The following is a 93505-nucleotide window of genomic DNA, read 5'->3' on the forward strand; positions in this document are numbered from 1 at the left end:
GTTCTGGTTACCGGCAATGTTCACACCCGGCAGGTTGATATTGGCGCTGCCATCAAATGACACTCCGCCGATTGTGCGTGCCGTCTGAAGTTTCGTTGCGGTTGCAGCATTGCCGGTAGTGCTCTGATTACCTGTTTTATTCACGCCTGGCAGGTCGATATTGGCGCTGCCATCAAATGACACCCCGCCGATTGTGCGTGCCGTCTTGAGCTTTGTCGCAGTATCTGCGTTTCCCGTCAAATTACCTGTAATGCCACCACTAACTGTTACCCCATTACCGATCGACACCAACCCAGTTCTTAAATTTATAGCAAAAGGTCTTAATGGGCCGATGTCACCATTTTCTCCCTCACCTTCATTTGTCGGGATAAGATGCAGAGATTCCTCGGATCTCCTGAAGATAAGGCCAAAGTCCTGGTTAAATATTCGAAGGGCATTTATTGTGCCAATTTTTAGCTGCCCCCCCATTGTGTCGCCAGAACGCTGAACTGCGTTACCAGCTTGAGAAGCAATATCCGTTAAGCCAAGATCTTCAGGGGTCAGAGTAATATCTGCCGACCCATCAAATGCCACACCGTTAATCTTTCTGGCTGTTTTTAATTTCGTCGCAGTATCGGCGTTCCCGGTCAGCGTACCAGTGATCCCCGCGCTGAAAGTCTGGCGTGCACTCCAGGTATTAGCTGTGCTCAACAGGGGGAGCTTTTCTCCGCTGGTTCCGAGTTCTCTTAAACCAAGGTATTGGATAACAGCCAGTGTGCTTGTTTTAGCAAGAATATCGCGACCGACTGACGTTAAATCAGTCTGGGCTACAGTGTCTGTTCCGGTAAAGTACGGTAATTTATTTGCCCCCGTCGCCAGGCCAGCGAGCGCGGTTAAGGTTGCGTCGAGAGGCTGCTTACCTGCCAGGGCATTTGTCATTGTAGTCGCAAAGTTCGGGTCATTGCCCAGCGCCGCAGCAAGCTCATTAAGAGTATCAAGAGCTTCTGGTGATGAGCCGACCAATGCAGAAATAGCGGCACGAACATAAGCGGTTGTTGCAATCTGAGTGTTGTTCGTACCTTGTGACGCCGTAGGAGCTGTTGGAACCCCCGTAAATGCCGGGCTTAATAACGGCGCTTTAAGAGCTAAAGCATCATTAATCGTCTGGCTAAACTGGGGATCATTGTTTATTGCATCTGCAATTTTTTTCAGCGTATCCAACGCTGAAGGAGAACCATCAATAAGGGCGGTTATAGCGGCCTGAACAAAGGCAGCGTTTGCGATTTGTGTACTGTTTGTACCTTGTTCCGGAGTTGGAGATGTAGGGATACCTATAAATTCCGGGCTATCAACCGGAGCTTTAAGTTTATTTAACGTGCTGATAGCAAGGGGGGTTGCAGCTTTATATTCTTCGTCACTATCCAAAGCACTGGAGAACTCAACACCTACAGCACGATTAGCGCGATATTTAGTGCTAATCATATCTGCGGTAACGGCTTGAGCATTGTCAGGCACGATCACTCGGCATAGCTCAATCTGGTTAGATGCTATGCCCTCATCAACGAGAGCTATAATTCTCGCAGCACTAATATCCGATGAACTATCTACCTGGCTGGTTTTCACTCCATGTTCGTAATTAGCTTCAAGAACGATGATTGTCGTTACACCTGCTTCTACAGGAACAACAACATCACTGACTTGCTGCACGGATATCTGACATTTACCCACGTCAACTGAAGCCGCCCCTCTTCCCTCTGTTTTCTCGGATGTAATCCGCACAAACAGGCCATCCCCTGGCACCGGTTCAAACCCACAGTACACACCGGGCAGAACGATATTTTTCATCTTCCTGTTTAGAGCTTCGGTGCTATACAGCTCAAAGTATTGCATGTCTGCAATTAGTGGAGCGGAAATGTCCGAAGATAAGGTGACAATGTTCTTTACTTTATCTGCGCACATAATTATCCCTCGACCTGTTCAATGGTCATGAGCAAGCTGTATCGCTTACCTTTGAATAAGGTGTCCTGTTGAGTACAAACAACCCCAAAAGCCTGATCCTCTGCATCTACGAGAACCAGCGTATTGAAATCGTAAGGTGTATCGTCCGGCATCGTTTCTTGTGGAAAAGCGGCATTAATCGTAATGACACCATCGAGGCTGGAAAGAATGAGATTGGATTCAGCAAAATGCTGTGCATCACTTAACTTGAAGTCGAGCGGAATATCAGAAATAGTCCAGCCACCAGCACTATTTACCGTCACAAGATCGGACTTGCACCAATAAGCCTTTGTCATAACAAAACGCTCACCTCTGCCGATTGCAGACTCTGCACGGCGAGAGTAGTAGTAAGAAAGGAGTTGCGCCTTGTAAATACTGGAATCGCTTTGGGATTTTAAAGTTTCAGCCATACGAACATAGCCCCTTTAACAAGCAATAAATCGAAGGGCAGTATGTTCAGTTTGTGATTTCCAGTGGTCTTTTGTTTTGAGAAATGGCCCCACCCAGGTTGGCGGGGCCTGGTTTGCTAAGGTGCAAAATTATAATCCAGCGCCCAGGCGTCGAGCGGGAGTTCATCGAGATGAAGCACTCTTTCCGTCGTCCGGTCTGGCCTTCCTGCGAACTGGATGCCGCCTATTTGAATGATCGTATCGCTAATAGATAGCTCATCGACCATCTCTTGCGTCGTGTACACCCCCTCAATAAAGGACACTTCCGCAGATAAGCAATTCAGGATCTCCGCCATTTCCGGCAATGTTGCGCTTAACTGGAAAGAAACACCATCAAACACGATATGCAATGGCAATAGCGGCGCTATAACCGTATCAAAATCAGCAAGTAGCTTCTGTACAGCAACGTCTCGGTCATCGCTATCATAAGCTCGATACAGCTTATTTTGGTTGACGACAACCAGCCCTCTGGATGTCAGGAAAAACTCACCATATTGTGCCTGAGCGGTCGGTATTTCATTTGCGGTCGCGAAGAATGAACCATAGGGATGTTTTTCTGTATCGACAGGCGCATACAAAGGTTCCCATGAGACGGGGATTGTGCCAAATTCACGCCAGAACGTTTGCTCTATCGGCCTTACTGTTCCTTTGAAGTGCACCTCATCCAGTCGTTGAGCTAATAGCATTGGCCTGCGTGTTTTGTCCGTTTCTGTGATAACAAAGAAACGACCATATTCAGCAATGCGAGTGTCCATATCCTCCCTTGCCATTGTGAAAAACGATTTACGGTTGCTTATTCGCGTGAGAATAGGTTCAACCGATTCATTCCACACGTCCTGAATCGTATCAACAAAGGCGGCCCACAATTTAGAATCCTGTTTAAATTGCGTCAGACGCTCTTTTAGCCAGTTATTCTGCATTGTGACCTCTTACGGATAGGTTATGCTGAACGTTGATGATTCCACGTCCAGATAAACAAAATCATTAAAGTACACAGCTTCTTTCATGTTCTGCGTAGCCACGTCATAAGACAGGAACATATCCAGCGATTCGATTACTCGCCAGATATCTTTTACTTTGACCTGTGCATAACATTGCTGTGAATCGTCATCACTCTGCAATAGCTGGCTAAATGACATGGAGTCTTTACCGAAGTTCTCCTCCAGTGCCGCTTTAATTGCAGTTAGCGCGTCATCCACCAGCACACTCTTTTTTACGATACCGGTAAATTTGATGTTGAACGGCTGTTCATTGGTGGCGACGTATTCGAACTTCTTATTCAGCTCATTAGGGATACTCTCAAGGGCTGATAATATCTCTGTTTTCAGAGCTTCCTGTGTTACGCCGGGCTTGTGCCCACAAAAGAAAATTTTGTTGATATTACGCACATCAAAGCCCGTGATTTTCTCCTGTAGCGCCTCCCCCCACACGTTAAGCCATGACGTGCCACTGACCACGTTCTGAATGAACTGTCGGTAATCACCGCCCCAAACAACCTGCTCATCGTAGGCCACATAATACTGCGCCCTGTTTCGGGTTTCCTCGGTAGTTTCCATGCCACCACCGCCAGAAATGATCGAATCGGTTTTTACTTCCAGTGATTCGACATACCCGGAGATGTTCCCTGCTGGTTCAAGTTTCTGGCCTTCAGCCAGCGTGTAATCACCGAGGCTTGCCATAATATCAATGCGTACCTGACTCCCTGCCGCTGGCATCATCCCCATTGATCCATCACCGAAGCGCACGCCGATCTGTTCTGTCGGCTTATAAACCAACACATAATGTTTACTGTTATCCCTGGACATGCGGAACAGGGGGTTATGTGTCCATTTTTCCTCGACACCATTAGTTATCACGACAACTTCCAGGCTGGCGACTTCTGCTGTTAACTCACGGGAAAGTAACAGCGTCAAGAATGGTGTTTCTTGCACCACGTCGAACGTTACGCTGACTGCTTCATGCTGTTTTACTTCTATGCCGGGTACTGTTTCACCAGCAGGGATAACAACACTACTGCTGGTTGCAATTGGTGTCTGGTCACTTGTCAGTAATTCAGCCCCTCCGGGTAGCGTAATATCCCTGTCGGTTTTGTTGGTGATGGAAACAGTGCCGTATGACGCATCGACCAAACGACCGACATAGCCACGGTCTTCCGCTGCCGCGAGAATACTTGCTCTACGCGTCGCGGTGGAAATGAATCCTTCTGTAAGTGCACGGCTTGCAAATGTACGCGCAATATAAACAATCTGCGCGCCCAAAACGGACTGCATTTGAATAAACTGGCTGTTTACAAATCGCGCCCACCAGGGGTTTTCGTTCAGCTTGGCATTAAACTTGTCCAGTAATTCGGTAATACTCACGCTGTATCTCCGCTATCTTTCTGCATAACAACATTCACGGTGCCTCCTTTTGCCTGGAAGCTAATTAGTAACTGGTCTTCAGAGACAGTCGCGCAGCGGATCGCCTGGAGTCCAAGCCCTGGTAAGTCCTGCTGTAGCTTCGTCATCATTCGCGCTTCAATCGCCACTTCAACAATGTGTGACGTATCAGAACCGAAGGGTTCGTGTTTGAACTCCTCCATCGGATTCCCCCATGACGGCAATCCGTAAACGCTGCCATTTGGTGTCCGTAGCCATTCATCGAGTCGGGCTATCCAGGCGTTTGTGTCGCCTTCAGCGATCACCACCCCGCTCTCGTTTGTCTGAAGGCGGGCATCAATCTCATAAAGCATCAGTCTTAATCCTCCAGTAATTTGTCAAGAGATGGGTCATTGATAGTCGTGCTGGCACGCTGACGAGGTTGTGGTTGTGATGTGTTCACAACTTTGTCCTGATCGCCTTTGCGGTTGTCTTTGCTTACGCCAAGAATCTCTTTGAGAACGGAATAAACGTTCTCCAGTGCTTTCAACATAGCCGGATCGTTATTTGCGGTATCTGTTGTTAGCATCTGCCTTATTCCGCTTCGTGCGAGGTCCGTGACGGTTGGTAGCTGAGGAGGCATTGCAAGGAACGGTTCTTTAGCAGCCACGCCCGAAGCAAACAGGCTTTGATTGATTGCGCCAGTCGTGTCCCTGATCGTATCCGCCGTTTTCTGTATGCCACCATTCAGCCAACCGCCAACACTCCTTGTTAACGGACTAATAGCGCGAGCAACATCGGTATTCTGTCCAGAGGACTGCAATACAAAGTCATTTAACATTCCGGTGCTATCAATACCGCCCACAAGTCGCGAGAGGTTATCTCCAACGGCGGGGAGGACGGCGGAGCCTACCTGGTTAAGCCCTGACACAGTTGAATCAAATAGCGAGCCAAAGAAGCCCCTGTCCTCACCTTCAACCACCTTGTAGCCGTTGTCGTAAATCTGCACACCCGCCGGTGTCGATGTGGCACGCTTCTCGCTGATGGTTGCCGGACTCTCCGGAAGCAGGTCAATGGTTTCTGTATCGCGGTTAACGTTGCGCTTTTGCTGTATAGCCGTAGTGATATCGGCGATCGGTTCCGCCTTCTGGAAACTAAAGTTTTTGCCCGTTGCTCTGGATATTTTTTCAACAAGAAACTTATCCAATTGCTTGGCTTTTGCTGCTAACGAGGACATCTCTTCCGGAGAACTGGCAGGGCCGAGATTTAGCCCCATATTGGGATCTCCCCCAACTATCCCGGCGATGACGCCCCCAACACCGTCTGCACTCATTAACCGCTCCGTCAATCCGGCTGCGGCGGAAGAATTGCCACTAGCTTTCGCGTGGCTGATCGCTTGGGCATTTTCCTGTTGAGCTGCCTTCGGTTTTTTAGCTGCCTGTGCGTGTTGAACCACGTCAGTAGGGCTAGGCATTACAGCCTGGGCTACGCTTGACGCAGGAATAGCAGAAGATGAGCCGTTGGCGTATTTGACTTTGCTACCGACACTATATTGGGAGTTGCGAGCGATTAGAGGACCGCCCTTTTCCTTCTGGATTTTATTAATGTGTTCCAGCGTTTCATCATTGAATTGCCCTTCCCAACGCCCAGTTTTAGCGTTGAATGAACCAAGAGCTGTTTTGATGAAATTGTTGTTAACCGCCGGGTTACCCCCCTCCTTCGTCGCAATAGCGCGAACAAGGTGCGTCATAACTTCAGGGTTGCTAACGTCTATTTTATCGTTGGGGGATACCCCTAGATATTTGCTGACGTTTTCAATGTACTGATTGGTGTTGTTCTCTGTTGGTGGTGCCCATTTTGAAATGATGCTGGATACTGTTTGCAGCTTCTGATACCCAGCGGCAGCACTTGTACCGTTGTAATAACTCGATACCTGGTTTGCCAATGCCCGAATCCCTTCTTCGGGCGTATTAAACCGCGCAAAACGCTGTTCGCCTTTCGCGTTCGGCGCTTCCAGTACCGCCCCCTCCTGATTTGCAAAAACCAGGTTCCCCAGGTTGTTATTCCGGTAATTCCTGTTCTTGGCGTTGCTTCCGCCTATATTCAGATCAGTCGTTATTGTATTTTTTTCAGGCGCTTTAAATTCGTCTGGCGATTTGTAGCCGTGTTCACCCACGCCATCCTCACCTCTGCGCCCGCCCTGTAGCTGTCGGGCCAGATCATTAATTGCGGCTACCGTTTGCTTGGTGCCATCTTCAACGGCTTTCTTAACCTGCGCAGTGCCTTCGCTGCTTGATGAGAACGATTCTTTTAGGCTGCTGAATGCGTTCTTCGACGCGTCGATAGAACTATTTATGCCGCGAGCAATATTGCTGGTATCAAGACTCTGAAGTTTTTGTCCGACACCTTCAAAGCCTAGCGCGGACATCCCCTCGCCAATGAGGTTAGCCGCTCCCGTCACCAGACCGCCCATATCCAGGACGTTAGCAGCGGCGTAGGCGCTCTTTTGCTGTGTTGTAACGTCCTGCCCTTCCTTCAGGTTATAAGTCGCCCTCTGCGCTTCTGTGTCGCTGTAGCCGTCTACGGCATCATAACCAACCATAGCCACCTGGCCGATGACTGGAATCGCCCTGAATCCGGCCCTTGCGGCAACACCTCCGGCAGCTTTGAGAGCCACTTTTCCAGCTTCTTTTTTCGCGATGTTTTCACCAGTGGCAACGGCAACCTTACCCGCCTCTTTCCTGGTAAGGCTTTCCCCAGCGGAAGTTGCCGCTTTACCAGCGTCTTTCCCTGCCGCTCCACCAGCCGCCGTTTTGGCTACGCTTTCTTCAGTGACCTTACCTGCTCTGGTTTTAACTGAAGATTTATCACCCGATGATTTTGGTGAGGTACTACCCTCGTTCCCACCAGCATTTTTTGTCCGATTTTTTTCCTCGCCCGCACTGTTGTTTTTGCCTGGCTGATTTTTTTTCCCCTCTTTGCCTTCCTGACTCCTGCCCGTCTCAGTAGGTTTGCTGGTGTTTTTTCCCTTCTTGCCCTTGTTTTCTTTACTGTCTCCAGTGCGGCCCGTGTTGCCACCACGTGCACTGCTACGACCGCGTGTAGGGGATATTTTGGTACGTAATCTGCCACCGCCGAGGAGGTCGCTCAGTTTTAGCCCACTCTCCTGGGACTTTCGTAGCTTCCGGATCTCTTCGGATACAGTTTCCAGCTCATCAATTATCTGGCTGTCGTTGCGTTGAAGAACTTTCGTTTGTTCTTCGATCGCACGCACAGATTTTTCTTTAACGGCTTCAGTAAATGCCTTTGCTGAACCGGGCGCGTTATCTGGAGTCTTCCTTTCATTGTCAGGTGCCGGGTAAGTAATGGCGGGGGCTTTTGCGACCACCGGTGCGCCAGCCGCCTTGTCGTTGCCATTATCTATCCATTCTTTCAATGATTTAGCCTTACCAGTAATCTCGCGGCTGATATCAAATACGCCCCGTGCTGCCATCCATAGTGGACCACCAGCCCCTACCCCGGCAGCATCGGTTACAGCTCCATCGTCGGCTTTCCCTGAACCATCAACCCCCATAATGGAACCGAGTTTTCGCAGGAACCCAACCTGTAGTTTTGCCTGTGCGCGTAGCTCATTCTGGCGTGCGAGATCCTCGTTTTTTTTCTGAGAGGCAAATCGTCCGTTGCTATCCCGTAACGGTGCACCAGAGGTGCTCTGGCTTTCTCTAACTGGTTGTTCTTGCCTTGCAGGCTGAATGTCAGGAGTGAGCAACTGAATGCGCTCAGGCGATGACTTCGTGGCTTTGCCTTCAGCCAGCGGTGCTGTTTTTGATTCCGAATGAGCGGTGCGGTGATCTGCTGCTGCTTTTTGCGGATTATCTATCTCGCTAGTGTTGTTTATACGTAATCTCTGTTTCCTGGTAGGGAGCCGGTCTTTATACGGCCCCTGTGTGAAACTGTTGCGTTGCGCCCCTGCTTTCCCTGTTCGGGCCAGGCGACGACTTACGCGTCCTTGTGGTGCGTCGCTGGTATCAGGATTGCGTCCGTAAGACTCAAGTGCTTTTTTTATTTCTGAAAGCGCAGCTAGCTCTTTCGCGTTTGCCGTTTGTATTGCGTCGATTATCGCTATTCGGTCTTTTTTATCGTTCAAAATAACCTCACTTACATCGGCGGTGATCACCCTGTTTTTTTGGCGTGGGCTTTGTATTTCTCTTCCAGTGCTTTTTCCATATGGAGTGCCCGCCACTGCGGTAATTGTTCAACGTCACTAACTGGCTGGTAGCCGTATAACGTCAGGTTATTGATAATGGTTAGCCATCCATTCAGATCTAATTGATGGGATAAACTCTCTATTGAGAAATGGGGCGTACAGCGTGGTAGTCACGTCTGCACCCTCCTTAGCGTTTTTGCAGCGTTGTGGCGGTAGGATCAGGCGGCTTGTGCCTCGTTCAATAGCCATTTTTAAGCCGTGGCGAAGGTCTTTCTGCATGAGCTGAATGCGAGCTACCAGAGGGGTAAACTCGGTTTCCAGAGCCATGTTTTCAATGATATCGAATCGTCTGTTTGCAGCTTGTGTGAAGTCTTCTGGATCGTCGTTCAGAGATGTACACAAGGCCAACTCAGCTATGCGGAGACGAGCAACCTCAGCACTGTACTCTGGAGTTTTCATATCAGGCAAAGTGGCGCGCATACGCTCAAGCAATTCAGCTCCTTTCCCTGTTAGTGGTTTAAGCGTCCACTCGGTTGGTACTCCGTTTATAGGGACCATAGTTTTAATAAACGGCGGGACAGTCAGGATTTCTACCGTTTCGGCAAGGTCTGAAAGGTTAATATCTGCGTGATGAACGTTTCCACAGTGACCACACTCGTATGAGTAAGTCATGACGGCATCAGGCCTGGAATTAACAAAGATCCACCAAAGCGCGGTTCTGCGATCCTGAACTGTCCAGTTTGAGCTGTCGTTAATTTCGCCGTCTTGCATAGCATTGAGGTATTCTGTTGTGGTTGCCTCGTCTTCTGCCGGATTGATGTCTGAATATTTCAGGGCATCTTTCACAGTAGGTGCATGAAACTGAATTTCTATTTCAGGCTGTGAAGGCAATGGGAATTTGGGAATGTTCAAGGATTCCTCCGAAAGCTAGGTTCAGTTAGTTTTTCAGAGGATAGGGAGTGTGTGATTTGTGGGAGTATTGAATAAGGATCTTTGTCGATCGAACAGCAACTATTGAGGGTGATTTTTACACCTTAAGTGACGCAATTCACATATCCACAGAGTATTTTTATAAACCTTTTTCTCTTTTTAATCCTTTTTAGATCCTTTTTAGGCATCGCGGAGGCCAGGGGTGGCGGGGCTTGTAGAGGACCAAGGTGTAAGATTTGCCCTCAATTAAGCTATTGAGGTGTAAGATTTGCCCTCAGCAGGTGTAAGATTTGCCCTCAAAAGGTGTAGTAATTGCCCTCAAAGTGATGTAAAAATTGCCCTCACCATTTGAAGGATCACACAGGGTTATGAACAGAGCGGAATTAACGGCAAAAGCCGTCAGTCTGATTGAATCAGCGACACCAATTAGCCGTAGCTTGGCGCAGGCCAATGAGATCACAGAGGCGGCTTATCACCTGACACGCGACCAAAAGCGACTGTTGTTTATTGTGGTGGGAAGACTTCGCTATGCTTCTAAGGATGGCGTTCTTGGTTCAGGTGCCTGTGAGTTGACGGTCAACGAATATGCAGAGATGTATAATTTGCCCTCTGCTGAAGCCAGCAAGGATATTCGTAAAGCTATCTCCGGACTTAGTGAGAAGAAAGTCACGATATATAACCCTGATGAATCAACCGAATCAGAAGACAGTTATGAGTCTTATCCCTGGATGATTAAGGAGGCTTACTCACCACGCCGGGGGACTTACATTATTCATCTGAATCCATATCTCATGCCGTTTTTTACTCTGCTTGATAAGAGGTTCACGAGGCTGAATTTTACTGAAGTGTCTCGCCTGACAAACCCTTATTCTATGCGGCTTTATGAGTCCTTATGCCAGTATAGAAAGGATGATGGGAGCGGCTTCGCTATACTTGGCGTTGAATGGATGCGGGAGCGTTATGGTCTTCCCAAAAGCTATCAACGGTACGCCGAATTTAAGAGAAGCTTTCTGGCAAAAGCTGTAGCTGAAATCGAAAAAAACACAAAAATGAAAATAGTTTTCTCAGAGGTTACAGAAGGTGGCAGAGTTACAAAAATAAAATTCACCTATCAGCAGTCTTAAGGGCAATTTCTACACCTCTCTGTAGGTGTAGGATTTGCCCTTAAAGATGGGAGATTGAGGGCAATTCTTACATCATTAGTTAGTTGGTTGGATCTTTAACGGCTAACATTATTTGTAATTTATTGATTAATAAGGAATGTGTAAAAATCACCCTCAGATGGCATCGTATGCTATAGCTATTTTTATCGCACTACTGTTGAATGTTTTATGGTTGTAACGCGTTGATTTTGTTGTGATGTGTAAAAAATGCCATCATTGACGTAAACAGCAGGTGTAGATATTGCCCTCAAGTTTGCCCCTTCCCCACCTTCTCGCACTTTAATATTGCATTTCAAAACTTGATCACGTTGCTGGCGGCGCTTTTAAGTGCGCTTGTTGCTAAACCAGCAGCTCCATTGACTAATGCGGACAGGCCGGAACCGGCAGATGTGTATCGCTGGAACGTGATCGGATAGGACAAGAATTCGGACACCTGATCACGTGAGCGGCTGATCTCTCCTATCTGAGTCGGAAATACACGCATTTCCTCTTCCAGCTCTTTCCCGCCTTCCTGTGTAACGCGGTATAGCCTGATATTCATGAGATAATCTGGCGGCAGGTTTAGCGTACCATCGCTATTGGTTACACGAGCGCGGCGCTCTTTGAACCAATTCATTATTTTGCCGTCTTCTGTGTCTCTGACCGTCATTGTTACCGGCCCGGCGGTTACGTGCGTTGGCTTATTGAACTCGACGCTACCAATGATTTTGCTTTCTGTTTCAATATTCCCGCTACTGTAAGTGATGTCCTTAACGAACATATCAAAGCCGCTTAATCCGTCTACGTCTACCGTCCACTGCCAGCCCTGGGCATAGCGGATACGCATAGCCGTAGCAACTACGTTCTTTCCGTAAGCGATGTCATTGCCGTAGCTCCCACTAACGCCACTGCCAGACACCGCTCTATCCAGAATGTCGCTGATAAGGTTGCTGGTGAACGATTTCGCGCTAAACGATACCGCACTGGCTAGCGTTTGCGTTGTAGCACTAAAAATACTCACGTAGCCCTCCGTGTTAAAAAATGGTAGCACCAGGGATAATGGCCCGGTTGGCTGCCATTTTTTCTTCTATCTCCTGAACACGCGCGTAGAGCGTCGCCTCATCAGGAAGATCGGAGTAATCAAACTTGCCATCAATTGACGCCCTTCGCTGGCGGGCAACGTTGCGGACATTGATAAGTGCTTCAAGATATTCCTCAAGCATTCCGATAATCGCAGGTGGCACTTGCCACTCATCCAGGTTGCGATCGCGGAGATTTACAAGGTATTGCATCTTGAAAGGCCAGCGTTCAGAACCGGTAAGCTCAAGTTCGACAAAACCGGCAATCTCGTCGGCGTAAACCAGAAGCCCGTTGTGGTCAGTGACGTGGACCAGAGACAGATAATCATCCGGAACAGGGATCGCCGTGCCGTCTGATTTCTCCAGCTTTAACGCCTTAACTACGCCTGCCCTGTCCTGGTAAGTAGTCAACGCTTTGAGCAGGAATGCTTTCAGTGTTTCCTCTTCCCGTACAAGAAGAGGATTGAATCGCGCTTTAACGCTTTCTAATAGTTCAGAAGGTGTCATAAATACTCCGGACGGAGGGGGATAATCCCGCTCTTTTGAGCGGGATCGGTATTACTCAACCCAGTTGTACACAATACGCAGGGTCGGTCTGACAACCGCCGTTACATCTTCTGATGAGAAATCAACGGCATCGGAATACACTTTGCAGTGTGAGTAAGTACGTGACAGACCTTTGCTGTCACCGCTGTTAGATTCAGCGGCAGCCTGGAAAGAGATATCCAGATATTTCTTCTGATAAACCATCTCTTTGACGGCAGCGAGTACAACACCTTCAATCGTCTCCGCACAGGTAACCTGAAATTCACCTGAGTTACGCAGCGGGCCGTGTTGGTTGAACTTCATACCGCCTGGAGCGTAATCTTCTACGTCTTCACGCGTCATTTCCGGTAACTGCGCGGTGCGGATCAGCACTGACAGATTTTCGTATCCCTTAATGGTCATCCAATATTCAGTGCCAATTAATTTTTCGCCTGCTGCCAGGTTCTTGTTGAATCTGGCTTTCAGGAAGGCGAGATCGGCTTTTGTGTTTGAAAAACCGGCCATAATTACTCCTAAACAAAAACAGATGAGATATTGCTGCGGTTAATAGATGTGTTACCACTGCATTGCAGAGTGACCGTGTTGTGGGTGAAATAGCCTTCCGATGTGCGCGGGGCGTCAAGCTGATAGCTGACGCTTTTGATCACAACGTTCGTTAACATCACGTTCCTGCCGATATTTATCGTTACGGCCTCCGGGACTCGACCAAAAGGCGTAATGTCGTTTAGTTCTGGCGATGCCATTTTCAGCAACGTCGTGATGGCGTCATTCACTTCCGTTTTGGCGTTGGACATCGCTAAAAAATCCAGTACAAGGGTAAATTCCGGCGGTTGTTGCCCTTCCCACACGAGGGTGGAGTTGAACCGGCTTTTACTCGTGTACCCTGATGATGTCTGCACGATGCCTGCAAGAGATGATGCCGCCTCGCTAATAGCGCCTAACATGCTGCCCATCGCTTTATCTTCAAATGGCGACTGCCACAGAGACGTTAATTCGGCAGAGGAACCTTCGCCGATATATCCGATGACCATATCCTCGCTTGATATGATGTATGCTTTCATTAGCGGACTGATTCCGTCCGCAACGTTAGCGCCGCAAATCACTGCTATTTCTCCCAAACAGGCCACCATTACAGGTGGCTTACATCATTACAGACCGCGTTTTTTGCGAATGCGGATAGACTTGCGGCGGCGAGTGTTAGCTATCGACGTATGCGCCTTAAGGCGAGCTTTTTTCAGCGCCTGCTTTTGTAAGGACGTCATGCGACGCGGGCGCGGGCGTTTGCGGATGATAGTAACCTTGCCATCACGAACGACTTTTTTGCTGACAGCTTCGAGCATTGCGGCATTGCCACCAGCAACGGTGTAAATCGCAATGGCTTCTTCCATCATTTCGCTATCGCTTTCTGACAGTGCGTCAAATACGCGTTCTGCTGCCGCGTCATCTTCGTCATCGATCATCTCGGTGACGTCGTCCTGATCAGCGCCCAGGGCCACAGCCGCGTTAGCCAACGCCGCGAGTGCGTCGTTATATGCGTCAACCTGTTCGTCGGTCAGTTCTGTGTCTTCGTCAATGTCGGCCAGGCCAGCCATTGTGATTGCCAGCGCATCAAATGAATCCGCTTCAGGGTCGCCATCTTCTACCCAGCTCGCCAGCATTGAAGCTGCCAGACTGCGGATGTCACTTTGTGCACGGGATTCCACCGCTTCCATCATTGCGGCTTCGATATCCGCGCCATCGGTTCCATTCTTGGCACTTTCCAGGATGGCGTTATCGCCACTTTCAAAACAACCAGAATCTTTGGCGCTTTCCAGTATGGCTGTATCTGCGTTATCGGCTGTTTTGCCTGCAAATAGCGCGCGCATGAATGGATCAACAACAGAATAGTTTTTCATTAGGAAACCTCATTCATCCCCGCGTTTCAGCGGGGAAGATAAATCAACGCATCAGGATTGGTTTGCCGAGGATTCGACGGGCAGTGCCTGTTGGGCACACGGACCATTCCACTTCCCACAAGTCGATGTCTTTTTGAGTTACCTTGACCACATAAGGGTCAGAACCTTGAGATTCATCGCGTGGTGTAACCAGCGCACCAGCCGCATAAAAACGGTCCAGAAGATCTGTCAGTGCGTTAGTCAGACTTTCCTGCGTAACGCCATCAGGTTCATGCTTGATTGCCTGAGCAACTTCATAGAAATTGCGGGCAATTGCATTCATCAGTGATGAAACGTGCTGGAATCGCAGATAGTTATTTTTGCTGTATGTCGTCAGGGAGTCGTCGATGTAGACAGAACCATCCGCTGCAACGCTTACAGGGTTAATACGAGCGGTCACATACGCTTCACGATCGATTGTGCCAATTCCGGAGAGTCTGGTGATGTTCTGGCGATCAATGATTGCGCGAGACAGACCAGCCGGGGCGTAATGCCAGCCGCCTACATCAGACACAAGCGCAACGCCTTTCGCTTTTGCCACGAACGCATCACAACTGATTCCGTAAACCACATTCATACCGCTGAAAGTGTCACGGCATGAGTACGGGAAGTGATAACGTGCAGCCTGGTGGGATTTGCCGAAACCATGTGATTTAGCTTCCGCGATAGCGTTATCACCAGTCTGAGCACATTTCAGGTCGTAGAACATATCCACGCGAACGTCTTCTGCCAGCGAATTAATTTTTGCCAGCACGGATGCGTCGTAGCAGCCCATAGAAAGCAGTGCGGTATAATTAACTTCTGACGCTTCGAGAACCTCTAACGCTTTCAGATAATCATCAGCGTCAATTGAGGACAGATCGCCATCTGTACCGCCTTCAAACGCTACATCTTCGAAAGTCAGCAAGTGAGCGGAGTCTTCGGCACCATCAGCCAGTACAGCTCCAAGCCTGGAGGACTGACTTTCTAACAACGCAGGAATCCATGCTGGCTGGCCCATATCGTTCGTTGCATCCGGATCGAAAGAAACCTGGTAGCTTTCCAAAGTTTCTACAGAACCATCGGTCTGTGTCTCTTTCAGTTCCAGAGTGAACAGGTCATTTTCTTCGTCCTCACGGGTCAGTGATAACGTGCGGTTTGTCGAAGCATCACCGTCCTTTATGTAGAAAATAGCCAGTTCACTGCCGGAAATTTCAGGTGTTTCGCTTGCAGCGAAAGTTACCGGAGAAGTGGCTCCAGAAACGGCACGAACGGTCAGTGTATCGCCGATATTTACCGTTGCTTCGGTCGGAGCAATTTGCAGAGTTTTTGCTGACTTGGTGCTTTTCGACCTGGCCTGAACAGAAACGGCAATGCCCGGTACTTTCATGTCTTTTGCGCATACGCGAACCACATAACCGGTGCCGCCTTTTACTGCGCGTTCAACGTGGCGATATGGTTCAAATGCGGCCCCGGTGCGCGGGTGAAGAGGTGAACCTAACACGCTCTGATAGTTGGCTGCTGTAACCTGCAAAACCTTGCCTGGTGCTCCTCTGCGGGAAATCACCAGCCCGGCAAAGACGGAAGCACCGCCAGATGTGTTGGACAGAATAGCATCGGCATTTACGTCCGCTACCGCAACGCCCGCCGCCTGACCAACAGAAAAACCAATTTTATTCATGCTGCTCTTTTCCTCTTTATCGAGCGGATGAGAGAAGCCTCCCCATTTGCATGGGGAGGCTTTTATCAGGCTTCGCCGACCGTGAAGCTGTCACCTACCGTCACTTCTTTGGTTGACGGATCAACGCTGACAGAGTTGACACTTACTGCGGCTTCATTAACCGTTACAGTGCATGTTGCGGTTTTATTTCCATCTGTAGTTTTGATGGTTAGTACCGCAGTACCAGCAGATACTGCGGTGCATGTGGTTCCATCAACACTCACAATTTCCGGATGATCGGATTCGACAGTGAAAGTTTTATCTGTCGCATTTGGTGGGGTAATAGTTACCTGAATATCAGCCATTTTTTCCTCCATATAGCCCCCTATTCAGGGGCTTGTCTTACTTCTTTTTGGGTGTTTTTCGTGTCTTTGAAGTGCTTGCGGCGATAGTTTCACCTTCGTTTACTTCAATTGCCGTTGGTGAAACTGACACGTTCGCCACTGCTACTTTTTTTCGTTGATTTGCCCGCTCAACATGTCAATCGCACCTTCTTTCGAACGTGTCAGGCGAAGGCGAGTGAAATAGTTCTCACCGTTGCGCGGATGCACATCGTTGATTGCTGTACCCCAAAGAGTGGTGCGGTTTACCAGGGCTGGATTTGTTTCGTGGACATACGGAATAGCAGGCACAGCATCACCAGCGACCAGGCCAGCTTTACCAATGCCTTCGCCACGACCATAGAAGTAGATGTCGTCCAGGCCAAAGTCGTAGCCATGTTCCTGGAATTGTTTGCAGATAGGCTTCGGCACTTCGTAGATACGAATGGAACCAAACAGGGTGCCGATGTATTGAATGTACGGCGACTGTACATAGCCCGGTGCCAACTGGAAGTGCTGCGGCGGTAAGGAACGCAGGAAGTTAGCAGCATCGCCACCAGCAAAGCCACCACGGATACCGGTAGTCAGGGTGCGGTCAGCCATGTCCTGTGACAGCGCGTTCACTACATGGCGAATTAAACCAACCCACGATTCGTAGTTCTGCGCTTCTGGCAGTGCCACATCAAATTCACGACCGTAAACTGTGTGGAATACCAGAGTGCGCAGGCGCATCATATCGATTTCGTGGGAAATCCAGTTGCGCATTGCGGAGAATTGCAATGCTGCCAGTTCGAGTCCGTGTTCACGGCTCAGGTCAGATGCTGTCATAACCGTATGTTCGGATGCGATCACGTACTGCGACGGGCGCAGGGCGTAATTGCGCATGGACTGGTTAATGACTGGTATCAGGCTCGGATTGCGTTCAATGTTGATTTCAACCTGAACAGCGATTTCTGTGCCTTCTGCTGGTGCTTCATTAAAGGTGATATCGATAACGCCGGTATCGTATTTAACTTTTGCTGTAGCAGAGAAAGAGTTGCCGTTGACGTCTTTGTCGTTGAAATACAGGTTGCCGTCACCATCATCTACTTTGGACGGTTTGCGGTTAATAAGCAGTTTGTTGTAGCCCTGGCGCAGCGGGCAGGCCTGGCCTTCGAAGTTCTGGATATCAAACTGGAAGGTGGTTTTGCTGCCATCGCCTTTTTCGGTCAGGATGTACAGGCGTTTCATCTGCGAATACACGCCAGCAGACTGCATGTTCAGTTCATCGCCCTGCTCGAATGTACCGAATTTTGTACCAGCAACGTTGGTCAGCTCGTAAATATTGGTTTCATCACGATCACAAGGGATAAACGTACATGCGTCGCTGGTGGCTGCGCCGAGAGAAGCAGGCAGGATCAGTGCGGCATATTGTGCAACCTTCATTACACCATCGGAGGTGCGCATGTCCTTGGCTACTGATTCAAACATGGCTTTGCCAGCGCCTTCATGCGTCTCTTTAGCGGACTCCATCATCAGGCGCTCAAGTGCTACATGGGCGTTGGCTAATACATCGCTTGCCGGATAATGCCCATGCTGGCGTTTGTATTCATGAATAGACATGGCCCAGCTACCAATGATCTGGCGAGCTGCTTCTGGTCCAACGCCTTCAAACATTGGCTCTTTCTGGATAGCTTTTTCCAGGTTAGCCATCATCACTTCGTTGTCGGTAATCATGTTACCGGCAGCATCAGTGGTTGGATCGACGGTCATAGCCATGACGCTTGCCGCCCGATTCATAATCTCGCGCTCGCGCTTACGAGCTGGCTCAATGTTCTTGTTCACGGTTAAACCCTAAATTCGGGCGCGGCGTGAAGATTCTTTTGACGAGGTGACAATACTCACTTTGTTATTTAGTCAATAGCATTAGAAAAATAATTTTCTTTAACAAAATCGTCATGGTGTGTTTTAATCTTAATTTTCTAACACATAACATTAGAACAAATGGCGTACAAGATCTTCGTTTCATACAAAAATGGTGCTAAAAGCCATTCTCTGAACACAAGCAGCAGATGCCTTGTAGAAGCTCAACTGTCATCAATTCTTACCGAAAGAGATATTCTTTCCCTGGCTGAACGAGTCGTGATTCTGCATTCAGGAAAGGCTATTCTTGATGTTCCCGCGCTTACCCCGCCTTCTGACGTTTTGGCATCTGTTAAGTGGCCTCAAATGGGCACACCTGTAAGAGTGGAAGATCCTGTAACCACCACTCTTTATATGCCGAAGTCAGTAAGGGATTGGCTTGCTGCGGTTGGTAATGGGAAGGTCAGCGCGGGGCTTCGGAAGTTAGTGGAAATGGCTGATATTCCGGAGCTGAAAAATGCATGGAGACAGTGAGTAGAGGAAACATGAGTCACGCGAACCCATCGAAAACACAATATCGTTTAATGCTGGCTATCGCGTCAGCTATACCAACCAGCCTGAATCCACCCGCTGGCTATCCCGCTATTGTTGATGATTGTTTTCAGTATTACGGTGAAGACATCCTGAGTCAGTCTAAGGCACTCAAACAGTTATGCAAGGCAGGCATTCTTCACTGCATAGGCGATCCAGATGATTTTGTAGTCATGCTGGCAGATCGTGACTCTTTTCTGCTGTCCTGGAAAGCTGGGGCGCGCGAAGCGCGTTTGGGTAATGGTATTGGCTACATCGACTATAGCGATTGTCCGCTGGCATTTGCTGGTGGATATATGCATTGGCATGAGCGAAATAGAGGCCGTCAGCGCCAGTATCGCTTGAGTGACTTTAACGTCTGTCACGGTTTCGAAGAAGCTGACAGCCAGGACATCTGGCTTCAGGAGCCTTGATCCCCCTTCCCTTCCCAAATCTCCCTGTTTCTTTGGTTATTCAGTGCGTTTCTTTGGTTGCATTCATCGATAGTGCTGAATAACTGTTCAGTGTATGCCGGATACTTGTTTAACAGCACAGGCGTGTCCTCTGGCACTATGCAAGGGGTATAATCAATCAGATTTGCCTGCGGTTTGCTGGTGGCTTCTACGGTAATTTTCACTGGCACGCTGATTGATTTCTTTTGCCCGTTCCCGCTGCATCCTGATAACGTCATCAGGCACACGCACATCATTAACCCCAGCATTGCGTAAAGCAGTTTCAAGACGAGTAATTTCATTCTGGCTTTCCTCCCGTTGTTTGATCAGGCTGGTATTCAGTTCTGCTGTTTTGCGCTGGTACTCCTTCTCCAGTGTTTTAATTCTTTCGTTTTCAGCCATCATGGCAGATCGCGATTTTTCACTTAACTGCAATGCGGTAGAAAGCGTGTTGTTCTCGCTTTCAAGTTGTGATTTTGAGTCTTCCAGGGAACGGATATACCTGATGTGATCGATAACTGCCGCCGTAGTACGGTAAATTCCATAAATGGCTAAAAGCGCAACTACTATCAAAATTATCTTTTTCAAAACCATCCTCTTCAGATTTTTTGTTGGTGTGATATGTGTACCAATTTGTAACCATTTATGGGCTAAAATGGTGTGGTTATGGTTCCTTTTTAGTGTTGCTTTGGAGCGCATCGATCACACCTTGTGGCATGATCAAACTGATTGCCGGACTCATTACTTCATCGCCCAGTAGAGAACCGGTTAACGTAATAGCTACAGCATTCTCCAGTCCCTGTTTGGCTTTTCCGGTAGAGTCCTTAACTTGCTGTACAAGTGTTGAGAGACTACTGCTCGTGTTGTTTATTGCATTTATTTGTTCTGTTGCTGCTTCCACAGCGTCTTTTAGTGCTTTGATCTCTTCTTCTGTTAGTGCTGGTTGCTGTGTTGTTCCGGTGGAACTTCCGTTGCCTGAAGCCTCCCCGCTTGACGCCTGAACTTTTGCATTTATAGCGGTCATGGCTGAAGTGATTGGCACCAGTTCAAATGCTGCCAACGCGTCAATAAGCGATTGCGGATGCAGGGTATCTCCCATAACTGTTACGAGAGCAAATTCTGGCGCAGGAGATAACTCATTACCTTTGACGTAACATTCCCAGCCAATTTTCATCTGAAGTAATTCAGTTGGCGAAGTATACGGAGACAGCGAGTCGGCTAAATTGGTTGCTTCTGCACTGACAGTTTTCAGTTGTTCTGAAAAGACAGAAAGCTGATTGACCCATGAAACCACCGACGCCGGGTATGCATTATCCTTCAGGATAAGAGCCTGGATATTCTCTTCCAGAGAACTGGCATTGGATGACGCTGTTTTACTTAGCGTGATAGATGCAGGCGTAGTTGTGCCTGATGCATTTAGAATTTTGAATGCATTAACTTCAGCGATTGAATCAAGCATTATGACACCTGAAAAATTGCCTCACCATTGGCGATGACTGAGCCACAAGAAAGGGGATCTCCCACACAAACAACTCCTTTCCCGCCTATTGCAAACCATGAGCGCGTCGATACGGCTGATCCGGGGTGCGCGCTATTTCCGTCTGTATGGCTGGGGAACGCTCCCCCATCTACAACCACTGGCTTTCCATTTACGGTAAACCAGGAAACTGTTTCTGCTACAGGTCGCGGAGGGAATCCTCCATGACCAGAACAAACTGTGTCACTGGTCGCTATTGCACTCATCTAACACCTCCTTTTTCTTAAATCTTCTCCACTTTGTGATTTTCACTCTTCAGATTTCTTACTTCTCACATTTGTCTCTGATTTGTCTCAAACGGGTATCGTGGGTACATCATGTGTCATCTAAGTCTCTTTTGCGTCTCTCTTACGTCTCTAGTTTGATGCTTTTTACGCTATCTAACTTCTGGTCTTATTTTGTTTTCTCATATAAAATTCAATTCTTTCTCAAATGTGTCTCAGAAGTGGAGCAATATGATGCGCATTTTTATCGACGATGGTTCTACCAATATCAAAATGCTGTGGGAACAAGACGGGGAAACTCGAACCCATATCTGTCCGAACAGTTTTAAACGTGGATGGTCCGCCACATTTGGCGCAGGAAAGCCGTTTAACTACATCATTGATGACGAAAAATATTCATATGACTTGATCTCGCCGGATGTGCTGCCGACGAATAACGTTGAATGGCAATACAGCCCGCTTAATGTGCTTGCTGTTCATCATGCCCTGCTTACAAGTGGCATTGAGCCTCAAGAAGTGGAAATAGTTGTCACGTTGCCACTGGCAGAGTTTTATGACGACGACGCACAATACAACATGAAAAATATTGAGCGGAAAAAGGCCAGCCTGATGCGACCAGTCACCCTTAACAAAGGTCAGGTTTTTACTATCAAAAAAGTGACTGTGCGCCCGGAGTCAATACCCGCAGGGATCGGTCTGTGCGACAGCCTTGTGCCAGCGCATTCTGTGCTTATTGTTGATCTTGGTGGGACTACTCTGGATGTGTCGATGGTCGCCGGGCAAATGACCGCCGTTTCTCGCGTATTTGGCGATTCTAATCTCGGCGTTTCGCTGGTAACTAAAGAGGTCAGACAGGCACTTGCAAAAGCGAATACCGAAACCTCTAATTATAATGTCGATCAATTAATCATTAATCGTGATGATGAGGATTATTTGACCGACAATATTAACGATCCGTCTGCTATTGATGATGTTAAGAAAGCCATTTCGTCAAGCATAGAACGACTCCGTACACGCGTACTGGATGTGATCAGTGATTTCAAAGGATACACGCATGTTATGGTCATTGGTGGCGGCGCGCCGCTTGTTGCTGATGCTATCCGTGAGCAGGTAAACATTCGTGACGATAGGTTTTTCGTTGCTGATGATCCACAACTTGCTCTTGTCTATGGTCTAAAATCTATCGGTTGATGAGGTTGCCATGTCTCAGGAACGTCGAAAAGTATTGTTTTATCTTCGTCCTGGTCTTAACGCCAGTGAGCAATATGCTGATGCAAAACTTGAGGGCCATCCATTAAGAGATCGCAATGATATGGCGCGCACAGCGATGCTTGCAGGTATCGCTCTTGGCGAGGTTGATAGCAGATTACCTCCCATGTTGGCATCGCTTTTATCCGGTGATAATAGCCCTGAAGTGATCAGAAAAATGCTGGTTTCATTTCTTGAAATTTCGCCTGAAGTTCGGGAAAACCCTGAAGGAAACCCCTCAGCCTCAGCGGATGTTAAAAAACCTGGCGTTTCGAAAAGCCGCTCTGCACAGAATTTGGCAAACTCACTCCCTGATTAACAAATCTACATCTTCAAAGGCTGCAATTTGCAGCCTTTTTTATACTGTCATGGTTCTAATTTGGTGCTCTTTTAGTACCAAAACGGTGTTGTTGTGGTGCTGTTTTGTGTCTGGTTCCACTTTGAGGCTGATTTCGTGTTAAACAGGATGCAACAGAGGGCAAATTTCGAGTGTTTAGTGTTATACTTTTGCAAAGCATAGTGACTCCACTATAGAGCCAAAACCGCATCAATAAGGCTTCTGTTTGGAGCTATTTTGATACCAAAATAACACCGAGGGACGGATATGATTATATTGGTAGCCAGCCAAAAAGGTGGCTGTGGCAAATCAACCACCAGCGTAAACATTTGTGCGGAGCTTGCCCGCGCAAATAAGGACGTAGTTCTACTTGATGCAGATAAGCAAGGAACATCTGCCCGTTGGGCATCGGACCGTAATGCGGCAGAGGTTTCTCCAGTAATTCATTGCGTCCAGAAGTTTGGGAATATTCGTGAAACACTTCTTGATCTGGACAAGCGTTATGAATTTGTGGTTGTTGATACCGCTGGTCGTGATAGCAAAGAGATGCGCACCGGTATTACTGCGGCGGATGTTTTGCTTGTTCCATTCAGGCCATCTCAGCCAGATTTAGACACGCTGGCGCATTTTGTTGAAGTCTTTGAAGAGGCTTTGGATCTGATGCCTAATCCTAGCATTAAGGCGTGCGCAGTTTTAACAATGGCCCCATCCAATCCGGTTGTGAATGAAGCCAATGAGGCCAAAGAGTACCTGGCTGAATATCCGCAACTGAAGTTGCTGAAAACCATCATTCGCGATCGCAAGGTTTACCGCGATTGTATGGCTGAAGGGAAGGGCGTTGTTGAGATGGACAACGGGAAAGCTAAAGGTGAAATCCAGATGTTGGTTAAGGAGTTATTAAGTGATTAAGCCTCGTAAATCGGTAAAAGCCCCCGAAGTAAAAGACCTCGATCTTGAACGCCGAATTGAGGCTTTTGCCAGCAAAGCTGATTTGGTGCCGGGTGAGCAACCAGAAGACAACAAAGTGCTCGATAAGGACGCCCCACGTGATTTTAAATCCATTCGTGTTGGCTTCAATGAATACGAGTACCAGGTACTTGATGCGTTAAGCAAAAAGCATAATCGCAGCAAATTGAATATGATCCGCCATGCTATCCTCATGCTTGCAGAGTCTGAGGATACAAAATGACGCCGGAATGACACCGTTTTGGGTCCATGTGTTATTTTGAGGCTACTTTGATTCCTTTTTAGTACCAGAATGGTGTTGTTAGTGTACCGTAACGGTGCTTGTTTGATGTTATAAAAGCCCCATATGGGGCTTTTCTTAATTAAGTGTGGCTATAATGTCGTTAGCTATCATTCGCGTTGATGCTTTACAGGATACAGAGCGACGGGATGGCATAGGATACACCTTGAAGCCATTGCCAACGTAAAGTTCGCGAATGTTAGGCGCACCACTGTTTGTTATCACAATTTTCGCTCCGCGTCTGTGGGCATCCACCAGCAGTGACACCAGCCGTTGTTGATCTTCAAACCTAAAGCTATGCCCTGAGTAATTTGTAAATCCGGTAGTGTCGGGCAATGGTTCATAGGGGGGATCGCAGAAAATCACATCATCATTCCCGGCAGCCTCAATTACACCAGCAAAATCGCCGGACACAAATTCCGAATACTTTGAAATATCGTCAGCCAGGAACGCCTCCATTTCCGCGAGAGGGAAGTGGGGTGATTTCTGCTTTCCATATCCGACGTTGAACTCTCCTTTACGGTTATAGCGAGTGACGCCATTAAAACAATGACGATTGAGATACAGGAACGCCGCTGCATGGTGAAGGGAATCATAAGCACCATTGTTGAATGCATTGCGAACATTCAAAAATGCATCAGCAGAGTTGTAATCCTGAAAAAAACGATATGCCAGTGTGATAAGAGAATGCCCTTCACGCTGCAATGTCTGATAGAAGTTAATCAGGTCATTATTGATATCGTTCAGCAGGTTGCTTTTAAATCCGGCATTAGTGAAAACAGCGCCACCTCCAACGAAAGGTTCTATCAACCGTTTTCCGTGGGGCAGGTGTTCGAAGATAATGGGCAGTGCAGAAAATTTGCCGCCGACCCACTTAAAGACTGGGCGATCAAATTCGTCCTCCGAGCGAATACGTCGCATATGGCTGATAGTGGCTTCCGCCGCAGGACGATGATTGTCGCTATAAGAAATAAATTTAGCACCAATATCAGCCACGGATTCCCTCCTTATTTGCTTCAAATACAGCTCTTGCAAAACCGTAAGGTGTCGCGCTACGAAAATTCGCTCTTTCAGGCCCTGGCGGTGCCTTGTGTATTCGGTTATCTGGATCACCTAACGACTTGTCGATTCGCGGAGTTGGCATGATGAATCCTTGTCCGCTCCACAGGCATGTTTTTTTGGTGTAATTGTCTTCCTTGCAATATGCAGTGAAGTGATAAGGATGGAATATGTGATCAGGTTTACGCCAGAATGTCGATATTTGGCTGACCGGGTTTTCAATCATGTACGGGCAACCAATCATCTTTGCAATGTCGTAACACTGCCAGACAACCTGCATTGCTTTGAACTGGAAAACCGGATCTTTTTTTGCTTTATCTGCGAACCAGCGTGCGCCAGATACAGCCAGGTCAGTACATGGAGGGAAACCGGCTAAAAATACAACTCTGTGCAAATTTTTCCGAAGGAAATTGTAGACCTCATCACTGTCAATAATTGCGCTGATACGTGTGAGTACAGCACCTGACTCCATCAATTGGCTGCCGGACTCCTGGTGTTGCGGATCGACAATGACTGCATCAATGCCGTGTTCCAGCCAGGGGGAAACCATATTCCCTGTATAATCACAAAGACTCACCGCCAGCGGTCGGTTATTAATGCTCTGCTTCACCGCCAATGGCCTCCACCAGCGAGCTAAACATCGCGGATAATTCGCTTGTGAACAGAATGAAGTCAGCATCAAATCGCTGGGCAACATCTTCACGGTCGATGTCATCGTTCTGGTCATAGAGATCATCGCAAAACGTCAGTGCTTTGATGCTCATGTCATCGTTTAACCTGAAGGTCGCGCGGTCCTGCCAGTTGATTGCAACCGTTGTTGCAACTTTTCCGGCTTCAATATGAGTCATTATTTCCTCTGACTGTAGGTCTACTTTCTTGCAACGAACTGCGCCGCCGTCATCGAACAGAGATTTCAATATGGCTTCTTCGCCTGCTTTAAAGCCTTGAGGAAATGTTGACTTGAACCATTCGGTCATAGTCATTTCGAGCGGTTCTATCGGCGTGAATGGAATCACTGGCAGGCTGCCAAGTGATTTACGTAAGAGCGCCAGCATTTCTTCTGCTTTTCTGGCGCTGGAAGCTTCTACGAAGACCAGATAGTTGTCGCGATCAATAAGGATTCGCGACAATGATTTGCGAGTGAATGCGCGAGGCAACAAAGAGTGGAGAACTTCATCCTTCAGGGTGTTTTTTTCCGACTTCTTCAGCTTACGAGATTGCTCATTTTCGAGCTTTTCCACTTTTTTCTGCACTTCCTCCTTAATGACATGAGAGGGCAGGAGCTTAATTTCTCGCTGTTGCTGGAGAAGTAGAAAACCGTGGTATTCATGGATCAGGTTGTCAGCCAGAACCGGCACCCATCCGACTTTTGCCATTTCTTGTGATGCGCATGGAGTGAATGTGAATTGGCTTAAGGCATCACTAACGGTGGTTGAGTCCAGTTTTATTTCGCGGGCAAGGCGATAGACATATATGTTTTTAAAGGCGACTAATCTCATGTTTAGCAAAACTGTGTTAGAAAATAAAACTCAATTATCTAACACAGTTTTGCATTTTGCTATCCCTTCACAAAGGTGAAATTGCTCGCTGTTGCTTTTAGCGCGCCACCAGCTTTCAGGGCTATATCACCATCAGCTGCGACGGTTACATTGCTGCCTTTTACATTAACGTCTCCATCTGAGGATACATTGGTTTTGCTGCTTGATTTGACGTTAACCTCACCTCCAGCATTAAGCACTATATTCGCCGGGCCGATTATGTAAATCTGGCCGGATTCGTTCATCCCTATCCTTGATCCTGCGGCGGTGTTTGCTATTTCATAGCCACCGCCAGCCGTTCTGACCTCAAGGATATTGTTTCGGTGAATAACAAAATCTTCAGTCGCCGAAAACTGGGGGCGGGCAGGAGCACCATCAACTTCTTCTGGCGACCATCCGTTTCCTTGTCCGGAGGCTTCCGGAGGCACATTTGGTACGCCTCCTGGGGCATCCTGCGCCGCGCCAACGATTAAAGGTCGGCGCGTGTCTATCCTGCCTTTAGCATCCAGATAAGGAAATTCGACCCAGACTAAATCGCCGCTGACTGTAGGTGTAAAGGCGTTACCGATAGGCATTTGATACTCTGCCCATGGGAGGTCTTCATCCGGTACACCGTTCCAGTCAGGCAGTATGCGGACCTGCGCTCGCATAAGTCCGGCAGGGTGTTTGGTCCCTACGATTTGCGCTCTGCGTTTCACTGGTTGGGTACTCCTAATATCATTCGTGTTGTATAGCCGATCCGGTCCTCAAAATGGGCTACGTTTTTCACCAACAGCTTACGAGGCAACGATTCGTCCAGCTTATTTTCCTGGTCGTAACGATACACGAGGATCTCAATAACCATTCCCGGCGTGATGTCGGGATTACCCGCGACCTCAATATCCATTTTGGGTACGAGCGACAATTGCATATTGCGCAGAGTTTCCATATCCGGATCGGATATATAGCGTATTGGAAGTGAGCTATCGCCATATTCGACATAGCCTTCAGTCATTGAATAGCCGGTAAATCGATACTGAGTATTTGCCGTAACGGCATACTCTTGCTGTATAAGCCTCATTTTTGAAATCGTGTATTCCGCCCTGGGGTTGTTCCCTTCATAGGTGAATGATGGTTTGGCTTTCATAAGGTCAGCTAATGTATAAAAGTTAAACTGACCACGGCAGGCCCAGCATAAAGCGCCTTTATCGCGGGCCATTTCAGATAGCATTTTGGAGGGTTTTTCCCCGGCGGAAAGATGGTACGTACAGCTTCGTTTCAATGCGCTGGAGGCGATTTTCAGTGTACCGGTATACGTCTTGAAAATGGTATCAGGCGTTTTATTTGTATGCAGGTTAGCCCGTATGGCGGGGATCTTAAATATCCGAACGTCTTCACTGACTGCAATGACCGTGATGACATCACCAGCCAGCACCGCAGATGTTACGAAAAAAGTTGTTTTAAACGTGCCTGAATTGCCTTGTGGATCTCCCATCTCTGCAACCAGTGCTGCGCCGTATTTTGTTTTCCAGTCATCAATTATGGTGCCGGTAATGTCGTGAATTTCCAGTTTCAGCAATGGTGCACGCAGGTTTGCCTTTTCCACATATACGGAAGTGAATATCCACTCCCTGGGTACTTTGTTTCCGTTGATGGTAACGGACTGTAGAAAGTATTGCTGTAGCTCCTGGGACATGGCTTACCCCATTCTCAGAGAGGTTTCAGTAATAATTCGTTTCGCGTCCAGCTCCCAGGCGGTGATCACGTCTGCTATAACACTAATTGCCGTTTGTGCAGCATAAATACGCTCTTCCCCAATTGGGGCTGAAACATCAGTAAAACTGATGTCTTTAGCATCCTGAATCGCGCAAATTAGCGGGACGGGTACTCGTACCAGCGGGGTTGTTGCTTCAAACTGCGTTCCTGCCATCAAGCGAAGACGTGCTCCTAGCGAGTTACACATCAGACTCATGGTCGCCTTATCCGTCGCCATTAATGTAACGTCATACGTCAGATTTGCCTGGGTGTATTCCAGGGCTACTAAAGGCATACCGCTGCCAGGTTCGCAGAAGTGATCACATCTTTTGCGGTCTATCTGCTGGTCATTGTTGATATAGCTGATATCCATTGAGCGCGAGATATTAATCAGAGGGAGTGCATCGCGATTAATGTTCGGATTCTCTGGCTTTCTCCCTTGCCCGGCATTAGCACGGCGAACCGCTTTAAGGAACTCGACCGCGTTATCAAAACGGGCAACATAAACACGCTCCGCTGGTGGGCGACTCAGGAATGATGCAAAGCGCCTTTCTTCTTTTGCTGGTTCCACCAGCGTTACGTCAGAAAAAATGTCACTGATTAGCGTAGCAAAAGCGTTATCCACTCTTTCCAGACCAGTTGTCTGGAATTTTCCAGTACGCGTTGTCTGCCACTCGCCAATGCGGGACAGGAGAGTTTTGTTGGGTGTCATTCGATCACTCCGTTTTGAGTGGTATCAAAGTTCCTGGCCGGGATGCAGTAATAAAGGGAGCCGACGTGTTGTGTTCCGTAGCTGAAGATTCGATGCACGTACCACCAGCGGCGGGCGAGGCCATTCGCCATTTCTTCGTTCCATTCCAGGATTGAACCAACAGGTACGTTGTTTGCAGCAATACGCAGGATTAGCACTTCATCAGCAAGACCATCCTGTTCTCCATCGGCATCAATGGCATGAAACGAATCCCTTCCGTCCGGGTTATCCAGGACGTATACGATTTCCGGTTCCAGATAGGTAAGCTCACGCTGGTTGTTGTCAAGTTGCGTGAAAGACTCTTCACCTGTTTCATCGTTTACGACGCCATAGGTGCCATCAGCCGGGCGGTATAAAAGCGCCTCGAACGCGTCAGGGCTTGATTCAATAATGAGCATCCAATCGGCGCGGATCTGGTCGTTGAACGCTTTATGTCCGTTATATCGGGTTTTAAGCTGCTGGTTTGGTTCTCTGTTAGCGAGCGATGCCGGTAGGGGAGCGATGTCAGGTTCAATCACTTCCGTAACAGAGTCACCAGCATTATCAGGCCAATTATCATGGCTATTAGATTGGGTGGCGGCGTGCTCTTCCAGAATACTGAATGGCCCTGCACTGACATTCCCATTTTCCGTTGTGCTTCCTTCATTCGCTTCAACCGTCGTTGTCTCTTCTCTCTGCGTGCTGTCATGTTCTGTTCCCTTTCTCATCAGGCTTGCATCATCAGCAAGCCATTCATCAAAACGGCCCATAAGCGTCCTCAAAGGTCGATTTATCAGGTATCGAAAGGAAGATTTTCGGGAGATTGTGATTTTGGATGGAGGAGGGGAATTGTTACAATATGCACTTGCGCACGGTGCAACGGTGCGCTATCATTATGACATTCATTAATAATCATGGAGGATAAAATGATCGATGAGCAAAAAGATTAACATAAAGAATTTCAGGGATGAGTGGCTTGATGATTTTTTTGAATTTTCAATACCACACAAAAAGATACCTTCTGATATTCAGATTACATTGTTGCGGAAGCTGGATATTATCAATGCTGCAACTACTTGGAAGGACTTGAGATCACCACCAGGTAATCGGTATGAGGAATTGTCAGGGAAGCTAAACGGCTATTCATCAATAAGGGTGAATAAGCAATACAGGTTAATTTTTAAGTGGGTTAACGGAAAGGCCGAGGACTTGTATCTCGACCCTCACAAATACTAAAACAAATACCCGGCGGATGGACCGGGTACTGACCAGAGTCCACTTAATACGCACGCTAGTAAGGGCAAAAAATGAAACAGGCAACCAGAAAACCGACGACTGTAGGTGATATCCTGCTGTACGAATACCTGGAGCCGTTAGAGCTTAAGATCAACGAGTTAGCAGAAATACTTCATGTTCATCGTAACACCGTAAGTGCTCTTGTTAATAATAATCGTAAGCTAACGATGGATATGGCATATCGCCTGGCAAAAGCATTCGATACTTCTGTAGATTTTTGGATTAATCTTCAGACCGCAGTAGACCTGTGGGAAGTCGAAAATGATATGCGCGTTCAGGAAGAGTTAAGTCGTATCAATACTGCTGAAAAATTTATTTCTCAGCGGAACCTGAATAAAAAAGCAGCCTGATATAGTAAAACACATACAAAAAGCCCACTTAACAAGTGGGCTTTCCTTTGGAATTAATGAACATTAAACCTATCCGTACAGAACAAGATTATGAGGCCGCACTGCGTGCGGTCGAACCGATGTTCGATAACGAACCGGAAATGAACACCCCGGAAGGTGATTTCTTTGAGGTCATGTGTCTTCTCATTGAGGAGTACGAGAAAAAACATTACCCAATTGAGCCACCATCACCTATTGAGGCCATTAAATTCCGTATGGAACAGCAAGGGCTGACCGTGAAGGATCTGGAACCGGCGATTGGTAAGTCAAATCGTGTTTACGAAGTGCTAAATGGAACACGAAATTTAACGTTACCTATGATTCGTCGTTTACATTCCCAGTTTGGCATTCCTCTTGAAAGCCTGGTTGGTGTATGAGTTCGGCGGTCTGTATGACCGCCTTTGTTGTCAATCAAGAACCTTTCTTCACGTACTCCATAAACATTTTTTCAGCTTGCCCAGGTGACGTTCCTGCCATGACCAGCGCATCAATGAACGCCTGCTTCTTCAGTGCGAACTGATCGGCAAGGCGTTGCTGAAGCTCCTTGTTTTTCTGTTTCTCACGTTGCAAGGCCGCTTCTTTTGCTGCCGCTCGTTTTTTCTGTGCGTCTGACAACTTTCTGGCCCTGGTCAGTTGGTCACGTAGCTTGTCGATCTTGCCGTTGTCCTTCGCCAGTTTTGTACTTAAAGCTGCCTGGCGCTTCTGATAGAGCCTCCATTCGCGTTTGGCGGCTTCAACGTTCGTTTTACTGCTACGATTGCGATTAAACTCCTTCTCGTCTTCTTTTGAGAAGTGTTTGGTTGTACGGCGGCGATCGTCACCAAATGCAATTTGCGTTGCAGCCTTTTGTAGCGCACGAGCAATACTCATCTGCCAACTGGCAGACTGTAGTCGTGTCATTGAGTGGATCACATGTTTACAGGCGACGCCTTGCAGCTTAGGGTTGCGAACTTTTGGATAGGCGTATTCTTTTGGCGGGGCCAGGGCAAAGTTACCCGCAGTGGCGATGTAGCGATACCAGTATTGATGGCGACCGCAGTCACAGTCGAAAGACACTCGCCCGGCACACAGTGATTTTGTGACTTTCAGGGCTGATTTATCGTCTTCTGCGATGTCATCGACCATCTGATCCCATTCTTCAAAACGTACCCGGACAATGTGGTGCTGGTGAACGGATATATCGGACGCTTCCACGCGGATATTAATCACATTGTGACGAAGAGATACGGGCGTAGCTCTTTTGATACCAGAACCGTCGTCTACGGCGTTATTTGCTCGCTTAATATCGATAGCCTGGCTGGACGCTACCAGTTGTGCGTATGTGATGCCAGCCGTCTTGCTGTCATATTTTTCGCGTGCTTTGCTTCGCAGCTTTTCGAAGCCTTTCAGATCGTCACGCGTAAAGAACGTGCCGCCTTTCTTTTTCCCCAGCTTAAGAATGTCTTCAGCTGATTTATTCCTAAGCCTGCCCGGCGTGAGTGTCCTGTGCGCCTGGCGGCGTTTGCGGTTTTGCTCTTTCCTGATGAGTTCAAATACGCGTGTGAAATCCTTAGAGGACAGGCCGTCAGTGATATATCGCCCGTCCTGATTTTTCAGGAAGTCAGGCATTTTCTATCTCCGGTGCCGAGCCAGCGTAATCGCGAATCTTGTTTCTTAGCCATGCTGCGTCAGGAAGAGTTAACGTTGTCCCTACCGGCATTTCTTCCATTTCTGACTCATGGCCCACCAGCACGCGAAATACCCAGCGCAAATCAGCGTTGCCATAGGCGCGATAGGCCGCCAGGTCTGAGCGATAAACCTCATCAATTTTTATCGTGTACTGGAAATTATCGGAGTGATACTCCGATACCCGCTTGATCATCTCCTGATGGAATAGTGCGCGCAGCACATCGTCTTCAATGCATCGATCGTCGAGCCTGCTGTAACTCATAACAGTTCCTCACAGTCATAACCTGGGGGGAACTGTATGCAGGGTGTGAAATGCGAGAAACAGACAGGCCACCAGTTCAGGGGGATGTGGTTCATAAATCCCCTCACTGGTGACAAGTGACTTTCATTAATCTTTATGCGGGGGCCAGCTTCATTGTTTGCTGGCTGTAGATTAAAAATTAAATAGTGTGAATGACATGGACGTTATTCTCGAATTGTTAAAGCTAATTGTTCTGTTTATGAACGCCTCGTTGACCACGCAAATACTGGCGTTAGTATTTTTGTTACTCTTCTACCTGGTATTAAGGGAGTTAACAAAGCTACTGAGTTGATTAAAGTATCACCGTATCTTCATCAATTACTTGCCCGGCCAGCGATTTTGGTTGGGTATTTCCTGCTTTAGCTTTTTGATCGCTGATAATGGACAGGAACGAGGCCATTATCCCTGCTTTGTTTTCTTTCTCTACCGCTCCTGTCATTTGTTTCAGGTAATCCGCGCTGGCAACATTGTGGTATACCGTTGCATAGCAGCACAGAATCATCAGGATGTGCTCTGGTCGGATATCTTGCCAGTTAACTCGATAAACCTCTTCACCGTTGCCGTTGTATTCGGTATCGACGATAGAGTCGGGGATCTCAAATGCCCCTTTGTTCTTGTCAGGCAGGGATAGCAGCCTTTGTAGTTTCAGCTCCCGGTATCTCTCCATGCCGACAATGATCGCTGCTCTGCCGTCGGCGTGCCGTGTTTTTAATGTTACCTGGCTGGCACCTGTACCGGCTGAAATGGTTGGCGTGATTTCGTCAACCAGCACCTTAAATTCACTTTTACGCAGCTCGGCAATTGCTGGTGGAATTTTTCGTTTTTGTTCAATAGCAGATGCAGGGAGCGGCTTTACTTTGTCAATTACAAGCGCGCCGTCTTTCAGGACTGCCGTAGCCATCAGCGGCTTGTTAGTAGAAAGACTGAATATTGCGATCTTTTGCATGGCTTTTACTCCACGATAGCAGGCACAAAAAAAGGCCGCACATGGCGGCCTGCTTTGGCGTTATGACTCCCTACCGCGCATCGGCTGAAAGTTAGTCGTCAAAAGAACCTTCAACGGGAGCCGTTTGCGCAATGGATTTTGTCCAGATTGTGATTTCCAGAATAGTGTCAACAATTTTTTTGAATTTTTTATTCGCGCTGAATTTGGCCTAAGTCATTTTGGCGTAGATGTTTGCTTTTGTAACATAAAACTTCAGTTTGTTTACATGAAGGATGGTTTTGTGAAGTTAAGGGTTTTGGGAGCAGTGCTCGCGGTTATATTGGGGGGAGTTTCTCTTAATGCTGCCTATGCAGGCGCGTTACCTGCAAAGTATGAGGCTGGGCTGAAGGTGTTGCGAAACGCCAAAACAAACTATACGCCTGATGAAGTTTCAAACTATTGCCAGAAAGAAAATATCCCGCTGAAACCTGTAGAGCCATTCTTTAAAAGCAACATTGAGTTCTGTGTATTTGCATATGCAGCAGATGAAACAGGCAAAGCCATACAAAAGACAGGGTATTCCACCAAAGACACAATGTCGGTGTTAAGTAACGGCGTGTTGCAGTTTGAGCTTTATCGTCAGCAAGGAATGGGAGATCTATTGCAGCCTTTGTATATGCTGGCTTGGGTGCCTGAAGGGCAGCAGTTTCTTATCCGGAAAGGGATGCTTCGGCAAAGTGATGTGGCAGGATTCAATAACATGACGGAACTTGAACGAGCCGCGAAGCAAAAACAAGCACCTAAGCAACCTACAGCGGAATGCATTCGTAGTGAGATCCAAAAGATATTAAGTGAGCAGCCTTACATTGATCGTGGGGTAGCCGAAGTCGCTGCAAAAATGAAATGTACTAATTAAAGTCAAATAGAATAACAAAATGGTAACATCTGGAGTTTGTGAAATGTTTTTAAAGAAATGCGGAAACATATTTTGTTCAACAGCGTTTACTGCTGTTATTGCTCTTTCGGTTCCCAGCATATCTTTTGCTGAAGATTTTAGCAAAATTGACTGTAACGCCACAAAAACAAGGCAGATGTTGATCGATGATTATAACGAACTTTTAAAAGATGAACCGGAAAAAGTAACAGTAATTGATGCTTACGATCAGGTTAATGAAATAAGCGAAAAAAATAAACTCCAATGCTTGGGAACGTATGAGTTCTCTGATGGAAGCACGCTTAGAGTTAGGTATAATTTATACCTAAACAGCCTAGGTACACCTATATATAAATTTGTCCCGGTTGAGGATTTAACGCAATATGACGTAAGCGCATCTATTCATAATGCTCCTGCAACCATTACGAGTGCGCCTGAAAATAATGGAAAAACATACGCCTGTAAGGTCGCTGTAACCTACAATGGAAAACGCTCTAACTACATGGGGGATTCTGGTACATGGGATCGTGTGATTACTGATTATGGATCTTACTTCTCATGGGATTTGCCACGCGGAAACAGAGGTAACAGCACTGGGCAGGATGCTTTTAGTGGTATAGACGAATCAAAGCCTGTATTAGAAAATCAGTTGGTGAGAAAGGAAGTCGAAAAAGATGGTAGTGTGGTTGATGAGTTCAGGACTGAAGTAAGCTATGGTGAGAGACAATCAGCACATAAGTTTGTATATGCCCGTAGAATAAAACCTACAGGGACGAGAGAATATTATGTCACAGATCTGACTGATAAACGGGCATTTATGTTTCTGAATTGTCAGCAAGATTCGTAGTTGATATAGCAGGCTTAAAGATTAAGCCTGCTATTTGTTTTACTCGGTAATTGTTTTACAGTTGTTTTTATTTAAGGCCAACCCAAGTTTACTTGAGGCCAACTCATTTTCGGTGTGAGTGCCAGCAAACACAAAGCCTTGTTTTATCTTGTTTATGGTGAAATATTTGTTGTACATGAAAGCCCAAATAAAAGAGGCGATCCAGGGGCCAATTCCGGCAGTGAGGAATGCCAGTATCAGCATCACCACGAACACCCCAATGAAGGTTATAAAGTCTTTCCTGAACAAAGCAGGAAAAGCACCAAACAAGAATGTAGTCCAAGAAAAACCATAAAAACCGGTTATTGACTCGCCAGTTTGAGGATTTTCAAGTTTAATTTTAGTAGCCAAAACTATTCATCCTTTAACATAAAAAACAAATACTTATAAAGCTGTGTGAGTCCGCAATACTACTAATTTACACTTTGTAATGCAATGAGTTGATGTATGTCTTGTGACGCTGTTATTCATATCTGTAGGAGTTAAGATTTTTCGGTAATGGTGATTTCATCTCCTAGCCGATAACGGCGGGGAACGGAATTCTCCATCAGGTCGCGAATTGCTCCCGCCTCACGCAGTTCCTCTGTCTCCCAGTATCTGTTTGTCACCAGGTCAAGGCTGGCAATGACTTTATGCCGGTCATTCGGCATGGCTTCTTTTTCAGCCATTATCATCAGTGAGAACTCTTCATCCAGTAGAATTTGATACCAGACTTTTGACAGTTCCAACTCTCTAATGAGGGTGAAGCGCCGCTCAATTGTGGCGGAAGAATAAGTGAAATCAATTTTTTTCGTGGCATACATTTTGCTGTGTCCGGTCACTTAGTAGTTAAAGCCCCGGCATGACCGGGGCAAATCTATTAACTAACAATCCAGTCGGTCGCTGCTACATCTTCTGGCTGTAAATCAATCGCATAGATCTTACCGTCGCGAAAGGTGCGCCAGTTTTTCCGTGAGCCTCTTTCGGGCCATACCCAGACACTTTCAGGCCAGGATGCTCGACGGCATACGGTTGCATACCCTGTTTTAATCTTCTCTCTGGCGGTATGCAACGACAGGTTTGCCTTTGGACTTTCAGGCACGGGATGGTGAATGGCCTGAAATAGCCCCATCTTGGGATGATACCAGCGTTTGTTGCGTGGTTCTGCCTCCGACATAACCTGCTTAAAGGCTTTCCGGAAGGGGGCCAGGGCCACAATGGAGCGTCGCGCAAGCAAACCGTCGGGAGTTAAAAACTCATGCGTATCAGTGGGTATCCGGTAAGCGTTGACCAGGTTGCGGCATTTGGCTTCAGTCAGGCCGCATTTTGCCGCCAACTGGCGATAGCCAATGTAGCCTTCTGGAATATTGCCTTTCTTGATCTGCTCAAGTGTTTCGGTGACCCTGGACACTTGTGCCGATACTTCGGCTACCTGGGCATTAACGGCGTTGATCCGGCGTTCATGCTCAAGATGCATTTGCGCCATTTCGGCCAGGATTTCGGCTTTGGATTTTAACTGTACCCGGGCATTCTCCAGTTCGCGCCAGCGGTCCACCAGCCGGGCGGTAAATTCCGGAGAGAGCTGCGCGACGACAATGATGCTGTCTCGTTTTCCTTGTTCGCCTTCAAAGATGTAAGCCTTGGAAAATCGACGAGGGCCAACTGATTGTTTATTTTCAATTTCCACAGATTGTGGAAATTGAATCACACTCTTTTTAGCCAGTGTTTCGATAGTTCTCTTCACACTATCTGGGCGACTTCCTACCAGTTCCGCGATCTCAATGCTGGTCATTGTCGCTTTTTGAGAGATGGACAGATTCATCAGTGCACCTCCACGCAGTTCATTGGCAGATTCCAGTAATTGAGGATCTCCATCGCATCAAGAGTGAAGCGAGCAGCAAAAATGCAGGGTTCTTCGGGAAGGTATGAGCGCGCCTCTGCTTCGGTAGCAGCCATTACGCAGATATAAAGGTGTTTTTGGCAGGAATAGAAACGCCAGATAAATTCAGAATGAGTTGGGGTAGGGATAGTAGCCATATTGGCAGCCTCCTTTGACTAAGTTAAGGAGCTACCGCGTGAGGTTCCAATCTCAATGGCGGTAGCACTGACTGGGTTGGAACTACCGGCGTCAAAGGGAACCGGCCTGCCTTTCGGCAGCCCAGCCAGCACTACCATTGATCTCTGAGCTAAACGCTAAGTATGGCTGTGCGATGGCATGACACAAAAAAAGACGCGTTCGGCGTCTGTGTCGCCTTTGACATTATCCGGGGTTCCAATCCCGGCACCCGTTTTTCTAAGGTGCCGTAGAAATATACCCCACGATAATGCCAGGGCGCAACTGTGTGTTTTCTTATGCTTTTCTTTTCTTCTTTTGGGCTTGCTTGCAGGCGTAGGCCATTGCTTTAGCTTTCACTTCATCCAGCTTCCCGGTGATCACTTCTTTTCCGAGAGTGACAAACCAGTCATAGCAACCGCCAGTGATGTTCTGGATTTGAAAGTTGAGATAGCGAACGGTCATTTTGACACCCCCAGCGCGAGTAAAGAATGCAGATTATCGCGTGAGTGGCGGACAACGAGTGATGGGAAAAGACAGTAGCTGTTCATAGTGTAGTGACTCCTTGCTTTCGGAGCCGCCATCGACTGTTCCACGGTCTGGTGGCGGCGCAATAAAGGTTGGAACACCGTGAGTCAACGGGGGCTTTTCAGCCACCTATATTGCACCGCCATTGGTATGGCGGCGGCAATCATACGAAAAACCAAACGGTTTGTCTCAAAAAGTTGACCGGTGTACCAATCGGTTGTGAATGTACAACGGCGAATTTCACAATTCAACTTAAAATGTTAGAAAATTAATTTATTAATTCAGTCACCATCTGATACAACGTCATTTCATCAGCATTGTGCCGCCTGAAATCTGCTTTGCCGCCTATTTTTCCATCAGCATGAACAGGAACCAACCAGGGGTATTGCTCGCGGATCTCTGCTGGCGCTGCGTGTTGATGGTGCCATTTACACAAAGGGAGGACGTATTTATGCGCGTTTTCTGCTGTTCTCCCGAAGATGTGGTGCAGGGATACCACAGGGCTATGCTGTCCGTGCATATGGCAGGCAATGCAGGGGAGAGCACCGATGGCAGTTTGTATCCGGCGCTCATCTGCTGTGAGTGTTCTGCCTTTCAGGCCGCGTGACGCGCGAGTTTTTTTGACAGGAGCAGAAGCGGCCTTCTCTTTTCTTCGCTGTTCATATTGCTTCGCTTTTTCAATTTTCTTTTGCCGATATTCAGGCGATGCGGCTTTTTCTCGCGCACGCTGCTGCTGGCGTTGAGCTTGCTGAAGACGCTTTGCCCTTTGTTCCTCCCGCCATTTCGGATCAGCCAGTTTTTGCAGGGCTTTTTGTGTCTGTTTCTCCCAATAGCTTTGCTTCATAGAAATACCCGGTTTGTCTACATCGCCGCTATGGTTGATCAAAAGTGTTAGAAAATCAAAATTGATTTTCTAACACAAAATGAAGATACTTTTTTCAGACGCTATATCAGGAGGTCATGATGCTTGTCGCAATAAGTGCAATCCACCAGCAATCCGGTACAGAAATTGGGTTGCTATATGCCCTGTTTTTCACTGTCCTGGCGTTGTTTGAGCTGGGCATTGAACTCTTTGCTCTCATTAACTTTTGCGTAACGTTCCTGGGGAAACTTTGATGTCAAAACGCATTATGAAAATTTACATCGCGGGTCCGATGACTGGTTATCCCGACTACAACCGCACAGCGTTTTTTTCGAAAGCAAAAGAGCTGATGGAGGTAGGGCATATTGTTCTGAATCCGGCGCTGTTACCTGCTGGCCTCTGCCAGAGCGAATACATGGATATTTGCCTTGCAATGGTGCGTTCGGCTAATGCGGTCTATTTGCTCAAGGGGTGGGAGGAATCAGTTGGCGCTCGTGCAGAGCACGAGCTGGCTCAAAAGCTGGGGCTGAATGTAATTTATGAGTCACCAACCAACATTGAATGCCAGGTTGCTCCGCATATTTACCGGGAACTGGTCAATGCACTGCGTGATATCGCTGCTGTATATCACGGCACAGAACAGCTTCGTGAGCGTTTAGCCCATACCATTTCCTATTACCTGTCTGCATCCCATGAGCACAAGCTCCGTCAGAAGGTAATGATCAAATTTATCATGAGGTTATCGAAATCCCTGGCAAGCGCCGATCCAAAGAATCCATTACCGAAAGAGGCAATGAATTACCTGAAGTCCTGCAACGTTGTTTCTGAAGATGGCGTTCTTTTGGTTAGAAGGAGTTCTGCGTGAGCTGGCGGGGATGGGGAAGGGCAGAAATCATGATACTCCGCCAGTGCGCCGGGACTATGACAGTCGAGGGTATTGGGAGACTGATCGGGCGTACCGGTGGTGCTGTCAGGACTAAAGCGCGGCAATTGCGGATCAGCATGATTCTGAAAGGTGACTTTCACCAGTCAGCCAAATACCGGCAGAGCGATATAGAGCTGGCGCGGCAGCTTCATCAGTGTGGCGTTCCCCGCCGTGAGATCGCAGAAAAACTCGAAATGCCCCAGGGCATGATTAATCAGTACGTTTATTTCGAAAGGAGAGTGCATGAAGTCTGAAGGTTTAACGCCCGCACAACTGGCAGAGCGTAACGCTGAGTATGTAACGGAAATTTCCCGACTTGAGAAAGAGCGCGCGGCGCTGGCGGCGGAGAATGCACTTGCTCGTAAAGCTGTTCAGGCATTCTGTGAGGTTGTTGGCGACAACACTGAGATTATCTCCGAGTTGGTTGGGCAAGATGGCGTTCTGGTTATTTTGAAGGCCATGAAGGCAACAGGAAATATGTCAGCCACCGACGCTTTCCTGGCTGAAATACGTGCGGAGGCACGCAACGAGGGGATTAACTACACCGCAAGCCGTCTTGCTGCTGCGTTCAATCACGGATTTATCAATAAGTCTTTGCGTGAAGTTTTCGACGTTACACGCATGATTTTGTCAGCGAAAGAAGAGTTGGCTAATGAACCGCATCCGATTGATGGCCTGTCCGGTGAATATGCGGAGAAATCCCTTGAAGAATGGGCGGAACAGATTCGCAAAGGAGTTCAGTCATGAGCATCCGAACTGAACATGGATTTGGTCCTTCAACGGTCGAAGTCGAATGGCTTGATGATTGCCCTAGGTGCCAGCACGGCAAAGCCAGGGTAACAGGATGGTCGGTAACCAAAGATTCTTTGTGGGCGGGTGATGAGGCCGTTTGTTCCAAATGCGGTCACAAAGGTGAAATCGATGCTGATGGAGAGAATGCCTGGGTGGAAAGGGACGAAATCGAGGAGGCACAATGAGCAACATCGACATCGACACACTGGCGCTGCGTGAGGCGGCAGAACGTGCAATTCCGGCAATGGAACGCCTGTTAATGTTGCCAGTTGATGATGATCTGATAAGTGAACAGGAACTTAAAGATTACGGTGTGGATATTGATGCGCTCAACGCCTTCAAATTTCTGACCGGACCAGAAACCGTGCTGGCACTGCTGGATGAACGGGAAAGAAACCAGCAATACATCAAACGCCGTGACCAGGAGAACGAGGAAATTGCGCTAACGGTAGGGAGGCTTCGCGTTGAGCTGGAAGGCAAAGACAGCAAAATAGCCAATCTTACCGCCGAACGCGATGCTCTTCGTGAAGGTGAGATGGGCGACGCTAGGCATAGCAACACACGGGCCGCAGCTGATATCTACTTCCAACTGGTCGAGGAGTGCGAAATTCCTGCTGGCGGATCTCTGGTCGAGTACGTTGACGATATGCGCGAGAAGCTGGAAGCTGCAGAGAAGCGCATTGCAGAGTTAGAAAGTGGTTCTCAGGCACAAAAGTTAGTTGAAGCAATCATTGTTGCGATAGAAAACGAACAGGAAAGGCTTTTTGATGAAGATTACCTAATGGATTCGAAAGAATGCATTGACGTAATTCGTGAAGAAGTAAAGCGATGGAATGATTCCCGTGCCGCTGGCATTCGCATCAAAGGAGAGTGAGATGACCACATCGCATTCTGCAATCACCCAGGAAAAAGTATTTCGCTTGCTCGAACGTCTGGAGGCGCTCGCCACGGAGGAGGATATATCCCCGGAGATGCTGGTCGAGTGCAGCCGTGTGATATTGCGTCGCAAGAACGACATCGCGCGGCTGACATCTGGCGCACCATCCGTATCAGCCAGTCCAACGCTTTATTGCAGCTTCTGCAACAAATCCCAGCACACCGTTAAAAAGTTAATTGCCGGGGACAACGTTTTCATCTGCAACGAGTGCGTGAAAGATTGCAACAACATTATCCAGGAAGAGCAAAGGGAATCAGCATGAAATTTTCCAAATTCTCGGAGTTGGTGAATAGTATTTTGTCCAACAACCACAGCCATCGTCGCGATATGGATGTAACGATCGTTGTTCATTCGCCTGGTCGCATCGGTTCAACACCATCAGTTGAGGTTCAGTCAATTCAGGTGGGTTTTGATTGGGATGCCGGGAAAGTGCTGATTTTCCCAGCACAGCCACTGACCACGCTAACACCAGAACAGATTACTGATATCACGGATAGTGTGCGCAAAGGTCAGTCTTGGCACGCATATCAGGAATACAAGAAGCATAAAGAGCAGTTGGGAAAATTGTCGATTGAACTGGATGCTGCAAGACGGCGCATTACAGAACTGGAGAGCGAACGCGCGGTGCTGGCGGCGGAGAATGCGGAGCTGAAGTCTGTGCACCCTCAACCATTCGGAGCTGAGATGATGAAGGCTCTTGATGCGTATGAGAAGCATCAGGATGAAGTGCCAGAGACTGGAATGCTCAATGCATTTTTCATCTTGCGCGACAGTATCCGTGTTGACACCCCAGCCACCGATGCTTTCCTGGCTGAAGTACGTGCGCAGGGCGTGGATATGGCTCGTAACGCGATGATTGATTTTGTCGATGGTGAAGTTGGGCCAAACAAGAACGTTCCGGGGCTGATTAGAGGCGCAGAGATATGCGTAAGTATTGCTGAACAGCTTCGCAAAGGAGGCAGCCAGTGAATATCGACACGACAATAACGATCGATACGCTCCTAAATACCGGTCTGGCACTTCTCGGTTGGCTTTACATCATGTCCCGTACATGGCGATGGCTGGGTTCCATTTTCCTGAAACAGTGGAAAAAACGGCGCAAACAGGAACTACGCCAGAAGGCATTAGAAGCGTTCTATGACGCATTTGAGCTTAGCCGCATTGAACCAGGTACAACAGCCAGGATAGCGACAAAAGGCGACCTGATGATAGTGATGTTCAGACAGGAGAAAACAAAATGACAGAACAGACGATGACAAATCGCGAACTTGTTGATGCCGCGATTGAACTTGCTGGCGATTTTTATTCCATGTTGGGTTACGAGCATCGACCTGGTTTTAAGTATTGGGAGTCACCGCATCCGCAAGAACAACAGGTGTTTGAAATGGCCTGCCGTGCTTTTGAGGTTATTCGCGGTTCTGATGTGATGGAGGCCGTTGCCGACTTGGAGGATGAAGAGTGAGCATCATTAAAGAAATGCCGGTAGAACGTGATGAATATGGCTGCTGGACACATCCGGAATATGAAAAGTTTTGCGCAGGTCGTGAATATATATCCACTGAGGAATTTGACGCCTGGATGAAGGAAAATAATCTTCAGTGGACTATTCGCAGTATGGATGAAGATCATTTTAATCTGGACGCAGATGGTCCCGATATTGCCGCCTGGGAACCAGAGCGACCAGAGGGCGAAGGATGGTTTGTTGGCTCTATTCATGACACTGAAGATGGCCCGGTTTGTATCTGGCTGCGGGAGAAGGTTGCCGCATGACCCAGGCGCTGCATGAAGTGAATTTATATAGCCGTATTGATGGTTCAGGCTACAGAAACATATGGGTTGTTGGTGATCTGCATGGTTGCTACACCAGATTGATGTCTGAACTTCATCGTGTGGACTTTGACCCGACACAGGATTTACTGATATCGGTTGGCGACCTTATCGATCGCGGCACCGAAAATGTTGAATGCCTGGAGCTATTGCAGATGCCCTGGTTTCGGTCGGTTATGGGAAACCACGAGCGATTAATGATCGATGCGTTAAGCCCCGCAGGCAACGTGAATAACTGGCTAATGAATGGCGGCCAATGGTTCTTCATGCTGGACGCTGATCGGGAAATATTAGCCAGGGCGCTGGTGGAGCTGGTAAGACGTTTACCCTATATCATTGAGTTGAACACCGGGCATGAAACTATCGTTATAGCCCATGCCGACTATCCTGATAACGAATACCAGTTTGGTAAACCTGTTAGCGATCTCAATGTTACCTGGCGGCGTGAGCGATTTTATGACGCGGTTGATGGTGTTGGTGGAATGATCACTGGTGCAGATAGCTTTATTTTCGGGCATACGCCAGTAAACAGCCCGAAATCTTTCTGGAACCAGCACTACATAGACACTGGCGCGGTTTTTTGCGGAAATCTGACGCTAAAGCAGGTGAAGGGAGGCCAGCCGTAATCCTGAACACATCGTTTATGCACTCAAAACCGTGTTAGAATATTGATTTTAATTTTCTAACATATTATTTTACCGCTCGGAACAAAACAGAGTCGGTATACATTATGAGTGCAATAATCACACCTCATTTCGTAAACGGAGCTGGTGTGGCTGTCTTTCCGGTAGACAAGCCCACCAGCAACTACATTGGCGCAGGTCGCCGTTTCATTATCTCTCCACTTCCGCGCGAACAGGCTGAAAACACGCCAGATGGCGTAGTGGATCTGAACTATTCGCTGGTTGCCAACCAGTCTCTGAAAGCATTTTTTCAAAGCGAGCGCGTATTTAACGCATTAGGCGGTGAAGATTCGCTTGTTCATTGGGTAAGTTCCAATATCCACGATTGCCAGGCGCACGATAAGCGCGATTGCAGCCACCAGCTAACCACTCATTTCTATAACGGCTCTGCCGTTCGCCTGTGCTGGAAGCATGATGCGGAATACATGATGAAGGGGTACGGCAAGCTGGATGACCAGTTATCCCTGAATCGTGCCAACTGGGTTATGAACTGGGCTGCGAGCGAGTTAAAACTACCGCCAGAACGCGATCTGAGCATGGTTGAACTCACTTTTTGGGCCATTCGCCGGAATCTGAAAGACGAGCTGCCAGATGAAGCCGGTCGCATTGCATTTTGTCAGCCAAAACAGGAAATCCCTACCGGCACACTGAAAGAATCGGATATCACCTGGGAGCACAGCACCCGTGAGCTGGTGGACATAACCGCAGAGCAGATCGTCAACCTGTCTGTAGATGAGGATTCCGGCCTGCTGTATATGCGCCGACCAAAAGCGGTTCTCGGTAAAAGCCCGGCTTATCTCCGGTTTGTGATTTCTCGTCCGTGCATCGGATGCGGAGGCAAAGTTAATCACCCGTTCATGTACCGCGCCCGCTCGTTAAACGAACACGATCGCTGGGCCGTTCCTCTTTGCGATGAATGCGCCAGAAGCGCAGAAAACGATGTCCGGGCATGGGAAAAAGCACATGGCATACGCCTTTACGTAGCCGCCAACCAGCTTTTCGACTTCGCCATCGAGCGCGGAGTGATCACGTTCAATAACTGATGGAGTGGATCAAAAAATGAAAGAACGCGGGATGATTTTTAACGATGAGATGGTCCGGGCAATTCTTGGCGGGAATAAAACACAGACTCGCAGGATTGTTGAAGAAAAATTCTATGGACGAGCAGTTGCCGCAGAGTTGCTTGCCAAGCATTGTCCATATGGTCAACCGGGCGATCGTATTTGGGTTCGCGAAACCTACCGGGTACATGGCAAAGCGACGGACGTCGCAACGCTGGTTTATCGCGCAAGCGTGCGTAACTCCTGGACAGAACAAACGCACCGGGTTCCGGTCGATGTTTGTAATAAACCAGTATCAGAAAAGTGGACGCCATCAATTCACATGCCGCGCTGGGCATCGCGCATTCTTCTGGAAATTACCGACGTGCGTGTGGAACGGCTGCATGACATGAGCGAGGCAGATGCTAAAGCAGAAGGCGCAACTCCGGCGACGTACAAGATTACGCCACCTGAAGCTGTTTATCGCGTTGGTTTTGGTGATATCTGGCGCAGTATTTACGGGCAGGATAACTGGCTATCTAACCCGTGGGTATGGGTAATCGAGTTTAAGCGTATTCAGGGGGCAACCAGTGAGTGAGTCAAAATGCCAAATTAATGGCAACAAGATAGAACCGTGCGCGGCTTTGGCACAATCGCTGGAGTATGACGCTGAATACACGACGCGAAAAGGGCTTCTGAAATACAAAATTTATAACCATGCATTAATTAATTCACAAGACCTGATCATGCTGCGGTCTGGTGAATTTTCTAAATCGCCTATTCGAGTTTCATTTTGCCCGTTCTGTGGTGAAAGTCTGAAAACGTGGGAAGCGGAGGCAACCAGTGAGCAAAATTAACTATCAAGAACTGCGCGAGGCGGCGGAACAGGCAACGCAAGATGAATGGGTAGCATATATTTTGCCGGGTCATAACGGCATTTATCCTGCGCGCACGTCTGAGGGTAGGCATTGCGGATACTTTATTGACTGGCCTGGCATTGATGGGCAAAGGAATGCTGGTGCTAATGCCCGTTATATCGCGGCTATCCCACCAAAAGTTGCGCTGGCACTACTGGATGAGATCAACGCATTAGAGGAAACGCGTATCAACGATGTTTGCCGTATTGCGGAACTAACAAAACAACTGGAGTCGGCAAAATCAAAACTCAACGAACAGCGTGAATATTACGAAGGTGTTATCTCGGATGGGAGTAAGCGCATTGCAGAACTGGAAGCACGGGAAATAAAACCAGCCAAAGGTGAAGTTCTTGTCGTTGTTTCTGGTTTTACTGGTTGCGGAAAAAGCGCCATCGCCGGGGAAATAGAAATCGCGATGCAGGCTATTGGTGTACCGGTTCAGTGGACTAATGGCGATGCGGAAAAGCGCATGACAGGAGCTGACTGGCTGACAGCGATTGAGATGTACAAACCAACAGTGCGCATCGTGGAAGTTAATGTGCCACGCGCCCTTGGCATTCGCATCAAAGGAGACGCAGGAGAACAAAACGATGAAAAACCGTAAAGCAAAATTACTTCTTTTATCGCGTTCGACGGGGTACGAGAAGCTACCAATCAGCAATCACAAACGGGCGGTGATCGGCATGTTTGGTAGGGTGGTATTCGCATTTAACTATAAACCCACCGCGTCGCGGAACAGACGAGAGAAGGGGTACGCAGTGCGATGAAAAACCGTAAGGCAAAGATGCTGATAGCAAAGCCCGGGCAGCGTATCCGTATCTCAAATCGGCTTGTTATTTACTATAGATATCTGGGTTTTAGGGGGTGTTCCTCTATTCGTTTTTACGGTGTCTGGCGGAGCAGAAGCGCGGCGCAAAACCGCTGGAAAAACCACTTGCGCACTAAAGGAGAGTGAGGTGCCTACACTATTCAGGAAAAACTATCCGCGAAAGAGTAGAGCAATAGAATTGCTGTTTATCATTCTGTTTTTCGTGTTGCTGATACCAATATCCTCAATATTAGTGACTGTTCTAGTGGGGAAAGCATTTGAACCGTTAGTTGACCTGTATATCGATATAGTGTGTAAACCATTCGGGGCACTACACAATAAAATTAACCCATACAAGGAAACTGATATGGCAACTTTGACAAAAGAAGAGAGTTTTACCAAAAAACAAATCGCCGAGGCAAAAATCCTCGACAATAACGGAACATACTTTATCAACGGCTCCATCCTTCCTGTTTATATCAATGAAAATGGCGACACTTACCTTATTGAAGAGTACGAAAAAGGCAAGCCGAGCGAACACCTCATTAAAGACTTATTCGCCGACGGCGTTCTTGTTGCTGTTAATCCGATTGGCTACAACTAAAGCATAAATTATGACCAGTATTACCAGAGAACAGGCCAAGAAAATTATTGAAGCTGCCGATGAGGTTATTAGTGCGCTTGCCGGAACTAACGAGGATGTTCACCCTGGTAGCGATAACATGCTACGTCTGTGGGATGACCTGAATGACCGTTACGCGCCGCCGGAAGTTGTGCGTGAGCTGGCGCGTATCGTGCTGGCATCGCTGGAAGCGGAGCCTGTAGCGTGGCGATATCGCTACGTGAAAAAAGGCGTTACGGACTCTCAGGGGGAGCCGTGGGTTGGTGACTGGAAATATGTACCGACAACAGAGGATTGCAACGACAGGCCGAGCTATGAGATTCAGGCCTTATTCACTGCCCCGCCAGTCCCGGTGACATCAGAAGGACTGGTTAAAGCCGTGCGTTTCTATGAACAAGTTAAGCGTGAAAATCCGCCAGTCGAAACCGGAGCATGGAAAGACGCGATTGACTGGGTGCTCAAAGAGGCCTGCCAGGTTGTAAACACTGGCATCAAAGGAGACTGATATGGCTATTGCCGCAAGTTACACCATGCATCTCTATTGTGATTGCCTCCAGTGTACAGATGGCAAATATAAGTCGCCAGACTTCGGTGAGTATATCGGTACGTCATGGGCTGGCTGTGCAAAAGAGGCGCGCAAGGATGGCTGGCGAATAAGCAAAGACAAAACTCGTGCTTTTGCGCCCGGGCATAAAGTTTTGAGGATTAACAAATGACCACTTTAACCGACAAAGAACTGATTAAAGAAATCAAAGAGCGAATCGGCAGCCTGGACGTGCGAGACAATATTGAGCGCCGTGCTTATGAAATTGCGCTGGCATCTCTGGAAGCAGAGCCAGTTGGTGATTTTTATGAATACAAACCGGGTGACTGGTATCAGCGTTCGGTCGGGGATAAAGCACCAAAGTGGGTGCCGTTATATGCCACTCCGCCAGTTCCGGAATTGCAGGCTGATGTCGCACAAGCAATTGAAAATCTCAAGCAGAAGTTAGTGGAATGCAATCGCTATAACTACTGCGCAGATGCAGTTAAAGGCGTAGAGGATGCCAGCCGCGTCTTGGCACTCCAAAATAAAAATATGTCAGCACCGATAACGCCGGAGGCCATTGAAAACGCAATTGAATATATCCGCAGTATCGCTTTTCACATCGATGAAGACGATTACCACGGCAAGCATATTGCGTATTTCATGCGACAAGCACTGGTCTGGCTGGAAGGGAATTCATGCAGCGACGACAGACAGGGTAAAGCCGAGAATCAACCAGTACGCGGCAACCAGGCTGCCTAATCCAATCGCGGTAATGAGTGGACCGGCAATCCTGATATTGATAACGCAATCATCATGCACGACCGCATAGATACGCTGGAAAATTGCGATGATGACCGTATTGAGGGTGTTAAGGCTGTTTTGCGCAGACTGGCTGGCAACTATCCGGATATTCCGGATAGTTCGGTGCCAGCACCAGGAAAGGGCGTCACCGGTGAACGTATCCGAATTAAGCCGCATGTTTATCGCGAACTGGTTAACCGTCTCCACGATACAGCGATCAAGTGTGCTGGCACCCAGCAATTACGAGAAAGAATTAGCCGTGTTTTGGGCGACGTTATTACGCCAGATCATCATAAACAAGCCGAGAAAAGTGACCTGGAAAGGTGTCACCTTGAGGCGGCATTAAACATTAAGCCGGGGCATACGCTTGGCATTATCGATGCTCTGTTGGTTCATAAGATGGCCAGGGCTTTATTGCCGCTGGTGGCTGAAAAGCATGAGGCGGACCATGCCAACGAAAGCTGAATTACAGGTGCGCGTAGATGAGCTTGAAAAAGAGAACGCGAGCCTCAAAAAAATGCTGTCGCGGGCGGAAAGGGAATTATCAGGCAAATTATTGCCAGAAGAACTGCCACCAGCAGATATACCTGATCGCGTGTCCTGATGGATGAAGTATTTCCGTGCACCGTGGGAGGCGTTTTGGTGCTACGACCATCGCAGATGGTGTGATGAACTTGATAGCAGTTTTCCCTACTTTGCGGAAGGGAACACCTGCCCTCAATGCAGGGGATAGCATTTGACGAAATCGATCACCCTATCCTGAGCTTCAGAAAGAAGGTCTTTTTCTCGCGCCAGGACGTCAGGATATTGACGTTCTGGCCTTATCAGATGCCGGAGCTTCCCATTAAGCAGAATGGCCTCAGAAAACACTTTTACGCTGTGCTTTATCCCCTCTGTTTCACTTTTCAGCGTCAAAATAAAGCGCAATTGCTTATTATTCAATACACGAATTTGCAGTTCGTCTATGCTGTTTCGCAATGGGATTGATGCCACCACACTGGTGCAGTCCCTGATTGTCTGAATTGAACGGCTAACATTGAGAACGTTATTGTGCATGTGCCTGATCCACTAACTCCTGGAGGTTTCTTGTGTCAGATCGAAATATAGCAGCTAAAAGCCAGGAAGAGCGAGACAAGGTGAACGTAGACCTTGCCGCCAGCGGCGTTGCTTACAAAGAACGGCTGAATATACCTGTGATTGCAGAGCAGGTGGCCCGTGAGCAACCGGAAAACCTGCGCGCCTATTTCATGGAACGGCTACGGCACTACCGGCAGTTAAGCCTCCAGTTGCCAAAAGGGAGCGATCCGGTGTATCAGAACGAGGATGCACCAAAAAAATAACGGCAAGCTGGGGGAGAAATGTGATTAGCCCCCAGCGTGGCGCGCCTACAAACCCCGCTTTCACAAACTATGCCTTTTCAATGTATACTGTATGAATAAACAGTATTATTGAGGTAAAACGCTATGGGCTTCCCTTCTCCTGCGGCGGATTATGTTGAAAGCCGAATTTCTCTTGATCAGCAACTAATCAGGCATCCATCAGCCACCTACTTCATGCGGGCGGCTGACAGCCACTACCGCGAAGGCATATTGCAAGGGGCGTTGCTGGTGGTTGATTCCTCGCTTACTCCGGTTGATGGTTCGCTGCTTGTCTGCGCTATGGAGGGTGAATATCGCATAAAGAGATACAGGAAGTATCCGCGCCAGCACCTGGAGGATTTAAGCACCGGGAAGAAAGAGGCGTTACCAGTGGATGACGATGGATACACGGGCAGTAATGCTGTTTTTGGTGTGATCACCCACATTATCAATGACGCCAGGGACGGTGAATTTGATGATAGTCCTGCTATATGATTTGTTTTCAGAGAAACCATAGAGAGGCATGACTGGACCTATATCGCCCTGGCCATTTAAATGATTCCTCCCATTAGACGCGGTTACTCACTTGAAGATAAGATGAGGTTATAATTCTCTTTTTAGGTACGCGAATGAGTTCGTCTGCTTTTGTCACTGTTGTCACTGGAGTAAGCGTTTTTGTCCTAGGTCGACTCATCATCAAGGGGGTTGAGTCTTACATTTCATTCAAGGAACAGTTGGGGGAAATATCGCATCTGTTATTGTCTAACCAAGCAAAGCTATCGAATCCCCGCTCTGACTTAAAACAAGAAATCATCCATGATTTGAAAGATGCGGCAGCACAGTTACGGGTGAAGTACGAACTATTACCTTTCTATATCAAAATGTTACCCATCGGTTTTCGCCTTGTTCCATCAGAAACTGAAATTCGTAAAGCGGCGCAAGAATTGAATCTGATAGCCTCGATACATGATGGTAAAACCGGAGAGCTGCCATATGAGCACATAGCCAAGATTGGATTACTGCTCAGAATTCCAACCACTTATTCTGCTTAATCCCAGCAATTGCAAGACTGCATCTCGAGGATTTAAGGCACCAAGAAGTGGTATTCAGCATCATTAAAACCTATAATTGCGTACACATAACGAGTACACGAGGTGTTTATGCAATCCATTAACTTCCGTACCGCGCGTGGCAACCTTTCTGAAGTGCTCAACAATGTTGAAGCCGGGGAAGAGGTTGAAATCACCCGCAGAGGCCGTGAGCCAGCAGTAATTGTCAGCAAGGCTACTTTCGAAGCCTACAAAAAAGCGGCGCTGGATGCCGAATTTGCATCCCTGTTTGACACTCTGGACTCCACCAACAAGGAACTGGTTAACCGATAATGAGGCATATATCACCGGAAGAACTTATTGCGCTTCATGATGCGAATATAAACCGCTACGGCGGCCTGCCTGGCATGTCAGATCCGGGCAGGGCAGAGGCCATTATCGGGAGAGTCCAGGCCAGAGTTGTGTACGAAGAGATTACCGACCTTTTCGAAGTCTCCGCCACCTACCTGGTGGCTACAGCGAGAGGGCATATATTCAATGATGCCAATAAGCGTACCGCGCTAAACAGTGCGCTGCTATTTCTACGCCGTAACGGTATACAGGTATATGATTCTCCCGTGCTGGTGGAACTTGCGGTGGGGGCTGCAACTGGTGAAATCCCCGTATCTTCAGTAGCGGAAAAACTACGTGAACTATATGGTTCCAATATTTGAAAAGAAGCCCGCTCAACCAAGCGGGCTTCCTGCTATCACTCAATGATTTTTTCTGCTGTCAGCCAGCTAATTTCTTGCCTGTCTTTCGGCGGTTTTAGCATGTGGGCGTATTCAGCGACATTCTCCCACGGAATTGTTTTTGCCCACTCAACGATAGCATTGTGATCTGCAGTGAAGAGTGGAATGGTGTGCGATTTCAACCACTCTAATGTTGTAACGCCATGTTTTTTGGCGTGGTGCTGTGCATGATGCCGGGCTATCACTAGTAATGGCATTGTCCATTCACTACCATCAGGCATCGTAAAGCGCATTGTTTTCGGCATATCTGATTCAAGAACAGCCTCCCGAATACCAGGGAACTCACCAAGAACCATACGACGGTAGTAATCGCCGTTTTTACCACCATGCGATTTTGCGAACTCATCGAAATAATCTTGAGTGAGAAGAGGTGATTCTTCTGCGTTCAGCTTAATAGCCGTATAAATACCACATGGATTTTCTTCAGTTTTTGCTCGATCATGATGGGAATCGTAAAAGTGTCCATGTTCCTCCTCTGGAGGAGCAGACGTCAAAAGTATACGTGAGTCGCCACTAACTAAAGATGCTCTTAACATCCCGAATAGCCGATAGCTTACCAGAGCCGCGTCCATAACAATGATCAGAAGATGTTCACCATAATACCCGGCTACATCTTCCTCATAATTTAGGCGATATGGTTTAATTTCGCAGCCCCAAGATTTTTGGTAACGATGATTGAGGCCATTTTGAACGAGTTGAAAATACTCTCCCAGCAATGGCGCTTTTGTATTAGCTTTCTCCCAATACATGTTCATGAGTGAAAGAGTTACCATTGCATTACGCTCAAAGTCTGGAGCGACTATGACCGTTTTAGACTCAGGCATCAGGATCGTATAAAGGATACAAATGATAGCCAGAGCAGACTTATGCCCTATCCCATGCGGTGTGGTAACGCTGACTGCTGAACCTTTTTGTTGAATCGCCTCAACAATTAGCTTTTGCTGGTGGGTTAACTTAACACCCATCAACTCTTCTGCTGCTAATGCCCAGTCATGGCTATATTTGCTTACCAGCTCTCTCCACTCTGGTAATTCGGTGATGTTTTTAGGCGTCAGCATCAGCATCCTCCGCTACCTCTGCCTCCACATCTGCCGCGACTTCATCGGACTGTTCTTCTTTGGCCTGTTCTGCAATCGCCGCACGGCATTTCGCCCTGGCTGTAGCGATGGCCTCAACTTTCACGTCATTAGGAATACTTGAGGTGACATACATATCCAGTTCTTCAGCACGGAATACTGTTTTGTCCAGGAATTCATCAAGCATCCAGGTTAAGGAAAAGTCGCAGGAAATCAGCTCTACTTCGCCTTCCGCGCCGTTTGGGAAATGGATAAACATCTGCTTGCCCAAGCCAAGCACGCGACAAGCAGCCATCATTACTGCAAGTTCCAGGTCTTTGTTTTCACCTGCTACTGGTTGATCCACACCAGTAATAGTGCCGTTCAAATGGATATTATATGGCTGATATTTAGAGATGCGTTCTACACGCCATGTGCCGGTTAAGGTTCCCTGGCGGAAGATTATTGGCGTGACCGAAAGCGACAGCTCTCGAATGAGTTGTTGTGCTATGGCTGGGTCATACAGGGGATCTAACGCGATGCATCCATAAGACTGCGCCAGTTCAAACAATTCTTCCTGTGTGCACTGAATGTCTCTTGCCGTAATAAAACGTCTGACTCCCGTTTTTCCGTCACGCCAGATAGCAATGCCATTCTCACTATCTAACTCTTCGTCTAAACCCAGGTATGTAAGGATGGTTCGCTCAATGGTGGCAAAGGGCAGGGACATATCATCGTTTACATCCACCAGCAGGCCGTTACGCAGGCGATATTGAATGTTTTTGGTATTTTCCACGTTAAATCACTCCACAACAAACCAGTCACAGGCCAGTAAATCATCCACAGACGGCAACCAAACGCTGTCCATATTTTGTGCATCTTTCAATACAAAATGGTCACCATAAGGAACGTGAATGCCGTGTAAATTGACGCTTCCAGCGAGAACTAACCAGCAGAATTGCTTTTCGCCTTTCCACTCGCGTCGGGCAACTTTCTTGCCTTCCTTCAACCACATTAGCGCATCAGAGAAGTCGGCTGCTTCAAGGTCGATTTCTTCTTGCTGGGTGGTGATGCCACCAGCAGAAATAGTTACGCTCCCAGTAAGATTAATCATCACGCCGTTGTCATCCGTAATGATGACCGTGGTTCCATTTTTGGAGGCGTCGTTAACCAGGCCATAGCATTCCTCAAATGGTTTCTCCGGGGCATAGAACAGATAACCGTTTTCATAAACGATCAGATACCCGCCAGTTTTTGGTCGGTGTTTTTGTAAAAACATTGCGTCAACACAAACTGTTGCCCCTTTTGGTTCAACGAGTTCGATGCAGCCCCAAAGTGGGGCATCAGTTACTCCGAAAATAACAACATTTTTGATTTTCGATGCACTAACGTTTTTGTGAGCTTTGTATTTGGGAAGGAACTTAAAAAGCTCTTTCGTGGGCATGTTATTCATAGCCTTTCCTCTACTTAAAACTTTGCGTACTGAAGCGGTGTACGCTTGATTTCAATGCGGTCTTCCGATGTGCTACCAAAGCCACCAGCACCTCGCTCTGTTTCATCGAGTTCATCAACTTCTACCAGCGATACCGGTTCAACACGCTCAAAAATGCCTTGCATGACCGCCATTCCTGGCTTGAGGCAAACGCCTTCACCACCGGGATCTGTAATCAGTTTTGCTTTGATTTCACCGCGATAATCGGAGTCGATAATTCCTACGCAGTTAGCCAGGCGCGTATGCTTTTTGCAGCCCAATCCGGAACGAGGATAAAGTTTCAGACACCAGCCAGGAGGGATCGCCATAGCGAGGCCGGTATGCACCCACCAGCTTGAGGAAATAGCGCCGTTGCTATTGATACCTGGCGTTATTTCAACAGCAATAAAATCCATCGCCGCCGATCCGGCGGTGGCGTAAACGGGGAGTCTTGCCGCCGGATGAAGGCGTTTCACTTTCACGTTAATCATTGCTTTTTAGCTCTCCGGGTAAATGTATAAATCCGGCGTTTGATATGCGGAGCGGTCGGAACGGAGACGCAGGTATTCTCGATAACACCTTGTTCCTCCAGCGATCGCACAGCACGCAAGAACTGTGATGCATCACCACCGCCAGACAGCCAGAATTTGCGGGCATAGACGCTGCCATTACGGATAATTTCTGCGATCACCCGCGCTTGCGTCTGGCTTTCTCGATAGCCAAAGAGTTCTCTTGCCTCTCCTTGTGGGATAGCCAACTGATAGCCTTTCCCGCTACGGTGACGGACAAAACCGTGAGCAATGAGGTTCTTCAGCTCATTTCGGGTGCGGATACACCCGTACTCAGGGAACTGTGTGTTGATATCACCAGGCTTATGCCATTCATCAGGACTATCAGCCAGGAGGGACAGAAGTTTCCCTGACAGCTCAGGATTAGTGGTTGGATAGCAGTTCAGGGATGGGTAGTAAGTTTTCATTTGCGCCCCCTTGCCGGATAGCGCCCGGCATTTGCATCAGGAGCAATGAAGCCGCTGGTGGGGCGAGTGAAAACATGGTTAATTTTCTCGGTCATAGCGCGATAATTTTCCTGATAGTGGGCCAGGAGTTTTTCAGCAGCAATGACGGTTACTTTCCGGACGTAGCGTTCAGCTTCCTCCAGATTTCGCCAGTTTTTTTCGAGGGTAAACACGGGAACGGCATCAAGTCCGGTCATAACACCGAACACCACGACCGCCTGGTCGCGCTTAACGCCCGCAGTGAAGGTTATGGTGTAACCGTCAACAGTGAAGCGTTTTGATTCCGTAATACGATTGTGCAAAGTACCCTCCGCAATAGGCGAGGGTACTTTACATTAAAATGCACTGTCTAAAAAGATTGTTAGAAAATTAATTTATGAATCCATCAGGCGACTATTTGCACCAACGGATGCCCCGCTACGGCGCAAATATCGCATAAGTGTTTCGGGCTTTTTCCATGTGCCTTCCTGCATGATCTCGACCATTGACACCTGTTTCTCAGCCATATCAATTGCCGCACCAACACGCGCACTATGGCCTGTCCACGTCCGGTATCTTCCCTTGTTCGGCGTGGCATCTCGTTTGTTCAGCAACCCCCAGGCATCGCTGAATATTTTCTCCATTGCAGGTGCAGTAAGGGGCGTTGTCGTGATTCTGGCCTTATTACTGCGGTGTATTGGCGGGAATAGCACCGCGTCCGGATGTTCTCGAAGTCCGGACACCTCCAGCCAGTCGTTCAGTACGGCGGTAGTGTAACGAGAAAGCACCTTATCAAGTCCGGCGGCGGTCGTGATGGTCTTCGTGTGTGAAATATGCAGCGTTACAGTGTCACCTGTTTGGTCCAGATCTCCGACGCGGATGCGCGAGATTTCTGACATACGCATCAGGGTATTGTATGCCACGAAGAGAAACGCCCGATTGCGCAGGTCCACCAGCCGCTCGGAACGGGACAGCAACACGTCGAGCAATTTCAGATCATCCCACCGCAACGGTATAGCCTGGCCTGTTCGCTCGCCTTTTTCCGTTGCCGCTTCGCGCCGGATGCGCCGCATGGCCAGAGACACACTTTTATCGTCCGACAGCGGCGGGAGGCCACATTGCGAAAGCAGCATGTTAAGCATGGCATAGTGCTTATCAATGGTGGTCGAAGCCAGATCGGCCTCATGCAACTGGAGAAGATACTCGCGGGCCATTTCCGGCGTAATCGGGAACCAGGGGCGCTGGCGCGAGTTACACCACCGCGCCCAGGAATGAAACACCAGACGGAGATCACGAAGTGTATTTGGGGCATAAGCTCCCTGGTCGTTCATGAACTGCATAAAGTTTTTTGCAGCTTCCTGGTATTCGGTGCCAATATCGCGCAGAAAACCACCAGAACCGCCGGAGATAACTAGTTCACCCATGAAACTATTAAACCTCTATATACAGATAACGCTACGTGAAAAATAGAAAACTGACAGGGTAGTTATAAGTTAATTTTCAAAATTCAAGCCTTTGATTCGAGGCATGATTTTTCATCCTTGTCAATACTGCCTGTTTACTGGAGATTATAGCCTAACTTTAAATAATGCCAATTATTTAAAGTTAGAAATCGGGACTTTTTCCCAAAAAAACACCGACCAGATCACTTCGCAAATCCGTCAGCCATGCGGTAGCCGCTCCTGGTTACATTTTCTAATAGGAACAATCAAAAAAAAGCGGTTTTATCCTTTACTCACCTTGTTATTCGGCATAAATTTGTCACAGGACTTTTATGTTAGAAAACTAAATCGAGTAGGAATAATGAGTAAGAAGTCGATCGAGAATGAGTACAAACGGTTCCTGCAAACCGCTGAACGGTGGAAAGAGCTGGTGGTCGCAAACTCTGTTTTCCATGATACCAGTTATGTTGGCGAGGAATTTCGCCATGTTGCATTAACACATGATCCGGCTGTATTAGAAGAAGCTGAAAAATGCATAGCCGAATGGAAAGCCTTTGTTGATCTGTGTCGCAAGGATGATGACAAAGCCTCAAACATTGTTGAGTCGGTTTATTTACCGATCCCATTCATTGTTGAGGATACTAATCAGAGTACGCATATCGTTATGCAAAGCGCAACCACAACGAGAACATTTACGCGCGAAGACCTGTTGAAAAAATACGATAAAACTATAAAGAAAAGCATGAAAAACAGGATATTTTCACAGGTTGTCGGTGCGCTTGAAGAAGAACGCAGATTCTTCGCCGCTGAACGTGAGGGCGAGGTATACCGCGCAAGAAAAGAAGGTTATACCGATGTGGTGATTACCACCAATATTGAGGGCAACAATGGACTTTCACGCTTCAGAGTGGGTACGCACGGTGCGCTGATCTTTGCAAAAAAAGCAAACACAGAGATTCCCGTTGTTAACAACGTTGGTGAGCGCCGCACCCTTACCATTTACACTGGCATTAAACCGCTTCCGTGCGGACTTCTCGGCGAATTTGACCTTTATCGGGTTCGTGATCTGGAAAAGCAGCAGCCAAGCTACGTCGTGAAGTCATATATCCTGAGAAACATTGATATCCGCAATCAGAGTTTAAAAAACAAATCAGATAAAATGCTGGCCGAAGCCGATCCAGCCATACACCAGATCGTTAGCCGGAAAATTCAAGAGGCTAAAGATGCAATGGCAAGGCTGGATAAAATGGACCTGGAACTACTGGAAGTTATGATTGCCTCCGGCGATGACCTGACAGGCATCCGCCTTACTGAAGCCAGGAAAAAATACGGTAAAAGCGTTGAAGAACGCTATGGGTACACATTCACACAAACGATGTACGCGGCAAAACTCTGGTAATCGCAAGCCACCCACAAGCCCCGAATCGCCGGGGCTTTTAAATGTCAATATCAGGAATATCCACTTCTGCCAACACCTGATCGCGGAATGTTGCGAGTTCTGCGCCAATGTCTTCATTAGCAGGCACGTAATCCACCAGCATAGTGAAGCAGTAGGTATCCCATCTGTCCGGTGACTTGATGTTTAACTTCTGCCGCATGTGCTCCTTGCGCATCATCGCTACCTTCCCTTCTTCGTTAAGCATATACGGGATTTTTGATGCCTGATCTGCGGTTTTGGGGTCACTATCGATACGCATACGCCCGGATTTAATGGCATCCCCTGCCATAATATTGGCGTAAGCACGCTGATTGACAAATCGTTCTCTGTCTCTCAGCGCAAACATAGGCTTACCCCAACGGATGCGAACGGGATTAGCACCACGGCGGACAAGCTGCGCACACGTATCTGAACCAAAGCCATCAGCATCCACAGCAATGGTGATGTTCGGGTATTTATCAGGAGTGCATTCGTTATAGATAAAGTCGGCAAAAGCCAACGGGTCCATAGTGCCTGGCATCTCCAGTATCTTAAAGTTCACAACGCGTCGTTTCTCACGATAACCGGATACTTTGCATATATTGAGCACCGATTTGTCGCGACCATTACCGACGTCAGCGGTCGCTACCCAGCCCCAATCTTTCTCCAGCAACACTTTACGCCGTGCGGCGCGGTCGCACTCATCACGACCAAGCAAATACCCGTTAATTGCACGCGGGAACTGGCCCAGCACCTTAACCATGTACTCCAGCGAATCCCTGCCGCCGTACTCCAGCAATTTCTCACGAATAAAGCTCGGTTCAACGAATGGTGATTCTTCAGAGTTAAGGACTATTGCCGTCCAGACACCTTCCGGATTGCCTTCTGCCTTTGCCCTTGAATGGTGAGATTCATAAAAGTAACCGCTTGGACGCGTAGGCTGGGAAAGCATGAGCATACGGTTATCTTTCTGCGTTAACGCCCCCGTCATGACGTTAATCGCCTTATCGGATATGCCCGATGCTTCATCAAGGATTAGCAGTAAATGCTCAGCGTGCTCCCCCGCCAGTGCCTCTTCGTTACCGAGTCGATAACCTTTACAGAGCACTTCCCATATCCCTTTACGGGAACGCTCATAAAACATGGTGTCAGACAGGACAAAATAGGTCTGTAACCAGCCGTGACGCTTAACAGCATTCGCCCAAAACTGTTTCACGTATTTGAATACGCCTGTTTTTACCTGGCCTATTTTGTTCGCAACAATAATGACGCGGGCGTCGGGGAACAGGATCATGAAAATTAGTAGCAACATCGCGGTAAGGGACGACTTACCCGTTCCGTGTCCGGACGTAACGGTCGTCCTGCTCCCCGTCTCCTGCACTGACTGAATGATCTGCTGCTGCTGGTGGGAGGGGAACATCCCAAAAATATCGACAACCGCCTGGGTAAAGTTGTATCGATACCTGATAACCATATCGCGCCAACGTGGATCACTGGTGACGCACTTAATCTTACGACCACCAGCCATTAGTCATCCTCCGGCTGGTCTATCGCAATCTCGTCATCTACAGCATCAAAACCGGTATCCCCCGCGTCATAATCACCGTAGATATCAGCCGTGGCGGAAGGGTCTATATTCAGGTCTTCATCATTGGCCTCAAATTCACCGGCTTTACGTTCTCCGTTCCGGTCGTAATCCCCCATCCCAAGCCTATCAACGATTTTCGCTACTTCAGCCCGGCGTTGTGCAAGCCATTGTGGGAGTCCAGCTTGTTGCTCGGCAAACTGTTTCGCCTCTTTATCCAGTTGCTCATCATCAACATCGTTAACGTCAGAAACCGGAGGCTCCAGAAGTGAGATCGCTTTTGCCGCTCGTGCCGCCAGGATAGCCGGGACACTGACGCCCTGCCGCTCGATATATTCAGCAACACCTATATCATCCAGCTCCTCGCGCTCACGCATACGTATAGCGGCGGCGATAACCCTGGCGGCGCGTGCGTCAGCGCCAATGCGATACTCAATCTCCTTGCCACGCTGCTCGGCTTGTAGGCGGGCAATCGCCAGTTTTTCTCTGGCCTCAGCCTCCCTGAATGCCTGCTGACGCGCGCCCTGCGCAAGTTTTTCATCCCCCTGGCGTAGCTTCTGCTCGTTCTGATAGATGGCTGCCAGCCTGGTGATAAAGTCATTCATGTAGTAGGCCGCATCGCTGATCAGTCCGAGAAGACGCTGCCCTGGGTGCATCCCCTCTGGCTGTGTATCACCGAGGGCGTCAATCTCTTCCTGTAGTCGCTCCGCTTCCTGGTCAACGATAGCCTGATACTGAATTGCTCGTTCCTGCGCCATCTGTATCGCAAGTCGTAAATGTTCAGTCGCGCCGTTCTTCATCATCTCACGGGCGACGTTGGTGGCAGGCAAAGTGGTGCTTTGAGCTGATGAATCAGGGATCATTTGCAATGATCCCTTGTTTCGTTGGGCTTTATCGCTGCTTTTAGGGATCATTTCTCCCATTTCATCACAAAATGATCCCTTCACATCCTTGTGTATCTTGTTGTTATTACTTGGCTTTTCTTTGTGATCCGCATTTTGTTTTTGCGGCATGGCGCGGAACCGTCCACCAGCCAACGATTTGTCAGTTTTTGTAAATTCTGTGCTTTTATTAGCCTTTTTATGCTCTTTTTTTGAGCCGGTGGCGCTGCTTTTTGCGCGCTGTTTTGTACTTTTCCCGGTAGCCTTAGCTTTCGCCTTAACCTCATTTTTTTTCATATTGAGATGCTTTCTGGCGGTGTTAAAGCTGAGGTCATGCTGCTCGCAATATTCTTTTATGGTGATCCCGGTTGCTTCTCTTAACTCCAGGAACTTAGCTCGATGCGCTTCCCAGTTAATTAACGTCATAGGGAAGCCTCACGTTTTTTCACAGCGGCGTTCCATAGCTGGTTAGTCATCGCCACCAACTGACGCTGCTCCTTTCGTAATTGAGCTTCTATCTTTCGGTTGGTGTTTTTCACCAACAGCCGACCGAATTCAGGAGTGCGCCCGCGCACCTTGAACTGGTATCCATTCAGGCCATGTAACCAATATTTCCGGGGGTATACGCGGTCGTCTATTTCGCAAATGGCACGACTGGAACGAACAAAAAAACGTATGATGTTATTTACGTTTACGCGCGACACATGAAGGTGAGGATATTGTGCTTTTGCACGGCTGGTGATTTCGGTGACCGTCAGATAGCAGTTAGCCCTGATCATGATATCCGCTATTTCGGCGCTACTGATTTGCTCCATTTATCCCCCGGATAGAAAAAGACCGAGGGGATGATAATCAGCTTGTTAATACTGAGAAGACTGTCAAAAACATGATCTATTAGAAAATTAATATCAATTTGCTAACACTACCAGCGGGATAAACGAACAACATGCTTAACTTTTGCCTCCCACTTCCCTTTATGTTTGTTGATCACCGCCTGCGCCATCTTCAGACTGGCTTCAAAATCGGCTTTTCGACCACTATTGCCCACCAGCAACGCTCCGTCTATTTCGGGTAAGCATAAATAATCCTGCTCGACGGTAAGCGGCATTGATGATGTAACCTGGCAGGCTTTCCATCTGAAGCGTATGCGCACACTCCTGACTGACATCACGACATAACCTGATATTGTGCTCTTGTGTCCGGCGTCTGTGCGTGTAGCCTTGCATGATGTTATCTTGCAGGTGATGATGTCCCAACCAATGTGCATCGCATCCTCAGCGCGTAATTTAGTAGCCTCGTACATCAAAAAACCTCCCAGTCAGTAGCGATAATATCAACTCCAGTTGCAAACCAGTCTGTCTGCGCCTGTAAATCCCCATTCATCATTACCAGGCGAGGCATAACCATCACATCACAACCTTCAACAATATCGAATGCCTCTTCCGGCAGGAATTCGACGAGCTTTTCTTTGCTACCAACACTGCCACGGAGCATCGATATATAGCTCCCTTTAGGCCATGATGTTCGCCGGGCATCAAGCCCCTTCATCATCCAGTAAAAGGCCGATGAGAACGGGATGTTCTTTTTGGCGATGAGCACGTTATTCGCTTCTGTGTACTTCAGGAACTTAACTAACCTTACCATCGACTCGGATAACGCAATGTACGGCTCATGATTGATTGCTGACACACTTACGCCGTGCAGTCCAACACTTACCACTGTCATATCACCGTTCTGTGCGGTTTCGATGTTGACGCCTTTACGAACTAACGCTGCATAAAGCTCCTCGCGCTTTTGCGTCCAGCATTCTCGTCGCCCTATAAAGTCACTCAAAACGAGATCATCTTCTAAATACGCGTTATCGTTCGCCGTTAACATAACGTCTCCTTTTTTACACGCGCGACTATCCCCCGGCTGAACCGGTAGTGACGTCGTAACTTCGTATTAATTAAGGGTTACAGCCTGAGCGGCTATATGATGAATTGAAAGGAGTTGTGGCGGTGGTGCCTCCACCTGCCAGGTTAGCCACGCCCGGCGACGACACTTATCAGAACGTAGTGAATGAAAATGGCTTCGTCACGAGCGCATAGCCGCAATTACCACAACGGAAAACGGCGCTCACGCTAATTAAACGCCTTTTCCTGTTGTACGCCGTGCTCTTCCGGCTGTCACACCGAATCGCCAGGATGGTGAATCCGCAGTCCGACGCTATGAACGGGGCTTGCACATTCCGGCTACCTGGTGTGCCCATGCAGTGTTAGTAAAAGGTACCTAACAGCTACACCAGACCGCTAACGACGCATGTGCCATACGCCGTGTTACAACCAAATGTGGTGGCCCCTACCGGACTTGAACCGGTGACCGTGCGATTATGAGTCGCCCGCTCTAACCACTGAGCTAAAGGGCCAGATTACTGTTAATTACGCTTACGCTTTTTGCCAGAACCGCGTAAGGCTTTTGCCGCTTGCTCTACCCCGTATGCAACCACCAGCAGAAACAATAATGTCCACTCCGGGTTTTTATCGGCAAACGCCCAAAAATCCATCACTTGCAGCCACCTTTTAAGACAAAACGCCATTGCTGTTAGGTTGCGGTGCCGGGTGCCTCCCGGTGACGTTAACCAGTTAACAATTAACGCCGGATCACTTATGGATTCTCGTTACGCCAGTAAAAAGACCACCTTTACTGTTTTAACTGTTCCGCGTGCGCTTAGCCGCATTCACCGCAATGGTAAGAGCATTTGGCTGACTGGGCGGCGATGACGCCTGTACGCATTTGGTGATCCGGTTCTGCTTCCGGCATTCGCTTAATTAGCCAAATACTCTTAACGTTGCGCTGGCGGAGAGTAATGGAATCGAACCATCATCGCTTGCGCAATGGGACGGTTTTCAAGACCGCTTGAGCACCATGCTCCCTACTCTCCAGTGATTGTGATGGTCGGTGCTGAACTCCGACACAGGGTTGTAGCAAGCCCCGCAAAGCGCGCACTACTGTAGTTGCGGCACATCAGCCTGTGCATTCATCACAACGGTAAGGGTACTTCGTAGGGATTCGAACCCTCTGCCAAGCTCGGCGATCTCCGACGTCGCAAAATACCCTTACCTGTTGTGTTGGTGCCGGTTAACGGACTCGAACCGCTGACATCCTGCTTACAAGGCAGGCGCTCTACCAACTGAGCTAAACCGGCAATTTGGTGGGGAGTGATGGAGTCGAACCATCCGAGTCGCAATGACAGTAGATTTACAGTCTACCCCGCTACCCCTACGGACTAACTCCCCTAAATTGGCGATGGTGGGTGGATTCGAACCACCGACCGACAGCTTAGAAGGCTGCTGCTCTATCCTACTGAGCTACACCATCACTTGCCGGGTACGTCTCCGGCGAGGGCTTCCACCTCCGTATGCTTTTCGGCGCACCGCGCCCTGGCTGCAATTCGGTAACAGGGGATGCATAACCCTGGCTTCCAGCGTGATTAGCGCCTTCAGCATGACGGGATATACCCGTTACAAGACATTATCCCAGAAAGCCATTAACCAATGGCTGTTACGCGGGAGGGACGTAACAGGTAAGGGCGCTGACCAGAAAGACCTGACCCTTCTCATTCATCTGGTTAATCACACCAGCGCCCTTGCCTGTTATGCCTCCCCGTTCCCTAATACACAGACGGGGACACTCTGCGGTCGATTTTTTGACGGGGGACGACTCATACCCCGTGGCGTCAGGCTTCTTAGGCCGCTACCATCATCAGATCATCGTTTGCATTTACTTTAATGGTCGGGTTCTAAACCGCCGCAAAGTCGCTAACCATGACGAAAACACTGAAAAAACACCCACCCGAAGGTGGGCAAATATCCCACTCGCGGTATTGCCACTTAGGCGTATGGTCAACCTGGCAACTCGGTGTCCTCAACGGGGAAGGAATAACCCCGCCATACTTACCGCCGCGCCTGTCGCGGTTATCGCTACGTATCAACATAAAAGCCGACTGCCTGAGCAAGATTCACTTTCAAAGGCCCGCAGAAAGGAATCCATAGTCGGCTTTTATCTTGAAGCGGCTCTCTCTCCGCCCGTCACCGCTCTGTCTCGGTTGTCGCGTTTGCCACGCCAGCCGTAACGAGGTTTAAAGTCTTTGCACGTTTCCATCACTCGACTGCCGTCTGTGGCTGTTCGTTGCAGTGGGGGTGCCTCCCCCTGGGGATATCCCCGGCCTTACCCCATTCTTTCAAGACACAATGCAAGGCCACATCCGCATAGGTGCATTACCGCAACGTTAAGGAGACTCAGAGTCAGCAAAATAAGAGGAAAACCCAACTCTGCGCCTCCTTAACGTTGAGGATGTGCACTGATGATGACCCGATGCAGCCTGGCCCACTTAACATACTCACTGCCAGATCATCATCAATGAACACCATAAAAAGACCTTCCGTGGCTCAAGTCACTGTCGTTTACTCCGTAAAATGCTCTCGCTGAAACCACTTTACGCACTAAACCTGCCGGGCATGTATTTGCACGGTGCCGGAGCTTTCCCTTACCTTAAAATTTACTTTCTAACACTTAAAATTGTTTGATGCTGGTGGGGAAAGACAATGAAGTGACTATCAAACCCGCAAGCGACATGGGAAGCTCCCCACCAGCACGAAAAATTCTATGTTAAGTTAACTACATAATCAATATGTTAGAAAAACAATTTTAATTTTCTAACACATTATTTCCCGTAAAGATTTTCAACTCCACCGTTCTTCTTATCCCACTCGTTCGCCCATACCCGGCAAGCATCAATTATTTCCTGACGGCGATCGCCCTGCATGAACGGAATGCTTTCATGAAAGCTGCTTGGAATGCAGGCCACACTGAACACTGTATCAAACTCAGTCTGCTTGATTGCCTCCAACGTCTCTGGACGCATTTTCAATTCGTCGATCGGTGCATCCTTAGAGTCCATAATCCGGCGATGCAAGCGTGGAAAATCCGTTTCAAGGTACGCCATAATTTTATCTGCCAGACATTCGTCTATGTCGGTATTCCAGTCAGTTTCGAAGCCAGGAATTCGGTAGTAAAGCGGCGTTCCCCATACTGACGGGATCACATCCATCGTCAGCAGGCGGCTGGTTCTGATTTGCTGATGGTAATTTGCCGTCAGCAACGCTTCGCCACGTTGCCCAGTCTCCGCGACCAGACCATGCGGAAACTCATGGATATAGGCAATAGCTTCTCTTCCGTCATACATTAGCGGGAATGTCTCTGGCCTTTGCCCCATGCCACAGGCGCGATTCAGATCATGACCAAGTTCTGAGCACTCTCGTTTCAATGTTTCAATAATGCTCTGCGCCGCTGCTAACTTTTTACGCAGTGTGACGAGTTCGCCTTGATACTCAACGCATTGCTGATTTAGCTTGGTTAAACGCTCTTTTAGTTCCCGACGCTCTCTTTTCAGCGTGCGGTTATCTTTCTCCGCAACATCCAGTCGTTTTGTCAGGCTTGGCGGATAGTCTTTTTTGTAACGACTCAAATCGACTTCAGCAGATTTGCGCAGTGTATTTGCCTGCTCAAGACGCGCCTCCAGATTGCCGATCTCATTACGCATATTCGCGGCAAATTGATTAACTGCATCCCCCAGGCTTTCAACTGTCGCTGATACACCAGTGACTTGAGAAAAACGGATCAAGCCATCATTAACGGCTTGCTGATATTCCTCAAACTGATCCACCAGCTTATTGTAATCAACTGCCCCATCATCAAGGAGCTGGTTGATTTCCGCCACCAGGTTATCTGTAGTGGCAATGACGCTCTCATGCAGTCGCTTTGACAGGTCATCGCCCGGATTTCGTTTCTGTATAAGCGCGATTTGTGTCCGCAGCGTTTCAATTGCGGTTGAGATGATCTCCAGGCTTGATGATTCTACTTGCTGACTCATGTTTGTTCCCTTTCTTGAAATTAGTTTTCTAACATATTTTATTAGTATGCAATTTCAATAAAAAGACTCAGGCAACAAAAAACCCGCCAACTGGCGGGTTTATGACCGTTTAGACGTGTTGGAGTAGCATGTATGCCATATAAATCAAAGCTATCAGTACGACAACTACCTCTGAAATTCTAAACGCGCGCTTTACTATCTGCCGCTCACCGTGGGGTATACCATCCGAGTATTCCTGATCCGTCATTTTCCCCAGCCAGCTTACCGATAACAGAGCTGCATTCTCACTCATATCAAGTTCACTTACGGCCTCTCGTATAAGTGGCGCGGTTACTTTCCTGGAAGCAACTTTCATGGTTATGCTTCTGGTTCTTCCGGCGTCATCAGCAAACGTCAGATTTACGTGGTGTTTTCTGCTCAATGAACAAACTCCCAATCATTGGCTTTCGCGCTTTCCGGGGTAATGCATACCTTGTCGCCGGTAACTATGTTTCGGGCTTCTAATGCCCCATCATCCATCTTTTTAAGCTCTATACAGAAAGAATGAGGCCATGAGCAGCGACGAGCAACAACGTTAGCACCGGCAGGGATAAGTTCAGCCACGTTAAGTAAACGCAAAACGATTTCTCCGTTTAATCAAGATTTACATATTCCGTGATAGCTTTTATGGCTTCATCGGCACTGCGCGCCTCAAAGCAGTAATAGCCTGCTTCCGTGAGGCGAGTCATCCAGACGAGCTGTTCGGGAGTCAGACGGTTTCTCCCGTGCTTCATCTCAATGCGCATTCCGTGATACCCACCACGAGCAAGGTCAATAGAAAGGTCCGGATAGCCCTTCTTCTGACCTTCTGCCACCATCTTAATGGCTGTCCTTTTGCCTCTCAGGCCGCCGTTCGGTGTTGAGTGTGTGTGCTCATACACGTATCGCATGTTGCGATACAGCCAATCCAGAACGCGAACCTGTTCGTAATGTTCGTAATTCCGTTTTAATAAGTCAGGATTTCTTTCTAACTCTCTCAGTGCAGCAGCGTGCGGGGATATTTCAGAATACGCACTATGATGCCTGCGTCTTCGCATCAAATTTCTAACACAAACTTCCTGAAATCATGAACACGATAATAACAAGAGCGTTAGTTTTATCAAAACCGAGGGGAATACTACTGAAGAGATAGGCGGATGCAACAGGTCGGACTTGTTTTTAGAGTAAATGGTGATGCGGGTCAACAAGCCGGGTAAATTGTATGTCATTTACCCAACTTGTTATTTTTAATGGTTTATTTTATCAGGTTCGTTAATTTCCGTAACCGCCTTGTCGATAGCAATCATCCATCCTTCATAGGATAAATCATCAACAAGTCCCACCAGCTTATCGTCAGTGTGCGGAAAATAAATCCATCCCCATTTCGAAGGGTTTTCTATATGCCGCAGGGTAAATACCCGCTTATAACGGTGGTATTCAAGGGCGTATCCCTTCCCTTGTGAGTACGCTTTTAAGTCGTCGATCGTAAACCTACGATTCTTCCGCATGGCTACCCCACGATTCGATATTTCTCTATAGACTCGTCGTAACTTGTGTATACGTATGGCTCTGTATCATCAGCATAAGGCGCGACTTCCAGAGCATGAACGGGATTGTATACCGCGTCATTTTCCAGGCGATCGCTCGAATACAGATGCCCGGCTAAAACCGTAAGCGCCGGGCGACTCATTTTGTAGATTTCTGCCACATCACTATCTACAACTTGTCCAAATGATATGTCGCCACGCTCCAGCAATAACGTTTTAAGCGCAGGCCACCACGGCCCATAAAGATGATAAAGCTGTGGATCTCTTTTCAGCCTTTCCGCCATGCCATCCAGATATGCATCCAGAAACGCCTCTTCACTCCTGCCATTGAGCGCCTGCGGCAAAATGTCCTCAAGGTAGGATTCCGTCGGTTTTACAGTGTCAATTAATGTCGTCATTCAAATTCGGCCCCGGTTGGGGCCGCTCCTTATCTGTTAGGCCGCATCGGCGATTATTTTACGCAGTTCATCTAACGAGTAACGCGTAGACACCATCCATGCAGGACGGTCAAAGTTCACATCAGCAACCGGGTTTGCTTCAAAATTCCAGAAACGCCCGCCAATCTTCTTAATCGCGTCTTTGGCGTTCCGTATTGTCGAGGAACCAGGTTGGTCGGCAATGAGATAAACCGCACCGACGTCCTCGCTGACACTCCACCAGCGCCCGCGAACACGCGCCTTAGCGCGAATCGGCTTATCATTAACCACAATGATATAGTCATCATTCGCCGCTTCATCAGCTCTTGCTTCAGCCACTGCCGCCTGCTCTTCTCTTTTGCTTTCAGCCTGTTCAAGCCTTTCCGCGATCTCTGATTCGGTGGCCCCGCCGTTTTTCAGCGATACATAGTCTTGCCACGTTGCTGATTTGAGCGCATCCGGCAACTCATTCACATAGTCACCGTCTTTCAACTCACGGGCGCGGCGGGTAGCCATTTCTACCAGGCGATTAACAGAAACAGCATCAGCAAAATCGTCCTTACTAATGTGTTTTTCATCAAATGCATTGATGACAGCCCCCACCTTAATCCACTGTGCTGCCGGTGATTCCAGGGGGTTATCAGCCTGGACTATGGCGAGTTTCGCTCCATCTACCCCATTATTCGCCAACTGTTCCAATGCCGCCCATCCATCTGCATCACTGAGTGATTTATATTGCTCAAACAATGCATCGCGCCAGGCCACCAGCGCAGAACGTGTTTTTTCGATCTTCGTCTTAATTTTGGCGATCTTGACCTGATTAAACATCCGTTCAATATCATCGATATTGCTAAAGGCTTTCATTCTGCCCTTGAATAAACGGTATGCCAGCACGGTCCTCCAGAATGATTCCAGACCTTCTCCGGACGGTTTGCGGAACAAGCTAAGAATATCTTCAGAAGTGACTTTATTAAGCGAACGACCTGACAGACCACGCCCAGCCATCCAGTTTTCGAACTCCTGGACAACATCATCCATCGTTGCCTGTGCGCCCCATGCCTGCATTCCCTGGATGTAATCATACCCATACAATGCCTGGAGGAATCCCTCGCCGTCCACGATATTCAGCGGGTTATCACTGGCTTGTATTTTTGCCACTTCACGCTTCAGCGCCTCATCGTTGCCATCTGGATATATCCATCGTTCAGGTGCTATATCCGATGCTCGCCCGATTTTTTGGCCTATCACGCCATCATAGGCCGATGACAGCGCGATCTGACCATCATCTGTGCGATATGCCCAGTATTTAATAGCTGACCCACCGCCCCATGCATTACCAGGTTTACCAGCAATAACATTCATTACCCCATTGCGAATAGCATCATAGAACTGATCGCGAGTAAGTATTGTTGATAGCTGGTGGCACTGAACACCACGCGCAGCCGTTGCGCGCGATTCAGCTACCCCCTCTTCAAAAGTTACCGCTTCAATCACAGAGTCAAACGGCAATGTAACGATTGACCCCGGTGATCGAGCGTAACGACTTGCTCTATCCAGCCAGGCGATACGGCAGAGGTATTGTGCTTTTTCACCGTCAATTTTTTCCACCCGGACAATCGCTGTTGTTTCGCGATCATCAATGACTGCACGGTAATAACTACCTTTATGCAACAGGATATTCTTGTCAGTGCGCATATATTCCTGTGGGTTCTGAATAACATCGATACTGATATCCAGCACACCAGACTTAATAGCGCGCTCCACATCACCACGAGAGCGTTTCATTATGGTATCCGCGTCTTTTGCCCTGGAGATCGCAAACCGCAGCACCCGCGCACGTTTTCTGTAGCTACTCAACTGCTCAAGCGCGAATTTTTGCCCATTCCTGTTCGTACCTGCTTTTATCAGGTCGTCAAGATTTCGCTGGTAATACTCTATCTGTTCCATCGCGCTTTTCAGTTCTGTCTCCATCATGCCGATATCTTTTCCAGCGGCGTTTGCCGCTTTCAGGTAGATATCGAGAGCATTGTTGGCCTCGCGCTGTGCTTTCAGTTTCAGACGTTCTTCACGCTCTTGCGCCTGGCGAGCCATGATTGCGCGGCGTTCTTCCGGGTTTGCCGCCAGCATAATGGCGCGTTCATCAGCATCATCCGCATCACCATTGGCGATCTCTGACATGTCGGAGGTCATCACCATCTTGATCCAGTCTTTCTTACGTTTCAGCGTATCCAGACGGAAGTCGTCGAATGTGCCTTTGCCACAATAGTAGTGAACATTGACCTTCTCTTGCGGTGAACCTACGCGCGCACCGCGCCCATTTCGTTGGTCGATACTGGCTGGTGTCCAGGGTAGTGTCAGGTGGTGGATATCGGTTGTCCCGATATGCAGGTTAATACCTACTTCAGCCTTCTTGTTACAGATAATTATGCGCGTGCGCCCTTCGTTATAGTCGGCGGCAATGCCTTCCATACCCTCAAGGCCAGCATCATTTTTAGCTGAGAGATAATCCTCATATTGGGCAAGTTTGCTGTAGTAGGTTTCCCATGCCCCTTCTTTGTATTCACCGTTTTTATTCGGAGTAGGTTCAGTCGGCTTATTCACCTTCTTCAGCTTGATGCCGCCAGCCTGGCTAACGGTCGTCGCATTGATAATGCCTATCTCTTGCTCCGGCATTTGCAGTGCACTGGCGATAATACGGCGCAGCTTCTGGTGCTGGGCTTTTTCATCAATGAAGACAATTTGTTTACCGTTCTTCAGACCTTCACGAAGGTTTTCGATCAGCGCGGCATACTTCGGCGGGATTGGGTGTGATACCTGCTGCATATCAATCCCGGCGGCAGCAATGGCCTTCAGTATTTCAGCTTCCAGTTCAATGCTGGCACGTATTTCAACATGCGCCGGATGTTCACTAAAGGTGGTCTTCACTACCTTACTGGTGCGCGTACTAACCAGCCCACCAGCGCCGTCTTCTTCGGCCTCGTCTGCATCATCTGCCACTTTACCGCCAGCTACTTTTGGCAGGGCATCAGCAATAGCTTTTACCTTGTCTGCAAGCTCAACGGGGAACTGGAATGTAATCGCACTGGCATACAGATCCGGATCTATAGCAACCTTATCCATGTCGCGGATGATGGAGAAGATGAAATCATCCGGTTTTTCGTTTGTGATATGCCCGTTTTCATCAACCGTCAGCGCATCTTTACTACTTAACTCCTGTGCACGCTTACGAAGCTCTTCATAAGCAGCCTCCTGCTCCCCTGTCATCGGGATCTGCAAGGTATTCTCGACAATATCAGGGATTTTAACCGTCGCCCCGACGTCCGCAGCAGTCTTCAGAGTAGTCCAGCGATGGAAAATACCACGCAGGCCATCAAGGTTCTGGAAGCCAACCAGCCCCTGCTTCTCTTCCACTTCCCCGGAAATTTTCTGGACCTGAACTGTGGCTGTTTTACCAAACACACGAACGAAATCATCAGGCGTAATGATGCCCATGCGCATCCACTCTTCCTGCGGAATGACTGTAGACAGCATGTTGAAGGCATCAATCGGACTGTTCACCAGCGGTGTTGCCGTCAGCATGACTACACCACGCCCGTTGTTGCGTTTCATCATGTACGCAGCTTTTACAGCCATGTCGCGGGCCATCTTGGATACTGCCGGGTTAGGCAAATATGCCAGTTGTCCCGCTTCACGCCCGGCATTAAAGGAGTTGCGGTAGTTATGCCCCTCGTCGGCAATCACGCTATCGAAGTTCATATCCTCAAAGTACGGGATATTCTGCTTCTTCGTTGTACCGGTATTCGCGGCCTGATCCTTAATCTTGTTCTTCTTCTGCGCATCACGATGTTTACCAGACGCCAGGTCAAGACGCCCCATTTCCACAGCATTAAAGACAGCTTGCTGTGAGTTCTCCTCGATGGTTTTTTCTCGTAGCGGGATAGACGCGAATTGTTCTTTTGTCATGATGACCGTTCGCCAATTTGACGACGGGATCATGTTCATGCGCTGAACGATAACGGCGCTGGCGGACTCTTTCACAACATTTCTGGTAAGAGGCTGCCCGTTACTGTCGAGGCGGGGTTCGCCATTTTCATCAAGCACCGGAGCGGTCAGAATATTTCCGCTGTCATCACGAACTTCATCCAGACCGATAAACATCATATTGGCGAAGGCATCAGCACTGTAGAAGCTCTGTGCCTCGTGATACCAGTTCTGATAAACCGCCTTCGGAACAACAATACACGTGCGTTTAGTACGACCTGTTTCGAAGTTATACGCCTCAAGCGCAAGCGCGGTCGTGGTTTTACCCAGCCCGGTACCAAATCCCATGATGCCGCGCCCATCTTCTGACAAGCGACGAACTTCTTCATTCTGATAAGTCAGAGGAATGCGCTTTCCACTAATCCCTTCCAGGCCAAGCGGTGCGTTAGAGTGCGTGAACGGAATGAAGCCATTGAATGCGTCGTTATAGTCACGGGCTATCTGATCCGCCTGCGGGTGGGTGCGTAACCAGTCGTTAAAGCTAACTTCCAGTTGAGCAATTTTATCCAGGTACTCGTTAGCGTTCTGCCCACGCGGTTTAACACCGTTCAGGTAGTTTTCTAACTGGTTCAGGAAGCCGTCTTTATTGTTGGCCTTCTTGAACTCATTCCCGTTTTTGCCGTTTACGGTTCGTAGCTGATAGCCGGTAAATACCCCGTCCTTACCTTCGTAATCGTCCGGAGATACCAGAATGCCATCGACGATCTTCAGATCAGGTTCTGTGTACTTAAACTCGTCATAGCCCTGCTCTGCCAGGAACTCTTTTATCAAGCGGCGATCCAGCCAGCGGGCGTTCAGATTAACGGTGACTTTATTTAGTGGCGTGAAAATGCGTTTCTCTTCGATTTTCGCCAACTGACGCTCAAAGTTCGCTTTCTGCTCACCTGTTGATGCATCACGCCAGCCCACCAGCAATGCTGTTTTGGTTACAATATCGCCGCTGGTGGCGCGGTCCATCGGTAGCAGGCAGCCATACCCATCAATAGCGATATCATCAAATTTCGCCAGGTATTCAAGGGCCGCGTCGTCGTCCTCTGGCAGTTCACCAGCAAACGCCTCACGAAAGTCGCCCAGCGTTATAGGATTAAGGGCTACATCACTGAAAAGATGTGCTATCACTTGTTCCGGACGTGTAAAGTCAATACCGGCAGCACCATCCGTTACATCAAGTCGCCCTGCCAGAAGGTCAGAAGTGGAACCATCCTGTTTCACATTGCCAGTGAACGTCATCCAGTTTTTAGCGCCAGCTTCAGCAAGCCCATTCAGCTTAATCGCGTGCGGTGGTCCATACTTCGCAACTTCTGCTGCCGCCAGGCGGGATGCATCTGCCAGTTTGTCATCAACGTTCACCCCCAGGTTACGCAAATCAAGTGCCTTGTTGATCAACTGCCCTATCAACGCACCGCGCATAACGCGCTCCCTGTCTTTTTCTCGCTGTTTGCCAGCAAAGCGAATCATTGCTGCCACTTCATCACTGACAACCGATGGATAGTCGGACGCGATCGCCGATATCTGGTCCCATGACAAAGCCAGAATCCCGTTTGTTGACTGGAACGCGATCTGCAGATCGCCAAACGTCGAAACACCATATCGACTTACATCAAGCGCGGAGGATTTGGTTGTCGTGTCCTTAACCCATTTCAGGCCATCAAACTCATGCCAGATACCGCCTACAAGACGCTTATCCCCTACTTTTGCGCCCTGCCATGCCTGGGTAGTTACTCCGAGCAAATCCCAATTAATACGGCTTTCAAAGCGGCGTGATAACGCGGTTTTCATCGACTCATTGGATACACGACCGTCCTTTTTCACCACCAGGGTATTGCGGAAGCTGGTGCGTTCCATGTCGCCGTAAACAAATCGCTTCCCTTCGGTTGTAAACCATTTCCCTTTGAGGAAGGTATCCCAAAGGACGTTTGCCGATTTGAGCGTTGCATCATCCGTGTCGGGGATCATCTCCAGGAAGGTTTCCGGGTGTTTACGCAATACCCATACGTCCACCACGGTATCTGTACCGGATTCGCTGAACGTACCAGAAGGCATACGATGCGCGCCCAAAAATTCCGCTTTACGGCTGACTTTATCGCGCAATTTTTTGTATTTCGTACCATCGGTCATGCCATTCGGCACCACCAATACAATTAGTCCACCAGGCTTAACCTTGTCGATCGTGCGCAGCACAAAATAATTGCCAACGTTCTTCTCGTTTGCATATGCCGGATCAAGCCCGGCGACGCCGGAACGCCCTTCGCCAAACGGTACGTTACCAACTGCGTGGTCATACATTGCATCTTTCGCCGCCAGCGCCTCAAACGCCCCGATATTCACATCATCTTCCGGGTGCAAAAGCTGGTTTATTCGACCGGAGATCGGAGACAGTTCGGCGCTGGTCATTATCATGCCCTGCCGTTTTGTCTCCTGGAAAATACCTGTGCCTGCTGACGGTTCCAGTACGTGACCGCTATCAATACCGTAGTCGCCGAAGAGATCCCATATACCTTCTGCCATAAACTGTGGCGTATAGTATTCGTATTGGCTGCCCTCACCATCTGTCAGGCCGCCTTCACCGGTATACCCGGCAAGAATCTGGCGCTGTTCGTCAGTTAATTTCGCCCCATCGAAGCCAGGCGGAAGGGAATTAAGAAGATTTACTGCGGCGTTGTTTGCTGCCCGGCGTGTTTTCTGAATACTGACGCCATCGACTTTCTTAACGCCAAAGGTCACTACAGCTCGCGGTTTATGCAACCGACTAACAATTTCAATCAGCGCCCCAATGCTGGTGGCCTGGCTAATTGAATCAATTATTTTGTCCAAAGGAAGCCCCCTCAAAACCGTTAAATCCGCCTTAAGCGGCACGGTTTGAGAGGGTATGGAGTGTGTTAATTTCGCAGAATCACACCCCGAAGGTTCTTACTCAAAAGGGGATCATGGTTGAACCTGGATAACATCACCGTTCTTAACGGTAATGATTTTGTTCAGAAGAACGATTTGCGGGAAATTTCCAGCATACCAACTGAACGAACCAATCACTTCATACTGGCCTGGTGGTACGTTTTCGAACTCAAATTTGCCTTGAGCATCAGTCAGGACAGTTCTGTCATATTCCGCAACCCTGCCGTCGATTATTTCTAAGGTCTGAGTGTCGTAATCAATTTTGGGGGTATTTTTGATATATGAAGTATACGGACGCAGTATGATATTGGAGCCAGCACCAATCTTCACATCCCCTCCGCGAGTTACTCCAAATAATTCCCCCTTAACCTTACCTGTGCCTTTTTTCGGCAATGCCTGATATTCCTCTACAGGGAATGCTGGGCGTTTAACAAACTGTTTTACTTGCTGAGGCTTGTTGTATGTCTGAACCGGAGCGCATCCTGATAATGCAAATGCACAAACAATAGTCGCTAATATTGCTTTTTTCATAACTTTCTCTTTTCTCAAATAAATAACGCAAACCAATAATAACCAGTGTTATCATTAACTTAGCGCAACTTAACTTTTCTGTTAGATAATACATTGAATAAAGTTAAAGATGAATGCCGTTTAATAATGTTTGGTGTAATAGAAATCACATTCTCAACATAGTTATTGCTCTTTTTTCATTCGGAGCATGATTATGATCAATAATGAACCTCGCTGGCTTATTGAAGCCCGTAAAAATATTGGAGTCACCGAAATAAAAGGAGCGAAACACAATCCTGAGATCGTCCAGTTCTGGCGGGATATTAAGCGCGGTGGAATTAAAGACGATGAAACGCCGTGGTGCGCAGCATTTGTCGGTGCAATGCTGGAACGTGTAGGCATCCGCTCAACAAGATTTGAGTCGGCAAAATCCTATCTGGATTGGGGCGAGAAATTAGATACACCGGCATACGGATGTATCGTTGTATTTACTCGCGCAGGCGGTGGGCATGTAGGCTTTGTTGTCGGACGCCGCGCCAATGGCGATCTGCTTGTCTTGGGTGGGAACCAGGGGGATGCTGTTAATATTCGCGCATTCCCAACATCAAGAGTGTCTGGCTATCGCTGGCCTGCTGGCGAACCACGCAATACAGCTCTGTTACCTGTCGGCGACGCAGCAACCTCAACTAATGAGGCATGAAAAAGCCCCGGCCAGGCCGGGGCATCACACTTCAAGTTACGATCCAATCATTACCGACTGCATCCGCCGTCGATAAATCGACTTCCCGGATCTGGCATCCATTAATACAAAACCATCCGGTAGTAGAGCAATTATCAGGCCAGATCCATATACCAACACTCCATGCTTTACGGCGGCACACTTCAGCCTGTCCTTCCCTGATTTTTTTTACCGCCTGCATGATGTCCATCACTCGCCTCCCCAACCGATCACCTGGAATTGTCCCATCCTTGGGTGATACCAGCGTTTTCCTCGGTGTTCAGCCTCCGACATCATCAGGGTAAAGGCATTCATGAAGGGAGATAAGGCCACAATAGTACGACGCGACAATACCCCCTCTGGCGTCAAAAACTCATGCGTATCTGTGGGAATCCGGTAAGCGTTGACCAGGTTACGGCATTTGGCTTCAGTCAGGCCACATTTCGCCGCTAACTGGCGATAGCCAATGTAACCTTCTGGCATGTTGCCCTTCTTGATCTGCTCGACGGTTTCAGCAACCTGGCTAACCTTTGACTCAACAACATGAAGCCGCTTTTGCTGCTGAACTGCATTTGCAGCCATTGCAGCGATCATCTCTATTTCGGTCAACGGCTGGCGTACTTGTTCTTCCAGTTCGCGCCAGCGGTCCACCAGCCGGGCGGTGAATTCGGGAGAGAGCTGCGCGACGACGATAATGCTATCGCGCTTGCTTTGCTCGCCTTCGAAGACGTAAGCCTCAACACTACGTCGTAGTCCTAAGTTATTGATTTTTTCGAAAACCTCAATTTGAGGACGAACAATAACGCCACCTTTGTCTAATGTCTCAATAGTGCGTTTCACATTGTCATGACGTTTTCCCACCAGCTCCGCGATCTCAATGCTGGTCATTGATGGCTTTTCGAGAATGCAGATATCCATCAGTGAGCCTCCGCAATGCCGGGATTGGTAATATTGCGATACCAGGGATTGGTGTTTGGTTGTGGGGAAGTAGAGAAACGACCAGTGAGAACGCCATACTGATCAGGGATCAGAGAACGGGCTTCTTTTTCAGTTGCGGCAATTGCGAAGTGATCGCAGTGTTTTTGCAGGGAGTGAAAACGCCAGATGAATTCTGGACGTGAGCAAGGATTGGCATTAACCATAGTTACGGCCTCACTAACAGGTTTAACAACCTGCTACCCGCTGCTAAACAGGTGGCAGGACGTGACGGGGTTAGCAGACTGGCGTTAGTGAAACCAGCAGGCCGAAGCCTCCCCATCACGCCCCACCATAATTTGGGCGTAACGCGGTTTTACGGACACAAAAATACCGCAATATCGGATATCTGCGGTTGTCCGCACTAACATTCAGGCTGCTAAACCCGGTCGCAGAATTTGCTACGACGGCATGAATATAAGCCTGAACATTAGAAAGATCAACAGAATTTTTATCAGATGCTGTTTTTTAGTGACGATATAAATCATACATTCTTGATTAGAAACATCAATTTAATTTTCTAACATACATTTTCGAGCGGTGAAATTCCCGCCGCACGGTTATTGTACAGTCAATCGCAACATCATCCCCGAAAGCCCTCCGGAATTGACCAGTCTTCCCGGTCAAATTCAGACCGATAGCCACGCTGTTTCATCAGGTCAAAGGCTTCACCAATGGTTGCACACCCCTGGGAGCCAGAATAATCCATTGAGAAATCCAGGGCACTGGATTGTTTAGGCTTATTCACTGCTGTAGCGGCACTACGTATCCATGCAAATTTTTTTGCCAGCTTTTCAGCGGTACGATACAGAGCCTGCCGTTTTGCGTGCCCCTCATCTGAACGACGCTTTGCAGCTCTCGCTTTTGCCGCCGCCAGGCAGTGGTTGCTATGTTCTTCCCTGATTACTGGTTTTTTATCCAGCCCCCCATTATCCGCTTGAGAACTATCTGCTGGTGAAGCCTTTGGCTGAACCGCGCATGATCTTTCTCTTCTTTTGGCTATAGAGTGACTCTTATTTTCTATTGGCTGTTCATTTTGAACATGGGGGGACTTGTTCAATTTGAACAGGGGGTTCCCAGTTTCAAAAAAATAACGAACCTTTGAAATCAACTGCTTAACCAGTTTTGTGGCGTTGGCAAATTTGATGCCCTGCTTACTCCCTATCTCCATTGCTACATGAATGAAGTGGAGAAATTGTGTTGTAAACCGGTACACGTTACACACCTGAGCATTGTTATTCGCTACCTGATGCTGCTTAACAAGCATTCCGCACTTCGTCGCTTCGGCAAATGCCCGGCGCACAGTAGAAATACTGCGTCCTGTAATCTCGGACATATCCGCATATGAGCGACGGATCATGTATTCATCGGTAGCTCCTGCCAGGTTGGCGAACTCGGCAATAATGGCGCTATGTGAAGGGGAAAGAAAACCGCTATGACGAGCAAAAAAACTCAACTGATGACCTTTGATTTTTTTGTGGTATTCAGTGTTGTTTTTATACTCAGAAGTGTTGAAAGTAACTGAAACTGAATTTAAAATACTCACCAGATAGTTCCGTGAAAAATCTATCTACCGTATAAATCTATGCCAGTGGATTTATACACCCAAAAGCCGCTACTCAGCGGCTTTTGCTTTTTTTGGCAGTCGCTACCGGAGCAGTGACCGCGATCCTACTCGATCACGTGCCGTCGGATCAACAGTGTATAAAAACACACTGTGTTAGAAAATTAAGCTAGCTTTTAGCTCACATCCTCTTAGACACAAAGATCAGCGGAGTCACCGTCTTGTTCTCTTTCACCGGTATTTCTTGTTGTTTATTGGCTGATATTGGCAGACCATAAGTGGCATTAGCCCCCAGGGATTCAAGCATCGCCGCGACAATGCGTGCATCATCCTCTGACTGCATACGGCAGAGCGCCCGGCGCTGTTCTGCGCTGATAAAAACAGGCATTTCCTGGATAGCATCACGCAAAATACGGCGGCATTTCTTCGCGTTCTCCCCCTGGCTTTCCATCATCGCGGCCTGGTCGCGTAGTTTGTCGCGAAGCTGCATATTTTCCACTTCAAGATGTATCAGTTCCGACTCCAGAACTTCACGTTGTGCTGATTCGAATATGGCTTGCTGACTCTTCATTGCTGAAAAGTGGTGAACCAGATCCGTAGCAGCATTATCGGTAAAACCTTGTTCGATAAGTGCCGCATGAATCGCCGCGTCGCGTTCTTCTGCTGATTCAAGCATCAGGCTTTTCTTGTCGAGGCTGATATAGTTAGGCACAGTTACGTAATCAAAACCGTGAAAAGACTTTACCAGGGATACAGAGTAATCTGGACCAGATGTAGCCCATGACCAACCACCTGCGCCAGAATTAATCATACCCTGAACAATACGTCCGGTGTCCGTATCCAGTATTTCCTGTGTATGGGTAACAATGCCGTTGTCGTCAATTGAAATGTCGATAGTCCTGTTTGACGGCACGTTCTCCAATACAACAGGCTTCCCATCTACCATCACAACAGAGACTTCCGGCAAGTCCAGGCTTTTCGTTTTGTTATAGTGCATCGCCCGGCGACCATGACCGTAATAACCATACATCTCACCCAGTGCGATACGCTCTTTTGTTTCTGGCGAGTTGAATGTGTCTCGTACCGACTGGATAACGTAATTGCGATTGTTCTGAGGTGTGTGTTTGCGGATTTTCTCTACCAGGGAGAAGCGATCCGTAACGGTATTCAGTGATTGCATTATTTCCCTCCGGTTAATTATTGCTCATCACAAATTTTGCAAAGTTGATTAATTGTTCTTGCGTCCAGTTTTCCGGATCGTCACCGGACGACAACGGCGCGGATTCGTACATACCATGCTCGTTGTTTTGCTCTGATTCATTCGCCTTAAACTCTTGGATCATTACGTTGAGAGTGTCATCGTCGATACGAAGCTGTTCGGTGAACAGATAACGCATAAACGCGTCGCTACCCGCCAGTTTCGGGTTGTTCTGGATCTGGTCCATTATTTGCGAGATGACAGCTACGAAGTTGGCGCGCGCATCCAGCTCTCGGTTTTCCTCTTCCTGGATAGCTGTGTTCATTGAGTTGAATTGCACGTCATAAGGACGGTTTTTTTCGGTGTAAACCTTCCCGTATTTATAAGCGAGGTGAATGTCATGAAGCCGATAAATAGTCCGCTGGGCGGCCTGTCTGATCCAGTTCGCGCGTAAGGCGGCCTGGATAGCTGTTTGCTGCCAACCGCCTTCTCCAAGTCCACCACTCATCTGATCAGCCCAGCCAAGCATTGTTGCGTCAATACCGAGGCTTGCCGCGAGCTGTCGGAGATGAAACATAACGTCTTCGATACCACTGATATCTGCGGGTATAGATTGCGTATCAATGGTGATCCCGTTCTTCCCATCCCCCATGACGGGTATCAGATGGTTAAGTACAGATGGGAGAGCATTAGAATTAATCGACCGTTGCGCTACGAGGTCGCTATGACGCTTCAGTGCCTGGCTGACCCCGCGCGTATAATTCGCCGCGTTTACCGGATCTATCGTGTTCGTTGTGAGTGCAATCAGGCGATCAATTTTTGCAGCGTTGTTTCGCGTTGCTTTCAGCGCAGCAAGCGCGGCACATAAATTCAGGTAGGGTTCATAACTGTATTCAAGAAACGACGTACCGTAGTTCTGCGTCTCCATTAACGGCTTGTCCTGCTGTTCACTAAGCAAGGAATAGCCTTTAGTGCCGTAAGTTACTGGCATTACTTTATGCTGAGGCGTCCAGTACGGGTTTTTCATGGAAACCAGATTCCACGGTTCGGTTATAACTCTGCGCAAAGTATGCGTATCCAGAATGTAATCACCGCTGAATCCGACAAGTTGGCTACCGCGATAAAACTCCTGAACGAAATGAGGGAGCGTGTAATAGCTCGACTCAATTCCAGTTATCCCCTTCCCTTGCTCTGCATATGGACGGATATACGACACACCGAAAATAGCCATGATCATGGCCCACGATGGCAGGCCATCATTAATCATTGAGCTTAAATCAGCGGTCAATTCCTCACATCGACTTACAGCCTCCTTATCTGCCCCATTTTTCGGAGCGAGAATAAATGCGAGGCCTGTTTTTTTTGATGGAGCCAGAGAATGCGCAATGTGAATGTTTAATGCTGTGGAGATAGTCGGACTTTTCGCCATCGTCTCCAGTATGTTGTATTTTTGCAGGCGGTCGCCGGGCAGTTCTGCCGAAATTGATACTGTATCTGCCGCGCTTGTCATGCCATCGCTATTGCCACCCAGGATACCCGGACGTAAAGCAGACAGACCAGAACGCGCAACGACACTATGACCGCTTGTAAAAACGACCGGATCAGCAGGCGTGACATCGCCACTGTTGAAGGCTTTCTTCAATGCCGACAGAAAGCCTTTGTTTTTGTCTTTCGTTGCCATGAGTCACCGCGAAATGTTTTCAGTTTGCGGCAGCATAGTCAGTATGTGATTTTTGATGATGGATCTTTTCAACTAGAAATATTGGCTGGCCCCTCTCGTAACAAAGTGAAGAATAAAACTTGAATATGCACATTGTGCGTATTAAGATTAAAAAAGTTGACCACTTTGCTGCGGAGAAATTCCATGAAAAGCTCTTTAATTAACTCCAAATTACACCAACTTGCTATCAAAAATCGAGTTCCTGCATGGTCGGTTTACATGCATATCAGCCACGCATGTCTGAGCAATGAAAACATTTACAATCTGCAAATTCTAAGCCGGGAAGGCAGGACTTTGTTTAGCGTTGCAGAGGATTCCTATAAGGCCTGGGATATGCTGGATGACGCGTTAAGCCAATACGCGCAAACAGAAGAATGCCAAAAAGAATGGGCCAGGTACTGTGATGAAGGGATGCCATGCTGCGGTCTGTTCGGCGCAGCTCTGTGAATCGATTCAACGATGATATACTTCGTTGCGAATCACAGCATTGGCAAAGGGCATATTGTGAAACAACTCCCACCAAACACCCCGGAAACCATAATTGAAATCCGCCAGCGAATGGGGCTAACGCAAACGGAGTTAGCCCACAAAATGGGGTATCAACTCCGGGCTTGGCAATTCAAAGAAGATAGAAATAAACCGAGACGCCTTATGGCTGGTGAATTTGAGTACCTGTTATTGCTTGCTGGAGAGCATCCTGAATTTATTCTTACACCACGCTAAAAAAACCCGCCTGACGGCGGGATTATCAATCATATCAATTCACATCAATGTCTTGATATGATTCGCCAGTATCGTCTTCGTCGTCAGGATCTCCTTCCACCTCTGGCCACTCAACCTCCCAGCCAACAGTTTCCAGGCTCCGCAGAACAAACACCCCATCGGCATGAATGGTATTCACGATCCCCATTGCGGAATTTGTGTTGATAAAGCGTAAATCTTGCGCAATATTTTCTTCCGAAATATCGCCTTCAAATATACGCAATGTGCCGTCATCAGAGCATTCAACAATCCCTCTAATCCCAGCGGGACTCACAATGCTATACTTCATTTTGCAACTCCTTCATACATCCCAAGAAAAATTCCAGCACGCCGTCATTGTTTAATACAGAGTTAGTCGCCTGCTCAGGATCGGCATACATCTGCAAGGCCATAGAAAAAATCTCAGTCGCCCTGCAATTGCTTAATGCAGGTGGCTTTGATATAAATCTGCCGCTGACAGAACTTACCGTATTTTCCATATAAATTTTAGACATATATCCATGACTTAGGTCGGTTCGCACCAAATACTCAGCACTGCCACGGCTACCAATATTATGATAAGAAACTTTACCGTTAGTTTTTGATTTAATGAAGGCTTTGGCCCTCTCCAATAGATGGGGATTTGAATGTTCTATATGGTGACCTATTTCATGCCATAATACACGCTCGTGATCACTATTAGCATCAATTGTTATATTCCCATTTCGACTTGCAAAAGCACGAACATTGTTCTTGTGGTTAATATTTTTTAATGTAGATAAAGTCCCTCCTGAAATAATATAGGCTTTTTCAATTGTCTCGCGAATACTGTATGCTTTACGGGAGAAAGTTTCATTATCGTGACCACTTAACTGCTCTGCTTCATCAGAAATAGCAATCCCACGACTCCATTCCTTAGACTGGTCATGTGACACATTTGACGATTCAAGAATCATGTCAAATGCGGCTCTGACTTTTTTATGTACTACATTTTCAAGCGCATTAGGATAGGCTTTTTGTCCACGTGTTAATGAAGCTATTTCATATAATTCTGCTTGCAAGTCTTCCGGTATGTCCAGATTAAAAACAAGCATTTTTTTCAGATCATATCCAATCCCATGATCATTCTGGTGCAAAACCTCAGCAAGGTAGTCAGTGAGTTTTTCCTTATTTGACCTAACTTTATTGATTTGTTCTATAGTAAAGTCAACGCGCTCCTTGATTCCGTAATATGAGGAATGCTCTGCTAATTCCACTATCTCCTTAAGCCTGACAAGTGTCTCAATATACGCATCAGCGATCTCCTCTGCCGTTAGTTCGGAGCTAACTCCGACGCTGGCTGTTATTTTCCTACCAGCCGCCATAATATCGTTGATATTATGCAAGCTCTTTTTGAATAACTTCAAAGTATTTTGGATTATGCGCACCATCTCTTCTGCGCTTCCAGCTTTATTCATTTCCTTTCTAAATCTTAAAGCTGTTTTCTCTGCAATAGACGCTGGAGATTTTAAATAGTTACCTAACCAAACAAGACAACCATTGCGCAATTCATCAATGCTAAAGTCATCAGGAATATGTTTTGCTGCATTATGTAAAACACGTATAAATTGTTCAGCGGGCACGCCTTCTTCTGACATATTGCAAAACGTTTCAATGTCACAATCAATATTTCTTTCATCTGCGAGTGAAGGAGCTTCATCTCCTTTTTCAATCGCGTCACGCAGTGCGTTAGCATAAAAATTGCTGCGTTGATAAGACAATAACATCGTTGTTAACACAGCGTTGCTGTATCCATAACGTTTAGCCCACGCCTTAATCTCATTAACGGTGACATTGCGAATATAAAAACCAAGTTCCAAAAATACATTGCGCTTTATTTTTTTTGCGGACTCCTTAATTTTTTCTGACGCCTTCACGATTCGGATCAAGTCCTCCACGCTGGTCGCATCAGCAATTAGCTTTGAAATGTATGGTTCGACATCTCCCGAAACCGATTCGAACATGGCGAAATTAAGCCCTTTACCTTCGCCATACTCAGCCTCAATTTCATCAGAAACGGCAGATAAAATGCTACGCAGATCGACATCTCCGCCGCCGAACATATCGCCTAACGCTTGTTGCTGGTGAATAAGTTCATCGTTAATTTTTTGCGCCAGTTTCTTGAAAGCTGCCCCCATTCGCTTAGCGCTTCGGTTGTTGGCAACAATAAACAGAGCAAGCGCTTCTGCTTCCGGAGTGCTATCTCCAAACAATCCACGCTGTGCGATCACCTCTTCTACTGCCTGACCGTTATCTTTTGCTTCACGAACAAGGTTAATTGCTTCCTGTAGCGCGGCAATAGCCTGTTTATCCAGACCATTCAATTGCTCTATACCGTCTACCAGTCCGGTTACCGTGTCATGGTGAACATCACCTGAAAGCGACTGCATTTGCGCAAAATCGCTGGCTGCCGTATTTAATGCGGTAAGGATGTTACGCATTTCCGGATCTGGCTCTTCCGCCACCAACCGAACAAGCCTTTCATCCTTGTACGCTTTGGCAAAAATTGCATTCTGGATGCGGTCGATAAGTTGTTTCGTTGGACGCCCATCGGCTGTAAGCAAACCTGCCGTCGCCGTATCACCTATTTCGCGCAAAAACGCACGAATAAACGCATCATTGGACCGCGCCAGTAGATTCCCATCATCTGAAGGATTAAATAGCGCCATGACGCTCTCAGTGAGAAATTGCGCATCCGCATACGCTTTTTCACTTGCAGCCATCTCTTGCAGATCGCTGATGTTTGAATCGCGGGCGAACTGCGCACGATCAACATCAGTGAGTCTTTCGCGCACCAATACGGGCATAGACATTTGTGAAATGTCGTCAGGATTCAGACCAAACTCTTTTGCATGATCGATCAGGTACTGGCGATATTCATCCGCCTGCCCTTGCTCATAGGCACGCCAGATACCCATGCTCCTTCCGTTGCCGGATTCAACAACGTTGTCCGGACCAACTATCGGCGCTCCGTGGCTGCTCATGCCGGAATCCGTTAATTGTGCCGGGCGTAAATTGGAGGCAATACGGTTAACCTGGAGTTTGCTGGATAGCCGTGTACGGTCACGTGGCTGGAGTTCTTCCGGGAAGGCCGGATTAATCGTACCGTCAAGGTTGTTCGAAATGATCAGACTGCTGGCATCAACGACCTTAAAAGCCGTCTTTACCTCTGCCCCTTTACTGGTGACTACGTAACTACTGCGCCCCTGGCGTGTTTCTCGCCTCTCTAATGAAGAAACCAGCGCAATAACACTGTTAATGTCTGCTGCTTCGGATAGCGCGGAAGTAACTGACTTGTTCAAAATACACTCCCCTTACATAGAAAGTAGGAAGTGTAAAAAGTGTGTGATTTATGGACTTACAGGAAAGTGAAAGGGGCATTTCAGCCCCTTTGATTACCCTGCATAACCGTTGGCTTTCACCCAGCTTATGGTCTGCTCTTTAGCCTGTTCCAACGTAAGGAACTCGCCTACATAGTTTGAGATCCCACGTAGCGCATCAATAAATTCCATTTGCGTGGACTTTGTGAATGCACCTCCAAGGAAGTCTGTCACTATCTTAGGAATGTCACCTGCAACAGTATCTGGCTGCGCCTGCGGATCCGATACTGATTGGGCCGCAGCCCCAAGCCCCAGTTTAAGCATCACATCAACAATCTGCTTACCAATTGAGACGCGTTGCAATACTGGCGCGGTTTTCTGCGCCTGCATTAGATCTGATAGCTCTTTACCTAATTTCAGGCGTTCTAAAACAGAGATAGCCATTAAGCACCTCCCTGCTGAATTTCAGCCAGAATATTGATCAGGTAGTCAACGGCTGCACCTACAGTTGCTTCGTTCTCGTCATATCGACCAGCACTGATAAGAGCGTTTGCAGCTTCCTGCACATGATCAAGTTCAGCACTTATGACCGTCAGATCGCGGGATGTGAACTGCTCCGGAACGGATTTCAGGTACTCAAGCGCTTTATCTGCTTCCTGGTCAGCTTCGCTTGCTGATTCACCCGCTTCTTCTGGCTCCGGCTCCTGTTCTGGTGCTGGTGCAGGTTGCGATTCTGGCTCAACTACAGGATCTGTTTTTACTTCGCTTGAATGATTTTGAAGGGCGTTATACACGTCCATAATGAAAAGGTTCTCCCCATCACCAAGTGGATATGCCACGTTCGGGAACGCTTTGCGGAAAAGAATTTTAACTTGCGCCTTGAATGTTTTCAGGTCACTTCCAAACAGATCTACATAGCCATCAATATGTTTTACCATGCTGGACGCAACCAGCTCGTTCGCCATCCCTCTCAGTTCATCGTCATCAGGCAGATAGCGTAATTCGTACTGACTGACTTCTTCGTCTGTCAGTTTGCGGTCATACGTAATGATTCCGTGACGAGCATATTCGTAATACGGATCAGCCTGATCAGGACGGTCAAGTACAGCTTTATTTCCTTCAGGAACCGCACCAACACCCGCCGGGCGAGATTGGAGCGCATAGCGATATTTACCAACCTCCAGGGGATCAGGATGTGATGCTGGTTGTGGCTCCTGTTCAGGCTGCGGCTGATCAGTTGGCTCAGGCTGGCCCGGCAACACATCCACTTTGTATTGATCAGCATTATGTTCACGATAGGCTTTAAGTAATTTGGTTGCAGCGTCCGCTGAACTCCCACCTTTAACAGCACTGACATCAATACTGAAATTGCCTTCTGGTGCCTCAATCGTGACAAAGCTATCACTGCCTGACGTGACATACTTAACTACAGCACCATTATCCAGCGTTGTTTGGCCTTCTGTAGCAAGATTATGTTTTATGTGTCGCAGTTGATCATTGAAGGCACGCTCTTTAGTTCCTTGGCTCTTAGCTGACAATAAATTATCGCGCTTAGCCTGCAATTCCGCGTTAAGGGCTTTTTGTGCGTCTAATTTATTCTGCATATCATTGAGTGTTGAGCGTTTCTCTGCCAGCCCCCGCTGTGCGTCTTCAACCTGCTCAATCAGCACAGAACGTTCTTCTGCCAGCTTGTCGGCTTCATTGAGATACCCCTCAATATCAGCCTTCATTTTGTCCTGGCGCTCCTTTGCTTTTTTGAATTTTGCACTGTTACGCTCAATGAGGTTAGAAAGCGCCTGACACACCTGGCTCAGAGATACATCACGCCCACCGATTGGCGCAACAACATGCGTAACGTTTCTTTTGTTAAGAAGAAACTGAAACGCAACCAGCTCGTCATCCCCTTTAATTCTTGTGCCGTCTGCGGTTGGAGAATGGAAAATTATGCTTGTCGTTTGTCCATCGGTTAGAGGTATTTGTGCTGTTACAACAGGGATATTAGCAACCCGGCGCACGCGCCCAATGATTGCCCCACCGATACTATTACGTCCGTCTTCATATTCACCTGCCTCATCCGTACCCGCAGCAATGTCAGTGCCATTCAGGCCGCGATTAAGCGCCCGGACAAATGCTCGCATTGTTTGCGCTAACCGCAATTTTGTTGTGGTTATAGCTTCGAACATTGCCTCATTGGTAGTTACCAAAATTTCGTTGCCCATATAGGCCAGCTCGATATCTTCCAGCGTCGCAGGCTCGATAAGTAAATCATCCTCGGTGATATCTTCCGCCACCCAACGATTAGGCGTATATCCAGTGAGCGTATCTGCAAAAGTGGACTGGATATTTATTCGAATAGGTTTCTTTATCATGCATCTTCCTCCAGGCGCGCTATTTCTTCTTTCAATACGCGAGTTTTCGCCAGTTCCTGCGCCATCTCGGTTCTAATGATTTCAGTTTCTCTTGTTGCGCGGTCTGAATTACCTTGCACCTGATTTAATTTTTCTTTGGCCCTTTCAATATCCTCGCGGATCGCATCGCGAGATTCCTTTGCCTCTGCTAGTTTCTGCGCATTGGACTTAACGCCTTTTATTTTCTTATTCCCATCATCAATATCTTTCGCCGCACGAGCTAACTTACGCGCCAATGATTTCTGAAATGATGATGCGCCTTTATTAAATAAAGCAGCTAGTGATTGCCCTAAAGCCATCAGCGTTTTAACTGGCTTGAAAGGAACAATTTTTCCGTTCAGTTTTACACCAGAAATATCACCAGTATCATTAACCTGAACGTCCATCGTCTGCTCATCGATTCCGATAAGGGTAAACGTGCGCGTCATGATCCCGTCTTTCTTCCTGCCATTACTGGCGGGGATCACCCTCGCTATCTTGTAGCCTCCTTTACCGATTTCTTTGACGAGTTTTGCCAGCCCCTTTTCGTTTAACTCATCATAATTAAGAAGAACATAATTAGACTTATTTGACATTCCAGTCTCCTTCACACTTTTCAATCATAAACTGGCGTTCTATGCAGTCATTGATAGGGAAAATGCGATAAAGCGGATTCAGGCGGCAATTACCGTTAGTCAATGTAACCTTTAGATCCCACTTCGCTGGCTCAAGATATTTCGTGTCGATGAGCAAATATTCTTCTCTCTCACCGCGTTTTGATGCGTCAACTGGTCTTGTTTTCCCCGAAATAACCACAGATGGATTTTTCAAGTCCTGCAACCAATATTCGATTTGTGCATTGCTTACCCAGCTTCGCTTAACGCGAAGCGACACGGGAAACGCTATAGCAGACTCTTTCACTACAGCTTCGCCAATGCTCAAAATATCAACACTCTTGCGACGAAATAAGAAACGGTCAATAACGGCAACAAATGCCATGATAAAAATGAAATAATTTCCAAAGTCACCCATTACTTCTCTCCACCTTTTCCCCCACTCGCTATTACGCTTAAGAGATTCAAGACGTTACTAGCTCTGGACTTCAAGCCCTGTAAAATTTCACTTCCGTTGTTACTGGCAATCAGAACAACGCAGTAAATGATGCCTTCCGGCCATTCATAGCTATCAGCCACCCAAAACCCCGCAAGCCCGGCAGTTACCGCAGTAAACAATTCACTCGCGAGGTTGAGCAGTGACGCAGAAATGCGCCCGTCTCTAACTCCGAGAAGGAATACGCCGGTTCCACTCAGCAGGGATGTTATGACTGCTACAGCCAGATTTTCATAATCTGCAAACATACCCCTCCAGAAATGACGTTTAACGCGGCTTCAACTTATCCAGTTTGTTATTTCCCGACTAAATGCCATTCACACAAAATGGATGCATATGATGGCCCGGTGGTCCGTAAACCTCGTCACTCAGAGCGTGGAGGATGCCAAATTCGCGTATCAACAAAATGGTCCAAACACGGCTTTAAAGAGAAATACGCTTGAATGCGCAAGATGTGAGCTGATTCTTGAGGACAAAATGATGACATGTGAGTCTTCACAAGCGTCATTCAGTGAATATAATGCCCCCCTCTCAGATACCACTAACTGAGTGTTCATTTTGCCCGCCGTCATTGACTGGACGGCGGCTTTTTTGTACCAAAGGATTGTATTACTAAAAAAGGTCACAAAAGCACTCACTAATAAAGCCCTCAACAAAAGAGGGCTTGAAATATCAAAAAAGCAGTGCTGATTGGATTGTTATGATTGTTTATACAGGCATCTCAGGCCATGAGATATCTGCATCAACAGAAGTGTCAACTCTATTAAGAAGAACTCTATACCTCTTTAACTTTGTCAACATTTCTATTTCCTCATCAGTGGCAATATCCATATCAACAGCATCCTGAAGCGTTGATATTTTTATGCTCACATCATTCATAAGACTACTTTTGGTGTTTTCAGCAATGCTGACTCTATCCTCTAAGCTCATAGGTTGTGGGTCAGATAACATTGGATAACCATCGCCATTTGCAATTATTATTTTCCCATTGCCATACCCTGATAACAATTCATCATATAAGTCATCAGGTATATGTACAGTATCGGACGGCCATGAACCGTTTTTATCGTAATCTTCTTTTAGTCTGTCGTCGTAGAAACCACCAGTCTCTTTGCTGTAATACTTTGCCATTTAAGCACCTTCATTCTAATTAACTATATTTTTAATAACCATAAGCAACATACTGTGCATATATTTTATCAGTGGAGCTACTTTTCACTGTAAAACCAGTGGCTGAGTGGTTGTATGTATAAAGAATTGAATTGACAGCATTCCCGCTGTGAGGCGAAATCACAACTACCGCACACGCCTCAGGAAAAGTAGTCGGAAAGTTAACCACGCTTCCTGGAGTTAAATTTGTTATAAACCCCCACTGCATCATCACCTTAGTTGATGTATCCTTATGCCATCCATGAATGTTGGCATATGCTGTGTTTTTAGCCTGATATTTCGTGTTGAAATTACTATAGTTACCAGGGGTAATCTGACCAACGGCAGATAAATTCCCCATAACCCTTACATGACCATCAGCACGTCCTAATTCTACGCGACCATCACCGCCATCTATCTTTAATGGAGTGTAAACGACATCACCATTAACATTTTGCCCAGTGGTTGATATCTGGAAACTATATCCAGTATTAGTTATTAGGAATCCATAGTTATTATTATAAGTTAGGCGTATAGCATTTTGGCTGCTGGATATAATTTCACCGGTAACAGTACCACCTGTTGTTGGTAACGCACCAACATGACTTGCCGTTAATGTGATGTCTGCAGAACCATCAAAAGCCACTCCACTTATTTTTCTGGCAGTTTTTAACTTTGTCGCTGTAGCTGCATTACCACTTGTATTTTGATTTCCGGCAATATTAACGCCCGGAAGATTGATGTTTGCTGTACCATCAAACGAAACCCCGCCTATTGTGCGCGCTGTTTGTAGTTTCGTTGCAGTTGCAGCATTACCGTTCAAACTACCATTGATGCCGCCAGTAACATTGAGTCCATTACCGATTGAAACAGCACCATTGGCGTTGTTAATGGTAAGCGGTCTTAAACTATTCCATGTTCCAAGATTGTCACCCGAGGCGGTCAATATGAAGTATGTGCTTGAACCATCGTTTCGGATAAAGAATCCATAGTTGCCATAGGCAATACGAAGACCATTCGCCGATTTGGAAATAATCTCGCCAGCAGCAGTTAATCCGCCAGTTAACGATCCTCCAGATAGTGGTAAAGCTCCGACATCAGCCGCAGTAGGCTTGTTTTTAGTGTTATACGCTCTGCGCCATCCTGGTGAATAGCTCGTCCCGTTAAATACATAGATAAACTCCGCATTAGTGAGAGCACCAGAGACACTCGCCGTTGTGGCCGTTGTTATACGGATCGTATAATTGTTTGAGCTACTACCGTTATTAAATACCTCTATAACAGCTCCTGCTAATGGAATAACGCCACAACCAGTTTCACTATTTGGTATGGATGCACTATTTGCATACGCCCAGGCACAACGCGCTATCCATACCTTTGCATTAAAAGCACCATTATCTCGTAGCAGAGTCACTAATTGCTCTGTTGTTATTGATGCTCCATTATCACCTGTTTCAAGCCAACCAGTAGGAGATGCCGGGCAACCAATATTTGCCGGTGACAGCGAAATATTAGCCGTTCCGTCAAATGAAACCCCATTAATGGTGCGTGCTGTTTGCAGTTTTGTGGCTGTAGCTGCATTGCCGGTAGTGCTCTGATTACCTGTTTTATTCACGCCTGGCAGGTCGATATTGGCGCTGCCATCAAATGACACCCCGCCGATTGTGCGTGCCGTTTGTAATTTCGTTGCAGACGCCGCGTTTCCGGTTGTGTTCTGGTTGCCTGTTGTATTTACACCAGGGATGGAATCCTTCGATGTGTAGACCTGCGCCCACTCAGACCAACTGGCTGTATCAGTATCTCGTCGCGAACGTACATGTACAGGCGCATGAGCACCACTTGTACCGCTCCAACCTATGAACAACTCGCCTTCACCAGCGACAGTTGCGCCCTTAAGATGAAGCACATTCCCGTAAGCAGAAGGATAGCCGTTGTTGTACGCCTCATACATCTGCAATCCAGCAGCAGCACCTTGCGTTGTACCGGTGAGCGCAGTAACACGCCCTCTGGACGTAATTGTTGGTATCGAAATGTTCGCAGAACCATCAAAATTAACACCGTTGATTGTGCGGGCTGTTTGCAGTTTTGTAGCGGTTGCAGCATTACCTGTTGTGTTCTGGTTACCGGCAATGTTCACACCCGGCAGGTTGATATTGGCGCTGCCATCAAATGACACTCCGCCGATTGTGCGTGCCGTCTGAAGTTTCGTTGCGGTTGCAGCATTACCTGTTGTGTTCTGGTTACCGGCAATGTTCACACCCGGCAGGTTGATATTGGCGCTGCCATCAAATGACACTCCGCCGATTGTGCGTGCCGTCTGAAGTTTCGTTGCGGTTGCAGCATT

107 protein-coding genes, 5 tRNA genes and 6 pseudogenes are annotated in these 93505 nt (G+C 47.8%); 44 read left to right on the top strand and 74 right to left on the bottom strand.

Going from position 1 to position 93505, the window contains the following annotated elements:
- The 7 genes and pseudogenes from ACJHYR_RS20705 to ACJHYR_RS20735 form a co-directional block, all read right to left on the bottom strand.
- Window positions 1-1938 (bottom strand): annotated as a pseudogene (locus ACJHYR_RS20705) (phage tail protein); the annotation flags it as partial.
- Between the two features lie 2 nt (window positions 1939-1940).
- Window positions 1941-2387 (bottom strand): hypothetical protein, encoded by a 447-nt coding sequence (locus ACJHYR_RS20710; protein ID WP_021551831.1) that lies wholly within the window; start codon window positions 2385-2387, stop codon window positions 1941-1943.
- Window positions 2388-2503: 116 nt separating this feature from the next.
- Complete coding sequence (locus ACJHYR_RS20715; protein ID WP_021551830.1) at window positions 2504-3346, bottom strand: hypothetical protein; 843 nt, start codon at window positions 3344-3346, stop codon at window positions 2504-2506.
- Between the two features lie 9 nt (window positions 3347-3355).
- The gene (locus tag ACJHYR_RS20720) at window positions 3356-4786 is read right to left on the bottom strand and encodes a hypothetical protein (RefSeq protein ID WP_021551829.1); all 1431 of its coding nucleotides are present in this window, start codon (window positions 4784-4786) and stop codon (window positions 3356-3358) included.
- Window positions 4783-5112, bottom strand: a complete 330-nt coding sequence (locus tag ACJHYR_RS20725; protein ID WP_223363304.1) for a hypothetical protein — start codon at window positions 5110-5112, stop codon at window positions 4783-4785. Before ACJHYR_RS20725 ends, ACJHYR_RS20720 begins: the two co-directional genes overlap by 4 nt.
- Window positions 5113-5162: 50 nt before the next feature.
- On the bottom strand, window positions 5163-8930 hold the full coding sequence (locus tag ACJHYR_RS20730; protein ID WP_074441523.1) for a transglycosylase: 3768 nt from the start codon (window positions 8928-8930) through the stop codon (window positions 5163-5165).
- 147 nt (window positions 8931-9077) lie between these two features.
- A complete protein-coding gene (locus tag ACJHYR_RS20735; RefSeq protein ID WP_021551826.1) occupies window positions 9078-9902 on the bottom strand; it encodes a hypothetical protein in 825 nt (274 codons plus the stop codon).
- A gap of 386 nt (window positions 9903-10288) precedes the next feature.
- On the opposite strand from ACJHYR_RS20735, the gene ACJHYR_RS20740 reads away from it, so the two are divergent.
- Complete coding sequence (locus ACJHYR_RS20740) at window positions 10289-11044, top strand: RepB family plasmid replication initiator protein (RefSeq protein WP_021551825.1); 756 nt, start codon at window positions 10289-10291, stop codon at window positions 11042-11044.
- 331 nt (window positions 11045-11375) lie between these two features.
- On the opposite strand, the gene ACJHYR_RS20745 is transcribed toward ACJHYR_RS20740, so the two are convergent.
- From ACJHYR_RS20745 to ACJHYR_RS20780, 8 genes are all read right to left on the bottom strand, one after another.
- Window positions 11376-12083 carry a hypothetical protein gene (locus ACJHYR_RS20745; protein ID WP_021551824.1) on the bottom strand — a complete coding sequence of 236 codons (708 nt, stop codon included), beginning with the start codon at window positions 12081-12083 and terminating at the stop codon, window positions 11376-11378.
- Window positions 12084-12096: 13 nt separating this feature from the next.
- On the bottom strand, window positions 12097-12648 hold the full coding sequence (locus ACJHYR_RS20750; protein WP_021551823.1) for a hypothetical protein: 552 nt from the start codon (window positions 12646-12648) through the stop codon (window positions 12097-12099).
- A 51-nt stretch (window positions 12649-12699) separates the two neighbouring features.
- Entirely contained in the window at window positions 12700-13191 is a 492-nt protein-coding gene (locus ACJHYR_RS20755; protein WP_021551822.1) for a hypothetical protein, read from the bottom strand.
- An 8-nt stretch (window positions 13192-13199) separates the two neighbouring features.
- Entirely contained in the window at window positions 13200-13748 is a 549-nt protein-coding gene (locus tag ACJHYR_RS20760; protein WP_029701805.1) for a hypothetical protein, read from the bottom strand.
- Window positions 13749-13835: 87 nt separating this feature from the next.
- Window positions 13836-14582 (bottom strand): hypothetical protein, encoded by a 747-nt coding sequence (locus tag ACJHYR_RS20765; protein WP_072770526.1) that lies wholly within the window; start codon window positions 14580-14582, stop codon window positions 13836-13838.
- Between the two features lie 43 nt (window positions 14583-14625).
- A complete protein-coding gene (locus tag ACJHYR_RS20770; RefSeq protein ID WP_263899061.1) occupies window positions 14626-16281 on the bottom strand; it encodes a phage tail protein in 1656 nt (551 codons plus the stop codon).
- Between the two features lie 65 nt (window positions 16282-16346).
- Window positions 16347-16625 carry an Ig domain-containing protein gene (locus tag ACJHYR_RS20775; RefSeq protein WP_175147310.1) on the bottom strand — a complete coding sequence of 93 codons (279 nt, stop codon included), beginning with the start codon at window positions 16623-16625 and terminating at the stop codon, window positions 16347-16349.
- Between the two features lie 141 nt (window positions 16626-16766).
- On the bottom strand, window positions 16767-18464 hold the full coding sequence (locus ACJHYR_RS20780) for a hypothetical protein (protein ID WP_021551818.1): 1698 nt from the start codon (window positions 18462-18464) through the stop codon (window positions 16767-16769).
- Between the two features lie 159 nt (window positions 18465-18623).
- On the opposite strand from ACJHYR_RS20780, the gene ACJHYR_RS20785 reads away from it, so the two are divergent.
- Both ACJHYR_RS20785 and ACJHYR_RS20790 read left to right on the top strand, forming a co-directional pair.
- Window positions 18624-19016 (top strand): hypothetical protein, encoded by a 393-nt coding sequence (locus ACJHYR_RS20785; protein WP_029701799.1) that lies wholly within the window; start codon window positions 18624-18626, stop codon window positions 19014-19016.
- Window positions 19017-19027: 11 nt separating this feature from the next.
- A complete protein-coding gene (locus ACJHYR_RS20790) occupies window positions 19028-19486 on the top strand; it encodes a hypothetical protein (RefSeq protein ID WP_024214619.1) in 459 nt (152 codons plus the stop codon).
- 153 nt (window positions 19487-19639) lie between these two features.
- On the opposite strand, the gene ACJHYR_RS20795 is transcribed toward ACJHYR_RS20790, so the two are convergent.
- On the bottom strand, window positions 19640-20203 hold the full coding sequence (locus ACJHYR_RS20795) for a hypothetical protein (protein ID WP_228339672.1): 564 nt from the start codon (window positions 20201-20203) through the stop codon (window positions 19640-19642).
- Window positions 20169-20963 (bottom strand): hypothetical protein, encoded by a 795-nt coding sequence (locus tag ACJHYR_RS20800; protein ID WP_410233139.1) that lies wholly within the window; start codon window positions 20961-20963, stop codon window positions 20169-20171. The genes ACJHYR_RS20795 and ACJHYR_RS20800 overlap by 35 nt, the downstream gene beginning before the upstream one ends.
- Window positions 20964-21499: 536 nt before the next feature.
- Between ACJHYR_RS20800 and parM the strand changes: the two genes are divergently transcribed.
- From parM to ACJHYR_RS20820, 4 genes are all read left to right on the top strand, one after another.
- Window positions 21500-22456 carry a plasmid segregation protein ParM domain-containing protein gene (gene parM / locus ACJHYR_RS20805; protein WP_016262370.1) on the top strand — a complete coding sequence of 319 codons (957 nt, stop codon included), beginning with the start codon at window positions 21500-21502 and terminating at the stop codon, window positions 22454-22456.
- A 10-nt stretch (window positions 22457-22466) separates the two neighbouring features.
- Window positions 22467-22832, top strand: a complete 366-nt coding sequence (locus ACJHYR_RS20810; protein WP_016262371.1) for a plasmid partitioning/stability family protein — start codon at window positions 22467-22469, stop codon at window positions 22830-22832.
- Window positions 22833-23117: 285 nt separating this feature from the next.
- Window positions 23118-23759, top strand: a complete 642-nt coding sequence (locus ACJHYR_RS20815; protein WP_016262372.1) for an AAA family ATPase — start codon at window positions 23118-23120, stop codon at window positions 23757-23759.
- Entirely contained in the window at window positions 23752-24039 is a 288-nt protein-coding gene (locus ACJHYR_RS20820) for a hypothetical protein (RefSeq protein WP_016262373.1), read from the top strand. Before ACJHYR_RS20815 ends, ACJHYR_RS20820 begins: the two co-directional genes overlap by 8 nt.
- A gap of 135 nt (window positions 24040-24174) precedes the next feature.
- On the opposite strand, the pseudogene ACJHYR_RS20825 reads toward ACJHYR_RS20820, so the two are convergent.
- The 7 genes and pseudogenes from ACJHYR_RS20825 to ACJHYR_RS20855 all read right to left on the bottom strand — a co-directional run.
- Window positions 24175-24993: pseudogene (locus ACJHYR_RS20825) on the bottom strand (DNA adenine methylase); the annotation flags it as partial.
- Window positions 24994-25084: 91 nt separating this feature from the next.
- Complete coding sequence (locus ACJHYR_RS20830) at window positions 25085-25705, bottom strand: hypothetical protein (RefSeq protein WP_068981782.1); 621 nt, start codon at window positions 25703-25705, stop codon at window positions 25085-25087.
- A gap of 43 nt (window positions 25706-25748) precedes the next feature.
- Entirely contained in the window at window positions 25749-26654 is a 906-nt protein-coding gene (gene rdgC, locus ACJHYR_RS20835; protein WP_021551813.1) for a recombination-associated protein RdgC, read from the bottom strand.
- 59 nt (window positions 26655-26713) lie between these two features.
- Window positions 26714-27268 carry a baseplate protein gene (locus ACJHYR_RS20840; protein ID WP_410233140.1) on the bottom strand — a complete coding sequence of 185 codons (555 nt, stop codon included), beginning with the start codon at window positions 27266-27268 and terminating at the stop codon, window positions 26714-26716.
- 119 nt (window positions 27269-27387) lie between these two features.
- Window positions 27388-28368, bottom strand: a complete 981-nt coding sequence (locus ACJHYR_RS20845) for a tail length tape measure protein (RefSeq protein ID WP_094545091.1) — start codon at window positions 28366-28368, stop codon at window positions 27388-27390.
- A 3-nt stretch (window positions 28369-28371) separates the two neighbouring features.
- Window positions 28372-29139: a baseplate gene (locus ACJHYR_RS20850; protein WP_094545090.1), complete on the bottom strand. Its 768-nt coding sequence runs from the start codon at window positions 29137-29139 to the stop codon at window positions 28372-28374.
- Window positions 29136-29927, bottom strand: coding sequence for a hypothetical protein (locus tag ACJHYR_RS20855; protein WP_016262380.1), 792 nt, complete (start codon window positions 29925-29927; stop codon window positions 29136-29138). Before ACJHYR_RS20855 ends, ACJHYR_RS20850 begins: the two co-directional genes overlap by 4 nt.
- 163 nt (window positions 29928-30090) lie before the next feature.
- Here ACJHYR_RS20855 and ACJHYR_RS20860 point away from each other — a divergent pair, with 163 nt between their 5' ends.
- From ACJHYR_RS20860 to ACJHYR_RS20870, 3 genes are all read left to right on the top strand, one after another.
- Window positions 30091-30393 (top strand): type II toxin-antitoxin system RelE/ParE family toxin, encoded by a 303-nt coding sequence (locus ACJHYR_RS20860; RefSeq protein WP_016262381.1) that lies wholly within the window; start codon window positions 30091-30093, stop codon window positions 30391-30393.
- A gap of 71 nt (window positions 30394-30464) precedes the next feature.
- Window positions 30465-30803, top strand: a complete 339-nt coding sequence (locus ACJHYR_RS20865; protein WP_000806445.1) for a HigA family addiction module antitoxin — start codon at window positions 30465-30467, stop codon at window positions 30801-30803.
- 56 nt (window positions 30804-30859) lie between these two features.
- Window positions 30860-31219: a type II toxin-antitoxin system HigA family antitoxin gene (locus ACJHYR_RS20870; protein WP_021551809.1), complete on the top strand. Its 360-nt coding sequence runs from the start codon at window positions 30860-30862 to the stop codon at window positions 31217-31219.
- Between the two features lie 34 nt (window positions 31220-31253).
- On the opposite strand, the gene ACJHYR_RS20875 is transcribed toward ACJHYR_RS20870, so the two are convergent.
- From ACJHYR_RS20875 to ACJHYR_RS20885, 3 genes are all read right to left on the bottom strand, one after another.
- Window positions 31254-32450, bottom strand: coding sequence for a phage tail protein (locus tag ACJHYR_RS20875; protein WP_072770500.1), 1197 nt, complete (start codon window positions 32448-32450; stop codon window positions 31254-31256).
- Window positions 32443-32772 (bottom strand): hypothetical protein, encoded by a 330-nt coding sequence (locus ACJHYR_RS20880; protein ID WP_016262385.1) that lies wholly within the window; start codon window positions 32770-32772, stop codon window positions 32443-32445. Before ACJHYR_RS20880 ends, ACJHYR_RS20875 begins: the two co-directional genes overlap by 8 nt.
- 331 nt (window positions 32773-33103) lie before the next feature.
- Window positions 33104-33757, bottom strand: a complete 654-nt coding sequence (locus ACJHYR_RS20885; RefSeq protein ID WP_021551806.1) for a hypothetical protein — start codon at window positions 33755-33757, stop codon at window positions 33104-33106.
- A 124-nt stretch (window positions 33758-33881) separates the two neighbouring features.
- Here ACJHYR_RS20885 and ACJHYR_RS20890 point away from each other — a divergent pair, with 124 nt between their 5' ends.
- Together ACJHYR_RS20890 and ACJHYR_RS20895 are read left to right on the top strand one after the other, a co-directional pair.
- Window positions 33882-34652, top strand: coding sequence for a hypothetical protein (locus tag ACJHYR_RS20890; RefSeq protein ID WP_410233141.1), 771 nt, complete (start codon window positions 33882-33884; stop codon window positions 34650-34652).
- A gap of 43 nt (window positions 34653-34695) precedes the next feature.
- Entirely contained in the window at window positions 34696-35517 is an 822-nt protein-coding gene (locus tag ACJHYR_RS20895) for a hypothetical protein (protein ID WP_016262391.1), read from the top strand.
- 39 nt (window positions 35518-35556) lie between these two features.
- Here ACJHYR_RS20895 and ACJHYR_RS20900 read toward each other — a convergent pair whose 3' ends face one another.
- The 7 genes and pseudogenes from ACJHYR_RS20900 to ACJHYR_RS20930 form a co-directional block, all read right to left on the bottom strand.
- Entirely contained in the window at window positions 35557-35907 is a 351-nt protein-coding gene (locus tag ACJHYR_RS20900; RefSeq protein WP_016262392.1) for a hypothetical protein, read from the bottom strand.
- A 131-nt stretch (window positions 35908-36038) separates the two neighbouring features.
- Window positions 36039-36359 carry a hypothetical protein gene (locus ACJHYR_RS20905; protein ID WP_016262393.1) on the bottom strand — a complete coding sequence of 107 codons (321 nt, stop codon included), beginning with the start codon at window positions 36357-36359 and terminating at the stop codon, window positions 36039-36041.
- A 287-nt stretch (window positions 36360-36646) separates the two neighbouring features.
- Window positions 36647-37357 (bottom strand): annotated as a pseudogene (locus ACJHYR_RS20910) (Rha family transcriptional regulator); the annotation flags it as partial.
- Window positions 37357-37572 carry a host cell division inhibitor Icd-like protein gene (locus ACJHYR_RS20915; protein WP_000201263.1) on the bottom strand — a complete coding sequence of 72 codons (216 nt, stop codon included), beginning with the start codon at window positions 37570-37572 and terminating at the stop codon, window positions 37357-37359. The pseudogene ACJHYR_RS20910 and the gene ACJHYR_RS20915, both read right to left, overlap by 1 nt.
- An 18-nt stretch (window positions 37573-37590) precedes the next feature.
- Window positions 37591-37710 carry an ash family protein gene (locus ACJHYR_RS20920; RefSeq protein ID WP_071526433.1) on the bottom strand — a complete coding sequence of 40 codons (120 nt, stop codon included), beginning with the start codon at window positions 37708-37710 and terminating at the stop codon, window positions 37591-37593.
- A gap of 175 nt (window positions 37711-37885) precedes the next feature.
- A complete protein-coding gene (locus ACJHYR_RS20925; protein WP_021551801.1) occupies window positions 37886-38053 on the bottom strand; it encodes a hypothetical protein in 168 nt (55 codons plus the stop codon).
- A 331-nt stretch (window positions 38054-38384) separates the two neighbouring features.
- Window positions 38385-38960: a Ref family recombination enhancement nuclease gene (locus tag ACJHYR_RS20930; protein WP_024191207.1), complete on the bottom strand. Its 576-nt coding sequence runs from the start codon at window positions 38958-38960 to the stop codon at window positions 38385-38387.
- Window positions 38961-39076: 116 nt separating this feature from the next.
- On the opposite strand from ACJHYR_RS20930, the gene ACJHYR_RS20935 reads away from it, so the two are divergent.
- The 23 genes and pseudogenes from ACJHYR_RS20935 (at window position 39077) to ACJHYR_RS21045 (ending at window position 49463) form a co-directional block, all read left to right on the top strand.
- Window positions 39077-39232 (top strand): hypothetical protein, encoded by a 156-nt coding sequence (locus tag ACJHYR_RS20935; protein ID WP_157209371.1) that lies wholly within the window; start codon window positions 39077-39079, stop codon window positions 39230-39232.
- Entirely contained in the window at window positions 39232-39843 is a 612-nt protein-coding gene (locus tag ACJHYR_RS20940; protein WP_021551799.1) for a DUF4406 domain-containing protein, read from the top strand. The genes ACJHYR_RS20935 and ACJHYR_RS20940 overlap by 1 nt, the downstream gene beginning before the upstream one ends.
- Window positions 39844-39872: 29 nt before the next feature.
- Window positions 39873-40157, top strand: a complete 285-nt coding sequence (locus ACJHYR_RS20945) for a DNA-binding protein (RefSeq protein WP_114213064.1) — start codon at window positions 39873-39875, stop codon at window positions 40155-40157.
- Window positions 40147-40650: a hypothetical protein gene (locus ACJHYR_RS20950; protein WP_114213061.1), complete on the top strand. Its 504-nt coding sequence runs from the start codon at window positions 40147-40149 to the stop codon at window positions 40648-40650. The genes ACJHYR_RS20945 and ACJHYR_RS20950 overlap by 11 nt, the downstream gene beginning before the upstream one ends.
- Window positions 40647-40880 (top strand): hypothetical protein, encoded by a 234-nt coding sequence (locus ACJHYR_RS20955; RefSeq protein WP_114213062.1) that lies wholly within the window; start codon window positions 40647-40649, stop codon window positions 40878-40880. The genes ACJHYR_RS20950 and ACJHYR_RS20955 overlap by 4 nt, the downstream gene beginning before the upstream one ends.
- A complete protein-coding gene (locus ACJHYR_RS20960; RefSeq protein ID WP_098716982.1) occupies window positions 40877-41569 on the top strand; it encodes an ead/Ea22-like family protein in 693 nt (230 codons plus the stop codon). Before ACJHYR_RS20955 ends, ACJHYR_RS20960 begins: the two co-directional genes overlap by 4 nt.
- Window position 41570: 1 nt before the next feature.
- A complete protein-coding gene (locus ACJHYR_RS20965; protein WP_021551796.1) occupies window positions 41571-41894 on the top strand; it encodes a ClpX C4-type zinc finger protein in 324 nt (107 codons plus the stop codon).
- Window positions 41891-42601 carry a hypothetical protein gene (locus tag ACJHYR_RS20970; RefSeq protein ID WP_114213063.1) on the top strand — a complete coding sequence of 237 codons (711 nt, stop codon included), beginning with the start codon at window positions 41891-41893 and terminating at the stop codon, window positions 42599-42601. Before ACJHYR_RS20965 ends, ACJHYR_RS20970 begins: the two co-directional genes overlap by 4 nt.
- Window positions 42598-42873, top strand: coding sequence for a DUF4752 family protein (locus tag ACJHYR_RS20975; protein ID WP_016262400.1), 276 nt, complete (start codon window positions 42598-42600; stop codon window positions 42871-42873). The genes ACJHYR_RS20970 and ACJHYR_RS20975 overlap by 4 nt, the downstream gene beginning before the upstream one ends.
- Window positions 42870-43094, top strand: a complete 225-nt coding sequence (locus ACJHYR_RS20980) for a hypothetical protein (protein ID WP_016262401.1) — start codon at window positions 42870-42872, stop codon at window positions 43092-43094. Before ACJHYR_RS20975 ends, ACJHYR_RS20980 begins: the two co-directional genes overlap by 4 nt.
- Complete coding sequence (locus ACJHYR_RS20985) at window positions 43091-43402, top strand: hypothetical protein (protein WP_016262402.1); 312 nt, start codon at window positions 43091-43093, stop codon at window positions 43400-43402. Before ACJHYR_RS20980 ends, ACJHYR_RS20985 begins: the two co-directional genes overlap by 4 nt.
- The gene (locus ACJHYR_RS20990) at window positions 43399-44085 is read left to right on the top strand and encodes a metallophosphoesterase (protein ID WP_016262403.1); all 687 of its coding nucleotides are present in this window, start codon (window positions 43399-43401) and stop codon (window positions 44083-44085) included. Before ACJHYR_RS20985 ends, ACJHYR_RS20990 begins: the two co-directional genes overlap by 4 nt.
- Before the next feature lie 146 nt (window positions 44086-44231).
- Window positions 44232-45185 carry a DUF968 domain-containing protein gene (locus tag ACJHYR_RS20995; RefSeq protein ID WP_021551792.1) on the top strand — a complete coding sequence of 318 codons (954 nt, stop codon included), beginning with the start codon at window positions 44232-44234 and terminating at the stop codon, window positions 45183-45185.
- Window positions 45186-45201: 16 nt separating this feature from the next.
- Window positions 45202-45780, top strand: a complete 579-nt coding sequence (locus ACJHYR_RS21000) for a hypothetical protein (RefSeq protein ID WP_021551791.1) — start codon at window positions 45202-45204, stop codon at window positions 45778-45780.
- The gene (locus tag ACJHYR_RS21005; RefSeq protein ID WP_116986855.1) at window positions 45773-46039 is read left to right on the top strand and encodes a hypothetical protein; all 267 of its coding nucleotides are present in this window, start codon (window positions 45773-45775) and stop codon (window positions 46037-46039) included. The genes ACJHYR_RS21000 and ACJHYR_RS21005 overlap by 8 nt, the downstream gene beginning before the upstream one ends.
- Window positions 46026-46703, top strand: coding sequence for an ead/Ea22-like family protein (locus ACJHYR_RS21010; RefSeq protein WP_151295492.1), 678 nt, complete (start codon window positions 46026-46028; stop codon window positions 46701-46703). Before ACJHYR_RS21005 ends, ACJHYR_RS21010 begins: the two co-directional genes overlap by 14 nt.
- Window positions 46704-47055: 352 nt before the next feature.
- Window positions 47056-47271, top strand: a pseudogene (locus ACJHYR_RS21015) (DUF4014 family protein); the annotation flags it as partial.
- 3 nt (window positions 47272-47274) lie between these two features.
- A complete protein-coding gene (locus ACJHYR_RS21020; protein WP_024133813.1) occupies window positions 47275-47511 on the top strand; it encodes a hypothetical protein in 237 nt (78 codons plus the stop codon).
- 118 nt (window positions 47512-47629) lie between these two features.
- Entirely contained in the window at window positions 47630-48034 is a 405-nt protein-coding gene (locus tag ACJHYR_RS21025; protein ID WP_250559667.1) for a hypothetical protein, read from the top strand.
- Window position 48035: 1 nt separating this feature from the next.
- A complete protein-coding gene (locus ACJHYR_RS21030; protein WP_000951706.1) occupies window positions 48036-48245 on the top strand; it encodes a hypothetical protein in 210 nt (69 codons plus the stop codon).
- Window positions 48242-48370 (top strand): annotated as a pseudogene (locus tag ACJHYR_RS21035) (hypothetical protein); the annotation flags it as partial. The gene ACJHYR_RS21030 and the pseudogene ACJHYR_RS21035, both read left to right, overlap by 4 nt.
- A pseudogene (locus ACJHYR_RS21040) lies at window positions 48353-49324 on the top strand (hypothetical protein). The pseudogenes ACJHYR_RS21035 and ACJHYR_RS21040, both read left to right, overlap by 18 nt.
- Window positions 49308-49463 carry a hypothetical protein gene (locus ACJHYR_RS21045; protein WP_021551785.1) on the top strand — a complete coding sequence of 52 codons (156 nt, stop codon included), beginning with the start codon at window positions 49308-49310 and terminating at the stop codon, window positions 49461-49463. The pseudogene ACJHYR_RS21040 and the gene ACJHYR_RS21045 overlap by 17 nt, the downstream one beginning before the upstream one ends.
- A gap of 113 nt (window positions 49464-49576) precedes the next feature.
- Here the strand turns inward: ACJHYR_RS21045 and ACJHYR_RS21050 are convergent, their stop codons facing one another.
- On the bottom strand, window positions 49577-49855 hold the full coding sequence (locus ACJHYR_RS21050) for a hypothetical protein (protein WP_410233142.1): 279 nt from the start codon (window positions 49853-49855) through the stop codon (window positions 49577-49579).
- 92 nt (window positions 49856-49947) lie between these two features.
- On the opposite strand from ACJHYR_RS21050, the gene ACJHYR_RS21055 reads away from it, so the two are divergent.
- The 5 genes from ACJHYR_RS21055 (at window position 49948) to ACJHYR_RS21075 (ending at window position 51979) form a co-directional block, all read left to right on the top strand.
- Window positions 49948-50199 (top strand): DNA polymerase III subunit theta, encoded by a 252-nt coding sequence (locus ACJHYR_RS21055; RefSeq protein ID WP_001283837.1) that lies wholly within the window; start codon window positions 49948-49950, stop codon window positions 50197-50199.
- Window positions 50200-50322: 123 nt separating this feature from the next.
- Window positions 50323-50712 (top strand): S24 family peptidase, encoded by a 390-nt coding sequence (locus tag ACJHYR_RS21060; RefSeq protein ID WP_203369776.1) that lies wholly within the window; start codon window positions 50323-50325, stop codon window positions 50710-50712.
- 134 nt (window positions 50713-50846) lie between these two features.
- Window positions 50847-51269: a hypothetical protein gene (locus tag ACJHYR_RS21065; protein WP_016262418.1), complete on the top strand. Its 423-nt coding sequence runs from the start codon at window positions 50847-50849 to the stop codon at window positions 51267-51269.
- 108 nt (window positions 51270-51377) lie between these two features.
- Window positions 51378-51599, top strand: coding sequence for a type II toxin-antitoxin system Phd/YefM family antitoxin (locus ACJHYR_RS21070; RefSeq protein ID WP_001190712.1), 222 nt, complete (start codon window positions 51378-51380; stop codon window positions 51597-51599).
- Complete coding sequence (locus ACJHYR_RS21075; protein WP_175107129.1) at window positions 51599-51979, top strand: type II toxin-antitoxin system death-on-curing family toxin; 381 nt, start codon at window positions 51599-51601, stop codon at window positions 51977-51979. The genes ACJHYR_RS21070 and ACJHYR_RS21075 overlap by 1 nt, the downstream gene beginning before the upstream one ends.
- A 35-nt stretch (window positions 51980-52014) precedes the next feature.
- On the opposite strand, the gene ACJHYR_RS21080 is transcribed toward ACJHYR_RS21075, so the two are convergent.
- The 7 genes from ACJHYR_RS21080 to ACJHYR_RS21110 all read right to left on the bottom strand — a co-directional run bounded on the left by ACJHYR_RS21080 (window position 52015) and on the right by ACJHYR_RS21110 (window position 57001).
- Entirely contained in the window at window positions 52015-53115 is a 1101-nt protein-coding gene (locus ACJHYR_RS21080; protein ID WP_263899043.1) for a hypothetical protein, read from the bottom strand.
- Complete coding sequence (locus ACJHYR_RS21085) at window positions 53102-53908, bottom strand: hypothetical protein (RefSeq protein ID WP_263899040.1); 807 nt, start codon at window positions 53906-53908, stop codon at window positions 53102-53104. The genes ACJHYR_RS21080 and ACJHYR_RS21085 overlap by 14 nt, the downstream gene beginning before the upstream one ends.
- 6 nt (window positions 53909-53914) lie before the next feature.
- Window positions 53915-54565 carry a DUF2829 domain-containing protein gene (locus ACJHYR_RS21090; RefSeq protein WP_021551780.1) on the bottom strand — a complete coding sequence of 217 codons (651 nt, stop codon included), beginning with the start codon at window positions 54563-54565 and terminating at the stop codon, window positions 53915-53917.
- A gap of 14 nt (window positions 54566-54579) precedes the next feature.
- On the bottom strand, window positions 54580-55074 hold the full coding sequence (gene dut, locus ACJHYR_RS21095) for a dUTP diphosphatase (RefSeq protein WP_201511054.1): 495 nt from the start codon (window positions 55072-55074) through the stop codon (window positions 54580-54582).
- Window positions 55071-55559: a hypothetical protein gene (locus ACJHYR_RS21100; protein ID WP_016262423.1), complete on the bottom strand. Its 489-nt coding sequence runs from the start codon at window positions 55557-55559 to the stop codon at window positions 55071-55073. The genes dut and ACJHYR_RS21100 overlap by 4 nt, the downstream gene beginning before the upstream one ends.
- Window positions 55556-55900, bottom strand: a complete 345-nt coding sequence (locus ACJHYR_RS21105; protein ID WP_016262424.1) for a hypothetical protein — start codon at window positions 55898-55900, stop codon at window positions 55556-55558. Before ACJHYR_RS21105 ends, ACJHYR_RS21100 begins: the two co-directional genes overlap by 4 nt.
- Before the next feature lie 72 nt (window positions 55901-55972).
- Entirely contained in the window at window positions 55973-57001 is a 1029-nt protein-coding gene (locus ACJHYR_RS21110) for a tyrosine-type recombinase/integrase (RefSeq protein ID WP_021551777.1), read from the bottom strand.
- 379 nt (window positions 57002-57380) lie between these two features.
- Here ACJHYR_RS21110 and ACJHYR_RS21115 point away from each other — a divergent pair, with 379 nt between their 5' ends.
- Window positions 57381-58418 carry a hypothetical protein gene (locus tag ACJHYR_RS21115; RefSeq protein ID WP_029701835.1) on the top strand — a complete coding sequence of 346 codons (1038 nt, stop codon included), beginning with the start codon at window positions 57381-57383 and terminating at the stop codon, window positions 58416-58418.
- Window positions 58419-58455: 37 nt separating this feature from the next.
- Here the strand turns inward: ACJHYR_RS21115 and ACJHYR_RS21120 are convergent, their stop codons facing one another.
- The 17 genes from ACJHYR_RS21120 to ACJHYR_RS21200 form a co-directional block, all read right to left on the bottom strand.
- The gene (locus ACJHYR_RS21120; protein ID WP_016262427.1) at window positions 58456-59964 is read right to left on the bottom strand and encodes a hypothetical protein; all 1509 of its coding nucleotides are present in this window, start codon (window positions 59962-59964) and stop codon (window positions 58456-58458) included.
- Window positions 59964-61328 carry a DNA pacase A subunit gene (locus ACJHYR_RS21125; RefSeq protein WP_251121649.1) on the bottom strand — a complete coding sequence of 455 codons (1365 nt, stop codon included), beginning with the start codon at window positions 61326-61328 and terminating at the stop codon, window positions 59964-59966. The genes ACJHYR_RS21120 and ACJHYR_RS21125 overlap by 1 nt, the downstream gene beginning before the upstream one ends.
- Window positions 61325-61717: a hypothetical protein gene (locus ACJHYR_RS21130; protein ID WP_021551773.1), complete on the bottom strand. Its 393-nt coding sequence runs from the start codon at window positions 61715-61717 to the stop codon at window positions 61325-61327. The genes ACJHYR_RS21125 and ACJHYR_RS21130 overlap by 4 nt, the downstream gene beginning before the upstream one ends.
- Before the next feature lie 107 nt (window positions 61718-61824).
- Window positions 61825-62010 carry a hypothetical protein gene (locus tag ACJHYR_RS21135; RefSeq protein ID WP_024191202.1) on the bottom strand — a complete coding sequence of 62 codons (186 nt, stop codon included), beginning with the start codon at window positions 62008-62010 and terminating at the stop codon, window positions 61825-61827.
- Between the two features lie 194 nt (window positions 62011-62204).
- Window positions 62205-62780 carry an MW1434 family type I TA system toxin gene (locus tag ACJHYR_RS21140; RefSeq protein WP_021551771.1) on the bottom strand — a complete coding sequence of 192 codons (576 nt, stop codon included), beginning with the start codon at window positions 62778-62780 and terminating at the stop codon, window positions 62205-62207.
- A 453-nt stretch (window positions 62781-63233) separates the two neighbouring features.
- A tRNA-Ile gene (locus ACJHYR_RS21145) sits at window positions 63234-63309 on the bottom strand.
- 9 nt (window positions 63310-63318) lie between these two features.
- Entirely contained in the window at window positions 63319-63450 is a 132-nt protein-coding gene (locus ACJHYR_RS21150; protein ID WP_255097511.1) for a hypothetical protein, read from the bottom strand.
- 288 nt (window positions 63451-63738) lie between these two features.
- Window positions 63739-63825: transfer RNA gene (locus ACJHYR_RS21155), tRNA-Ser, on the bottom strand.
- Window positions 63826-64013: 188 nt separating this feature from the next.
- A tRNA-Thr gene (locus ACJHYR_RS21160) sits at window positions 64014-64089 on the bottom strand.
- 4 nt (window positions 64090-64093) lie between these two features.
- Window positions 64094-64180, bottom strand: a tRNA-Tyr gene (locus ACJHYR_RS21165).
- A gap of 5 nt (window positions 64181-64185) precedes the next feature.
- Window positions 64186-64262, bottom strand: a tRNA-Arg gene (locus ACJHYR_RS21170).
- A 1345-nt stretch (window positions 64263-65607) separates the two neighbouring features.
- On the bottom strand, window positions 65608-66816 hold the full coding sequence (locus ACJHYR_RS21175) for a hypothetical protein (protein ID WP_016262433.1): 1209 nt from the start codon (window positions 66814-66816) through the stop codon (window positions 65608-65610).
- A 632-nt stretch (window positions 66817-67448) separates the two neighbouring features.
- Window positions 67449-67892 carry a VRR-NUC domain-containing protein gene (locus ACJHYR_RS21180; RefSeq protein ID WP_323135195.1) on the bottom strand — a complete coding sequence of 148 codons (444 nt, stop codon included), beginning with the start codon at window positions 67890-67892 and terminating at the stop codon, window positions 67449-67451.
- Window positions 67893-68081: 189 nt separating this feature from the next.
- Window positions 68082-68342, bottom strand: coding sequence for a hypothetical protein (locus ACJHYR_RS21185; protein WP_021551770.1), 261 nt, complete (start codon window positions 68340-68342; stop codon window positions 68082-68084).
- A 2-nt stretch (window positions 68343-68344) separates the two neighbouring features.
- Window positions 68345-68779 (bottom strand): hypothetical protein, encoded by a 435-nt coding sequence (locus tag ACJHYR_RS21190; RefSeq protein WP_021551769.1) that lies wholly within the window; start codon window positions 68777-68779, stop codon window positions 68345-68347.
- A 36-nt stretch (window positions 68780-68815) separates the two neighbouring features.
- Window positions 68816-75652 carry an SNF2-related protein gene (locus ACJHYR_RS21195; RefSeq protein WP_410233144.1) on the bottom strand — a complete coding sequence of 2279 codons (6837 nt, stop codon included), beginning with the start codon at window positions 75650-75652 and terminating at the stop codon, window positions 68816-68818.
- 111 nt (window positions 75653-75763) lie between these two features.
- Complete coding sequence (locus ACJHYR_RS21200) at window positions 75764-76261, bottom strand: carboxypeptidase-like regulatory domain-containing protein (protein ID WP_029701827.1); 498 nt, start codon at window positions 76259-76261, stop codon at window positions 75764-75766.
- 193 nt (window positions 76262-76454) lie between these two features.
- Between ACJHYR_RS21200 and ACJHYR_RS21205 the strand changes: the two genes are divergently transcribed.
- Entirely contained in the window at window positions 76455-76940 is a 486-nt protein-coding gene (locus ACJHYR_RS21205; protein ID WP_032152862.1) for a TIGR02594 family protein, read from the top strand.
- A gap of 31 nt (window positions 76941-76971) precedes the next feature.
- Here the strand turns inward: ACJHYR_RS21205 and ACJHYR_RS21210 are convergent, their stop codons facing one another.
- The 6 genes from ACJHYR_RS21210 to ACJHYR_RS21235 all read right to left on the bottom strand — a co-directional run bounded on the left by ACJHYR_RS21210 (window position 76972) and on the right by ACJHYR_RS21235 (window position 82376).
- Window positions 76972-77169, bottom strand: a complete 198-nt coding sequence (locus tag ACJHYR_RS21210; protein WP_029701823.1) for a hypothetical protein — start codon at window positions 77167-77169, stop codon at window positions 76972-76974.
- Window positions 77169-77876: a Rha family transcriptional regulator gene (locus ACJHYR_RS21215; RefSeq protein ID WP_114213056.1), complete on the bottom strand. Its 708-nt coding sequence runs from the start codon at window positions 77874-77876 to the stop codon at window positions 77169-77171. The genes ACJHYR_RS21210 and ACJHYR_RS21215 overlap by 1 nt, the downstream gene beginning before the upstream one ends.
- Entirely contained in the window at window positions 77876-78100 is a 225-nt protein-coding gene (locus ACJHYR_RS21220; RefSeq protein WP_000245715.1) for a host cell division inhibitor Icd-like protein, read from the bottom strand. Before ACJHYR_RS21220 ends, ACJHYR_RS21215 begins: the two co-directional genes overlap by 1 nt.
- 416 nt (window positions 78101-78516) lie before the next feature.
- Entirely contained in the window at window positions 78517-79479 is a 963-nt protein-coding gene (locus ACJHYR_RS21225; protein WP_114213057.1) for a lytic replication protein, read from the bottom strand.
- Between the two features lie 199 nt (window positions 79480-79678).
- Entirely contained in the window at window positions 79679-80677 is a 999-nt protein-coding gene (locus tag ACJHYR_RS21230) for a hypothetical protein (RefSeq protein WP_021551762.1), read from the bottom strand.
- Between the two features lie 13 nt (window positions 80678-80690).
- Window positions 80691-82376 carry a portal protein gene (locus ACJHYR_RS21235; protein ID WP_114213058.1) on the bottom strand — a complete coding sequence of 562 codons (1686 nt, stop codon included), beginning with the start codon at window positions 82374-82376 and terminating at the stop codon, window positions 80691-80693.
- A 183-nt stretch (window positions 82377-82559) separates the two neighbouring features.
- Here ACJHYR_RS21235 and ACJHYR_RS21240 point away from each other — a divergent pair, with 183 nt between their 5' ends.
- On the top strand, window positions 82560-82862 hold the full coding sequence (locus ACJHYR_RS21240; RefSeq protein ID WP_021551760.1) for a hypothetical protein: 303 nt from the start codon (window positions 82560-82562) through the stop codon (window positions 82860-82862).
- 111 nt (window positions 82863-82973) lie between these two features.
- Window positions 82974-83138: an XRE family transcriptional regulator gene (locus ACJHYR_RS21245; RefSeq protein WP_164843726.1), complete on the top strand. Its 165-nt coding sequence runs from the start codon at window positions 82974-82976 to the stop codon at window positions 83136-83138.
- 34 nt (window positions 83139-83172) lie between these two features.
- On the opposite strand, the gene ACJHYR_RS21250 is transcribed toward ACJHYR_RS21245, so the two are convergent.
- The 9 genes from ACJHYR_RS21250 to ACJHYR_RS21290 all read right to left on the bottom strand — a co-directional run.
- Window positions 83173-83466, bottom strand: a complete 294-nt coding sequence (locus ACJHYR_RS21250) for a hypothetical protein (RefSeq protein WP_021551759.1) — start codon at window positions 83464-83466, stop codon at window positions 83173-83175.
- The gene (locus tag ACJHYR_RS21255; RefSeq protein ID WP_021551758.1) at window positions 83456-86497 is read right to left on the bottom strand and encodes a hypothetical protein; all 3042 of its coding nucleotides are present in this window, start codon (window positions 86495-86497) and stop codon (window positions 83456-83458) included. Before ACJHYR_RS21255 ends, ACJHYR_RS21250 begins: the two co-directional genes overlap by 11 nt.
- A 93-nt stretch (window positions 86498-86590) precedes the next feature.
- Window positions 86591-86959: a hypothetical protein gene (locus ACJHYR_RS21260; protein ID WP_021551757.1), complete on the bottom strand. Its 369-nt coding sequence runs from the start codon at window positions 86957-86959 to the stop codon at window positions 86591-86593.
- Entirely contained in the window at window positions 86959-88884 is a 1926-nt protein-coding gene (locus tag ACJHYR_RS21265; RefSeq protein ID WP_094545040.1) for a head protein, read from the bottom strand. The genes ACJHYR_RS21260 and ACJHYR_RS21265 overlap by 1 nt, the downstream gene beginning before the upstream one ends.
- The gene (locus ACJHYR_RS21270; protein ID WP_021551755.1) at window positions 88881-89498 is read right to left on the bottom strand and encodes a hypothetical protein; all 618 of its coding nucleotides are present in this window, start codon (window positions 89496-89498) and stop codon (window positions 88881-88883) included. The genes ACJHYR_RS21265 and ACJHYR_RS21270 overlap by 4 nt, the downstream gene beginning before the upstream one ends.
- A complete protein-coding gene (locus ACJHYR_RS21275) occupies window positions 89488-89934 on the bottom strand; it encodes a hypothetical protein (RefSeq protein ID WP_016262345.1) in 447 nt (148 codons plus the stop codon). Before ACJHYR_RS21275 ends, ACJHYR_RS21270 begins: the two co-directional genes overlap by 11 nt.
- Window positions 89934-90260 (bottom strand): hypothetical protein, encoded by a 327-nt coding sequence (locus ACJHYR_RS21280; protein WP_016262346.1) that lies wholly within the window; start codon window positions 90258-90260, stop codon window positions 89934-89936. The genes ACJHYR_RS21275 and ACJHYR_RS21280 overlap by 1 nt, the downstream gene beginning before the upstream one ends.
- A gap of 460 nt (window positions 90261-90720) precedes the next feature.
- Window positions 90721-91143 (bottom strand): tail fiber assembly protein, encoded by a 423-nt coding sequence (locus tag ACJHYR_RS21285; RefSeq protein ID WP_021551753.1) that lies wholly within the window; start codon window positions 91141-91143, stop codon window positions 90721-90723.
- Window positions 91144-91174: 31 nt separating this feature from the next.
- Window positions 91175-93505: beta strand repeat-containing protein (locus tag ACJHYR_RS21290; RefSeq protein ID WP_410233145.1), on the bottom strand; the 2331-nt coding region annotated here is incomplete at its 5' end.

Origin of the sequence: Escherichia sp. WS1450, from assembly GCF_046487395.1 — a bacterium.
Taxonomy (GTDB): domain Bacteria; phylum Pseudomonadota; class Gammaproteobacteria; order Enterobacterales; family Enterobacteriaceae; genus Escherichia; species Escherichia coli.

Bases quoted from the DNA above. Each gene is read 5' to 3' on its own strand.
- ACJHYR_RS20710 (WP_021551831.1), bottom strand. From the start codon at position 2,387: ATGGCTGAAACTTTAAAATCCCAAAGCGATTCCAGTATTTACAAGGCG.
- ACJHYR_RS20715 (WP_021551830.1), bottom strand. From the start codon at position 3,346: ATGCAGAATAACTGGCTAAAAGAGCGTCTGACGCAATTTAAACAGGAT.
- ACJHYR_RS20740 (WP_021551825.1), top strand. From the start codon at position 10,289: ATGAACAGAGCGGAATTAACGGCAAAAGCCGTCAGTCTGATTGAATCA.
- ACJHYR_RS20750 (WP_021551823.1), bottom strand. From the start codon at position 12,648: ATGACACCTTCTGAACTATTAGAAAGCGTTAAAGCGCGATTCAATCCT.
- ACJHYR_RS20755 (WP_021551822.1), bottom strand. From the start codon at position 13,191: ATGGCCGGTTTTTCAAACACAAAAGCCGATCTCGCCTTCCTGAAAGCC.
- ACJHYR_RS20760 (WP_029701805.1), bottom strand. From the start codon at position 13,748: ATGAAAGCATACATCATATCAAGCGAGGATATGGTCATCGGATATATC.
- ACJHYR_RS20765 (WP_072770526.1), bottom strand. From the start codon at position 14,582: ATGAAAAACTATTCTGTTGTTGATCCATTCATGCGCGCGCTATTTGCA.
- ACJHYR_RS20770 (WP_263899061.1), bottom strand. From the start codon at position 16,281: ATGAATAAAATTGGTTTTTCTGTTGGTCAGGCGGCGGGCGTTGCGGTA.
- ACJHYR_RS20775 (WP_175147310.1), bottom strand. From the start codon at position 16,625: ATGGCTGATATTCAGGTAACTATTACCCCACCAAATGCGACAGATAAA.
- ACJHYR_RS20785 (WP_029701799.1), top strand. From the start codon at position 18,624: ATGGCGTACAAGATCTTCGTTTCATACAAAAATGGTGCTAAAAGCCAT.
- ACJHYR_RS20790 (WP_024214619.1), top strand. From the start codon at position 19,028: ATGAGTCACGCGAACCCATCGAAAACACAATATCGTTTAATGCTGGCT.
- ACJHYR_RS20795 (WP_228339672.1), bottom strand. From the start codon at position 20,203: ATGCGCTCCAAAGCAACACTAAAAAGGAACCATAACCACACCATTTTA.
- ACJHYR_RS20800 (WP_410233139.1), bottom strand. From the start codon at position 20,963: ATGCTTGATTCAATCGCTGAAGTTAATGCATTCAAAATTCTAAATGCA.
- parM (WP_016262370.1), top strand. From the start codon at position 21,500: ATGCGCATTTTTATCGACGATGGTTCTACCAATATCAAAATGCTGTGG.
- ACJHYR_RS20810 (WP_016262371.1), top strand. From the start codon at position 22,467: ATGTCTCAGGAACGTCGAAAAGTATTGTTTTATCTTCGTCCTGGTCTT.
- ACJHYR_RS20815 (WP_016262372.1), top strand. From the start codon at position 23,118: ATGATTATATTGGTAGCCAGCCAAAAAGGTGGCTGTGGCAAATCAACC.
- ACJHYR_RS20830 (WP_068981782.1), bottom strand. From the start codon at position 25,705: ATGGTTTCCCCCTGGCTGGAACACGGCATTGATGCAGTCATTGTCGAT.
- rdgC (WP_021551813.1), bottom strand. From the start codon at position 26,654: ATGAGATTAGTCGCCTTTAAAAACATATATGTCTATCGCCTTGCCCGC.
- ACJHYR_RS20840 (WP_410233140.1), bottom strand. From the start codon at position 27,268: ATGCCTATCGGTAACGCCTTTACACCTACAGTCAGCGGCGATTTAGTC.
- ACJHYR_RS20845 (WP_094545091.1), bottom strand. From the start codon at position 28,368: ATGTCCCAGGAGCTACAGCAATACTTTCTACAGTCCGTTACCATCAAC.
- ACJHYR_RS20850 (WP_094545090.1), bottom strand. From the start codon at position 29,139: ATGACACCCAACAAAACTCTCCTGTCCCGCATTGGCGAGTGGCAGACA.
- ACJHYR_RS20855 (WP_016262380.1), bottom strand. From the start codon at position 29,927: ATGGGCCGTTTTGATGAATGGCTTGCTGATGATGCAAGCCTGATGAGA.
- ACJHYR_RS20860 (WP_016262381.1), top strand. From the start codon at position 30,091: ATGAGCAAAAAGATTAACATAAAGAATTTCAGGGATGAGTGGCTTGAT.
- ACJHYR_RS20865 (WP_000806445.1), top strand. From the start codon at position 30,465: ATGAAACAGGCAACCAGAAAACCGACGACTGTAGGTGATATCCTGCTG.
- ACJHYR_RS20870 (WP_021551809.1), top strand. From the start codon at position 30,860: ATGAACATTAAACCTATCCGTACAGAACAAGATTATGAGGCCGCACTG.
- ACJHYR_RS20875 (WP_072770500.1), bottom strand. From the start codon at position 32,450: ATGCCTGACTTCCTGAAAAATCAGGACGGGCGATATATCACTGACGGC.
- ACJHYR_RS20880 (WP_016262385.1), bottom strand. From the start codon at position 32,772: ATGAGTTACAGCAGGCTCGACGATCGATGCATTGAAGACGATGTGCTG.
- ACJHYR_RS20885 (WP_021551806.1), bottom strand. From the start codon at position 33,757: ATGCAAAAGATCGCAATATTCAGTCTTTCTACTAACAAGCCGCTGATG.
- ACJHYR_RS20895 (WP_016262391.1), top strand. From the start codon at position 34,696: ATGTTTTTAAAGAAATGCGGAAACATATTTTGTTCAACAGCGTTTACT.
- ACJHYR_RS20905 (WP_016262393.1), bottom strand. From the start codon at position 36,359: ATGTATGCCACGAAAAAAATTGATTTCACTTATTCTTCCGCCACAATT.
- ACJHYR_RS20915 (WP_000201263.1), bottom strand. From the start codon at position 37,572: ATGGCTACTATCCCTACCCCAACTCATTCTGAATTTATCTGGCGTTTC.
- ACJHYR_RS20920 (WP_071526433.1), bottom strand. From the start codon at position 37,710: ATGGTAGTGCTGGCTGGGCTGCCGAAAGGCAGGCCGGTTCCCTTTGAC.
- ACJHYR_RS20925 (WP_021551801.1), bottom strand. From the start codon at position 38,053: ATGACCGTTCGCTATCTCAACTTTCAAATCCAGAACATCACTGGCGGT.
- ACJHYR_RS20930 (WP_024191207.1), bottom strand. From the start codon at position 38,960: ATGAAGCAAAGCTATTGGGAGAAACAGACACAAAAAGCCCTGCAAAAA.
- ACJHYR_RS20935 (WP_157209371.1), top strand. From the start codon at position 39,077: ATGATGCTTGTCGCAATAAGTGCAATCCACCAGCAATCCGGTACAGAA.
- ACJHYR_RS20940 (WP_021551799.1), top strand. From the start codon at position 39,232: ATGTCAAAACGCATTATGAAAATTTACATCGCGGGTCCGATGACTGGT.
- ACJHYR_RS20945 (WP_114213064.1), top strand. From the start codon at position 39,873: ATGATACTCCGCCAGTGCGCCGGGACTATGACAGTCGAGGGTATTGGG.
- ACJHYR_RS20950 (WP_114213061.1), top strand. From the start codon at position 40,147: ATGAAGTCTGAAGGTTTAACGCCCGCACAACTGGCAGAGCGTAACGCT.
- ACJHYR_RS20955 (WP_114213062.1), top strand. From the start codon at position 40,647: ATGAGCATCCGAACTGAACATGGATTTGGTCCTTCAACGGTCGAAGTC.
- ACJHYR_RS20960 (WP_098716982.1), top strand. From the start codon at position 40,877: ATGAGCAACATCGACATCGACACACTGGCGCTGCGTGAGGCGGCAGAA.
- ACJHYR_RS20965 (WP_021551796.1), top strand. From the start codon at position 41,571: ATGACCACATCGCATTCTGCAATCACCCAGGAAAAAGTATTTCGCTTG.
- ACJHYR_RS20970 (WP_114213063.1), top strand. From the start codon at position 41,891: ATGAAATTTTCCAAATTCTCGGAGTTGGTGAATAGTATTTTGTCCAAC.
- ACJHYR_RS20980 (WP_016262401.1), top strand. From the start codon at position 42,870: ATGACAGAACAGACGATGACAAATCGCGAACTTGTTGATGCCGCGATT.
- ACJHYR_RS20990 (WP_016262403.1), top strand. From the start codon at position 43,399: ATGACCCAGGCGCTGCATGAAGTGAATTTATATAGCCGTATTGATGGT.
- ACJHYR_RS21000 (WP_021551791.1), top strand. From the start codon at position 45,202: ATGAAAGAACGCGGGATGATTTTTAACGATGAGATGGTCCGGGCAATT.
- ACJHYR_RS21020 (WP_024133813.1), top strand. From the start codon at position 47,275: ATGGCAACTTTGACAAAAGAAGAGAGTTTTACCAAAAAACAAATCGCC.
- ACJHYR_RS21025 (WP_250559667.1), top strand. From the start codon at position 47,630: ATGCTACGTCTGTGGGATGACCTGAATGACCGTTACGCGCCGCCGGAA.
- ACJHYR_RS21030 (WP_000951706.1), top strand. From the start codon at position 48,036: ATGGCTATTGCCGCAAGTTACACCATGCATCTCTATTGTGATTGCCTC.
- ACJHYR_RS21045 (WP_021551785.1), top strand. From the start codon at position 49,308: ATGCCAACGAAAGCTGAATTACAGGTGCGCGTAGATGAGCTTGAAAAA.
- ACJHYR_RS21060 (WP_203369776.1), top strand. From the start codon at position 50,323: ATGGGCTTCCCTTCTCCTGCGGCGGATTATGTTGAAAGCCGAATTTCT.
- ACJHYR_RS21065 (WP_016262418.1), top strand. From the start codon at position 50,847: ATGAGTTCGTCTGCTTTTGTCACTGTTGTCACTGGAGTAAGCGTTTTT.
- ACJHYR_RS21070 (WP_001190712.1), top strand. From the start codon at position 51,378: ATGCAATCCATTAACTTCCGTACCGCGCGTGGCAACCTTTCTGAAGTG.
- ACJHYR_RS21075 (WP_175107129.1), top strand. From the start codon at position 51,599: ATGAGGCATATATCACCGGAAGAACTTATTGCGCTTCATGATGCGAAT.
- ACJHYR_RS21080 (WP_263899043.1), bottom strand. From the start codon at position 53,115: ATGCTGACGCCTAAAAACATCACCGAATTACCAGAGTGGAGAGAGCTG.
- ACJHYR_RS21090 (WP_021551780.1), bottom strand. From the start codon at position 54,565: ATGAATAACATGCCCACGAAAGAGCTTTTTAAGTTCCTTCCCAAATAC.
- dut (WP_201511054.1), bottom strand. From the start codon at position 55,074: ATGATTAACGTGAAAGTGAAACGCCTTCATCCGGCGGCAAGACTCCCC.
- ACJHYR_RS21100 (WP_016262423.1), bottom strand. From the start codon at position 55,559: ATGAAAACTTACTACCCATCCCTGAACTGCTATCCAACCACTAATCCT.
- ACJHYR_RS21110 (WP_021551777.1), bottom strand. From the start codon at position 57,001: ATGGGTGAACTAGTTATCTCCGGCGGTTCTGGTGGTTTTCTGCGCGAT.
- ACJHYR_RS21115 (WP_029701835.1), top strand. From the start codon at position 57,381: ATGAGTAAGAAGTCGATCGAGAATGAGTACAAACGGTTCCTGCAAACC.
- ACJHYR_RS21120 (WP_016262427.1), bottom strand. From the start codon at position 59,964: ATGGCTGGTGGTCGTAAGATTAAGTGCGTCACCAGTGATCCACGTTGG.
- ACJHYR_RS21125 (WP_251121649.1), bottom strand. From the start codon at position 61,328: ATGACGTTAATTAACTGGGAAGCGCATCGAGCTAAGTTCCTGGAGTTA.
- ACJHYR_RS21130 (WP_021551773.1), bottom strand. From the start codon at position 61,717: ATGGAGCAAATCAGTAGCGCCGAAATAGCGGATATCATGATCAGGGCT.
- ACJHYR_RS21135 (WP_024191202.1), bottom strand. From the start codon at position 62,010: ATGCCGCTTACCGTCGAGCAGGATTATTTATGCTTACCCGAAATAGAC.
- ACJHYR_RS21140 (WP_021551771.1), bottom strand. From the start codon at position 62,780: ATGTTAACGGCGAACGATAACGCGTATTTAGAAGATGATCTCGTTTTG.
- ACJHYR_RS21175 (WP_016262433.1), bottom strand. From the start codon at position 66,816: ATGAGTCAGCAAGTAGAATCATCAAGCCTGGAGATCATCTCAACCGCA.
- ACJHYR_RS21180 (WP_323135195.1), bottom strand. From the start codon at position 67,892: ATGCGAAGACGCAGGCATCATAGTGCGTATTCTGAAATATCCCCGCAC.
- ACJHYR_RS21185 (WP_021551770.1), bottom strand. From the start codon at position 68,342: ATGCGGAAGAATCGTAGGTTTACGATCGACGACTTAAAAGCGTACTCA.
- ACJHYR_RS21190 (WP_021551769.1), bottom strand. From the start codon at position 68,779: ATGACGACATTAATTGACACTGTAAAACCGACGGAATCCTACCTTGAG.
- ACJHYR_RS21200 (WP_029701827.1), bottom strand. From the start codon at position 76,261: ATGAAAAAAGCAATATTAGCGACTATTGTTTGTGCATTTGCATTATCA.
- ACJHYR_RS21205 (WP_032152862.1), top strand. From the start codon at position 76,455: ATGATCAATAATGAACCTCGCTGGCTTATTGAAGCCCGTAAAAATATT.
- ACJHYR_RS21210 (WP_029701823.1), bottom strand. From the start codon at position 77,169: ATGGACATCATGCAGGCGGTAAAAAAAATCAGGGAAGGACAGGCTGAA.
- ACJHYR_RS21215 (WP_114213056.1), bottom strand. From the start codon at position 77,876: ATGGATATCTGCATTCTCGAAAAGCCATCAATGACCAGCATTGAGATC.
- ACJHYR_RS21220 (WP_000245715.1), bottom strand. From the start codon at position 78,100: ATGGTTAATGCCAATCCTTGCTCACGTCCAGAATTCATCTGGCGTTTT.
- ACJHYR_RS21230 (WP_021551762.1), bottom strand. From the start codon at position 80,677: ATGCAATCACTGAATACCGTTACGGATCGCTTCTCCCTGGTAGAGAAA.
- ACJHYR_RS21235 (WP_114213058.1), bottom strand. From the start codon at position 82,376: ATGGCAACGAAAGACAAAAACAAAGGCTTTCTGTCGGCATTGAAGAAA.
- ACJHYR_RS21240 (WP_021551760.1), top strand. From the start codon at position 82,560: ATGAAAAGCTCTTTAATTAACTCCAAATTACACCAACTTGCTATCAAA.
- ACJHYR_RS21245 (WP_164843726.1), top strand. From the start codon at position 82,974: ATGGGGCTAACGCAAACGGAGTTAGCCCACAAAATGGGGTATCAACTC.
- ACJHYR_RS21250 (WP_021551759.1), bottom strand. From the start codon at position 83,466: ATGAAGTATAGCATTGTGAGTCCCGCTGGGATTAGAGGGATTGTTGAA.
- ACJHYR_RS21260 (WP_021551757.1), bottom strand. From the start codon at position 86,959: ATGGCTATCTCTGTTTTAGAACGCCTGAAATTAGGTAAAGAGCTATCA.
- ACJHYR_RS21265 (WP_094545040.1), bottom strand. From the start codon at position 88,884: ATGATAAAGAAACCTATTCGAATAAATATCCAGTCCACTTTTGCAGAT.
- ACJHYR_RS21270 (WP_021551755.1), bottom strand. From the start codon at position 89,498: ATGTCAAATAAGTCTAATTATGTTCTTCTTAATTATGATGAGTTAAAC.
- ACJHYR_RS21275 (WP_016262345.1), bottom strand. From the start codon at position 89,934: ATGGGTGACTTTGGAAATTATTTCATTTTTATCATGGCATTTGTTGCC.
- ACJHYR_RS21280 (WP_016262346.1), bottom strand. From the start codon at position 90,260: ATGTTTGCAGATTATGAAAATCTGGCTGTAGCAGTCATAACATCCCTG.
- ACJHYR_RS21285 (WP_021551753.1), bottom strand. From the start codon at position 91,143: ATGGCAAAGTATTACAGCAAAGAGACTGGTGGTTTCTACGACGACAGA.